General features: G+C 60.6%; 108 protein-coding genes (2 of these 108 cut by a window edge). 53 read left to right on the plus strand and 55 right to left on the minus strand.

Going from position 1 to position 114762, the window contains the following annotated elements; all coding sequences use genetic code 11:
- The 4 genes from F2P67_RS01980 to F2P67_RS01995 all read right to left on the minus strand — a co-directional run.
- Positions 1–120 carry the beginning of a pseudouridine synthase gene (locus F2P67_RS01980; RefSeq protein WP_166216704.1) on the minus strand. It extends 516 nt beyond the left edge of the window, so the window shows 120 of its 636 coding nt (coding positions 1–120); it begins with the start codon at positions 118–120; its stop codon lies beyond the left edge, outside the window.
- A gap of 72 nt (positions 121–192) precedes the next feature.
- On the minus strand, positions 193–1692 hold the full coding sequence (gene amn, locus F2P67_RS01985; protein ID WP_166216707.1) for an AMP nucleosidase: 1500 nt from the start codon (positions 1690–1692) through the stop codon (positions 193–195).
- 182 nt (positions 1693–1874) lie between these two features.
- Positions 1875–3524 (minus strand): acyl-CoA dehydrogenase family protein, encoded by a 1650-nt coding sequence (locus F2P67_RS01990; RefSeq protein WP_166216710.1) that lies wholly within the window; start codon positions 3522–3524, stop codon positions 1875–1877.
- A gap of 93 nt (positions 3525–3617) precedes the next feature.
- On the minus strand, positions 3618–5975 hold the full coding sequence (locus tag F2P67_RS01995; RefSeq protein WP_166216713.1) for a hybrid sensor histidine kinase/response regulator: 2358 nt from the start codon (positions 5973–5975) through the stop codon (positions 3618–3620).
- Positions 5976–6314: 339 nt separating this feature from the next.
- Here F2P67_RS01995 and F2P67_RS02000 point away from each other — a divergent pair, with 339 nt between their 5' ends.
- The 4 genes from F2P67_RS02000 to F2P67_RS02015 all read left to right on the plus strand — a co-directional run bounded on the left by F2P67_RS02000 (position 6315) and on the right by F2P67_RS02015 (position 9833).
- Positions 6315–7112 carry a hydroxymethylpyrimidine/phosphomethylpyrimidine kinase gene (locus tag F2P67_RS02000; RefSeq protein ID WP_047303578.1) on the plus strand — a complete coding sequence of 266 codons (798 nt, stop codon included), beginning with the start codon at positions 6315–6317 and terminating at the stop codon, positions 7110–7112.
- 18 nt (positions 7113–7130) lie between these two features.
- Positions 7131–7754: a thiamine phosphate synthase gene (gene thiE, locus F2P67_RS02005; protein ID WP_166216716.1), complete on the plus strand. Its 624-nt coding sequence runs from the start codon at positions 7131–7133 to the stop codon at positions 7752–7754.
- Positions 7755–7769: 15 nt separating this feature from the next.
- Positions 7770–9053 carry a glutamate-1-semialdehyde 2,1-aminomutase gene (gene hemL / locus F2P67_RS02010; RefSeq protein ID WP_166216719.1) on the plus strand — a complete coding sequence of 428 codons (1284 nt, stop codon included), beginning with the start codon at positions 7770–7772 and terminating at the stop codon, positions 9051–9053.
- A 225-nt stretch (positions 9054–9278) separates the two neighbouring features.
- On the plus strand, positions 9279–9833 hold the full coding sequence (locus tag F2P67_RS02015) for a tetratricopeptide repeat protein (RefSeq protein ID WP_003228518.1): 555 nt from the start codon (positions 9279–9281) through the stop codon (positions 9831–9833).
- 55 nt (positions 9834–9888) lie between these two features.
- Here the strand turns inward: F2P67_RS02015 and F2P67_RS02020 are convergent, their stop codons facing one another.
- The gene (locus F2P67_RS02020) at positions 9889–10218 is read right to left on the minus strand and encodes a DUF1820 family protein (RefSeq protein WP_003185742.1); all 330 of its coding nucleotides are present in this window, start codon (positions 10216–10218) and stop codon (positions 9889–9891) included.
- Between the two features lie 133 nt (positions 10219–10351).
- Between F2P67_RS02020 and miaB the strand changes: the two genes are divergently transcribed.
- The 5 genes from miaB (at position 10352) to lnt (ending at position 15779) form a co-directional block, all read left to right on the plus strand.
- Positions 10352–11680, plus strand: coding sequence for a tRNA (N6-isopentenyl adenosine(37)-C2)-methylthiotransferase MiaB (miaB, locus tag F2P67_RS02025; RefSeq protein WP_166216722.1), 1329 nt, complete (start codon positions 10352–10354; stop codon positions 11678–11680).
- A 229-nt stretch (positions 11681–11909) separates the two neighbouring features.
- Positions 11910–12908 carry a PhoH family protein gene (locus F2P67_RS02030; protein ID WP_166216725.1) on the plus strand — a complete coding sequence of 333 codons (999 nt, stop codon included), beginning with the start codon at positions 11910–11912 and terminating at the stop codon, positions 12906–12908.
- Complete coding sequence (gene ybeY / locus F2P67_RS02035; RefSeq protein WP_166216728.1) at positions 12901–13395, plus strand: rRNA maturation RNase YbeY; 495 nt, start codon at positions 12901–12903, stop codon at positions 13393–13395. Before F2P67_RS02030 ends, ybeY begins: the two co-directional genes overlap by 8 nt.
- A gap of 5 nt (positions 13396–13400) precedes the next feature.
- Positions 13401–14240 carry a CorC family transporter gene (locus F2P67_RS02040; protein ID WP_007909641.1) on the plus strand — a complete coding sequence of 280 codons (840 nt, stop codon included), beginning with the start codon at positions 13401–13403 and terminating at the stop codon, positions 14238–14240.
- Positions 14241–14255: 15 nt separating this feature from the next.
- Complete coding sequence (gene lnt, locus F2P67_RS02045; RefSeq protein WP_166216731.1) at positions 14256–15779, plus strand: apolipoprotein N-acyltransferase; 1524 nt, start codon at positions 14256–14258, stop codon at positions 15777–15779.
- Positions 15780–15914: 135 nt separating this feature from the next.
- Here the strand turns inward: lnt and F2P67_RS02050 are convergent, their stop codons facing one another.
- Together F2P67_RS02050 and F2P67_RS02055 are read right to left on the minus strand one after the other, a co-directional pair.
- Positions 15915–16676 (minus strand): YdcF family protein, encoded by a 762-nt coding sequence (locus tag F2P67_RS02050; protein ID WP_166216734.1) that lies wholly within the window; start codon positions 16674–16676, stop codon positions 15915–15917.
- 105 nt (positions 16677–16781) lie between these two features.
- Complete coding sequence (locus tag F2P67_RS02055; protein WP_008081071.1) at positions 16782–17105, minus strand: hypothetical protein; 324 nt, start codon at positions 17103–17105, stop codon at positions 16782–16784.
- 254 nt (positions 17106–17359) lie between these two features.
- On the opposite strand from F2P67_RS02055, the gene leuS reads away from it, so the two are divergent.
- The 5 genes from leuS (at position 17360) to F2P67_RS02080 (ending at position 23489) form a co-directional block, all read left to right on the plus strand.
- The gene (gene leuS, locus F2P67_RS02060) at positions 17360–19966 is read left to right on the plus strand and encodes a leucine--tRNA ligase (RefSeq protein WP_166216738.1); all 2607 of its coding nucleotides are present in this window, start codon (positions 17360–17362) and stop codon (positions 19964–19966) included.
- 87 nt (positions 19967–20053) lie between these two features.
- Positions 20054–20659: an LPS-assembly lipoprotein LptE gene (locus F2P67_RS02065; RefSeq protein ID WP_166216740.1), complete on the plus strand. Its 606-nt coding sequence runs from the start codon at positions 20054–20056 to the stop codon at positions 20657–20659.
- A gap of 39 nt (positions 20660–20698) precedes the next feature.
- Positions 20699–21736, plus strand: a complete 1038-nt coding sequence (holA, locus tag F2P67_RS02070) for a DNA polymerase III subunit delta (RefSeq protein WP_166216743.1) — start codon at positions 20699–20701, stop codon at positions 21734–21736.
- A 204-nt stretch (positions 21737–21940) separates the two neighbouring features.
- A complete protein-coding gene (arfA, locus tag F2P67_RS02075) occupies positions 21941–22105 on the plus strand; it encodes an alternative ribosome rescue factor ArfA (RefSeq protein ID WP_016986126.1) in 165 nt (54 codons plus the stop codon).
- 61 nt (positions 22106–22166) lie between these two features.
- Positions 22167–23489, plus strand: coding sequence for a lytic murein transglycosylase (locus tag F2P67_RS02080; RefSeq protein WP_166216746.1), 1323 nt, complete (start codon positions 22167–22169; stop codon positions 23487–23489).
- A 133-nt stretch (positions 23490–23622) separates the two neighbouring features.
- Here the strand turns inward: F2P67_RS02080 and F2P67_RS02085 are convergent, their stop codons facing one another.
- The 13 genes from F2P67_RS02085 to F2P67_RS02145 all read right to left on the minus strand — a co-directional run bounded on the left by F2P67_RS02085 (position 23623) and on the right by F2P67_RS02145 (position 36204).
- A complete protein-coding gene (locus tag F2P67_RS02085; protein WP_166216749.1) occupies positions 23623–24570 on the minus strand; it encodes a S66 peptidase family protein in 948 nt (315 codons plus the stop codon).
- Positions 24571–24744: 174 nt separating this feature from the next.
- Positions 24745–25743 (minus strand): lipoyl synthase, encoded by a 999-nt coding sequence (gene lipA, locus F2P67_RS02090; RefSeq protein WP_162130488.1) that lies wholly within the window; start codon positions 25741–25743, stop codon positions 24745–24747.
- 25 nt (positions 25744–25768) lie between these two features.
- The gene (lipB, locus tag F2P67_RS02095) at positions 25769–26416 is read right to left on the minus strand and encodes a lipoyl(octanoyl) transferase LipB (protein WP_095188444.1); all 648 of its coding nucleotides are present in this window, start codon (positions 26414–26416) and stop codon (positions 25769–25771) included.
- Positions 26416–26691, minus strand: a complete 276-nt coding sequence (locus F2P67_RS02100; RefSeq protein ID WP_166216752.1) for a DUF493 domain-containing protein — start codon at positions 26689–26691, stop codon at positions 26416–26418. Before F2P67_RS02100 ends, lipB begins: the two co-directional genes overlap by 1 nt.
- A gap of 85 nt (positions 26692–26776) precedes the next feature.
- Positions 26777–27934 carry a D-alanyl-D-alanine carboxypeptidase family protein gene (locus F2P67_RS02105; RefSeq protein ID WP_123463836.1) on the minus strand — a complete coding sequence of 386 codons (1158 nt, stop codon included), beginning with the start codon at positions 27932–27934 and terminating at the stop codon, positions 26777–26779.
- A gap of 184 nt (positions 27935–28118) precedes the next feature.
- Entirely contained in the window at positions 28119–29129 is a 1011-nt protein-coding gene (locus F2P67_RS02110) for a septal ring lytic transglycosylase RlpA family protein (protein WP_166216755.1), read from the minus strand.
- A complete protein-coding gene (gene mltB, locus F2P67_RS02115; RefSeq protein ID WP_166216758.1) occupies positions 29129–30139 on the minus strand; it encodes a lytic murein transglycosylase B in 1011 nt (336 codons plus the stop codon). Before mltB ends, F2P67_RS02110 begins: the two co-directional genes overlap by 1 nt.
- A 17-nt stretch (positions 30140–30156) precedes the next feature.
- Positions 30157–31260, minus strand: a complete 1104-nt coding sequence (gene rodA, locus F2P67_RS02120) for a rod shape-determining protein RodA (protein ID WP_166217006.1) — start codon at positions 31258–31260, stop codon at positions 30157–30159.
- Between the two features lie 31 nt (positions 31261–31291).
- A complete protein-coding gene (gene mrdA / locus F2P67_RS02125) occupies positions 31292–33187 on the minus strand; it encodes a penicillin-binding protein 2 (protein ID WP_166216760.1) in 1896 nt (631 codons plus the stop codon).
- Positions 33188–33197: 10 nt separating this feature from the next.
- Positions 33198–33665 (minus strand): 23S rRNA (pseudouridine(1915)-N(3))-methyltransferase RlmH, encoded by a 468-nt coding sequence (rlmH, locus tag F2P67_RS02130; protein WP_003185785.1) that lies wholly within the window; start codon positions 33663–33665, stop codon positions 33198–33200.
- A gap of 9 nt (positions 33666–33674) precedes the next feature.
- Complete coding sequence (gene rsfS, locus F2P67_RS02135) at positions 33675–34169, minus strand: ribosome silencing factor (RefSeq protein WP_008087903.1); 495 nt, start codon at positions 34167–34169, stop codon at positions 33675–33677.
- Positions 34170–34241: 72 nt separating this feature from the next.
- Complete coding sequence (nadD, locus tag F2P67_RS02140; RefSeq protein ID WP_425511009.1) at positions 34242–34964, minus strand: nicotinate-nucleotide adenylyltransferase; 723 nt, start codon at positions 34962–34964, stop codon at positions 34242–34244.
- Positions 34933–36204, minus strand: a complete 1272-nt coding sequence (locus tag F2P67_RS02145) for a glutamate-5-semialdehyde dehydrogenase (RefSeq protein WP_166216766.1) — start codon at positions 36202–36204, stop codon at positions 34933–34935. Before F2P67_RS02145 ends, nadD begins: the two co-directional genes overlap by 32 nt.
- A gap of 177 nt (positions 36205–36381) precedes the next feature.
- Here F2P67_RS02145 and F2P67_RS02150 point away from each other — a divergent pair, with 177 nt between their 5' ends.
- The gene (locus F2P67_RS02150) at positions 36382–37101 is read left to right on the plus strand and encodes a DNA-3-methyladenine glycosylase (RefSeq protein WP_166216769.1); all 720 of its coding nucleotides are present in this window, start codon (positions 36382–36384) and stop codon (positions 37099–37101) included.
- A 71-nt stretch (positions 37102–37172) separates the two neighbouring features.
- On the plus strand, positions 37173–38489 hold the full coding sequence (locus F2P67_RS02155) for a bifunctional DedA family/phosphatase PAP2 family protein (protein WP_166216772.1): 1317 nt from the start codon (positions 37173–37175) through the stop codon (positions 38487–38489).
- A 55-nt stretch (positions 38490–38544) separates the two neighbouring features.
- On the opposite strand, the gene F2P67_RS02160 is transcribed toward F2P67_RS02155, so the two are convergent.
- The 5 genes from F2P67_RS02160 to F2P67_RS02180 all read right to left on the minus strand — a co-directional run bounded on the left by F2P67_RS02160 (position 38545) and on the right by F2P67_RS02180 (position 41201).
- Positions 38545–39105: a hypothetical protein gene (locus F2P67_RS02160; protein ID WP_166216775.1), complete on the minus strand. Its 561-nt coding sequence runs from the start codon at positions 39103–39105 to the stop codon at positions 38545–38547.
- Between the two features lie 68 nt (positions 39106–39173).
- Positions 39174–39407, minus strand: coding sequence for a hypothetical protein (locus F2P67_RS02165; protein ID WP_166216338.1), 234 nt, complete (start codon positions 39405–39407; stop codon positions 39174–39176).
- A gap of 114 nt (positions 39408–39521) precedes the next feature.
- Complete coding sequence (locus F2P67_RS02170) at positions 39522–40112, minus strand: LON peptidase substrate-binding domain-containing protein (protein ID WP_166216778.1); 591 nt, start codon at positions 40110–40112, stop codon at positions 39522–39524.
- A gap of 10 nt (positions 40113–40122) precedes the next feature.
- Positions 40123–40839 carry an LrgB family protein gene (locus F2P67_RS02175; protein ID WP_053124192.1) on the minus strand — a complete coding sequence of 239 codons (717 nt, stop codon included), beginning with the start codon at positions 40837–40839 and terminating at the stop codon, positions 40123–40125.
- Entirely contained in the window at positions 40839–41201 is a 363-nt protein-coding gene (locus F2P67_RS02180; RefSeq protein WP_166216781.1) for a CidA/LrgA family protein, read from the minus strand. The genes F2P67_RS02175 and F2P67_RS02180 overlap by 1 nt, the downstream gene beginning before the upstream one ends.
- Before the next feature lie 180 nt (positions 41202–41381).
- Here F2P67_RS02180 and F2P67_RS02185 point away from each other — a divergent pair, with 180 nt between their 5' ends.
- The 3 genes from F2P67_RS02185 to F2P67_RS02195 all read left to right on the plus strand — a co-directional run bounded on the left by F2P67_RS02185 (position 41382) and on the right by F2P67_RS02195 (position 44345).
- Entirely contained in the window at positions 41382–41837 is a 456-nt protein-coding gene (locus F2P67_RS02185; RefSeq protein ID WP_007909575.1) for a MaoC family dehydratase, read from the plus strand.
- A 111-nt stretch (positions 41838–41948) separates the two neighbouring features.
- Entirely contained in the window at positions 41949–43676 is a 1728-nt protein-coding gene (locus F2P67_RS02190; RefSeq protein WP_166216784.1) for a C13 family peptidase, read from the plus strand.
- Positions 43677–43703: 27 nt separating this feature from the next.
- On the plus strand, positions 43704–44345 hold the full coding sequence (locus tag F2P67_RS02195; RefSeq protein WP_166216787.1) for an oxidoreductase: 642 nt from the start codon (positions 43704–43706) through the stop codon (positions 44343–44345).
- Between the two features lie 144 nt (positions 44346–44489).
- On the opposite strand, the gene F2P67_RS02200 is transcribed toward F2P67_RS02195, so the two are convergent.
- From F2P67_RS02200 to F2P67_RS02215, 4 genes are all read right to left on the minus strand, one after another.
- The gene (locus F2P67_RS02200; RefSeq protein ID WP_166216790.1) at positions 44490–44786 is read right to left on the minus strand and encodes a YceK/YidQ family lipoprotein; all 297 of its coding nucleotides are present in this window, start codon (positions 44784–44786) and stop codon (positions 44490–44492) included.
- Positions 44779–45426 carry a flavin prenyltransferase UbiX gene (gene ubiX / locus F2P67_RS02205; RefSeq protein WP_166216793.1) on the minus strand — a complete coding sequence of 216 codons (648 nt, stop codon included), beginning with the start codon at positions 45424–45426 and terminating at the stop codon, positions 44779–44781. The genes F2P67_RS02200 and ubiX overlap by 8 nt, the downstream gene beginning before the upstream one ends.
- Entirely contained in the window at positions 45423–46772 is a 1350-nt protein-coding gene (mpl, locus tag F2P67_RS02210; protein ID WP_166216796.1) for a UDP-N-acetylmuramate:L-alanyl-gamma-D-glutamyl-meso-diaminopimelate ligase, read from the minus strand. Before mpl ends, ubiX begins: the two co-directional genes overlap by 4 nt.
- A 267-nt stretch (positions 46773–47039) precedes the next feature.
- A complete protein-coding gene (locus F2P67_RS02215) occupies positions 47040–48953 on the minus strand; it encodes a sigma-54-dependent Fis family transcriptional regulator (protein WP_166216799.1) in 1914 nt (637 codons plus the stop codon).
- Between the two features lie 301 nt (positions 48954–49254).
- Between F2P67_RS02215 and exaC the strand changes: the two genes are divergently transcribed.
- The 10 genes from exaC to F2P67_RS02265 all read left to right on the plus strand — a co-directional run bounded on the left by exaC (position 49255) and on the right by F2P67_RS02265 (position 60802).
- A complete protein-coding gene (gene exaC, locus F2P67_RS02220) occupies positions 49255–50775 on the plus strand; it encodes an acetaldehyde dehydrogenase ExaC (RefSeq protein ID WP_166216802.1) in 1521 nt (506 codons plus the stop codon).
- Positions 50776–51082: 307 nt separating this feature from the next.
- Complete coding sequence (gene eat, locus F2P67_RS02225; protein ID WP_166216805.1) at positions 51083–52453, plus strand: ethanolamine permease; 1371 nt, start codon at positions 51083–51085, stop codon at positions 52451–52453.
- Positions 52454–52643: 190 nt separating this feature from the next.
- Positions 52644–54038 (plus strand): ethanolamine ammonia-lyase subunit EutB, encoded by a 1395-nt coding sequence (locus F2P67_RS02230; protein ID WP_166216808.1) that lies wholly within the window; start codon positions 52644–52646, stop codon positions 54036–54038.
- 5 nt (positions 54039–54043) lie between these two features.
- Positions 54044–54868, plus strand: coding sequence for an ethanolamine ammonia-lyase subunit EutC (gene eutC, locus F2P67_RS02235; RefSeq protein ID WP_166216811.1), 825 nt, complete (start codon positions 54044–54046; stop codon positions 54866–54868).
- A gap of 115 nt (positions 54869–54983) precedes the next feature.
- Positions 54984–55445, plus strand: coding sequence for a GNAT family N-acetyltransferase (locus F2P67_RS02240; RefSeq protein ID WP_166216814.1), 462 nt, complete (start codon positions 54984–54986; stop codon positions 55443–55445).
- 247 nt (positions 55446–55692) lie between these two features.
- The gene (locus F2P67_RS02245) at positions 55693–56343 is read left to right on the plus strand and encodes a DedA family protein (RefSeq protein WP_166216817.1); all 651 of its coding nucleotides are present in this window, start codon (positions 55693–55695) and stop codon (positions 56341–56343) included.
- Positions 56344–56347: 4 nt separating this feature from the next.
- Positions 56348–57160, plus strand: a complete 813-nt coding sequence (locus F2P67_RS02250; protein WP_166216819.1) for a M90 family metallopeptidase — start codon at positions 56348–56350, stop codon at positions 57158–57160.
- Positions 57161–57272: 112 nt separating this feature from the next.
- Positions 57273–57800, plus strand: a complete 528-nt coding sequence (gene ppa, locus F2P67_RS02255) for an inorganic diphosphatase (protein WP_008052339.1) — start codon at positions 57273–57275, stop codon at positions 57798–57800.
- Positions 57801–58023: 223 nt separating this feature from the next.
- Complete coding sequence (locus tag F2P67_RS02260; protein WP_166216822.1) at positions 58024–58767, plus strand: S24 family peptidase; 744 nt, start codon at positions 58024–58026, stop codon at positions 58765–58767.
- Positions 58768–59533: 766 nt separating this feature from the next.
- Positions 59534–60802 (plus strand): DNA cytosine methyltransferase, encoded by a 1269-nt coding sequence (locus F2P67_RS02265; protein WP_166216825.1) that lies wholly within the window; start codon positions 59534–59536, stop codon positions 60800–60802.
- Positions 60803–60806: 4 nt separating this feature from the next.
- On the opposite strand, the gene F2P67_RS02270 is transcribed toward F2P67_RS02265, so the two are convergent.
- Positions 60807–61628, minus strand: coding sequence for a PDDEXK family nuclease (locus F2P67_RS02270; RefSeq protein WP_166216828.1), 822 nt, complete (start codon positions 61626–61628; stop codon positions 60807–60809).
- Positions 61629–61985: 357 nt separating this feature from the next.
- On the opposite strand from F2P67_RS02270, the gene F2P67_RS02275 reads away from it, so the two are divergent.
- Positions 61986–62225 (plus strand): type II toxin-antitoxin system RelB/DinJ family antitoxin, encoded by a 240-nt coding sequence (locus tag F2P67_RS02275; protein ID WP_166216831.1) that lies wholly within the window; start codon positions 61986–61988, stop codon positions 62223–62225.
- Positions 62226–62344: 119 nt separating this feature from the next.
- Positions 62345–62776 carry a hypothetical protein gene (locus F2P67_RS02280; RefSeq protein ID WP_166216834.1) on the plus strand — a complete coding sequence of 144 codons (432 nt, stop codon included), beginning with the start codon at positions 62345–62347 and terminating at the stop codon, positions 62774–62776.
- 9 nt (positions 62777–62785) lie between these two features.
- Here the strand turns inward: F2P67_RS02280 and F2P67_RS02285 are convergent, their stop codons facing one another.
- From F2P67_RS02285 to F2P67_RS02310, 6 genes are read right to left on the minus strand one after another with little or no spacing between them, the layout of a single operon-like run.
- A complete protein-coding gene (locus F2P67_RS02285; protein WP_166216837.1) occupies positions 62786–63598 on the minus strand; it encodes a YfaP family protein in 813 nt (270 codons plus the stop codon).
- 3 nt (positions 63599–63601) lie between these two features.
- Positions 63602–65221, minus strand: coding sequence for a DUF2300 domain-containing protein (locus tag F2P67_RS02290; protein ID WP_166216840.1), 1620 nt, complete (start codon positions 65219–65221; stop codon positions 63602–63604).
- A gap of 1 nt (position 65222) precedes the next feature.
- Positions 65223–69788, minus strand: a complete 4566-nt coding sequence (locus tag F2P67_RS02295) for an alpha-2-macroglobulin family protein (RefSeq protein ID WP_166216843.1) — start codon at positions 69786–69788, stop codon at positions 65223–65225.
- Positions 69785–70435 carry a DUF1175 domain-containing protein gene (locus F2P67_RS02300; protein ID WP_166217008.1) on the minus strand — a complete coding sequence of 217 codons (651 nt, stop codon included), beginning with the start codon at positions 70433–70435 and terminating at the stop codon, positions 69785–69787. Before F2P67_RS02300 ends, F2P67_RS02295 begins: the two co-directional genes overlap by 4 nt.
- Complete coding sequence (locus F2P67_RS02305) at positions 70420–72132, minus strand: DUF2138 domain-containing protein (protein ID WP_166216846.1); 1713 nt, start codon at positions 72130–72132, stop codon at positions 70420–70422. The genes F2P67_RS02300 and F2P67_RS02305 overlap by 16 nt, the downstream gene beginning before the upstream one ends.
- Positions 72133–72170: 38 nt before the next feature.
- Positions 72171–72962 carry a YfaP family protein gene (locus F2P67_RS02310; protein WP_166216848.1) on the minus strand — a complete coding sequence of 264 codons (792 nt, stop codon included), beginning with the start codon at positions 72960–72962 and terminating at the stop codon, positions 72171–72173.
- Between the two features lie 277 nt (positions 72963–73239).
- On the opposite strand from F2P67_RS02310, the gene F2P67_RS02315 reads away from it, so the two are divergent.
- The 5 genes from F2P67_RS02315 (at position 73240) to F2P67_RS02335 (ending at position 79636) form a co-directional block, all read left to right on the plus strand.
- Positions 73240–74373, plus strand: a complete 1134-nt coding sequence (locus F2P67_RS02315) for a Fic family protein (protein ID WP_166216851.1) — start codon at positions 73240–73242, stop codon at positions 74371–74373.
- A gap of 110 nt (positions 74374–74483) precedes the next feature.
- The gene (locus tag F2P67_RS02320; RefSeq protein ID WP_003228627.1) at positions 74484–74726 is read left to right on the plus strand and encodes an exodeoxyribonuclease VII small subunit; all 243 of its coding nucleotides are present in this window, start codon (positions 74484–74486) and stop codon (positions 74724–74726) included.
- The gene (ispA, locus tag F2P67_RS02325; protein ID WP_166216854.1) at positions 74723–75610 is read left to right on the plus strand and encodes a (2E,6E)-farnesyl diphosphate synthase; all 888 of its coding nucleotides are present in this window, start codon (positions 74723–74725) and stop codon (positions 75608–75610) included. Before F2P67_RS02320 ends, ispA begins: the two co-directional genes overlap by 4 nt.
- Before the next feature lie 91 nt (positions 75611–75701).
- Positions 75702–77600 (plus strand): 1-deoxy-D-xylulose-5-phosphate synthase, encoded by a 1899-nt coding sequence (gene dxs, locus F2P67_RS02330; protein ID WP_166216857.1) that lies wholly within the window; start codon positions 75702–75704, stop codon positions 77598–77600.
- Between the two features lie 152 nt (positions 77601–77752).
- Positions 77753–79636 (plus strand): TonB-dependent receptor domain-containing protein, encoded by a 1884-nt coding sequence (locus F2P67_RS02335; RefSeq protein WP_166216860.1) that lies wholly within the window; start codon positions 77753–77755, stop codon positions 79634–79636.
- Between the two features lie 146 nt (positions 79637–79782).
- Here the strand turns inward: F2P67_RS02335 and F2P67_RS02340 are convergent, their stop codons facing one another.
- The 12 genes from F2P67_RS02340 to nrdR all read right to left on the minus strand — a co-directional run bounded on the left by F2P67_RS02340 (position 79783) and on the right by nrdR (position 88515).
- Complete coding sequence (locus F2P67_RS02340; protein ID WP_166216863.1) at positions 79783–80583, minus strand: cobalamin-binding protein; 801 nt, start codon at positions 80581–80583, stop codon at positions 79783–79785.
- Positions 80583–81002: an MFS transporter gene (locus F2P67_RS02345; protein WP_166216866.1), complete on the minus strand. Its 420-nt coding sequence runs from the start codon at positions 81000–81002 to the stop codon at positions 80583–80585. The genes F2P67_RS02340 and F2P67_RS02345 overlap by 1 nt, the downstream gene beginning before the upstream one ends.
- Entirely contained in the window at positions 80999–81616 is a 618-nt protein-coding gene (gene ribA, locus F2P67_RS02350) for a GTP cyclohydrolase II (protein WP_016984117.1), read from the minus strand. Before ribA ends, F2P67_RS02345 begins: the two co-directional genes overlap by 4 nt.
- A 164-nt stretch (positions 81617–81780) precedes the next feature.
- Positions 81781–82518, minus strand: a complete 738-nt coding sequence (locus F2P67_RS02355; RefSeq protein WP_166216869.1) for a substrate-binding periplasmic protein — start codon at positions 82516–82518, stop codon at positions 81781–81783.
- Between the two features lie 36 nt (positions 82519–82554).
- Positions 82555–83058 carry a phosphatidylglycerophosphatase A gene (locus tag F2P67_RS02360; RefSeq protein WP_166216872.1) on the minus strand — a complete coding sequence of 168 codons (504 nt, stop codon included), beginning with the start codon at positions 83056–83058 and terminating at the stop codon, positions 82555–82557.
- Positions 83055–84020, minus strand: a complete 966-nt coding sequence (gene thiL, locus F2P67_RS02365; protein WP_166216874.1) for a thiamine-phosphate kinase — start codon at positions 84018–84020, stop codon at positions 83055–83057. Before thiL ends, F2P67_RS02360 begins: the two co-directional genes overlap by 4 nt.
- A gap of 17 nt (positions 84021–84037) precedes the next feature.
- On the minus strand, positions 84038–84538 hold the full coding sequence (nusB, locus tag F2P67_RS02370) for a transcription antitermination factor NusB (protein ID WP_007955566.1): 501 nt from the start codon (positions 84536–84538) through the stop codon (positions 84038–84040).
- Entirely contained in the window at positions 84535–85011 is a 477-nt protein-coding gene (gene ribH / locus F2P67_RS02375) for a 6,7-dimethyl-8-ribityllumazine synthase (RefSeq protein WP_003228649.1), read from the minus strand. Before ribH ends, nusB begins: the two co-directional genes overlap by 4 nt.
- A gap of 91 nt (positions 85012–85102) precedes the next feature.
- The gene (gene ribBA, locus F2P67_RS02380; protein ID WP_065259547.1) at positions 85103–86194 is read right to left on the minus strand and encodes a bifunctional 3,4-dihydroxy-2-butanone-4-phosphate synthase/GTP cyclohydrolase II; all 1092 of its coding nucleotides are present in this window, start codon (positions 86192–86194) and stop codon (positions 85103–85105) included.
- Positions 86195–86210: 16 nt separating this feature from the next.
- Positions 86211–86873 (minus strand): riboflavin synthase, encoded by a 663-nt coding sequence (locus F2P67_RS02385; RefSeq protein WP_085712322.1) that lies wholly within the window; start codon positions 86871–86873, stop codon positions 86211–86213.
- A gap of 47 nt (positions 86874–86920) precedes the next feature.
- The gene (ribD, locus tag F2P67_RS02390) at positions 86921–88054 is read right to left on the minus strand and encodes a bifunctional diaminohydroxyphosphoribosylaminopyrimidine deaminase/5-amino-6-(5-phosphoribosylamino)uracil reductase RibD (protein ID WP_166216877.1); all 1134 of its coding nucleotides are present in this window, start codon (positions 88052–88054) and stop codon (positions 86921–86923) included.
- A complete protein-coding gene (gene nrdR, locus F2P67_RS02395; RefSeq protein WP_003228656.1) occupies positions 88051–88515 on the minus strand; it encodes a transcriptional regulator NrdR in 465 nt (154 codons plus the stop codon). Before nrdR ends, ribD begins: the two co-directional genes overlap by 4 nt.
- 128 nt (positions 88516–88643) lie before the next feature.
- Between nrdR and F2P67_RS02400 the strand changes: the two genes are divergently transcribed.
- Genes F2P67_RS02400 through trxA form a run of 3 tightly spaced genes read left to right on the plus strand, consistent with a single transcriptional unit; the run spans position 88644 to position 90673 of the window.
- Positions 88644–89108, plus strand: a complete 465-nt coding sequence (locus F2P67_RS02400; RefSeq protein ID WP_166216880.1) for a YbaY family lipoprotein — start codon at positions 88644–88646, stop codon at positions 89106–89108.
- On the plus strand, positions 89105–89761 hold the full coding sequence (locus F2P67_RS02405) for a class I SAM-dependent methyltransferase (protein WP_166216883.1): 657 nt from the start codon (positions 89105–89107) through the stop codon (positions 89759–89761). Before F2P67_RS02400 ends, F2P67_RS02405 begins: the two co-directional genes overlap by 4 nt.
- 39 nt (positions 89762–89800) lie before the next feature.
- Positions 89801–90673, plus strand: a complete 873-nt coding sequence (gene trxA, locus F2P67_RS02410; protein ID WP_166216886.1) for a thioredoxin — start codon at positions 89801–89803, stop codon at positions 90671–90673.
- Positions 90674–90713: 40 nt separating this feature from the next.
- On the opposite strand, the gene F2P67_RS02415 is transcribed toward trxA, so the two are convergent.
- Positions 90714–91070: a hypothetical protein gene (locus tag F2P67_RS02415; protein WP_166216889.1), complete on the minus strand. Its 357-nt coding sequence runs from the start codon at positions 91068–91070 to the stop codon at positions 90714–90716.
- Positions 91071–91205: 135 nt separating this feature from the next.
- Here F2P67_RS02415 and F2P67_RS02420 point away from each other — a divergent pair, with 135 nt between their 5' ends.
- The 5 genes from F2P67_RS02420 to F2P67_RS02440 all read left to right on the plus strand — a co-directional run bounded on the left by F2P67_RS02420 (position 91206) and on the right by F2P67_RS02440 (position 95368).
- Positions 91206–91799 carry a DUF2796 domain-containing protein gene (locus F2P67_RS02420; protein WP_166216892.1) on the plus strand — a complete coding sequence of 198 codons (594 nt, stop codon included), beginning with the start codon at positions 91206–91208 and terminating at the stop codon, positions 91797–91799.
- 138 nt (positions 91800–91937) lie between these two features.
- Complete coding sequence (locus F2P67_RS02425) at positions 91938–92648, plus strand: ABC transporter ATP-binding protein (RefSeq protein WP_166216895.1); 711 nt, start codon at positions 91938–91940, stop codon at positions 92646–92648.
- A 1-nt stretch (position 92649) separates the two neighbouring features.
- Positions 92650–93915 (plus strand): ABC transporter permease, encoded by a 1266-nt coding sequence (locus tag F2P67_RS02430; protein WP_166216898.1) that lies wholly within the window; start codon positions 92650–92652, stop codon positions 93913–93915.
- Positions 93916–93926: 11 nt separating this feature from the next.
- A complete protein-coding gene (locus F2P67_RS02435) occupies positions 93927–94445 on the plus strand; it encodes a DUF3299 domain-containing protein (RefSeq protein WP_166216901.1) in 519 nt (172 codons plus the stop codon).
- Positions 94446–94669: 224 nt separating this feature from the next.
- Entirely contained in the window at positions 94670–95368 is a 699-nt protein-coding gene (locus F2P67_RS02440) for an OmpW/AlkL family protein (RefSeq protein WP_166216904.1), read from the plus strand.
- Between the two features lie 181 nt (positions 95369–95549).
- On the opposite strand, the gene F2P67_RS02445 is transcribed toward F2P67_RS02440, so the two are convergent.
- Both F2P67_RS02445 and F2P67_RS02450 read right to left on the minus strand, forming a co-directional pair.
- Positions 95550–96479, minus strand: a complete 930-nt coding sequence (locus F2P67_RS02445; protein WP_166216907.1) for an NAD-dependent epimerase/dehydratase family protein — start codon at positions 96477–96479, stop codon at positions 95550–95552.
- The gene (locus tag F2P67_RS02450; protein ID WP_166216910.1) at positions 96472–97356 is read right to left on the minus strand and encodes a sugar nucleotide-binding protein; all 885 of its coding nucleotides are present in this window, start codon (positions 97354–97356) and stop codon (positions 96472–96474) included. Before F2P67_RS02450 ends, F2P67_RS02445 begins: the two co-directional genes overlap by 8 nt.
- Before the next feature lie 205 nt (positions 97357–97561).
- Between F2P67_RS02450 and F2P67_RS02455 the strand changes: the two genes are divergently transcribed.
- The gene (locus tag F2P67_RS02455; RefSeq protein ID WP_166216913.1) at positions 97562–101860 is read left to right on the plus strand and encodes a DEAD/DEAH box helicase; all 4299 of its coding nucleotides are present in this window, start codon (positions 97562–97564) and stop codon (positions 101858–101860) included.
- 112 nt (positions 101861–101972) lie between these two features.
- Here the strand turns inward: F2P67_RS02455 and F2P67_RS02460 are convergent, their stop codons facing one another.
- Positions 101973–104081, minus strand: coding sequence for a mechanosensitive ion channel family protein (locus F2P67_RS02460; protein WP_166216916.1), 2109 nt, complete (start codon positions 104079–104081; stop codon positions 101973–101975).
- Between the two features lie 355 nt (positions 104082–104436).
- On the opposite strand from F2P67_RS02460, the gene F2P67_RS02465 reads away from it, so the two are divergent.
- The 5 genes from F2P67_RS02465 to F2P67_RS02485 all read left to right on the plus strand — a co-directional run bounded on the left by F2P67_RS02465 (position 104437) and on the right by F2P67_RS02485 (position 109849).
- On the plus strand, positions 104437–105639 hold the full coding sequence (locus F2P67_RS02465) for an MFS transporter (protein WP_166216919.1): 1203 nt from the start codon (positions 104437–104439) through the stop codon (positions 105637–105639).
- A gap of 235 nt (positions 105640–105874) precedes the next feature.
- Positions 105875–106801, plus strand: coding sequence for a DUF72 domain-containing protein (locus tag F2P67_RS02470; RefSeq protein WP_166216922.1), 927 nt, complete (start codon positions 105875–105877; stop codon positions 106799–106801).
- Positions 106798–107595, plus strand: a complete 798-nt coding sequence (locus F2P67_RS02475; RefSeq protein ID WP_166216925.1) for an endonuclease/exonuclease/phosphatase family protein — start codon at positions 106798–106800, stop codon at positions 107593–107595. Before F2P67_RS02470 ends, F2P67_RS02475 begins: the two co-directional genes overlap by 4 nt.
- On the plus strand, positions 107592–108866 hold the full coding sequence (gene clsB, locus F2P67_RS02480; RefSeq protein WP_166216928.1) for a cardiolipin synthase ClsB: 1275 nt from the start codon (positions 107592–107594) through the stop codon (positions 108864–108866). Before F2P67_RS02475 ends, clsB begins: the two co-directional genes overlap by 4 nt.
- Entirely contained in the window at positions 108863–109849 is a 987-nt protein-coding gene (locus F2P67_RS02485) for a lysylphosphatidylglycerol synthase domain-containing protein (protein ID WP_166216931.1), read from the plus strand. Before clsB ends, F2P67_RS02485 begins: the two co-directional genes overlap by 4 nt.
- A gap of 114 nt (positions 109850–109963) precedes the next feature.
- Here F2P67_RS02485 and F2P67_RS02490 read toward each other — a convergent pair whose 3' ends face one another.
- The 3 genes from F2P67_RS02490 to F2P67_RS02500 all read right to left on the minus strand — a co-directional run bounded on the left by F2P67_RS02490 (position 109964) and on the right by F2P67_RS02500 (position 113103).
- Positions 109964–110722, minus strand: a complete 759-nt coding sequence (locus tag F2P67_RS02490) for an alpha/beta hydrolase family protein (RefSeq protein ID WP_166216934.1) — start codon at positions 110720–110722, stop codon at positions 109964–109966.
- Entirely contained in the window at positions 110712–111821 is a 1110-nt protein-coding gene (locus tag F2P67_RS02495; RefSeq protein ID WP_166216937.1) for a DUF3182 family protein, read from the minus strand. The genes F2P67_RS02490 and F2P67_RS02495 overlap by 11 nt, the downstream gene beginning before the upstream one ends.
- Before the next feature lie 280 nt (positions 111822–112101).
- Positions 112102–113103 (minus strand): GlxA family transcriptional regulator, encoded by a 1002-nt coding sequence (locus F2P67_RS02500; RefSeq protein WP_166216940.1) that lies wholly within the window; start codon positions 113101–113103, stop codon positions 112102–112104.
- A 101-nt stretch (positions 113104–113204) separates the two neighbouring features.
- Between F2P67_RS02500 and F2P67_RS02505 the strand changes: the two genes are divergently transcribed.
- The 3 genes from F2P67_RS02505 to F2P67_RS02515 form a co-directional block, all read left to right on the plus strand.
- Positions 113205–113753: a cysteine hydrolase family protein gene (locus F2P67_RS02505; RefSeq protein WP_166216943.1), complete on the plus strand. Its 549-nt coding sequence runs from the start codon at positions 113205–113207 to the stop codon at positions 113751–113753.
- A gap of 239 nt (positions 113754–113992) precedes the next feature.
- Positions 113993–114574, plus strand: a complete 582-nt coding sequence (locus F2P67_RS02510; RefSeq protein WP_238547068.1) for a YjfI family protein — start codon at positions 113993–113995, stop codon at positions 114572–114574.
- 17 nt (positions 114575–114591) lie between these two features.
- Positions 114592–114762, plus strand: partial view of a PspA/IM30 family protein gene (locus tag F2P67_RS02515; protein ID WP_166216949.1) — the 5' end (the start) only. 528 nt of this gene lie beyond the right edge of the window; the window shows 171 of its 699 coding nt (coding positions 1–171); its start codon is at positions 114592–114594; its stop codon lies off the right edge, out of view.

Here is a 114762-nt window from a genome sequence, read left to right on the forward strand (position 1 = left end):
CGGTTTGTTGAACAGGATCAGCTTCGGCTCGGCCGGTGGCGCTTTGGCGACACGGCGCGGGGCAGACAATTGAGGCTTCGCGCCGGGGCGGCGGGAAGGTGGACGCGGGGGACGGGACATGGGCAAAACAACATCTGGCGATCTGGGCTGACAATGCTAGTGCCCGGATCGCCAAATGACCACGACTAACCGTTAACGGAACGGCGGCTCGTCGAAGCTGCGCAGTTTGCGCGAGTGCAGCGAGTTAAGTTCGGTGCGCAGCAGGTCCACCGCTTCGATGCCGATCTTCAAGTGCTGGCTGACCGCGCGCTCGTAGAACGCGTTGGCCGAACCCGGCAACTTGATTTCACTGTGCAGCGGTTTATCCGACACGCACAGCAACGTGCCGTACGGCACCCGCAGGCGATAACCCTGCGCGGCAATCGTGCCGCTTTCCATGTCCACCGCGACAGCGCGGGACAGGTTGATCAACGGACGCTCCTGCGCCCAGCGCAGTTCCCAGTTGCGGTCGTCGTAGGTCAGCACGGTGCCGGTGCGCAGGCGCTTTTTCAGGTCGTCGCCCTTTTCACCGGTGATGTTTGCAGCGGCTTGCTGAAGGGCAAGCTGCACTTCCGCCAGCGCCGGGATCGGAATGTTCGGCGGTACCACGCGATCAAGAATGCCGTCGCGACGCATATAAGCGTGGGCCAGCACGTAGTCACCGATGGTCTGCGACTGACGCAGGCCACCGCAGTGGCCGATCATCAGCCAGCAATGCGGACGCAGCACTGCAAGGTGATCGGTGATGTTCTTGGCGTTGGACGGGCCGACACCGATATTCACCAGCGTCACGCCGTGGCCATCGCTGGCGATCAGGTGATAGGCCGGCATCTGGTAACGGTGCCAGACCACACCGGCGGCAATCGCCGACGCTTCGCCGTGATCCATGCCCTTCTCGATGACCACGTTGCCCGGCAGCACCATGCGCACGAATCGCGGGTCGCGGCGCAATTGCTCCAGACCGTGAACGATGAACTGGTCGACGTAACGGTGATAGTTGGTCAGCAGAATCCACGGCTGCACATGACGCCAGTCGCTGCCGGTGTAGTGCACCAGTCGGCGCAGCGAGAAGTCCACGCGCGCCGCATCAAACAGCGCCAGCGGCAGTGGATCGGTGTTTTCCCAGTCGTAGAGACCATCGGCGATGCCGTCGGTGGCGGCGGACAGGTCGGTACTCGGGAACACCCGCGCCAGCACGGCGGCGGTGACGCCGGAACCGGCCAGCTCATCGCCCTGCTCGACCACGTACGGGTACGGAATGTTCTGCTGACTGACGCCGACTTCCACGGTCACGGTGAAGTCGTGCATCAACGGCACCAGCTGTTCCAGCAGGTATTTGCGGAAGGCTTTCGGATGGGTGACGGTGACGCTGTAAGTGCCCGGCAATTGCACTTTGGCGTAAGCACGGGTGGTCTGCGGGACTTCGCCCTGGCAGTGATAGGTCAGACGCAGTTCGGGATAACGGAACAGAGCACGCTGCTCGGCGTCGGGCTCGACGCGATCCTTGAGATACCGCTTGAGCGCCGAGTTCAGCGCGGTGGTGGCCCGCTCGTGCAGCTCGGCCAGACGATCCACGGCTTGTTCGGCGGTTTGAACGACAATAAACGCTTCGGTCACGATCAGCTTCCTGTGTTCTGACTTGCAGAGCTTCATCTTGCCTGCATCGTGGCGTCACGGGAACAGTGGCGTTGTGGCTGTACCGCAATCTTTCCAACAAAGAAGATCCCCTGTGTGAGCGGGCTTGCTCGCGAATGCGGTGTGCCATTCAACATTGAGGTCGCCTGCTATACCGCATTCGCGAGCAAGCCCGCTCCCACAAGGGGATTTGTGGCGTGTCAGAAACCATGCGGCGTCGAACGGGCGACGATGGCTTCGACGTCGAGACCTCGCGGCAACGCGCCGTAGGCGCGGCCACCACCGCTCAAGCGGCTGGCAATGAAAGCATCGCTGACGGCTGAGTTTCCGGCCTCCAGCAACAATTTCGCCTGCAAGCCGAGGGCAATGTCCTCGGTCAACTGCCGCGCCCGATACTGAATGTCGCTGGTGTCCTTGAACTGCGTCTGCAACTGCTGAATATGCGCCGCCAGGCGTTTGTCGCCATGGCCGTCGCCCAACTCATGGAACAACACATCGAGCACGCCCGGCTCTTTCGACAACGCCCGCAGCACATCAAGGCACTGCACATTCCCCGAACCTTCCCACGTCGAATTCACCGGCGCCTCGCGGTACAGGCGCGGCAGGATGCTGTCCTCGACATACCCCGCGCCGCCCATGCATTCAGCGGCTTCGTTGATCATTGCCGGCGCACGTTTGCAGATCCAGTATTTGCCCACCGCCGTCACCAGCCGGGCGAATTGCGCTTCGTGGCGATCATCCAGATGATCCAGTGCCTTGCCCATGCGCAGACTCAAAGCCAATGCCGCTTCGCTCTCAAGCGCCAGATCGGCCAGTACGTTTTGCATCAACGGTTGTTCGCTGAGCAGTTTGCCACCGACCTTGCGGTGCGCGCAGTGATGGCTGGCCTGGGTCAGTGCCTGGCGCATCAGCGAACTTGAACCGACCATGCAATCGAAACGGGTCATCGCGACCATTTCGATAATGGTCGGCACGCCGCGCCCTTCTTCACCGACCATCCACGCCAGCGCCCCGCGAAACTCGACTTCACTGGAGGCGTTGGACTGGTTGCCGAGTTTGTTTTTCAGCCGCTGGATGTAGAACTGATTGCGCGTGTCGTCCGGGCGATGGCGCGGCAGCAGGAAGCAGCTCAGGCCCTTGTCGGTCTGCGCCAGAGTGAGGAACGCATCGCACATCGGCGCCGAGCAGAACCATTTGTGCCCGACCAGTTCATAGGCCTGCCCCGGGCCGCTGACGCCGACCGGATAGGCCTTGGTGGTGTTGGCGCGCACGTCGGTGCCGCCCTGTTTCTCGGTCATCGCCATGCCGATGGTCACGCCGGCCTTGTGCGCCATGCCGACATTGCGCGGGTCGTATTCGGTGGCGAGGATTTTCGGCAGCCACTGCTCGGCCAGATTTGGCTGCAAGCGCATCGCCGGCACACTGGCGAAGGTCATGGTCAACGGGCAACCGCTGCCAGCCTCGGCCTGACTGTGCAGGTAACTCATGGAGGCGCGGGCGACATGCGCACCGTCCTGCGGATGGGTCCAGGGCAATGAGGTCAGGCCGTGCTCGATCGCCGTGCGCATCAGCTCGTGATACGCCGGATGAAATTCCACCAGATCGATGCGATGGCCGTAGCGATCGTGGCTGGCAAACACCGGTTTGTTTTGATTGGCGAGGAACCCGGCCTCCATCAGCGGCCCGCCGGCCAGCGCGCCGTAGGCGTCGATCCGCGACTCGGCCCAACCGGCGCCGAACCTGCGCGACCACTCCTGCAACGGCAGGTCGATGCGATAGAGGTTGGTGCCGTCCAGCGACGGTGGCTGGTTGGTGACTTCGTGGGTTTCGGCGAACTGATGCAGGTTCATTACGGGGCTCCTTTGGTCAGCCAGGGCTTCAGTTAAGCACCGCCCCGTGGCCGAACAAAGTGTCATTTACGCCGAACATCCGGCGCTTTTACCCTAGCGCGTACCCAGCACCCGACGCGTCAGAGCCACTTGCAAGTCTTCGAATTTCACCGGTTTGTGCAGATAATCGATCGTCATACCCGGCGCGCAGAGCTCGCGCTCGGCACTGAGCGCCAGCATGAACACCGGCAGATGAGCACACCCCGGCAAGGCGTGAATCTGACAACACAGCGACACGCCGTCGTGCTGCGGCAACTGGCAATCGATCAGCACTGCATCGAACGTTTCACGCTGCAGGTATTCCAGCGCCGCAATGCTGGTGTCTGCGGTGCGCACGCGGAAGCCGAGTTTGAGCAACATGCCACGCATCACCAATTGGTTGACGCTGTTGTCGTCGACCAGCAGCACCGTGCAATCCTGCGGCGCACGGTGAATCGCCTGCGCGAAGACCGGCGCGGACGCCACCTCGACCACCGGCAGGTCAAACTCGACATCCAACTGGAAGCGGCTGCCACGACCGGGCTCGGAGCGATGAGTGAGCTTACCGCCGAGCAACTCCACCAATTGTCGGCAGATCGCCAGGCCAACGCCCAGCCCGCCATACTCGCGGGTCATCGAACCGTCGAGCTGGAAGAAACGCTGATACATCGTCGCCTCACCGAGATCGGTGAAACCGATGCCGGTGTCGATCACCGCAAACGACAAGGCCAGACGATTGTCCGTCGACGGTTTGCCGGTGACCCGCAGCGCCAGACCACCGACGCGGGTGAACTTGATGGCGTTATCGAGCAGGCATTCCAGACATTGCGCGAGCTTGGCGCTGTCACCGTGCAAACGATCCGGCAGGGTCGGCAGTACATCGACCTTGAAGTCCAGCGACTTGCTCGACGCATTGCCGTCGAACTGCACGTACAACGCTTCAACCACCGCGCGCAGGCTGAAACTGCCCGGCGTTGCCTTGAGCTTGCCGGCCTGCAGTTCGGTCAGCGTAAGGATGCCGTTGACCATGCGCATCATGTCCCGGGCAGAACCGGCGGCCGTCTGTTGGTATTGCTCAAGCTCGGGATCCAGATCGACGGTCTGCATCAGTTCCAGCGAACCGATCACGCCGTTCATCGGCGTGCGCAATTCGTGGGTCAGGGTCGCGAGGAACTCGTCCTTGAGCTTGTTGCTGTGGGCCAGTTGCTGGTTGAGCACTTCGAGTTTCTGCCCGGCATCGAACAACGTCTGCGCCTGCTGTTCACGCATGGCGTTGATGCGATCGGCCAGCGCCAGCGACAGCAGCGCCACTTCGATGGCCGAGCCGATCTGGCTGGCGTACATGGTCAGGAATACGTTCGGCAGGAAGCCGAGCACCATCAGCGTATTGACGATGCCGCCGAGCAGAAACGCCGACCAGGCAATGATGAAATAACGCGCCACGCGCAGGCCACGCCACCAGGCGAGGATCCCCGCCGCGAAGATCACCACGGTGAAGGTCAGCGCCAGCGTCGTCGCCAGGCGCAGGGCCAAGCCGTAACTGGTCATCAACGACAGACCAATGACCAGCGCGCCAAACGCGATCAGGCCGATCAGCAAGCGATCAAGCCAGGGGCTGTGGGTTTTGGTCTGCAGGAAGCTACGGGCGAACTGGCTGCCGAACAGACCGGCGCAGCCGATAAAGAACGGTGTCGCGGCGTTGGCCCACCATGGATTGTTCGGCCAGAAGTATTCGACGGCTGCGCCGTTCACAGACAATTGATAAAGACCGAACGAGGCGATGTAAAAGATGTAATAGAGGTAACTGGTGTCACGCACGCTGAGGTAGATGAACAGGTTGTAAACCACCATCCCCAGCAGCACGCCATAAATGATGCCCAGCACATACAGGCGCACGGGTTGGTCTTCAAGGTATGCGGTGCTCGACCATAACGTCACCGGCGCCTGGATCGACCCTTCACTGGCCAGTCGCAAATAAACGGTCTGCGGTTGATTCGGTTCGAAGGCCAGGTCGAACAGGTAATTGTTCTGATGAATCTCGCGACTGGCGAACGGCAAGGCGTCACCGGTTTGCCGGGCCAGACGATAGCCGCCATTGGTATCGGGCAGGTACAGGTCGAGATGATCGAGCGGTGGATACGCCAGCTCCAGCAGCCAGGTGCGCTGGGCGGCAGGGTTGCTCGGACGGTATTGCAGATCGATCTTCAGCCAGAACGCCGAACGCGAGTAACCGGCATTGAGCGTGGCTTTGTCATGGGCCTTGAAATTGCCGGCAGCGGCCTGCGCACGGACGTCGGCAATGCTCGCCTGACCGCTTGGGTCTTCGAACACTTGCAGCGACCGGCCCAGCGGGAGGCTCTGGGTGAATTCGTCGAATTCGACAGCGCTCGCCAGGAGGGGCAAGCAGAACAACAACATCAGCAAATAGCGCATTGAAGCCCCAGCGTGGCTCATCCGGTTGTGTCAGGAAGCCCCCCCATTCCCTTTGAGTAGACGTAAAACCGGTATTACCTGTTATTGGTTTGGATCCAGACTAGCATAGCCGTTGATGGCCATTGAGCACCATCGAAATTTTTCCTGCAAAGGCTCTAGAACGGGCGTTTCAGAGCAAAGCTGCGAGCTAGAGCTGTTGAGTTGGTCAGGTTGAGATCACCCGACAGAAAGCGAATGCTCTGTGTTCCAACCAAAGACTGCAGTGTTGTCCGACAATCTATCGGCGAACGCTGTCAGGACTGAACCCGAAAATCAGCTTTGGTGGTAAGCTCGCGCACCATGAATATCTACAGCTCCCGCCCCGTTGTCCTCTGTCTCTCCGGCCACGACCCCAGTGGTGGCGCCGGCTTGCAGGCAGATATCGAAGCCCTGCTCGCGCAGGGTTGCCATGCGGCTCCGGCCGTCACCGCCCTGACCGTGCAAGACACCGTCAACGTCACTGACTTCCGCGTCCTCGACCGTGAGTGGGTGTTGGCCCAGGCTAATGCCGTGCTCAACGACTCCGAAGTCGCGGCAGTCAAATTGGGCATGCTCGGTTCACTGGAAATGGTCGACACCGTTGTCGAACTGCTCTCCGCGCACCCGCATTTGCCAGTGGTCTGCGACCCGGTGCTGCGCGCCGGCGGCGGCGGACGCCTGGGCAAGGACGAGGTCGGTTATGCGATGCGCGAGCGTTTGCTGCCGCTGTCGATCATTGCCACCCCTAACCTTCCCGAAGCCCGAATCCTCGCCGAACTGCCCGAAGGCACCGCGGACGAGTGCGCTGAAAAACTCCTGCCGTTCGTCAAAAACCTGCTGATCACTGGCGGCCACGGCGACGAAACTGAAATCCACAATCGTCTGTACAGCCGCGATGGCTTGCGTGAAACCTTCTATTGCCAGCGGTTGCCGGGCAGTTATCACGGCTCCGGTTGTACCCTGGCCAGTGCGCTGGCCGGTCGCCTGGCACAAGGCGAAAACCTCGCCAGCGCCGTGCGCTCTGCCCTGGATTACACCTGGCGCACCCTGCGCGATGCCGAACAACTGGGCAAAGGCCAGTTCGTCCCGCGTCGCCTGCCGCTGGATTTCTGCTCGTAACGTCGTGAGGTCTGACCGATGAAACTACGTGGCCTGTATGCCATCACCGACAGCGAATTGCTGGCCGGCAAGTTTCTGTCTTATGTGGAGGCGGCGCTGGAAGGCGGCGTCACCCTGCTGCAATACCGCGACAAGAGCAGCGACGAGGCGCGCCGACTGCGCGAGGCCGAAGCGCTGCGCGATCTGTGCGAGCGTTACAAGACGCAGTTGATCATCAACGATGACGCCGAACTGGCTGCACGCCTCAACGTCGGCGTGCACCTCGGGCAGACCGACGGCCCGCTGTCGCCGACTCGCGCCCTGCTCGGTTCAAAGGCGATCATCGGTTCGACCTGCCACGCGCACATCGCGCTGGCCGAACAAGCCGCCAAAGAAGGTGCGAGTTACGTCGCCTTCGGCCGCTTCTTCAATTCCAATACCAAGCCCGGCGCACCGACGTGCAGCCTCGATCTGCTCGACGAGGCCAAGCGCACGCTGCACCTGCCGGTCTGCGCGATTGGCGGCATCACCCTCGACAACGCCGCGCCGCTGGTGGCCCACGGCGTCGACCTGCTGGCCGTTGTCCACGGCCTGTTTGGCGCCGAAAGCACCGCCGAAGTGACGCGCCGCGCCCGCGCCTTCAACGAATTACTTAAAGTCTGATTTGAGAGCCCGATCATGTCTCGTTCCGAAACCCTGTTTGCCAATGCCCAGAAACACATTCCCGGTGGCGTGAACTCGCCGGTTCGCGCGTTCAAGAGCGTCGGTGGCACCCCGTTGTTCTTCAAACACGCCGAAGGCGCCTACGTCACCGACGAAGACGACAAGCGTTATGTCGATTACGTCGGCTCGTGGGGGCCGATGATCCTCGGTCACAGCCACCCGGACGTGCTGGACGCGGTGCGCAATCAGCTGCAACACGGCTTGTCGTACGGCGCGCCGACCGCGATGGAAACCGAGATGGCCGATCTGGTCTGCTCGCTGGTGCCATCGATGGACATGGTGCGCATGGTCAGTTCCGGCACCGAAGCGACCATGAGTGCAATCCGTCTGGCCCGTGGTTACACCGGCCGCGACAGCATCATCAAGTTCGAAGGCTGCTACCACGGTCACTCCGACAGCTTGCTGGTCAAGGCCGGTTCCGGCGCACTGACCCAAGGCGTGCCGAGTTCGGCCGGTGTTCCGGCGGCATTCGCCAAACACACCCTGACCCTGCCGTTCAACGACATCGACGCCGTTGAGAAAATGCTCGGTGAAGTCGGTCAGGATGTGGCGTGCATCATCGTTGAGCCGGTGGCCGGCAACATGAACTGCGTGCCACCGGCGCCGGGTTTCCTCGAAGGCCTGCGCTCGCTGTGCGACAAGCACGGCGTGGTGCTGATTTTCGACGAAGTGATGACCGGTTTCCGCGTGGCCCTCGGCGGCGCTCAGGCGTACTACGGCGTCAATCCTGACCTGACCACGTTCGGCAAGATCATCGGCGGCGGCATGCCGGTCGGCTGCTTCGGCGGCAAACGCGAAATCATGCAGCGCATCGCGCCACTGGGCCCGGTGTATCAGGCTGGCACGCTATCGGGTAACCCGCTGGCCATGGCTGCCGGTTTGACCACCCTGCGCCTGATCAGCCGTCCGGGTTTCCACGACGAACTGACCGACTACACCACGCGTCTGCTCGACGGTCTGCAGCAACGTGCTGACGCGGCGGGCATTCCGTTCGTGACCACCCAGGCAGGTGGCATGTTCGGTCTGTACTTCAGCGGCGCTGACGACATTGTTACTTTTGAAGACGTGATGGCCAGCGACGCAGCCCTGTTCGGGCGCTTCTTCCACCTGATGCTGGAAGGCGGCGTGTACCTGGCACCGAGTGCTTTCGAGGCCGGTTTTACCTCTATCGCCCACGGCGACGCCGAGCTGAAAATCACCCTGGACGCTGCCGAGCGCGCCTTCGCTGCACTGAAGTAATTGCCACACCGCTGACGTTGGCTATCGCCAGCGTCAGCTTTCACCTACATCCACGCCGTTTTTCCCATGCCTCTGCTAAAAATCCGCCAGAAAGTGGGTGATATATTCCCCGCGCAGCAGAAAAACGAGTAAAGACTTTGTAAGGTTGGCCCTGCTTATTTCATAATGCGCGCTTATTGGATCCCTCGATGGGTCCGCGTGCCCTTCAGAGGTAAGTCGATTCCCATGAACCGCACCGGCCGCACCCTTGCCTTGGGCTGCCTGTTGCTCCTTCAGCCCCTGCTCGCGCATGCACAAGCAGGCGGCAACTCGTTGTTGATCCCGGCGATGGGTCGTTGCACCCTCAATACTCAGCCGCAAGACGTCACGCAGGCACTGGCCGCCTGCCAGAAAGCGGCAGACGAAGGAGATGCGCAAGCGCAATACGAGTTGGGTGAGTTCTACTACGACGGCAAGAATGCGCCGCGCGACCTCAATCAAGCCCTGAGCTATTTCGAAAAGGCCTCGCTGCAAGGCCACGCTCAGGCGCAATTCAAACTCGGCACCATGTTCTTCCACGGCGAAGGCGTGCAGGCCAACAACATTCAGGCGTATATCGTGCTGAAGATGGCCGCGGTCAACGGCGCCGAAGATGCGCTGGATACGGCCGACGAAGTCTCCGAGAAAATGTCCCGCGAAGACCTCGAAACCGCTACTCAGGTGCTCGGGCAAATTTTCCGTAAATACCTGATGGAATTGCAGAGCGCCGATGGGCGTACGCCGTTCTCGCCTCTTCCCTGAATTCTTTACCGGTTTTTCTGGCCTGCTCGCGAATGGGGCGACTCGGTTTTGAACCTTACTTCTCAGGCATCGGCATCGGGAACGGCATCACGTTGCCGACCGCGCCACGGGCTTCGCTGATTTTCGGGGTGCCCAGACGCTCCACTTCGTCGATACGCACAATCGAATGCATCGGCACAAAGCTGCGCACCACGCCTTCGAACTGCGCCTTGAGCTTTTCTTCGCTCGGGTCGACGACCACTTGCGTGCGCTCGCCAAAGACGAACTCTTCCACTTCCAGGAAACCCCACAGATCACTTTGATAGATCTGCTTGGCGTACATTTCGAACACCTGGCCCTGGTTGAGGAAAATCACCTTATAGATTGGAGCTTCGCGTTTGGTCATGGCGGGGAGTTAACATCGGGGATAAAAATGAGGGCGCGAACTATAGCATAGCCACTGGACGCACAGCGGTAGGAACCTGAGGGCTTGTTCCCTATAATGCGCGGTTCTTTGAATCACGTGACGACCAAAATCCATGGCCAAGAAGCTTTACATCGAAACCCACGGTTGCCAGATGAACGAGTACGACAGCTCGCGCATGGTCGATCTGCTGGGCGAACATCAGGCCCTGGAAGTCACCGCCCGGGCAGAAGACGCCGACGTGATTCTGCTCAATACCTGTTCGATCCGCGAGCGTGCCCAGGATCGGGTCTACTCGCAGCTCGGCCGCTGGCGCGAACTGAAACTGGCCAACCCGGACATGGTGATCGCCGTCGGCGGTTGCGTGGCCAGTCAGGAAGGTGCGGCGATCCGTGATCGCGCTCCGTATGTCGACGTAGTCTTTGGCCCGCAGACCCTGCACCGCCTGCCGGAAATGATCGACGCCGCGCGCAGCAGCAAACTGCCGCAAGTGGACGTCTCGTTCCCGGAAATCGAAAAGTTCGACCATCTGCCCGAGCCACGTATCGACGGCCCGAGCGCCTACGTGTCGGTGATGGAAGGCTGCAGCAAGTACTGCACGTTCTGCGTGGTGCCCTACACCCGTGGCGAGGAAGTCAGCCGGCCGTTCGACGACGTGATCGCCGAGATCATTCACCTCGCCGAAAACGGCGTGCGTGAAGTGACCCTGCTGGGGCAGAACGTCAACGGTTATCGCGGTACCACCCATGACGGGCGCCTGGCCGATCTCGCCGAGTTGATCCGCGTGGTCGCCGCCGTCGATGGCATCGACCGTATTCGCTACACCACCTCCCACCCGCTGGAATTCTCCGACAGCCTGATCCAGGCCCACGCCGACGTGCCGGAGCTGGTCAAGCACCTGCACTTGCCGGTGCAATCGGGATCCGACCGGATTCTGGCGGCGATGAAGCGAAACCACACGGCGCTGGAGTACAAATCCAAGCTGCGCAAACTGCGCGCAGCAGTGCCGGGTATCTGCATCAGTTCGGACTTTATCGTTGGCTTCCCGGGTGAAACCGAGAAAGACTTCGAGCAGACCATGAAGCTGATTGCCGACGTCGGTTTCGACTTTTCCTACTCGTTCGTCTACAGCCAGCGCCCGGGTACTCCGGCTGCCGATCTGGCCGACGACACCCCGGAAGAATTGAAGAAAGAACGCCTCAACGCGCTGCAGCATCGCTTGAATCAGCAGGGCTTCGAGATCAGCCGACAAATGGTCGGTTCGATCCAGCGCATTCTGGTGACGGATTATTCGAAGAAGGACCCGGGCGAGCTGCAAGGGCGCACCGAGAATAATCGAATCGTCAACTTCCGCTGCGACAATCCCACCCTGATCGGCCAGTTTGCCGACGTGCACATCGACGCGGCGCAACCGCACTCGCTGCGTGGCTCGCTGATCCAGTAATCACAGAGAGGCCTGATGAGGGTGCCGACCTTTGTGGCGAGGGGATTCATCCCCGTTGGACTGCGCAGCAGTCCTGTTTTAGGGGGCCGCTTCGCAGCCCAGCGGGGATGAATCCCCTCGCCACAGTTCAAGAACCAATTTCCGGGGATTATTTAAGAGCTTTCGCACCCACGCCTCTGGCGTTATCCTTGATTTCATCTTAATTGCCCCAGGGCGGCTAAATACGACCTTGAACGCACCCATAGAACCACATCGTTTTATCCTCGAGCCCTTTGAGGCTCGCCGCTTCGCCAATCTGTGCGGGCAATTCGACGAGCATCTGCGCTTGATCGAACAGCGCCTGTCCATCGAGATCCGCAATCGCGGAAACCAGTTCGAGATGATCGGCGATCCCAAGCACACTACGTCTGCGGAAAACCTGCTGCGCCGCCTGTACCGGGAAACCAAGGGTACCGAGCTGTCGCCGGACATGGTGCACCTGTTCCTTCAGGAATCGGCCGTCGTCGAGCTGGACAATCACGCCCCCGCCGAAGCGTCCGTCGCCCTGCGCACCAAGAAAGGCATGATTCGCCCTCGCGGCTTGAATCAGCTGCGCTATGTGAAGGAAATCCTCGGCAACGACATCAACTTCGGCATTGGCCCGGCCGGTACCGGCAAGACCTATCTGGCCGTGGCTTGTGCGGTCGATGCGCTGGAGCGCGAGCAGATCCGCCGTATCCTGCTGGTGCGCCCGGCAGTTGAGGCGGGTGAAAAACTCGGCTTCCTGCCCGGCGACCTGTCGCAGAAGATCGACCCGTACCTGCGCCCGCTCTACGACGCACTCTACGAAATGCTCGGCTTCGAATACGTCGCCAAGCTGATCGAACGTCAGGTGATCGAAGTTGCACCGCTGGCCTACATGCGCGGACGTACGCTGAACAACAGCTTCATCATTCTCGACGAAAGCCAGAACACCACCGTCGAGCAAATGAAGATGTTCCTGACCCGGATCGGCTTCGGCTCCACAGCGGTCATCACCGGTGACATTACTCAAGTCGACCTGCCGCGCGGCACCAAGTCCGGCCTGCATCATGTGATCGAAGTCCTGAAAGATGTGCCGGGCATCAGCTTCACGCATTTCCAGCCAAAAGACGTTGTGCGCCATCCATTGGTGCAGCGGATCGTCGAAGCCTACGAGCGCTTCGAAGCCCGTGCCGATGCACCCAAGGAAACCTCGCGCGATGCTTGAGCTGGATCTGCAAATCGCTACCGAAGCGAACGCCCCGAGTGAAGCCGACTTCCGCCAATGGTGCGAACTGGCCCTGCGCCAACGCACCGCTGATTCGGAAATGACCATTCGTCTGGTCGACGTGGAAGAAGGCCGCGAGCTCAATCACACCTGGCGCCACAAGGATTACGCGACCAACGTCCTGTCCTTTCCAGCCGAAGTGCCCGACGAGTTTCTCGACATTCCATTGCTGGGCGATCTGGTGATCTGCGTGGCGGTGGTTGAGCGTGAAGCCGCCGAACAAGGCAAGGAACTAAAGGCCCACTGGGCACATCTGGTCATTCACGGTTGCTTGCATCTGCTCGGTTACGACCATATAGATGACGAAGAAGCCGAAGAAATGGAAGCACTGGAACGCGAGTTGCTTGCCGAACTGGGCTATCCCGATCCGTACGCGGACGACGAAACCGAAACATCCCCTATCGTTACAACAAAGGATTCAGAGTAATCGCTATGAGCGAAGATCGATCGAGCAACGGGCAGAAGTCATGGCTGGGTAAACTGACCCAGGCTTTTGCCCACGAGCCGAAGAACCGTCAGGAGCTGCTTGAGCTGCTGCGTGATGCACATCAGAACAAACTGCTGGACAGCGAAGCGCTGGCCATCGTCGAAGGCGCCATTCAGGTGGCTGATCTGCAAGTACGCGACATCATGGTCCCGCGCTCGCAGATGATCAGCATCAAGGCGACTCAGACACCCCGTGAATTCCTCCCTGCCGTGGTCGACTCGGCCCACTCGCGCTATCCGGTCATCGGTGAAAGCCACGATGACGTGATGGGCGTGCTGCTGGCCAAGGATCTGCTGCCACTGATCCTCAAGGAGAACGGTGACAGCTTCAACATCAAGGACCTGCTGCGCCCGGCCACGTTCGTGCCGGAGTCCAAGCGTCTGAACGTGTTGCTGCGCGAATTTCGCGCCAACCACAACCACATGGCCATCGTCATCGACGAATACGGCGGTGTGGCGGGTCTGGTGACCATCGAAGACGTGCTGGAGCAAATCGTCGGCGACATCGAAGACGAGCACGACGTCGAAGAAGACAGTTACATCAAGCCCCTGCCAAGTGGCGACTTCCTGATCAAGGCCCTGACACCGATCGAGAACTTCAACGAGTTCTTCGACAGCGAATTCTCCGACGATGAATTCGACACCGTCGGCGGCCTGGTGATGAGCGCGTTCGGGCACTTGCCAAAACGCAACGAAATCACTGAAATCGGCGCCTATCGTTTCCGCATCCTGAACGCCGACAGCCGTCGGATTCATTTGCTGCGACTCACGCCAATCGCCCGGTAATAAATAAGGACTGAAATGCGCTGGACAACCCGCCCCGGCTGGCCCGGTAACCTGCTGGCCGTGGCGGCCGGTGCAATCACCACCTTCGCTCTGGCTCCTTTCAACATCTGGCCGCTGGCTCTGCTGGCGGTCGGTCTGTTCTATGCCGGTTTGCGTGAGCTGAGTCCGCGTCAGGCGTTGGGCCGTGGCTGGTGTTTCGGTTTCGGCCTGTTTGGCGCCGGCACCAGCTGGATCTATTACAGCATCCACCATTTTGGCGGCGCGTCAGTGTTGCTGGCCGGGTTCCTGATGCTGCTGTTCACTGCAGCGATTGCCTGGTTCTTCGCCCTGCCCGCCTGGCTCTGGGCGCGTTGGTTGCGTCGTAACGAGGCGCCACTGGCCGACGCTCTGGCGTTTGCTGCGTTGTGGGTGGGCCAGGAAGCGTTTCGCGGCTGGTTCCTCACCGGATTCCCGTGGCTGTATTCCGGTTACAGTCAGCTCGATGGCCCGCTGGCCGGGCTGGCACCGGTTGGCGGCATGTGGTTGGTGTCGTTTGTTCTGGCACTGACCGCTGCACTGATCTACAACGCGCCGCGCCTGCTGCATACCGGCCGCAAAGCTTTTGTTGCTGTTGGTCTATTGTTGCTGGTCGGGCCATGGGTGGCGGGCATTGCCCTCAAGGGCCACGCCTGGACCAGCCCGTCCGGCGCACCGCTGACCGTTGCCGCGATCCAGGGCAATGTCGAACAAAGCATGAAGTGGGACCCGGCGCAGCTCAACGCGCAACTGGCGCTTTATCGCGACCTGAGTTTCCGTTCGAAACCGGTGGACCTGCTGATCTGGCCGGAAACCGCCGTGCCGGTGCTCAAGGAGTCCGCCGAGGGCTACCTGAGCATGATGGGTAACTTCGCCGCCGAGCGTAAATCGGCGCTGATCACAGGCGTGCCAATCCGTGAAACGGTTCGTCATGAAAAACGCTTCTTCAACGGCATCACTGTCGTGGGTGAAGGCGATGGTACTTACCTGAAACAAAAACTGGTGCCGTTCGGCGAATACGTGCCGTTGCAAGACGTGCTGCGTGGGTTGATCGCGTTCTTCGACCTGCCGATGTCCGACTTTGCCCGTGGCCCGGCCGATCAGGCGCTGTTGCAGGCCAAGGGTTATCAGATTGCACCGTTCATCTGCTACGAGGTGGTGTACCCCGAGTTCGCCGCCAGCCTCTCGGCGCGCAGCGATCTGTTGCTGACGATCAGCAACGACACCTGGTTCGGCACCTCGATCGGCCCGTTGCAACACTTGCAGATGGCGCAGATGCGCGCACTGGAGGCGGGCCGCTGGATGATCCGCGCCACCAACAACGGCGTGACCGGCCTGATCAACCCGTTCGGGCAGATCACCGAGCAGATCCCGCAGTTCGAACAAGGCATTTTGTACGGCGAAGTGGTGCCGATGCATAACCTGACGCCGTACCTGCAATGGCGTTCGTGGCCGCTGATCATTGTCTGCGTGCTGCTGTTTGGCTGGGCACTGATGGCTAGCCGGATCTCCAAAACCCTTTAAAACCGCCGACAATGATCGTTCCCACGCTCCGCGTGGGAACGCCGCCGGGGACGCTCCGCGTTCCGCTTCGGATGTGGCGCAGAGCGCCACAGGATGCATTCCCACGCAGAGCGTGGGAACGATTAACGGAATGCTTCAGCGGTAAAACAGCGAATACCCCACCTGCCCCACCGCTTCATTCAGCAATTGCCCGCTCTGCCAGATCGACTTGAACTCCGGCAGCCAGCCACCAAATGGCCGGGCGTTATCGGTGCCTAGAAAGCCGACAGGCGCTGGCACCACCTCAAATCCGGCCTGCTCGAAACACCAGACTGCGCGCGGCATGTGCCAGGCCTGCGTCACCACGACGACGCGTTTGATCCCTTGTGGCAGCAGCATATCGGCGCTGAACTTCGCGTTTTCCCACGTGGTACGGCTTTCGCCTTCCTGCCAGCGTACGGTCACGCCGAAGTCATCCAGTAAAGAATCTGCCATCAACTTCGCCTCGGTCGGCGGCGTGCCGTAATGCAATCCGCCGCTGGTCAGGATCGGCAAGCCGGACGCCTTGGCCAATCGCGCGGCATAGCGCTGACGCTCAAGCCCGACGCCGGTCGGCTGATCCTCGCCCCAGGCCAGATCGCCCCGTTCACGTCCGGAACCGAGCACCACAATCGCATCCGCGCGTTGGGCCAGCGTCGCCCACTCTTCACGGGCCAGCGGCGGCTCACGCTCCAGCGCCTTGGCCCCCCATTGCACCACGACCGGCAGGCTCATCAGCCAGAAGCCGCCCAATCCGATGGCAAAGCACAATCCGGCCAGTCGCGGCCGCGAGCGGCGCAGCCACCAGGCAACCAGCAACAGCAGCAAGAGAATGCCGGGCGGCAGCAGAAGTTGTTTGATGAAATAACGAAAAGGCATCGAGCATCTCCAAAGATGCCCGAAGCCTAAGTGGGTTAATACAGCGCGACAACCGGTAGGGTGGGATCCTGTTGAAAAAGATCCGTTTTTTGACCTGCCATGCGTTTACTTGGCCTGCAAAGCACGCACCTTGACGGTGTCTCTGCCGGGCGCCTTGTCCTTGAGCCAGATGACCTTGGCCGAATGTGCTGCATCGAGCTGCTTCACTGCTTGCGACAAGCATCCGTGCGTTTCACGTTCACTGCGATCCAGATAGGCCTTGACCAGTTTGAACTCGGCGGGGCTCAAGCCACGCAATTCCAGTTCCAGGGGGCGCTCATCGCGCAGCCGGTCAGCAGTTTTTACAGCGTCCAGGGCCATACCCAGACGATCGATCAACCTCTCGTACAACTCGGGTTTAGTCACGTTTTTTTGCCGTTGCTCCACCATCCCTCACCTCATTGAAGATAAGACTCACTCCCCAGTTAGAGCTTAGCTTCGCTACACAAACCGGCTGCACGCCGCGACCAACGGCCCTCGCCACGGTTTTACCGGGCCAAACAGCTGTAATCAGGGTTTCCCTAGGCCAAGCGCGGTCATGTATGCTACGGCGCTTCCTGTAATTCCACTTCCAGCTCGTCCGGGCCATCCCGGAACCTGCGTTGAAGAGGATTAGGCCACCCCTATCCAGTACAAAAGTAGCCATGCACGAACAATATCAGCCCCGTGAAATCGAAGCCGCCGCCCAGTCGTTCTGGGACGAGCAAAAGTCCTTTGAAGTCAGTGAACAGCCAGGCAAGGAGACTTACTACTGCCTGTCGATGTTCCCTTACCCCAGCGGCAAGCTACACATGGGGCACGTGCGCAACTACACCATCGGCGACGTGATCTCCCGCTACCAGCGCATGCAAGGCAAAAACGTTCTGCAACCGATGGGTTGGGACGCCTTCGGCATGCCGGCGGAAAACGCCGCGATGAAGAACAACGTAGCGCCCGCCAAGTGGACCTACGAAAACATCGCCTACATGAAAACCCAGCTGCGCAGCCTGGGCTTGGCGGTGGACTGGTCGCGCGAAGTGACCACCTGCAAACCGGATTACTACCGCTGGGAACAGTGGCTGTTCACTCGCTTGTTCGAAAAAGGTGTGATCTACCGCAAGAACGGCACCGTGAACTGGGATCCGATCGACCAGACCGTTCTGGCCAACGAACAGGTGATCGACGGTCGCGGCTGGCGTTCCGGCGCGCTGATCGAAAAGCGCGAAATCCCGATGTACTACTTCAAGATCACCGCCTACGCGGATGAGCTGCTGGAGAGTCTCGACGATCTGCCGGGCTGGCCTGAACAGGTCAAGACCATGCAGCGCAACTGGATCGGCAAGTCCCGCGGCATGGAGGTGCAGTTCCCGTACAACGTCGACTCGATCGGCGAAGCCGGTACTCTGAAAGTCTTCACCACCCGTCCGGACACCCTGATGGGCGCGACTTATGTCGCCGTCGCGGCTGAGCACCACTTGGCCAGCCTCGCTGCAAAGAACAACCCTGCGCTGCAAGCGTTCATCGCTGAATGCAAGGGCGGCAGCGTTGCCGAAGCCGACGTCGCCACTCAAGAGAAAAAAGGCCTGCCGACTGGTCTGTTCGTCGAGCACCCGCTGACTGGCGAAAAACTACCAGTCTGGGTCGCCAACTATGTGTTGATGCATTACGGCGACGGCGCGGTCATGGCTGTACCGGCGCACGACGAGCGTGACTTCGAATTCGCCCACAAGTACAACCTGCCGGTCAAATCGGTAGTGCGCACCAGCTCCGGCGAGACCAACCCGGCCCCTTGGCAAGATGCCTACGGCGAGCACGGCACGCTGATCAACTCCGGTGAGTTCGACGGTCTGGACTTCGCCGGCGCGTTCGACGCCATGGAAGTCGCCCTGATCAAGAAACAGCTCGGCGCCTCGCGCACCCAGTTCCGCCTGCGCGACTGGGGCATCAGCCGTCAGCGCTACTGGGGCTGCCCGATCCCGATCATCCACTGCGCCGCTTGCGGTGACGTGCCGGTGCCGGAAGATCAACTGCCTGTCGTGTTGCCGGAAGACGTGGTACCGGACGGTGCCGGTTCGCCGTTGGCGCGCATGCCGGAATTCTACGAGTGCAGCTGCCCGAAATGCGGCCAGCCTGCCAAGCGCGAAACCGACACCATGGACACCTTCGTCGAGTCGTCGTGGTACTACGCCCGTTACGCCTCGCCGCACTTTGAAGGTGGCCTGGTGGAAAAATCCGCGGCTGATCACTGGTTGCCGGTGGATCAGTACATCGGCGGTATCGAACACGCGATTCTGCACCTGCTCTACGCGCGCTTCTTCCACAAGCTGATGCGTGACGAAGGTCTGGTGAGCTCCAACGAGCCGTTCAAGAACCTGCTGACCCAAGGCATGGTGATTGCCGAGACCTACTACCGTCGTGAAGCCAACGGTGCCTACACCTGGTTCAACCCGGCGGACGTGGAACTCGAGCGTGACAGCAAAGCCAAGGTCATCAGCGCCAAGCTGAAGTCCGACGGTCTGCCAGTGGAAATCGGTGGCACCGAGAAGATGGCCAAGTCGAAGAACAACGGCGTCGACCCACAGTCGATGATCGATCAGTTCGGCGCCGACACCTGCCGTCTGTTCATGATGTTCGCCTCGCCGCCTGACATGAGCGCCGAATGGTCCGACTCCGGCGTCGAAGGCTCGCACCGCTTCCTCAAGCGCGTCTGGCGTCTGGCGCAGGGTCACGTGACTCAGGGCCTGCCGGGCAAACTCGACGTCGCCAGCCTGAACGACGAGCAGAAAGCCGTTCGCCGTGCGATTCATCTGGCCATCAAACAGGCCAGCCATGACGTCGGCCAGAACCACAAATTCAACACTGCCATCGCTCAGGTGATGACGCTGATGAACGTGCTGGAAAAAGCCGCGCAAGCCACCGATCAGGATCGCGCACTGGTTCAGGAAGGTCTGGAAGCCGTGACGCTGTTGCTGGCTCCGATCACGCCGCACATCAGCCACGAACTGTGGAACAAACTGGGCCACGCTGACGCTGTCATCGATGCTGGCTGGCCGGCGGTAGACGAAAGCGCCCTGGTACAGGACAGCCTGACGCTGGTCATTCAAGTGAATGGCAAACTGCGCGGCCAGATCGAAATGCCGGCCAGCGCAACCCGTGAAGAAGTCGAAGCCGCCGCGCGTACCAACGAAAACGTGCTGCGTTTCGTCGATGGCCTGACTATTCGTAAAGTGATCGTAGTGCCCGGGAAACTGGTCAATATCGTCGCCAGCTAATTGGATCGGGCGTCAGGTTCGCCTGACGCCAAGTAAAACCTTTCGGGCCGCATGAACGGCCCACATGGTTTCAAGGGGAGCAACACAATGATCAAACGCAATCTGCTGGTGATGGGCCTCGCTGTGCTGCTGAGCGCCTGCGGTTTCCAGCTGCGCGGTACCGGCACCAATGAACTGTCGATCAAGGAGCTGGATCTGAGCGCGCGTAACGCCTATGGCGAGACCGTCACTCAACTGCGTCAGGTACTGGAATCCAGCGGCGTCAAGGTATACAGCGGCGCGCCGTACAAGCTGTACCTGGCGGACGAACAGGAAGGCCAGCGCATCCTCAGCTACGCCGGTGCCGGACGTACGGGCGAGTATCAGGTCAACACTGTCCTGAGCTACGAGATCCGTGGCGACAAGAACCTTTCCCTGCTGAGCGACAAGCTTGAAGTGCAGAAAGTGTTTATCCACGACGGCAACAACCTCGTCGGCTCCGACCAGGAAGCCAACGACGCCCGTCGCGAAACCCGCCGCGAACTGGTTCAACGCATGATGCTGCGTCTGCAGCAACTGACCCCGAGCCAACTGCAGCAACTGCAGCAAGCCGCCAACGACCGCGCCAAGGCTGAAGCCGATGCGCTCGAAGCGGCGCAAAAGGCTGAAGCGGAAACTCCGCGTCAGTCGCCGCTCGAACTGCCGAAGCAGTAAGACGTACGGGGCGCTCAGGCGCCCCGTTCGCCCTTTCTTATGAAGCTCGCTCCCGCCCAACTCGGCAAACACCTGCAAGGCGCCCTCGCGCCGGTCTACATCATCAGCGGCGATGACCCGCTGCTGTGCCAGGAAGCCGCCGACGCTATCCGCAGTGCTGCCCGCCAGCAAGGTTTCGACGAACGTCAGGTCTTCGCCGCCGACGCCAATTTCGATTGGGGGACGCTGCTGCAGGCCGGCGCAAGCATGTCGCTGTTCGCCGAAAAACGCCTGCTGGAACTGCGCCTGCCTTCGGGCAAGCCCGGTGACAAGGGTGCGGCTGCATTCATCGAATACTGCTCGCGCCCCGCTGAAGACACTGTGTTGCTGATCAGCCTGCCCAAGCTCGATGGCAGTGCGCAGAAGACCAAGTGGGGCAAGGCGCTGGTCGAAGGTCAGCAGACCCAGTTCATCCAGATCTGGCCGGTTGATGCCAATCAACTGCCGAGCTGGATTCGTCAGCGCTTGTCGCAGGCCGGCTTGTCGGCCAGTCAGGACGCCGTCGAACTGATTGCCGCGCGTGTCGAGGGCAACCTGCTCGCCGCCGCGCAGGAAATCGAAAAGCTTAAGTTGATGGCCGAAGGTGGCCAGATCACTGTCGAAACGGTGCAGGCCGCTGTTGCGGACAGTGCACGCTTTGATGTGTTTGGTCTGACCGACGCGGTGCTCAACGGCGAACCGGCCCACGCCTTGCGCATGCTCGAAGGGCTGCGCGGTGAAGGTGTCGAGCCGCCGGTGATTCTCTGGGCACTGGCGCGGGAGTTGCGCCTGCTGGCCAATATCTCGTTGCAGTACAGCCAGGGCACGCCGCTGGACAAGTGCTTCAGCCAGGCCAAACCGCCGGTCTGGGACAAACGCAAACCGCTGATGAGCAAAGCACTGCAACGCTACACCGCGCAGCGCTGGGCGCAGTTGTTGCTGGAAGCCCAGCGCATCGATGCGCAGATCAAAGGCCAGGCGGCCGGATCACCATGGATGAGCCTGAGCCGGTTGGCGTTGTTGATGGCCGGCCAACGCCTGTCCTTGCCTGCCGAATAACAAGACGTTCAACCGCGTAACGGCCATTCGCGAGCAAACCCGCTCCCACATTCGACCGCATTCCCCTGCCTGGAACTCGATCAAGTGTGGGAGCGGGATTGCTCGCGAAAGCGTCAGAACATTCCTACGAGACAGACACTGGACAGACGCCTGTCATCGGCAGATCATTTGCCGCGCAAAACCCACTCACTCGAGAGAACCCTCATGAGCAAAAAGCCATCGAAACATGGCCCGAACAAGGCCAAATCCATCGTCGCCCAGCCCCTGTTCCGCAGTCGTCAGGAACGACCAACCAAGGGTAAAGGCAGCTACCGCCGCGAAGCCTTCCAGTCTGACAGCTGGGAGGCTTCTTACTTTCTGGCTGCCTGAAGCGCAGTACCCCCCGGTCATGTTAAGGTCTGCACCTGATTCGTTTCCCCTGGAACTGTGCATGCCCCTAAGTCTTTCCCGTCGCTGGCCTGTTCGCCAGATGATCGCTGCCTCCAGCTTCATTCTGCTTGTCGCCTGCGCGGAAAAACCGACCGCCGCCGACGCGCAACCCCTGCAAGCCGCCCCTGTCGCCACGGCCCCAGCGATCATTCCGCCGGTAGTGCCGTCCGCCGACCCGCTCGATCTCCAGCCGACCCAGACCTTTGCTGAATGGCAGGCAGGTTTCCGCAAGGATGCCCTCGCCGCCGGGATCCGCGCCGACCTGTTCGATCGCGCGTTTGCCAATGTCAGCTTCGACGCGAGCGTGATCCGCGCCGACCGCAGCCAGCCAGAGTTCTCCCGCCCGGTGTGGGAATACCTCGACGGCGCGCTTTCGCCATTGCGCGTGCGTAAAGGCCAGGCACTGATCAATCAATACGCCGACATTTTGCAAAGCATCGAGCAGCGTTACGGTGTTGATCGTCAGGCACTGGTGTCGGTGTGGGGCATGGAGAGTAACTTCGGCCAGTTCCAGGGCAACAAGTCGGTGATCAACTCGCTGGCCACCCTGGCCTACGAAGGCCGCCGCCCGGGCTTTGCCCACGCACAATTGATCGCCGCCCTGCAGATCCTGCAACAGGGAGATATCACGCCAGAGAAGATGCTTGGTTCCTGGGCCGGTGCGATGGGCCAGACCCAATTCATTCCGACCACTTACAACACTCACGCCGTAGACTTCGATGGCGACGGTCGCCGCGACATCTGGGGCAGCCCGGCCGATGCGCTGGCCTCGACCGCGCATTACCTGCAGAGCTCCGGCTGGCAGCGCGGGCAGCCGTGGGGGTTCGAAGTGCAACTGCCGAGCAGCTTCAACTACACGCTGGCTGACGGTGCGATTCGTAAAAGCGTCGCCGAATGGCGGCAACTGGGTGTGATTCTGCCGAATGGTGGTCAAGTGCCCGCAGGTTCCGAGCAACTGTCCGCCGCCCTGTTGCTGCCGGCCGGTTACCGTGGCCCGGCATTTCTGATCCTCGACAACTTCCGCGCAATCCTTAAATACAACAACTCTTCGTCGTATGCATTGGCGGTGAGCCTCCTGTCTGAGCGATTCAGTGGCGGCGGCCTGATCAACGGCACCTGGCCGAAAGATGATCTGCCGCTGAGCCGTACCGAGCGCATCGAGTTGCAGACCCTGCTGAGTGCGCGCAACTACGATGCGGGCACGGCTGACGGGATTATCGGCGCCAATACGCGCAAGGCGATCCGCAGTGCACAGCAGTCGTTTGGCTGGCCGGCAGACGGGTATCCGACGCATAGGCTGCTGGAAAGCCTGCGTAGCCAATAGTCAGTTTGTCGTATCGCCAATGCCGCTTTCGGGAGCAAGCCACCTCCCACTGTTGATCGCGTTCCCATGATGGAACTCGGTCAAGTGTGGGAGGGGGCTTGCTCCCGAAGACTGAATCACTGGCAACAAAGCTCTACGGCCTGATCACATCCTGCTCCAGCATCAATTCCTTCTTCCCCGCATCCAGTCGAACCAGCGCGCCCATCGGCAACGTCAGGTTCGGATCACAGTGGCCGCTGCGCCACCCCGACAACACCGGAATCCGCAATGGCTCGAACGTCTGCTTGAGCAAGCGGTTCAAGGCCTCGACATCCACACCCGCCACATCACCCACCAGTACGCCGCGCAGCTTTGCGAGTTTGCCGGCCAGACGCATCTGCGTGAGTAAACGGTCGATGCGATAGAGCGGCTCGTTGATGTCCTCGATCAGCAGAATCACCCCTTCGACATCAATTTCGTAGGGCGTGCCCAGCGTCGCCGCGATCATCGCCAGATTGCCGCCAAGCAAGCGCCCGTGGGCGATGCCCGGTTCGACGGTGGTCAACGGATAGGCCACCGGATGACTCAGCACGCTCCCGGCCCTCAACTGCCCGCGCAACATGGCGAAGAACGAGGTGACGGTCGGAGGCTCCTTGTCGCCCAATAAGTCAGCGTTGAGCAACGGCCCGTGAAAGGTTACAAACCCGGCGTAACGACTGATTGCCAGGTGCAGCGCGGTGATGTCGCTGTAACCCACGAAGGGCTTGGCATTGCGATTGAGCAGGTCGTAATCGATCAGGTCCAGCAGTCGTGGCGTGCCGTAACCGCCGCGCAGGCAGATGATGGCATCGACCTCAGGATCCGCGAAAGCAGCATGCAGATCGTTCAGGCGTACGTCGTCGCTGCCTGCCAGATAGCCGTCTTTTTCATAAACGCCGGGAAACACCTTCAGCCCATATCCCCGCGCGCGCATCCACTGCACAGCCTTATCCGTGTCCAGCGCACCGGGGCCGGCGGGCGCGATGACGCCGATCAGGCCTTCGGAGGGCAACGCCGGCACGGGTGTGTGCGGAAAAAGGGTATGCGACGGTCGAACGGTCATCCATGGATCTCCCTGTGTAAAGTCATGCGCACACAGTAGTCAGGATCGAAGACAAACAGAAGAGCCTTTGTTGCCATGCGGGTTGCAGGAAAAGTGGACGCCGGTCGTAAGACGGGCAAAAAAATGCCCGCCGGGCGTCAAACCCCGGCGGGCATTGTTCATTTCAGCGCAGGATCAGGAACCGAGCAGCTCAGCCTTGACCAGCTTCGCCTGTTCGTCGGCGTGGTACGACGAACGCACCAGCGGGCCGGACGCAACGTTCTTGAAGCCCATCTTGTAACCTTCCTCGGCGAACCAGGCGAAGGTATCCGGGTGCACGAAACGCTGCACCGGCAAGTGGCTGCGCGAAGGTTGCAGGTACTGGCCGAGGGTCAGCATGTCGATATCGTGTTCGCGCATGCGCTTCATGACTTCGATGACTTCGTCGTCGGTCTCACCCAGGCCCAGCATCAGGCCGGATTTGGTCGGAATGTGCGGCATCATCTGCTTGAAACGTTGCAGCAAGGTCAGCGACCACTGGTAGTCCGAACCCGGACGCGCAGCCTTGTACAGGCGCGGTACGGTTTCCAGGTTGTGGTTGAACACATCCGGCGGCTCGGCGGCGGTGATTTCCAGGGCGATGTCCATGCGGCCACGGTAGTCCGGAACCAGGGTTTCCAGCTGCACGTTAGGCGACAGTTTGCGGATTTCGCGGATGCAATCGGCAAAGTGCTGAGCACCGCCGTCACGCAGGTCGTCGCGGTCAACAGAGGTGATCACCACGTACTTGAGTTTCAGGTCGGCAATGGCGATGGCCAGGCTTTCCGGCTCGTTGACATCCAGTGGCTTCGGACGACCATGTCCCACGTCGCAAAACGGGCAGCGACGGGTGCAGATGTCACCCATGATCATGAAGGTCGCGGTGCCGCCGGAGAAGCACTCACCGAGGTTCGGGCAGGACGCTTCTTCGCAGACGCTGTGCAGCTTGTGCTTGCGCAGCAGGCTCTTGATACGGTCGACTTCCGGCGAAACCGGGATACGCACGCGAATCCAGTCAGGTTTCTTCGGCAGTTCGGTGGTCGGAATGATCTTTACCGGGATGCGTGCAACCTTCTCGGCGCCGCGCAGCTTGACGCCGGCTTCAACCTTGGGACGCGGGGCCGGGCGCTCGGTCACGTCGAGCGTCGGGATCATGGTTTGCACTGCATCAGTAGTCATATCAGTCGATTCCGCCCGTCAGGGTCGTCTGCTCAGCATAGTCGAGGTGTTTGACGAGCTGCGCGCGCAGCCGGGCACTTACCTCGGCAAATTCAATCGATCCTGCGTGATCGCTCAGCTGGGTCATCGCCAGCCCGGCATAGCCGCAGGGATTAATCCGTCGAAACGGTTCCAGGTTCATATCCACGTTCAAGGCCAGGCCATGAAAGGAACAACCGTGGCGAATCCGCAAACCCAGAGAAGCGATTTTCGCTCCATCGACGTACACGCCGGGAGCATCTGGCTTGGCCGCTGCGGTCACACCGTAGCTGGCCAGCAGTTCGATCAGGCAACGCTCCATGCGACTGACCAGATCGCGCACGCCGAAACCCAGCTTGCGCACATCCAGCAACAGGTAAGCCACCAGTTGGCCGGGGCCATGATAGGTCACCTGCCCGCCGCGATCGACCTGCACTACCGGGATATCGCCCGGCAGCAACAAGTGTTCGGCCTTGCCGGCCTGGCCCTGAGTGAACACCGGTGGGTGCTCGACGAGCCAGATTTCGTCGGCTGCATCGCTGCCGCGTTCGTTGGTAAAGCGCTGCATGGCATGCCAGACCGGCTCGTAAGCCATCTGGCCGAGCTCACGAAAGCCCAGCGTGCCCGGCATCACAACACCATGTGCACGATACCGGAGGCTCGCAGTTCGCTGTTGATGTTGTACAGCTGATCCTGGTCGGTCGCGACAATGTGCAACTGGATGGTGGTGTATTTGCCGTTGCTGCTTTGACGCTCGTCGATACGCTCATCATTGATGGTCGCGTGTTTCTTGACGATGTCGATGATCTTGTCTTTGTTACCGACGCCCGTATCGCTGATCACCTTAATCGGATAATCAGTCTGGGGGAATTCGATCTTTGGCGCCTTTACTTCGGTATCGGTCATGGCGTAACGGCCTCTAGAGCGCAAGCCGTGGTAACGCGCATGGCCCCGCACCGGATCGGGGCGGGGCCATGCAGGTCAACACAAATCAGTTGAACAAGCCGTAGAAGAATAGACGGATGCTATCCCACATGCGGCGGAAGATACCACCCTCCTCGACGCCATCCAGAGCGATCAGGTCGGCGCTGTGCACTACCTTGTCTTCCAGTTTGACTTCGACTTTACCGATCACGTCGCCCTTGGCGATTGGCGCGGTCAGTTGCGGGTTCATGGTCATGCTGGCAGCGAGCTTCTTCAGCTGGCCTTTCGGCAGGGTCATGGTCAGGTCTTCAGCCAGGCCGGCCTTGACTTGATTGGTGGTGCCTTTCCACACCGGAGCCTGAGCCAGTTCGGTGCCCTTCTGATAGAAGGTCTGGGTTTCGAAGAAGCGGAAACCGTAGGTCAGCAGCTTCTGGGTTTCAGCGGCGCGAGCCACTTCGCTGTTGGTGCCGAACACCACGGCGATCAGGCGCTGGCCGTCACGTACCGCCGAGGACACCATGCAGTAACCGGCTTCGTCGGTGTGACCGGTTTTCAGACCGTCAACGGTCTTGTCACGCCACAGCAGCAGGTTGCGGTTAGGCTGCTTGATGCCGTTCCAGAAGAACTCTTTCTGCGAGTAGATGGCGTAGTGAGCCGGGTCTTCGTGAATGATCGCGCGCGCCAGAATCGCCATGTCGTGAGCCGACGAGTAGTGCTCAGGGTTTGGCAGGCCGGTCGGGTTCATGAAGTGGGTATTGGTCATGCCCAGATCGGTGACCGTCTTGTTCATCAGGTCGGCGAATGCGTCTTCGCTACCGGCGATGTGCTCGGACAGCGCGACGCTGGCGTCGTTGCCGGACTGGATGATGATGCCGTGCAGCAAGTCGCTGACAGTCACCTGCGAGCCGACTTTGATGAACATCCGCGAACCGCCGGTGCGCCAGGCGTTTTCGCTGACGGTCACCGGGTCGTTTTCACCGATCTGGCCACGACGGATTTCCAGCGTAGCGATGTACGCGGTCATCAGCTTGGTCAGGCTGGCCGGTGGCAGGCGCTGGTCGCCATTGTTCTCGACCAGCACGTTGCCGCTGCTGGCGTCCATCAGAACGTAAGCTTTTGCGGCCAGTTGAGGTGGCGACGGCATCATCTCGGCCGCGAAGGCGGCTGGCGAGAGGAGCAGCGGGACTAGCAGACACAGGCGTTTGGCAAAGGTGGTGATGTTCATCCGTCTCTCGAAATCGCTAATGGAAACTTGCCCGAGGGCAAAAACTAATCAAATAACCTTCTAACGGGTTATCGCGTGTTCAGTTGCTCACTCCAGTCACCCTTGCCGGGCTTTTGTTCTTCGACGAGCCAACAACCTGATTCACCCCCCAATCGCTGGTGAATCGTCAATCAAGTTCTACGTATTACTCGGTGACCACACTTGGCGAACCAAGGTTGGCCAAGCGCACGCTGTTCTGCACCTGGGCAATTTCACCCGGCGAACCGATCGGTCCCAGGCGTACCCGGTGCAGGGTCTGCTGATTGCGCACGATCGAGCTGATGAACACCGGAGCGCTCACCATCCCGCTGAGCTTCGACCTCAGCAGTTCGGCAGCGTCCGGGTTGGCGAACGCGCCCACCTGCAGATACTGGCCAGACGCTGTTGCAGAAGCGTTTTTTTTTGCACTCATCGGCACCGGGACAGTGTCCGAAGCGTGTTGCTGCGGCGGTGGTGTCCATTGCTCGACAGTACCGGCCGAAGCCGTGATCACCGGGGCGCTATTTTGCGCGACCTGCGGCTCATTGAGCATCAAAGGCGCCGGTCGGCCCTTGGCTGCCCAATATTGCTGCGGATCGATGCCTTCGACCTTGACTCGCGCAGTACCGATTTCGGCGTAACCGAGTTTTTTTGCGGCCGCGTAGGACAAGTCGATGATGCGATCAGAGTAGAACGGCCCACGGTCGTTGACCCGCAGGATCACGCTCTTGTTGTTGTCCAGGTTGGTCACCCGAACGTAACTTGGCAATGGCAGAGTCTTGTGGGCGGCGCTCATGCCGTACAGGTCATAGACCTCGCCGTTGGCGGTGTTCTGACCATGGAACTTGGTGCCGTACCAGGACGCGGTGCCGGAAGCGACGTAAGTCTTGGATTCCTGCAACGGGAAGTAGGTCTTGCCCAGTACGGTATATGGGTTGGCCTTGTACGGGCCGGTGTGCAGGGTCGGCGTCGCATCAGGGATACGCGACACGTCGACGTCCCACCACGGCGCGCCGTCCTTGTGGGCACGGTTGATATCCAGACCCGGCTGCGCACGCACAGCGGTAGACGAAGGCTTCTGGGTCGGCGAACGGCTGGTCGAACAACTGGCGACCAGCACCGCCAACGCAGCGAATGCCACCAGCTTCAGGGGTTTATTGATAGGCAATGCCCGCATTACTTGACGCCCCGTGCTTGTACCAGCTGTTCAGACAGTTGATGTACGGCCATGGCGTACATCACGCTGCGGTTATAACGCGTGATCGCGTAGAAATTCTTCAGGCCCATCCAGTATTCAGGGCCGTTGTCGCCTTCGAGGCGAAATGCAGTGACCGGCATGTCATCGCGCAGCGCATCATGACTCGACCAGCCCAGCGCTCGCAACTCCCCGACGGTTTTCGTCGGCTCGATGCCGGTGGTCAGGCCTTCGTCGACCTGATCGCCGCGGACATCCGCGCGGCTGACGACCGGTTCGCCTGCCACCCAGCCGTGACGCTTGAAATAGCTGGCGACGCTGCCGATCGCATCATCCGGGTTGTTCCAGATATTGATGTGGCCGTCACCGTCGAAATCCACCGCGTAGGCGCGAAAGCTGCTCGGCATGAACTGCGGCAGGCCCATCGCCCCGGCGTACGAGCCTTTCAGGGTCAACGGATCGACCTGTTCTTCACGGGCCAGCAGCAGGAATTCACGCAGTTCCTTGCGGAAAAATTCGGCACGGGGAGGATAGTCGAAACCGAGCGTCGACAAGGCGTCGATTACCCGGAAATTGCCAGTATTACGTCCGAAAAACGTCTCAACGCCGATGATCGACACGATGACTTGTGCCGGTACGCCGTATTCCTGCTCGGCACGGGCCAGCGTGGCCTCGTGCTGACGCCAGAAGTCCACACCTCGCGCAATACGCGCGTCAGTGATGAACATCGGGCGATATTCTTTCCACTGCTTGACCCGCTCGGCGGGTTTGGAGATGGCGTCAAGAATCGACTGCTTGCGCTGCGCCTCGCGGAACACTCCCATCAGTTGTTCACCGGCGAAACCGTAGTCGCGGGTCATTTCACCGACGAATTCGGCCACCTGCGGCGAGCCTTCGTAATCGCCGGCCAGCGCTTCCTGCGCGCTGCCAAGGATGCCTACCAGGCCGACCCACGGCGCGTATCGAGTCGCCCAGCCACGCATTACTTGCATTGAACTCTTCACCTTATTCAAACCTGTGCGATCCACTTGCGATGGGTATGGATCGACATCAAAACCCCAAACGCTGACAGCAGCGTCACCAGCGAAGTTCCTCCGTAGCTAATGAACGGCAACGGCACCCCTACAACCGGCAACAGGCCACTGACCATACCGATGTTGACGAAAACGTAAACAAAAAACGTCATGGTCAACGCACCGGCGAGCAATTTGCCGAACAATGTTTGCGCCTGAGCGGTGATCACCAGCCCCCGGCCAATCAACAACAGATAGATCAGCAACAAGGCGCAAATGCCTACCAGGCCGAACTCTTCACCCAGTACCGCAATGATGAAGTCGGTGTGGCTTTCCGGCAGAAAGTCCAGGTGCGACTGGGTGCCGAGCAGCCAGCCCTTGCCGAATACGCCGCCGGAGCCGATCGCGGCTTTCGACTGAATGATGTTCCAGCCCGTGCCGAGCGGATCGCTTTCCGGGTCGAGGAACGTCAGGATCCGCTGCTTCTGGTAGTCGTGCATGATGAAAAACCACATCGCCACCGACACCGGGATCGCCGCCGCCAGCACGCTGAGAATCCAGCGCCAGCGCAGCCCGCCCATGAACAGCACGAATGCGCCACCCGCCAGAATCAGCAGCGACGTGCCAAGGTCAGGCTGACGGACGATCAACACGAACGGCACACCAATCAGCATCAGACTGATGCCGACGTGCTTGAGTTGCGGCGGCAAGGTGCGTTTGGACAGATACCAGGCAATGGTCGCCGGCATCAGGATCTTCATGAATTCTGAGGGCTGGAAGCGGATCACCCCGGGAATGTTAATCCAGCGCGTGGCGCCCATGGCGTTGTGGCCCATGATGTCCACCACCATCAGCAGTACCACCCCAATCACATAGCCGAGCGGTACCCAACGCGCCATGAAGCGAGGTTCGAGCTGGGCGATGACGATCATCGACACCAGACCGATGCCGAACGAAGTGGCCTGCTTGGCCAGCAGATCCCAGCTCTTGCCGCTGGCCGAATACAGCACGAACAGACTGCCGGCGGCGAGGATCAGCAGCAGGATCAGCAACGGACCATCAATGTGCAGTCTTTGCAGCAGCGTCGCGCGGCGACGCATCACATCCTCGCTGGAGAGCATGCGATCAAAATTATTCATCACGGGCCGTAGCCTCCGCACTGATTGGACTGGCGTATTCGGCCTTCAAACGTCCGTCCTGATCCAGCAGCCAGGCGTCCATGACCTGACGCACCACCGGCGCGGCGACGCCGGAGCCGGACTCACCGTTCTCGACCATCACCGACACCACGATTCGTGGATCGTCAGCCGGGGCAAACCCGACGAACAAGGCGTGGTCGCGGTGGCGCTCCTGAACCTTGGAGCGGTCGTACTTCTCGCCCTGCTTGATCGCCACCACCTGCGCCGTACCCGACTTGCCGGCGATACGATATTGCGCGCCAATGGCCGCTTTACGCGCTGTGCCTCGGGCACCGTGCATCACTTGCTGCATGCCGTGGTTGACCTTGGTCCAGTCCGACGGATCGCGCAGGACGATGTCCGGCATCGGGTTTTCGTCCACCGGCTTCACCCCTTCCAGGGATTTGGCCAGGTGCGGACGGTTCCACACGCCTTTGTTGGCGACCAGCGCTGTGGCCTGAGCCAATTGCAGCGGGGTCGATTGCATGTAGCCCTGGCCGATCCCGAGAATCAGGGTTTCGCCCGGGAACCATGCCTGACGCCGGGTCGCGCGTTTCCACTCGCGGGACGGCATCAGGCCGGGGGACTCTTCGAACATGTCCAGCGAGACCTTCTGGCCGATGCCGAACTTGTTCATGTAGGCCGACAACCGATCGATGCCGAGCTTGTGCGCCAGGTCATAAAAGTAGGTGTCGTTGGAACGCATGATCGCCGTGTCGAGGTCGACAAAGCCGTCGCCCGTGCGGTTCCAGTTACGGTATTTGTGATCGTAGTTGGGCAGCATGTAATAGCCCGGGTCGAACACCCGGCTCGACGCGGTCACGACACCGGAATCGAGGCCGGCAATCGCCACCGCCGGTTTGATCGTCGAACCCGGCGGATACAGACCGCGCAGCACGCGGTTAAACAGCGGCCGGTCGATGGAGTCACGCAGCTCGGCATACGCCTTGAAGCTGATCCCGGTGACGAACAGGTTCGGGTCGAAGCTCGGCTGACTGACCATCGCCAGCACCTCGCCAGTCCTCGGATCGAGCGCTACCACCGCACCCCGACGACCGCCCAGCGCGGCTTCGGCCGCTTCCTGCAACTTGATGTCCAGACTGAGGACGATGTCCTTGCCGGGAATCGGATCGGTGCGTTTGAGCACGCGCAGGACGCGGCCACGAGCGTTGGTCTCGACTTCCTCGTAACCCACCTGACCGTGCAACTCCGGCTCGTAGAAACGCTCGATGCCGGTTTTGCCGATGTGGTGGGTGCCGCTGTAATTGACCGGGTCCAGCGACTTCAGCTCTTTCTCGTTGATCCGCCCCATGTAACCCACCGAGTGCGCAAAGTGCGCGCCCTGCGGGTAGTGACGGACCAGTTGCGCGACCACTTCCACCCCTGGCAGACGGAACTGGTTCACCGCGATCCGGGCGATCTGCTCTTCGGTCAGCTCGAACAGGATCGGCACCGGCTCGAACGGCCGGCGTCCCTGTCGCATACGCTTCTCGAAGATCACCCGGTCTTCGGGCGTCAGCTGCAACACCTCGACGATCACGTCGAGCACTTGCTGCCAGTCGCCGGAGCGCTCGCGGGTCATGCTCAGGCTGAAGCTTGGACGGTTGTCCGCGACCACCACGCCGTTGCGGTCGAAGATCAATCCGCGGGTCGGCGGAATCGGCTGCACGTGGACGCGGTTGTTTTCCGAAAGCGTCGAGTGGTACTCGTACTGGATCACCTGCAAGTAATACAGCCGTGCAATCAGCACGCCGATCAGCATCACAATCGCAATGGCCCCGAACACGACGCGGCTACGCACCAGGCGTGCGTCCTTTTCGTGGTCCTTGATGCGGATCGGCTGAGACATGAGGGCAGGCTTACTTGTGGTAAGGGTGACCGGACAGCACGGTCCAGGCACGGTACAACTGTTCGCCGATCAGAATCCGCACCAGCGGGTGCGGCAACGTCAACGGTGACAACGACCAACGCTGATCAGCGCGGGCACAGACTTCCGGCGCCAGCCCTTCCGGGCCACCGACCATGAAATTGACCGTGCGCGAATCCAGCCGCCAGCGATCGAGTTCGACCGCCAGTTGCTCGGTGCTCCAGGGTTTGCCGTGGACTTCCAGCGTGACGATCCGCTCATTCGGCCCGACCTTGGCCAGCATGGCTTCGCCTTCCTGGCGGATGAAACGGGCCACGTCGGCATTCTTGCCACGGGTATTGAGCGGAATTTCCACCAGTTCCAGCGCCAGCTCGGACGGAAGACGCTTGGCATATTCATGCCAGCCTTCTTCAACCCATTTGGGCATGCGAGAACCGACGGCGATCAGGCGCAGTCGCACAGCAATCCCTTACAGCTGGTCTTTGTTGAGCTTGGTGAAATGCTCGTGGGTGTTTTCCGGGCTGTGGTGCTTGGCGTCTGCCGCGCGGCTTTGCTCGGCACCGGCCCACAGGCGTTCCAGGTCGTAGAACTGACGTGCCGAGGCAGTCATCATGTGCACGATCACCAGATCGAGGTCGAGCAGTACCCAGTCGCTGTCGCCCTTGCCTTCTTCGCCCAGCGGCTTGGCGCCCTGCTTTTTCACTTCTTCGCGAACCTTGTCCAGCATCGCGTTGATCTGGCGATTGGACGTACCGGTGGCGATGATCATGTAGTCGGTGATGCTTTGCTTGTCGCGCACATCAATGATCTGGATGTCCTGGGCCTTGACGTCTTCCAGCGCCGCAACAGCGATCTTGACCAGTTCGTCGCCTTTCAGCGGTTCGTTGGTGTTGACCGGCTCTGGCAGCGGAGCGCTCTTGAACGTGCCTTTGCGCTTAACTTTGGTTTGGTCTTTGTCAGTCATATAAAACTCGTTTTGCTCATGTATTCGGCGGCTTGGCGACACGCGGATTCGTATCAGTGAAGCACGCCTTGTTCAGTTCGACGCACGGTACAGACCGTGCGCATCGATGTAGGCCAGGACCGCGTCGGGCACCAGGAAACGTACCGACTTACCGCTGGCCAGCAGTTGACGGATCTGGGTGGCGGAAACCGCGAGCGGTGTCTGCCAGACGAATGCAATCTGTCCGCTCGGCCCTTTCAGGGCCAGCGGGTCGCTCACCGAACGCGCTGCCAGCAGGTTGCGCAAGGCATCCGGCGGTTCGCTGTCGGCGTCCGGGCGCTGTAGCACCAGGATGTGGCAATGCTGGAGCAACTCTTCCCAGCGGTGCCAAGTGGGCAGGCCGCAAAATGCGTCCCAGCCCAAAAGTAGAAAAACCTGGGTCTCGGCGGGCATTTCAGCACGCATCGACTCCAGGGTATCAATGGTGTAAGACGGTTTGTCCCGCTGCAATTCGCGGGCGTCCACCACCAGCGGCGGCACTCCGGCCACCGCGCACTCGACCATCGCCAGCCGATCCTGCGCCGACACCTGCGGCGTATCGCGATGCGGCGGCCGCGCGCTCGGCGTCAGGCGCAGCTCATCGAGCGCCAGCGCTTCGGCAACTTCCAGGCCACCGCGCAAATGGCCGATGTGCACCGGGTCGAACGTGCCGCCCAGCACGCCAATGCGCCGCGGGCGGGGTTCGCTGCCGGTTTGCGGCGCTGTCAGGTCGAGGTCGGCCAAGTCAGACCGGCGCCTGGCCGCGCAACTGGCCATCACCGACCACGATGTACTTCTCGCAGGTCAGTCCTTCGAGACCCACCGGGCCACGGGCGTGCAGCTTATCAGTAGAAATGCCGATCTCGGCACCCAATCCGTATTCAAATCCATCGGCGAAGCAGGTCGGGGTGTTGATCATGACCGACGCCGAGTCGACTTCGGCCACAAAGCGGCGGGTGTCGGCGAGGTTTTCGCTGACAATCGAGTCGGTGTGATGCGAGCCGTAATGGTTGATGTGTTCAATGGCCTGATCCAGACCGTCGACCACGCGGATCGACAGAATCGGCGCCAGATACTCGGTGCTCCAGTCGTCTTCACTGGCCGGCACGGCATCGATGATCGCCCGGGTGCGCTCGCAGCCACGCAGTTCGACGCCTTTTTCGCGGAACTGCGCAGCCATCGACGGCAGGAAATCCCTGGCAACACGTTGATCGACCAGCAACGTCTCCATCGCCCCGCAAATGCCGTAGCGATAGGTCTTGGCGTTGAACGCGATGCGCTGGGCTTTCGGCAGATCGGCGTGTTCGCTGACATAGACGTGGCAGATGCCGTCCAGATGTTTGATCACCGGCACGCGGGCATCGCGGCTGATGCGCTCGATCAGGCCACGACCACCGCGCGGCACGATCACGTCGACGTACTCGGGCATGGTGATCATCGCGCCGACGGCGGCACGGTCGGTGGTTTCAACCACTTGCACCACGGCGGCCGGCAGTTCGGCTTCGGCCAGACCGCGCTGGATGCACGCGGCAATCGCGCGGTTGGAGTTAATCGCTTCGGAGCCACCGCGCAGGATGGTCGCGTTGCCCGACTTCAGGCACAGACTGGCAGCATCGATGGTCACGTTGGGACGGGATTCGTAAATGATCCCGATCACGCCCAGCGGCACGCGCATCTTGCCGACCTGGATGCCCGAGGGGCGGAAGCTCATGTCGCGGATCGCACCGACCGGATCCGGCAGCGCAGCCACCTGGCGCAAACCGACGATCATGCCGTCGATGCGCGCCGGGGTCAGCTCCAGACGTTCCAGCAGGGCGGGTTCCAGACCATTGGCGCGACCGGCGGCCAGATCCTGTTCGTTGGCTGCGGCCAGCTCGGCGCGAGCAGCGTCCAGCGCATTGGCAGCGGCCTGCAAGGCGCGGTTTTTCTGCGCAGTGCTGGCACGGCCGATGACCCGGGAGGCTTCGCGGGCGGCGCGACCCAATCGGGTCATGTAGTCAAGAACGGACTCAGTCATGGTCTGCTGGGGTCTTGGCAAAGAGGAAAGCGGCAGATTATAGCTGTCGCGTCCCGGGACTAACAGCGGTGACAGGCGGATGGTCGAAATGGACTGCAATTTGCCGACGTTCAGCCGTAATTAAGCTGCGGATTGCTATCATCACGACCCCTTGAGCCTGGATAAACACCGCTGGCCATGTCCAATCTGACTGTTCGCGCCACCGCCGAGCGCCTGCCACTGGGCCTTGCGGACGCTTTTTTCGACCGCGACGCTCAACTGCTGGCCCGTGAGCTGCTCGGCAAAGTCATTCGCCACCGCGTCGGCGATCTGTGGCTCAGCGCGCGGATCATCGAAACCGAGGCCTATTACTGCGCCGAAAAAGGCAGTCACGCCTCGCTCGGCTACACAGAAAAGCGTAAGGCTTTGTTTCTGGATGGCGGCCACATCTATATGTATTACGCCCGTGGCGGCGATTCACTGAACTTCAGCGCCCAAGGGCCGGGCAACGCGGTGTTGATCAAATCCGCCTATCCGTGGGTCGATGAAATCAGCGGGCCGGCGAGTCTGGCACAGATGCTTTTAAACAATCCGGATGCCCAGGGTCGACCTCGTCCCTCGCAAAAACTCTGTGCCGGGCAGACGTTGCTGTGCAAAGCCTTGGGCCTGAAAGTACCGGTGTGGGATGCAAAACGCTTCGATCACGAAGTGTTGCTGGTCGAAGACACCGGTCCGGCCCCCGCACACATTATTCAAACCACTCGACTGGGCATTCCCCATGGTCGTGACGAACACTTGATGTACCGCTTTGTCGACGCCGCTTATGCGCAATGGTGCACGCGGAACCCGCTGCGCCGGGGTCAGGTCGAAGGTCGCGATTATCTTTTGCTGCCCGGGCTCGACGCTGAGTTGAAGTAAAAGGAATTCCCTGCGGATGCAGGTCTGCACGTTCCCATACGAATAAAATGAAGATTGGATGGAGTGGTTTTATGGGCCCATGGCTCGATAGCGTGACCGGATGGCTGGCGGCCAACCCGCAATGGTTAGCCGCGGCGGTATTCATCGTCGCCTGCGTGGAATGCCTGGCGATTGCCGGATTGATCGTGCCCGGCACAGTGCTGCTGTTTGCCGTGGCGGTGCTGGCCGGCAGCGGCGCGTTGTCGTTGAGCGAAACCTTGTTGCTGGGTTTCCTCGGCGGAATTCTCGGCGATGTGATTTCGTATTTCCTCGGCCGCCACTTCCACCAGAATATCCGGCGCCTGCCGGGGTTGCGTCATCACCCGGAATGGATGGCCGGCGCCGAAACCTATTTCCAGCGCTACGGCATCGCCAGCCTGTTGGTCGGACGCTTCATCGGCCCGTTGCGCCCGATGCTGCCAATGGTCGCCGGCATGTGCGACATGCCCTTCCCGCGTTTCGCCGCTGTCAGTCTGCTGGCCGCAGCAGGATGGAGCGTCGCCTATCTGCTGCCGGGCTGGGCCACCGGCGCGGCCATTCGCCTGCCCTTGCCGGAAGGTTTCTGGCTTCAGGCCGGCATTGTCGCCGCGAGTATCGCGGTGATGGTTGGCCTGAGCGTCAACAGCAGCCTGCGCAGTCATCGCCGCGCGACAATCTGGATCAGCAGCATGAGCCTGTTGATTCTGATCGGTCTTTTTATCGGTTATCCGTACCTGACCGCACTCGACCAAGGCGTGATGACGCTGGTGCAGGAACATCGCCAACCGATGCTCGATGAAATCGCGGTGACCTTCACCCTGATCGGCGAATTCCACAACATGCTGACGTTCAGCGCCCTGCTCACCGGCCTCTTGCTGCTGTGTCGCCAGTGGCGCCAGGCAATCTTCGCCGGTGGCACGTTGCTCTGTACCGCATTGTTGAACACCGGAACCAAGCAGTTTTTCGCCCGGGTACGCCCGGAAGTGTTGACCGACCCACTGACCAGCTACAGCATGCCCAGCGGCCATGCGTCAGGCTCTTTCGCGCTGTTTCTGACGCTGGCGGTACTGGCCGGACGCGGACAACCGCCACGCATGCGCCTGACCTGGTTGCTGATCGCCTGTATTCCCGCAATGGCCATCGCCCTGTCGCGGGTTTATCTGGGGGCGCACTGGCCGACGGACGTGCTGGCCGGGGCCATGCTGGCCGCCTGCGTGTGCGCCGCCAGCCTGTGGCTGAGCCAGCGCAAGACGCCGCTCAACGCCATGCCGTTCAAGGTCTGGTGGTTGATTCTGCCGGCGTTGCTGGTGTTGTTCAGCCTGTTCGTTTTCCGGCATTTGCCCAATACGATGTTGCGCTACGCCTATTGATAATGTTGATGAGCGCGCTGTGGGCAGACTATTCAACCCAGCGCGCCGACGTTTTCTACTCTGGCCTTTCGACAATTTTCACTACAAACAATGCAGGTTTGTTGTTGTAGGCATCATGCCCAGTTGTATTGGGCTCAACATCCTTGAAGTGATGTTTGCCGTTATCTTGCGCATGATAAATCGCCTTGCTGCCACCTGCTGCGAGCACAACGTTAACCGGGCCTTTGTCCAGATCACTAAACTTCGCATTCTGCACACCCGGTATAGATAAAGTGAATTGGCTGCTCTGGCTCGCATCTCGCACCACTATATGCCGAGCATCATTACTGATTGTCAGATAACCCTCGTCGTACTCACCCTTTAAAATCGTCATGACTGAGAACCTGTCACCCTTTGGTATCAAGCGAAATAACAACGGTTTGTCATCTTCATGATCAGCCAGCGTGAGAAAGCCCGATCCGTCGGGACTGGCCAGTGCGACTTCAACATCCAGTCGCTCACGCCGGGTAATTCGCGAATCACGCAACCGCAGTTTCAAGCGCTGCTGGTTAAGGACAACTGGCAAGCCATCCAGATAAAAATTAACAGTAAATGAGTTGCTATTATTCGAAGACATATGAGTCACCCACACACAAACGCCATACCGACCTTTAACAAACCGGCAAGCAACGATTAATGTTTTATTTATTTAGCAACGAACGAAGACATCAGATTAGCCGATGTCATAGAAACCCTTGGGATTTCACCGACAGGTATTTTTCCGACCCTACGCTTACGGCGCGCAATAGTCATTGAGTCAGCATAAACACCAGCGGCCTCAATAATAATATCAATATTCTGATCAACACCTGCATGCTTGAAAATATACTTACCGGCGATATCATCCCAGAACGCCCACTCATCTTCATAAACAGTCATAATTATTCCTTCATCGTTATTAAAACCACCAACTTCCTGTTGGTGATTAAAATTTAAGATAAAGGTCAAACCAACACAATGCTGGCAGGCCAGTCGAGTTGATTCAAAGTAAAACTAAGCGAACAACTCACCCTGCAACTCATCGAGCAACGCCTGAATCGCATCCAACCGCTGCTGCGGATCGTCCAGCTGCAGCAGGTCGATCTTGTCCTCTTCGGCAAACGGCAACAGATAGGCCAACTGGTTGGCCAGCGATTGTTGACCCATCGCGTCGGTGCCCATGTTCAACGCTTCGACCATCGGGTGCTCGGCCAAAGCCTTGAGCAGCGCCACCAGATCGGCGTCCTCATCCTGCAACGGTTGCTCGGGTTCTTCGTCCAGCCACTCGACTTCAGCCACGATCAATTGATCGCGTTGCACTTCGGTGCGCTGCACGATGAAGCGCCGCCCACCCTGCACGCGAATCCCCAGCAAACCGTTGTCCTGCTGCTGGAAATCGGTGATCCGCGCCTCACACCCGACCAAGGCAAAACCTTCTGGCGCAACGCCCACCTCGTGCCCCTCAAGGATGCACACCACCCCAAACCCGCCGCCCTGCTTCATGCAGCGACCGATCATGTCCAGATAGCGCGCCTCGAAGATCTGCAAGTCGAGGTTGCAGCTGGGGAACAGCACTGTGTTCAGCGGGAAAAGCGGCAGACTCATAGACATTTCCTTACACCACCATCGACACCGCCAACGGCAGGAACACCGCCGTGGCCACGCCCATCAGACTCATCGCCAGCGCCGCGAAGGCGCCGCATTCATCGCTTTCCTGCAAGGCTACCGATGTGCCGACCGCGTGCGCAGTCATGCCCAGTGCCATGCCTCGCGCTTCGGGACTGTGCACGCCCAATCGGGTCAGCAGCGCCGGGCCGAAGATCGCGCCGATCACCCCGGTGATCAGCACGAACACCGCCGCCAGCGCCGCGACGCCGCCGATCTGTTCGGCCACCAGCATCGCAATCGGTGAGGTCACCGACTTCGGCGCCATGGTCATCAGGATCATGTGCTCGGCGCCAAACCACCAGCCCAGCAACACGCCCATGCCTGTGGCAACCACCCCGCCTATCACCAGCGTAGTAAAAATCGGCCAGAACAATTGGCGAATGCGCCGCAGGTTGAGATACAGCGGCACCGCCAGCGCTACCGTCGCCGGGCCCAGCAGAATGCTGAGAATCTCTGTGCTCTTGCGGTACTCGGCATAAGTCAGGCCGCAGCCCACCAGCACACCGATCACCAACAGCATGGAGACCAGCACCGGTTGCAGAAAGATCCAGCGGGTTTTCTCGAAGGCCGCCAGCACCAATTGATAGGCACCCAGCGTGATGCCGATGCCGAACAGCGGATGATGAATGACCGAAGCCCAGGCACCTTGCCAATCGAAGAGCATCAGGATTCCTCCGGCGGCTGCGCGTGACGCTTGACCAGGCGCTGCATCAGCACTCCGGCGAACGCCATCGACAGGATCAGCGACAGCACCAGCGCGCCGACAATCGCCCAGAAATCGGCAGCAATCGCCGTGGCGTAAACCATCACGCCCACCGCCGGCGGCACCAGCAACAACGGCAAATAACGCAGCAGGCTGCCGGCCGCGAGGTTCAGCGGCTCGCCGACCTCTCCGCGAATGACCAGGAACACCAGCAACAACAAAAGGCCAATGATCGGCCCCGGCAGCACCGGCACCAGCAAATGGTTGAGTGCCGTGCCGAGCAATTGGAACAGCACCAGCAGGGTCAGGCCACGTAGCAACATCCGACATCTCCGACAGAAAGCGCCCGGCATTATAAGCACGCCTGCGCTATGGATCGGCATTCGCCAAAAGCATGGTCGGTTGACCTGAGCAAATCGCCATGATGATCTACAGTGGTTCGCAGGGCGGTCAAATCCCCCACCTGAAAAACTATAAAACCGATGAACCCAAGGAGAGTCTCAATGCCCTATGTTCCCGTTGCAGAGCTCAAAGATTATGTCGGCAAGGAACTCGGACGTTCCGAATGGCTCACCATCGATCAGGAGCGCATCAACCTGTTCGCCGAAGCCACCGGGGATTATCAGTTCATTCACGTCGACCCGGTCAAAGCCGCGCAAACGCCATTTGGCAGCACCATTGCCCACGGTTTCCTGTCGCTGTCACTGATTCCCAAATTGATGGAAGACATCCTGATCCTGCCGCAAGGCGTGAAGATGGTGGTCAATTACGGTCTGGACAGCGTGCGTTTCATCCAGCCAGTCAAGGTCAATTCCAAAGTTCGGCTGAAGGTCGACCTGGGCGAAGTGACCGAGAAAAAACCTGGCCAGTGGCTGCTCAAAGCGACCGCAACGCTGGAAATAGAAGGTTCGGACAAACCGGCCTACATCGCCGAGCCACTGTCGCTCTGCTTCGTCTAAACCTAGCGGATGCGAAGCAGCGCACGCTGTTTCGCATCAACAGTCTTTTACCGGCTGCATTAGGTCACACAGCTGCGGCATACTCGGTCGCCTAATTGCCCGGATCCCGCTATGCGCTCACTCGCTTCTCTTGCACCCATTGCCTTGACGCTGATGCTCACTGCTTGCGGCGACGGTGAATCACTGTTGCCGCCCGATGCGCGCCTGCCCGACGGCGGACGCTATCGCGGCGAGCTGGTCGATGGTTTGTTGCAGGGTCAGGGGCGCGTCGACTACCCCAACGGCAGCTGGTACGCCGGGCAGTTCGACAAGGGCCAATGGCATGGCCAGGGCGAATGGCACGGCAGCAATGGCGAGGTCTATCGCGGGCAGTTCCAGCAAGGCTTGTTCGACGGTCAGGGCAGCCTGACCACCAATGCCAGCAGTTACACCGGCGGCTTCAAGCAGGGCCGACGCGAAGGCGAAGGCACCCTGAAAGAAAACGCCATGACCTACCGTGGCGAATTCAAGGCCGATCAATATTCCGGGCTCGGCCGTCTAGAAATGGATGACGGCAGCGCCTACCAGGGCCAGTTCGCGCACGGCAAACCCAACGGCGAAGGCCTGCGCGGCGATGCCAGCGGCAACTCGTTCACCGGCCATTTCGTCAACGGTCAGCTGGAAGGCAACGGCACGTTCAACAGTGCCGACGGCGACATCTATGTCGGCGGTTTCAAGAACAACCAACTGCACGGCAAGGGTCGCTACGAAAACGCCGACGGCGATGTCTGGCTTGGCCAGTTCAAGGAAGGCGCGCTGACCGGCAAGGGAGAATTGATCGGCGCCGACGGCAGCCATTACATCGGTTACTTCAACGATTGGCGCTTCAGCGGTCAGGGTCGCTTGAACCTGTCCGACGGCAGCTTCTATATCGGCCAGTTCGACAGCGACAGTTATTCAGGGCGCGGCACACTGGTGCTGACCGATGGCACTGTAATGAGCGGCACCTGGATCAACGGCCAGCGCGTGCGCGATGCCGATGGCAAGTTGCTGCCCGACACCCTCGAACTCGGCTTGCTCGCGCAGGGCCGTTTGCTCGACGATGCGCTGGCAGCCATTCCGGCCTCGACCCCGGCCGTCGAGCTATACACCCTGACTCTCGGCGGTGACGGCAAACAGAGCGTGTTCCTGCGCGAGTCCGATTACGTCGCCAACATGCTGACCACGCGGTTCGGCGCCTATGGCCAGATCCGTCTGGTCAACCACCGCGACCACCTCGGGGACCGGCCGATGGCCACCCGCGAAAACCTGCGCCGCGCCGCGCAAACCCTGGCCGAACGCAGCGGCCCGGAAGATCTGCTGTTCATCTACCTGACCAGCCACGGCACCGCCGAACACGAACTGGTGCTCGATCAGCCGCGCATGGAACTGGCCGACCTGCCTGCCGACGAACTCGCCGCCGTGCTCGCACCGCTGAAAAACCGCGACAAGATCATCGTGATTTCTTCGTGCTATTCCGGTGGTTTCATCCCGGCTCTCAAGGATGAACGCACGCTGATCATGACCGCCTCGCGTGCCGATCGCGTGTCCTTTGGCTGCTCGGAAGAAGCCAACTTCACCTACTTCGGCGATGCGCTGTTTGCACAGGCGCTGAACCAGACCGACGATCTGGAGCAAGCCTTCAAACTGGCCAGGGCCACCGTGGCCGAGCGAGAGCTGGCGGACAATTTCGAAGCCTCGGAGCCGCAGATCTGGGCGCCGAAAACCGTGCTGTCGCACTGGCAACTGCTGCGCAAACAGCAAGCAAGAAAAGCATTGCAAAGTGCTGCGTTGAACGACGGTGCGATAAAGAGCAACTAAGCTGAACAGTATCAAGGGAGAGACACTATGTACTTGACGCCTCAGCACGTATTGCTTGCCGGAGCCACCGGATTGACCGGTGAACATCTACTCGACCGTTTGCTCAACGAGCCAACGATTACGCGCGTGCTCGCCCCTTCCCGCCGGCCACTGGCCGAACATCCGCACCTGGAAAACCCGGTCGGCGACCCGCAGACATTTCTGCCGCAGCTCGCCGGACGCGTCGATATCGCCTACTGCTGCCTCGGCACCACGATCAAACAGGCCGGCTCCGAAGAAGCGTTCCGCGCGGTGGATCTGGACATGGTGGTAGCGTTCGCCAAGCGTGCGCGGGAGATGGGCGCACGGCATCTGATTGTGATCAGCGCGATTGGCGCCGATCCGAAATCGTCGGTTTTCTACAATCGGGTCAAGGGTGAAATGGAAGAAGCCCTGCGTGCACAGGACTGGCCGCAGTTGACCATTTGCCGGCCATCGTTGTTGTTGGGTGAACGTACAGAGCCACGTCTGGGCGAACAGCTCGCCGCGCCGTTTTCCAAACTGATTCCCGGCAAATACCGCGGCATCGAGGCCTGCCAACTGGCGCGGGCGATGTGGCGGCTGGCGCTGGAGGAGCAGGACGGGGTGCGGATTGTCGAGTCGGATGAGCTGCGCAAGTTGGGCAAATAACCGCACGCCTCTGTGGCGAGGGGATTTAGCGAAACGTCGCACCGCCCCGTTGGGGTGCGAAGCGCCCCCAAAACTTTAAAAGCGACGACTGCTGCGCAGCCGAACGGGGATAAATCTCCTCGCCACAGGGGGTGTGCAATCTCCCTACAACCCGCCTGTTGCTTGAAAACCCACGCCAATCACGGTCAGCAACGACAACGGCAACAACAGCGTATCCAGCAAAGCACTCGCCGGCAGATCCACCCCCGGATAGCTCGGCGCCTCGGCGCCGAACCGGTCCATCGCGCAGCACCCGCCATTCATTGCGTACAAATCCAGTCGAGTCCCCGAGTACACCACCGGCGCACCGGGTTTGGCCGCATCCAGCGTCCGCGCCGTGGCGCAGCCGTTCAGTTGCAGCGCCAGCGCCGTGACCAGCACAGATGCCAGCAGCTTATTCATTGCTGTTCAGATGATGCTCGCCCCAGCGCGGCAGCATGTCCTGAGGAATGCCCAGCAGATTGAGAATCCGTGCCACGACGAAATCGATCAGGTCGTCGATGGTCTGCGGCTGATGATAGAAACCGGGGGACGCCGGCAGAATGGTCACGCCCATGTTCGACAGCTTGAGCATGTGCTCCAGATGAATGCTCGAATACGGCGCTTCGCGTGGCACCAGAATCAACTGGCGACGCTCCTTCAGGGTCACGTCCGCCGCGCGCTCGATCAGATTGTTGCAGGCGCCCGTGGCAATCGCCGACAGCGTCCCGGTCGAACACGGCACCACCACCATTGCCGCCGGCGCACCGGAACCGGATGCCACGGGCGACATCCAGTCTTCCTTGCCATACACGCGAATCTGCCCGGCGGCGGCCCCGGTGTATTCGGTGAGGAAGGCCTGAATCATCTGCGGCTTGGCCGGCAGCGTGACATCGGTCTCGGTGGCCATCACCAGTTGCGCGGCTTTGGAAATGAGGAAGTGCACCTCACGATCCTCTCGCACCAGGCAATCGAGCAGACGCAAACCGTACTGGGCACCGGACGCACCGGTCATTGCCAGGGTGATGCGTTCTGGGCCATTGCTCCCCAAACGAGTGTTCATTGCAGCGCCTCGGCGAGTTTGCCGTGCAGGCCGCCGAAGCCGCCGTTGCTCATGATCACCACGTGGGTGCCGGGCTGGGCCTGGCTCTTCACGCGTTCGATGATGCCTTCCAGGGAGTCGCTGACAATCGACGGCACGCTGCACAACGCGGCGGTGCCGGCCAGATCCCAGCCGAGGTTGGCCGGGGCGTACCAGACCACCTGATCGGCATCGTTGACACTTTCCGGCAAACCGTCGCGGTGCGCGCCGAGCTTCATCGAGTTGGAGCGCGGTTCGATGATCGCGATCAGCGGCGCGTCGCCAATACGTTTGCGCAGGCCATCCAGCGTGGTGGCAATGGCCGTCGGGTGATGGGCGAAGTCGTCGTAGATGGTGATGCCGCGCACTTCGGCGACTTTCTCCATCCGCCGTTTGACGTTCTTGAATGCACTCAGCCCGGCAATGCCCATCGACGGCACAACGCCGACGTGACGCGCCGCCGCCAGCGCGGCCAAGGCGTTGGCGACGTTGTGCTGACCGGTCAGCTCCCATTCGACGGTGCCCTGGGACACGCCTTCAAACATCACTTCGAAAGCGGAACCGTCGTCTTTCAGCAGTTTGACCTGCCACTGTCCACCGACACCGGTGGTTTGCACCGGGGTCCAGCAGCCCATTTCGATCACGCGCTGCAGGGCAGGTTCGGTGGTCGGGTGGATGACCAGGCCTTCACTTGGAATGGTGCGCACCAAGTGATGGAACTGCCGCTCGATCGCCGGCAGATCCGGGAAGATGTCGGCATGATCGAACTCGAGGTTATTCAGAATCGCAGTGCGCGGACGGTAGTGAACGAATTTCGAGCGCTTGTCGAAGAACGCGCTGTCGTACTCGTCGGCCTCGATCACGAAGAACGGCGTGCCGCCCAGCCGTGCAGACACCGAGAAATTCTGCGGTACGCCACCGATAAGGAACCCCGGACTCATGCCGGCATGTTCAAGCACCCAGGCGAGCATGCTGCTGGTGGTGGTTTTGCCGTGCGTACCGGCCACCGCCAGTACCCAGCGACCCTGCAGCACGTGATCGGCCAGCCATTGCGGGCCGGAGACGTACGGCAGGCCTTTGTTCAGCACATATTCCACGGCCGGGTTGCCACGGGACATGGCGTTGCCGATCACCACCAGATCCGGCGCCGGCTCCAGTTGAGCCGGGTCGTAACCTTGGGTCAGCTGAATGCCCTGGGCTTCAAGCTGCGTGCTCATCGGCGGATAGACGTTGGCGTCGGAGCCGGTCACGTGATGGCCCAGCTCTTTGGCCAGAACCGCCATCGAGCCCATGAAAGTCCCGCAGATACCCAGAATATGAATGTGCATAGTCGACCTCGTAAAACATGGCCGCAGGTTAGCGTAGGGAGGGGGAAATCGCACTCTTTAGGTGATGGGGCGGGGTTGGTTGGCCGTAACATCTCGACTCGACTGCAGACTGCCGCCCTCACCCCAGCCCTCTCCCAGAGGGAGAGGGAGCCGATCTCGGTCGCTTTCAAATCCTGAGTTCGGCTCTATAACCCAGGTCGGCGTAGATCAGTAGAGCGACTCGGTCAGTCCCCTCTCCCTCTGGGAGAGGGCTAGGGTGAGGGCCGTCTAACTGACTCGCCGCTCAATCCCATGCTTACGTAGCTTTCTATAAAGCGTATTACGGCTAACCCCAAGCTGTTCTGCCGTATGCGTCATATGCCACCGCGTTTTTTCAAGAGCTCCGAGCAAGGCCAACCGCTCGGCGTCTTCCAGTGGATGTTCAGATAAATCAGGCTTCAAGATCGGTACCCGCAGCTGCCGAATCATCGCCGGCAAATCCTCCAGACCGATCCGCCCGTCATCACACAACGCCGCCAGCGTACGCAGGACGTTGCGCAACTGCCGCACATTGCCCGGCCAGTTGAACCCAAGCAAGGCCTGACGTGCCGGTTCCTCGATCAGGATCGTCTCCCCACCCGCCTCTTCGGCCAGCAGGAAATCCAGCAGCTCGGATTTATCCTCGCGATCACGCAATGGCGGCAGCGCTACTTCCAGCCCGTTGAGCCGGTAATACAGATCCTCACGGAAACTGCCGTCCTCCACCCGTTCCAGCAAATTTCGGTGAGTGGCGCTAATGATCCGCACATTGACCGCTTCCGGCTCGCCGCCAATCGGCACCACTTGCCGATCCTCCAGTACCCGCAACAAGCGCGTCTGCAAGGCCAGCGGCATGTCGCCGATTTCGTCGAGGAACAGTGTGCCACCATCGGCCTGTTGCAGCTTGCCGCGCATGCCGTCCTTGCGCGCGCCGGTGAAGCTGCCGCCGCGGTAACCGAACAGCTCGCTCTCGATCAGGCTTTCCGGAATCGCCGCGCAGTTTAGGGCGACGAAGGCTTTACTGGAGCGCTGACTGGCCTGATGCACAGCCTTGGCGAAGGCCTCTTTGCCCGAGCCGGTTTCCCCGTTGATCAGCAGCGGCACGTCGCGCTCGAACACCCGCAGGGCCTTGCGGAAGTCAGCTTGCAACGACACGTCGCCCAGGCAAATGCCCGACAGCGCTGCAGATTCGGTCTTGATCGACGCGGGAACGATTGGGCTTGGTTTGCGCGACTCGCCACGCAGCACTGCAAACAGATATCGACCATCCCGCGTGCGCAGTGGCCAACTGGCGCTGGCATTGGCGCTGGCGCGACCGAGCAATTCGTCCAGCGAGCAATCGAAAAAGGCTTCCACAGGTTTTCCCAACAGCCCGCCGCGTATGTGCCCGAGCAGGTTCAGCGCACTCTGGTTGACTGCACTGATGCGCCCTTCGCCGTCAAACGCCAACAGCCCTTCACTGAACAATCCGACCGATTCGGCCTGCAGATGGAAGCGCAGCAACCATTGGTTATCGAAACAGCGCAGGAAATAACAGCTCTCGATCATCTTCGCCGACAGATTGACCAGCGCCATGGTGTGGAACTGGCTCTGCCGCGAGACATCCGGCCGCGCCGAGGAAACGTCGAGCACCGCGAGCAGTTCGCCGTGCGGGTCGAACACCGGGCTCGCCGAGCAGGTCAGGCCGGTGTGGCGACCACGGAAATGTTCGTCCTGATGAATGGTCAGAGCCTGACGCTCCACCAGACAGGTGCCGATGCCATTGGTGCCTTCACAGGCTTCGCTCCAGTCGGAGCCCAGCCACAAGCCGGCGCGTTCGAAAATCTTGCGTTCGGAAGGGGCAGTGACGCAGTTGAGGATCACCCCGCGTGCGTCGGTCAGCAGCACCGCGTGGCCGGCGCCGGAGAGTTGTTGATGCAGGCTGCTCATCTCATTGCCGGCGATCTGCAACACCTGTTGCAGCCGCTCGCGGCTTTCGAGAACGCGTCCGTGCTCGAGCACAGTCGGCGCCATGGTCAGGGCCGGGTCGAGGTGATAGTCCTCAAGACAACGCAGCCACGAGCGGGCAATCGAAGGATCGGCACCTGGGCCATGCAGGTGCGACTTTCCTTGGGTGACCGTGAGAACCTGTTGGGCATGGCGACTCAAATGATTGTCGTGCATTTCTTATTGTTCTCCCCGAGGCTCATCGGCCCATGCGTGAAGTGTTGCCCAGCATCCTCCAGCCACTGGCGCATTGCAATGCTGGCAAGACCGCTCGGTCACGGGCTGTGCCAGAAACGGTACAAACTGTCACCCAGGCTGTACCGAAACCCTCACACAGCCCATCCACTCGTCCAACAAAAACCACGCAAGGCCTTGATTTGCCTGACCTGCGCGGCAGTGGCCCGACCTTTGCTCTACGCTTATAGCAAGCGCACTTGCGCGTCTCTCTAATAAGTACAAAGCCAAGGAGAACAACATCATGCGTTACGCTCACCCCGGTACTGAAGGCGCCAAAGTCTCGTTCAAGAGCAAGTACGGTAACTACATCGGCGGCGAGTTCGTCGCGCCTGTCAAAGGTCAGTACTTCACCAATACCTCGCCAGTGAATGGCCAACCGATTGCCGAATTTCCGCGTTCCACTGCCGAAGACATCGACAAGGCATTGGACGCCGCCCACGCCGCCGCCGACGCGTGGGGCGCCACTTCAGTGCAGGCGCGCTCGCTGATCCTGCTGAAAATCGCCGATCGCATCGAAGAAAACCTCGAACTGCTGGCCATCACCGAAACCTGGGACAACGGCAAAGCCATCCGCGAAACCCTCAACGCCGACATCCCGCTGGCTGCCGACCATTTCCGCTACTTCGCCGGTTGCCTGCGTGCCCAGGAAGGTAGCGCCGCCGAAATCGACGGCAACACCGTGGCCTACCACATCCATGAACCTCTGGGCGTGGTCGGCCAGATCATCCCGTGGAACTTCCCGCTGCTGATGGCCGCGTGGAAACTCGCTCCGGCCCTGGCTGCCGGCAACTGCGTGGTGCTCAAGCCTGCCGAGCAAACCCCGCTGGGCATCTGCGTGCTGATGGAACTGATTGGTGATCTGCTGCCGCCGGGCGTACTCAACGTGGTGCAAGGTTTCGGCAAAGAAGCCGGCGAAGCACTGGCCACCAGCAAACGCATCGCCAAGATTGCCTTCACCGGTTCGACCCCGGTTGGCTCGCACATCATGAAATGCGCTGCCGAAAACATCATTCCGTCGACCGTGGAGCTGGGCGGCAAGTCGCCGAACATTTTCTTCGAAGACATCATGCAGGCCGAGCCGAGCTTCATTGAGAAAGCCGCTGAAGGCCTGGTGCTGGCGTTCTTCAACCAGGGCGAAGTCTGCACCTGCCCTTCCCGTGCACTGGTGCAGGAATCGATCTACGACGAGTTCATGCAAGCAGTGATGAAAAAAGTCAGCCAGATCAAACGTGGCGACCCGCTCGACACCGACACCATGGTCGGCGCCCAAGCGTCCGAGCAACAATTCGACAAGATCCTTTCGTACCTGGAAATCGCCAAGGGCGAAGGCGCCGAGCTGCTGACCGGTGGCAAGGTGGAAAAACTCGAGGGCAATCTGGCCTCCGGTTATTACATCCAGCCGACCCTGCTCAAGGGCACCAACAAAATGCGCGTGTTCCAGGAAGAAATCTTCGGCCCGGTGGTGAGCATCACTACCTTCAAGGACGAAGCCGAAGCCCTGGCCATCGCCAACGACACCGAGTTCGGCCTCGGTGCCGGTCTGTGGACCCGCGACATCAACCGCGCCTATCGCATGGGCCGGGCCATCAAGGCCGGTCGCGTGTGGACCAACTGCTACCACCTGTATCCGGCGCATGCTGCGTTCGGCGGGTACAAGAAGTCCGGCGTCGGCCGTGAAACCCACAAGATGATGCTCGATCACTATCAGCAGACCAAAAACCTGCTGGTCAGTTACGACATCAATCCGTTGGGCTTCTTCTAACAACCTGGGCAACACAGATGACTCTGTGTTGCCGGTTCAATCGCCTTCGCGAGCAAGCCCGCTCCCACAGGGGATTTGCGTCGCCCCTCACTGTTCGATTTGGCACAAGGCCAATGTGGGAGCGGGCTTGCTCGCGAAGGAGCCCTGTCTGACACACCACCCATGGCCTGGCCGCTCTGGCACGGGCCTTGCGTACCTGTCATTCAGGATTTGCGTGAACACTGCCGCTGCGTGAACAGCATCCACCCACTCAACCGCCACACCTGAAAGTCCAACAGATCAAACAATAAAAAGACAGAGAGGACTTATGACTTCCACCACACAGCTCAAACCCACACTCGGCACCCTGCATCTCTGGGGCATTGCCGTCGGCCTGGTGATTTCCGGCGAATACTTCGGCTGGAGTTACGGCTGGGGCACAGCAGGCACCCTGGGTTTTCTGGTCACGGCCCTGATGGTCGCCACGATGTACACCTGCTTCATCTTCAGCTTCACCGAATTGACCACCGCCATCCCCCACGCCGGAGGGCCGTTTGCCTACAGCCGTCGAGCCTTCGGCGAAAAGGGTGGATTGATCGCCGGGATCGCCACGCTGATCGAATTCGTCTTCGCCCCACCGGCCATCGCCATGGCCATTGGTGCCTACCTCAACGTGCAATATCCGGAGCTGGATCCGAAAATCGCCGCCGTCGGCGCCTATTTTGTGTTCATGACCCTGAACATCCTCGGCGTCAGCATCGCCGCGACCTTCGAGCTGGTGGTCACCGTGCTGGCCGTGGCTGAATTGCTGGTGTTCATGGGCGTGGTTGCGCCGGGCTTCAGTTTCAGCAACTTCGTACTGAATGGCTGGTCGGGCGCCAATGAGTTCACGATGGGCTCGATTCCCGGTATTTTCGCCGCCATTCCCTTCGCGATCTGGTTCTTCCTCGCCATTGAAGGCGCAGCCATGGCGGCCGAGGAAGCCAAGGATCCGAAATGCACGATTCCCAAGGCTTACGTCAGCGGCATCCTGACCCTGGTGTTCCTGGCCATCGGCGTAATGGTAATGGCCGGCGGTGTCGGCGACTGGCGCCAACTGTCGAATATCAACGACCCGTTGCCACAAGCCATGAAAGCGGTAGTCGGCAACAATTCGACGTGGATGCACATGCTGGTGTGGATCGGCCTGTTCGGTCTGGTGGCAAGTTTCCACGGGATCATTCTCGGCTACTCGCGGCAGTTCTTCGCCCTGGCACGGGCCGGTTATCTGCCGAAAGGCCTGGCCAAACTCTCGCGCTTTCAGACGCCACATCGGGCGATTCTGGCCGGTGGCGTGATCGGCATCGCGGCGATCTACAGCGACGGCCTGGTCAATCTGCAAGGTATGAGCCTGACCGCGGCGATGATCACCATGTCGGTGTTCGGCGCCATCGTGATGTACATCATCAGCATGCTCAGCCTGTTCAAACTGCGCAAAACCGAGCCGAACCTGGAACGCACCTTCCGCGCGCCGGGCTATCCGGTGGTGCCGGGGATCGCGCTGTTTCTGGCGTTGGTGTGCCTGGTGGCGATGGCGTGGTTCAACACGCTGATCGGTTGTGTGTTCCTCGGGTTCATGGCGGCCGGGTATCTGTACTTCCAGCTGACCGCCAAGCAACGCTCGGAAGCACCGGCAGACGCTATGCTCGAAGGTATCTAGTTGCACCGGTACCGGGCCTCGCGCCCGGTGCCCGCTATATAGAAGTGCAGGAAGATCCAATGTGGGGGCGGGCTTGCTCGCGAATGGGGTGTGTCATTCAACAATGATGTCGACCGACAAGACGCCTTCGCGAGCAAGCCCGCTCCCACAGGGAACCGAGTTATCCACAGAATCAGGAGGACACCGCCCCATGGCCGCATTTGCCCATTCCGTCGGCGCCCAGACCTATCGTTTCGACAGCCTCAAGGACGTCATGGCCAAGGCCAGCCCGGCGCGTTCCGGGGACTTTCTGGCCGGCGTCGCCGCGCTCAATGACGGCGAGCGCGTGGCAGCGCAAATGGCCCTGGCCGACATCCCGCTCACGCATTTTTTGCAGGAAGCGCTGATTCCCTATGAAAGTGATGAAGTCACCCGACTGATCATCGACACCCACGACAAACAGGCTTTCGCCGTGGTCAGCCACCTCACCATCGGCGGTTTTCGTGACTGGCTGCTCAGCGACGCTGCCGATGAAACCAGCCTGCGCGCCCTCGCCCCCGGTCTGACACCGGAAATGGTCGCCGCAGTGTCGAAGATCATGCGCGTGCAGGATCTGGTGCTGGTGGCGCAGAAAATCCGTGTGGTCACCAAATTTCGCGGCACCCTCGGGCTGCGTGGACGGTTATCCACAAGGCTGCAACCCAACCACCCGACCGACGAACCGTCCGGCATTGCCGCGAGCATTCTCGACGGTCTGCTGTACGGCAACGGCGACGCCATGATCGGCATCAACCCGGCCACCGACAGCATTGCCTCGATCTGCGCGATGCTGGAAATGCTCGACGCAATCATCCAGCGCTACGACATTCCGACCCAAGCTTGTGTGCTGACCCACGTCACCACCTCTATCGAAGCGATCAACCGTGGCGTGCCGCTGGATCTGGTGTTCCAGTCGATTGCCGGCACCGAAGCGGCCAACGCCAGTTTCGGCATCAACCTGAACGTGTTGCAGGAAGGCTACGACGCCGGCCTCAGCTTGAATCGCGGCACGCTCGGGCAGAACCTGATGTATTTCGAAACCGGTCAGGGCAGCGCCTTGTCAGCCAACGCCCACCACGGCGTCGATCAACAGACCTGTGAAACCCGGGCCTACGCCGTGGCGCGCCATTTCAAACCGTTTCTGGTGAACACCGTCGTAGGATTCATCGGCCCGGAATACCTGTACAACGGCAAGCAGATCATCCGCGCCGGCCTCGAAGACCACTTCTGCGGCAAGTTGCTCGGTGTGCCGATGGGCTGTGACATCTGCTACACCAACCACGCCGAAGCCGATCAGGACGACATGGACACTTTGCTGACCCTGCTCGGCGTCGCCGGGATCAACTTCATCATGGGCATCCCCGGCTCCGACGACATCATGCTCAATTACCAGACCACTTCGTTCCACGACGCGCTCTACGCGCGCCAGACTCTGGGTCTGAAACCGGCGCCGGAGTTCGAGCAATGGCTGGCAAACATGGGCATCTTCACCCAGGCGGACGGCAAGGTTCGCTTTGGCAACAACCTGCCGCCGGCCTTCCGCCAGGCACTGGCGCAACTGGGATGAGCCTTATGGAAAAACCGCCTGTCGACCCGCAAAACCCGTGGCTGGAGCTGCGTCGGCTGACCCCGGCGCGAATCGCCCTCGGCCGCACCGGCACCAGCCTGCCAACCCGCGCACAGCTGGATTTCCAGTTCGCCCATGCTCAGGCCAGAGATGCGGTGCATTTGCCATTCGATCATTCCGGGATCAGTGCGCAACTCAGCGAGCGCGGGCGCGAAAGCCTGCTTTTGCACAGCGCGGCGGTGGATCGCAACAGTTACCTGCAGCGCCCGGATCTGGGACGCAAGCTGAGCGATGCCTCGGCGCAATGCCTGCGCGAATACGCGGCAGCGCACCCGGGCGGTGTCGATCTGGCGATTGTCGTGGCGGACGGGTTGTCCGCACTGGCCGTGCATCGGCATACGTTGCCGTTTCTGACCCGACTGGAAGAGCAGATGAGCGCCGATGGCTGGTCGATGGCGCCCGTGGTTCTGGTGGAACAGGGTCGCGTCGCGGTCGGTGATGAAATTGGCGAACTGCTCGGTGCCAGAATGCTGGTGATGCTCATTGGAGAGCGCCCCGGCCTCAGTTCGCCGGACAGCCTGGGGTTATATTTCACCTACAATCCCAAGGTCGGGCTGACCGATGCCTATCGCAACTGCATTTCCAACGTGCGGCTTGAGGGTCTGAGTTACGGCATGGCGGCGCATCGCTTGCTGTACCTGATGCGCGAAGCCTGTCGGCGGCAGTTGTCGGGGGTCAGTCTGAAGGACGAAGCGCAGGTTCAGACGCTGGAGTCGGACGCCGATGCGGACATGAAAGGAAACTTCCTACTGGGTCCGCCCACAACCTGAACCGTTTCCGCATTGCGTTTCTGCGCTGCTTTCAGGCAGGATCGACGCACGGCCGCCAGGGTTTCCCATCGCCGTCAGAGCAGTTGAAGACAGCCACTTGAAGACGAGACCTATCATGCGGATTATTCAAGCGACCCTCGAACATCTGGATTTGTTGACCCCGTTGTTCGTCAAATATCGCGAGTTCTACGGTTCCCTGCCTTTCCCCGATTCCTCCCGCGCGTTCCTCGAAAAACGCCTGCGCCGCAAGGAGTCGGTGATCTATCTGGCCCTGGCCGATGATGATGACAAGAAACTCATGGGTTTCTGTCAGCTCTATCCGAGTTTCTCTTCGCTGTCGCTCAAACGTGTGTGGATCCTCAACGACATCTATGTCGCCGAAGACGCCCGCCGCCAACTGGTGGCCGACAACCTGATCCGCACCGCGAAGAAAATGGCCAAGGAAACCCAGGCCGTGCGCATGCGCGTCTCCACCAGCGCCAACAACGAAGTGGCGCAGAAAACCTACGAATCCATCGGATTCAGGGAAGACACCGAGTTCAAGAACTACGTGCTGCCGATCAGCGAAGAGCTCTAGAGACATCCGGTTTTATCGGGGCAAGGGGGCTTGCCCCCTCACCAAAGCGCTGCGCCCTGCAATCCCCGCCTCCCTGACAATTGCTCACACCCCGACATCCCCCGCTACAAAACCAACACGCTTTTCATATTTCAGAACGTATAATCCCGAGCTTTCCGGCTTGTAAGAAAAACTACACCCCGCTGTAGGCTTACACGAAGTCATCCGCACAGGCCTGCCGAGTCGGGCCATCACCACAGGTGCCTCCATGGATTTCAACCCGCTCGACCTTATCCTGCATCTCGACGTCTACCTCGACTTGCTGGTAACCAACTACGGGCCGTGGATCTACGCCATCCTGTTTCTGGTGATCTTCTGCGAAACCGGTCTGGTGGTGATGCCATTCCTGCCAGGCGATTCGCTGCTGTTCATTGCCGGCGCCGTTGCGGCAGGTGGCGGTATGGATCCGGTGTTGCTGGGCGGTTTGCTGATGCTCGCGGCAATCATGGGCGACAGCACCAACTACGTGATCGGCCGAACGGCGGGGGAAAAACTGTTCAGCAATCCGAACTCGAAAATCTTCCGCCGCGACTACCTGCAGCAGACCCACGACTTCTACGATAAGCATGGTGGCAAAACCGTAACCCTGGCGCGCTTCCTGCCGATTCTCCGGACCTTTGCACCGTTCGTCGCCGGCGTAGCGAAAATGCCTTATCCGCGCTTCTTCGGTTTCAGCGTGTTGGGGACGGTATTTTGGGTCGGTGGTCTGGTGACCCTGGGTTACTTCTTCGGCAACGTGCCATTCATCAAGAAGAACCTGTCGTTGCTGGTGGTCGGGATCATTCTGCTGTCACTGGTACCGATGATCATCGGTGTGGTCCGCAGCCGTTTCAGCGGCACCAAAGCGCAATCGCACTAAGCCGATGTGGTCGCTGAGCGCCTGGCGACGCCGGCGCATTCTGGCGAAGCATCCGATTGCCGACGACCTGTGGCAACGGGTGTGCCATCACTTGAGCTTTCTCGACGGCATCAGCGCTGCCGAAGACCAGTGGCTGCGTGAAGCCTGCGTCCTGTTCCTTGAAGAAAAACACCTGACCGCCCTGCCCGGCGTCGAGCTGCATCAGGAACAACGCCTGTTGCTCGCCGCCCAGGCGCAACTGCCGCTGCTGCATCTGGGCGACTTGAACTGGTATCAGGGTTTTCACGAAATCGTTCTCTACCCCGATGACTTCCTCAGCCCGCAGCGCCATCGCGATGCCAGCGGCGTCGAGCATGAATGGGATGGCGAACACAGCGGCGAAGCCTGGCAGCAAGGGCCGATCATCCTCGCTTGGCCCGGTGTAATGGCCAGTGGCGGCTGGGAAGGTTACAACCTGGTGATCCACGAGCTGGCGCACAAACTCGACATGCTCAACGGCGACGCCAACGGCCTGCCGCCACTGCACGCCGACATGCGCGTCAGCGATTGGGCCGAAGTCATGCAAGCGGCCTACGACGACCTCAACCGCCAACTGGACCACAATCCCGACGCCGAAACCGCCATTGATCCGTATGCCGCGGAAAACCCGGCCGAGTTCTTTGCGGTCACCAGCGAATACTTCTTCAGCGCCCCGGATCTGCTCGACGAGGCTTATCCACAGGTCTACGCGCAATTGAAGCTTTTCTACCGCCAGGATCCGTTGGGCAGGTTGCGGCAACTTCAGGCCAGCGACCCGGTCTATCAGGCGCACGACTAAGCGCTGCACGACTTTCGGTACATGGCGCGACCGGCAGAATATGCCTATAATCGCCGCCACTTTTTGGTCAATCCGGCCAAGTGTTTTTGGTCAACTACGGGGGCAACGCCCAATGAGCTACAGCAAGATTCCGGCTGGCAAAGACCTGCCGAACGACATCTACGTCGCGATCGAGATCCCGGCCAACCACGCGCCGATCAAATACGAAATCGACAAAGACAGCGATTGCCTGTTCGTTGACCGTTTCATGGCCACCCCAATGTTTTACCCGGCCAACTACGGTTACATCCCGAACACCCTGGCTGACGACGGTGATCCCCTCGACGTGCTGGTTGTAACCCCTTACCCGGTTGCTCCAGGCTCGGTGATCCGCGCGCGTCCGGTCGGCATCCTGAACATGACCGACGACGGCGGCGGCGATGCCAAAGTCATCGCAGTGCCACACGACAAGCTGTCCCAGCTGTACGTCGACGTGAAGGAATACACCGACCTGCCACCGCTGCTGATCCAGCAGATCGAGCACTTCTTCGCGAACTACAAAGATCTCGAAAAAGGCAAATGGGTGAAGATCGAAGGCTGGGCTGGCGCAGACGCCGCTCGCGACGCGATCACCAAGTCGGTTGCTGCCTACAAGGGCTAAGCACTTGCGCAACGCGTGAGGCTTGACGAAAACCCCGGTTGATCCGGGGTTTTTTGTGCTCGTGAAAAGCTGCCTTAAACAGAGTGTTTAAAGCAGACTACAGAAAAGTTTTAACCTGTGTAATTTCCCACAAGTACGTCTTACATCCCGTCGCAAAATTCAGCCCTTTTTTGAACGCCCGGTTTATTCAAACCGCTCTGGCACGGCCGTAGACTCCGTGTTTATGAGAAAGAACACTAGCGGTCCAAGATTCAAGGCACTCCTGGAAGCAGCGAACATCTCCACCACGGGTTTCGCAAAGTTCTGGGGCACGGAAGCCCAAAATGTCCACAACTGGTACACCCGGGGCGTCCCGGCGTATCGCATGGAAGAAGTCTCACGCCTGCTGTCCGTCAACAGCGAGTGGCTGAAAACCGGTGAAGGCACCAAAGAGTCGGCGCACCTGCCGGCCGCCAGCAACGGCGACACCTTCGATGCCCAGGCCATTCGTGGCGTGTACACGGTCGTCGATCCCAACGACATCGACCTGCCGTTTTTCAAGGAAACACCGCACACCAACGGCAGCGGCAAAACCCACGTCATCCTCGATCCCGATCAAACCATTCGCCTGCCCCGCGCTCACCTCGACCAGCTCGAAGTGCGCCACACCGACGCCATCTGCGCCCACATGATCGGCAATAGCATGGCCGAACGCATCGAAGACGGCTCGATACTCGCCATCGACCGAGGCCTGACCCAAGTGGTCGACGGCGAAATCTACGCCATCGAACACGACGGCATGCTGCGCATCAAATACCTGCACCGCATGCCCGGTAATGGCCTGCGCCTGCGCAGCCACAACAGCGCCGAACACCCGGACGAAGTCTTTCGCGCATCGCACATCGAGGAACAACGGATTCACATACTGGGCTGGGTGTTCTGGTGGTCGACATTGAACAAACGCCGGCCGGCGATACCGTTTCTCTGACCTGATACGGTTCTTCGACCCTGCATCACCCGCTGTCGGAGCGAGCCTGCTCGCGAAGAGGCCCAGAAAGTCAGTACAAATGGCAGTTTTCTAACAGCACCGTGGCTCTATTCCGCACTTGAGACTGGGAATCCTCAACAAAACTGAGTATCCTGCGCCCCACATTTGCGCATCGACCCGCCCCGCGGCTCAGAGAGCGCCCGACACGGCAGACCAACGTCTGACCAAGTCCCACAGCCGGACGCAGATCCGGGTGTACGTTTTGAAGGCTGACGCGGTTTACCAAAAATAAACCAAGCCAGTCCCCGAGAAGCCGGCCACAAGCCGGCTTTTTAATTGTCCGACTTAATCCCATCCCATCCGAGAATCTTCCTGATAGCTTAGCTATTCTGGGGAGGTTAAGGCGCTCCTCTGTCCGACTCCGCCTGGTTCAGCCTCGGCGCGCAAATCAAACAACGAACCCTCGACGTTGCCCTACAACTCGCCGCCTGACAATTTACTTCACCCACTCAATTTCGTCCGTCCAGCACAGTGCCATACGGGCGTTTTTTATGCCGAGGAAAGCTCATGGCTCATGACAAATACCCGCTTAAAAAAGGAGATCAAGATACCCAAGCAGCAGGCGGTACTGACTGCCAGTAGACGCCGAGCAAACGACATCAACTCAAGACCGTTCGGGTGGTTGGTTCGAATTTCCCTTCCGATAACGACCAGAAGCCGGGATAATCAAATGTTTACCTCTTCATCCAAGATTTGATGGGAAATTATGGCGACCAGACGTTATGTATCATTGTTCAGTGGGGGAATGGGTCTTGACCTCGGTCTAGAGCACGCTGGCTTCGAGCCCCTACTGTGCAATGAGATCGACAAGATGGCTGTCGAAACAATCAAGTTGAACAAGCCCCACCTACCCGTGCTTGCATGCAGTGTTGAAAGCATCACTGGCGAGCAGATTCGAGAGATATCCGAACTCAATGAACACCCACTTGACCTTCTAGCTGGCGGCCCACCTTGCCAGAGCTTCAGCGTCTACGGGAATAGGAAGGGGATTCAGGACGGTCGTGGCAAGATGCTCTTCGAGTATCTGCGCCTCGTGGGTGAACTTCGGCCCAAGGTCTTCATCATGGAAAACGTTCGCGGCCTACATTCAATGCCGTTGATCCCCGAGAAGCTCCTTTCGGAGGTCGAAAATGCCGAGCCATGGATGGCCGAAAAAGGAAGCCTAGTCCGCGAACTAATGCTTGAGTTCGAGAAGATTGGCTACCATGTGGACGGCTTCCTCGTGAACTCCGTCAACTACGGTGCCCCGCAAATCCGAGAGCGACTGATCCTGATCGGGAATCGTTACAACCTCGTTGCAAAATTCCCTGAGCCAACCCACAGCAATCGACCAAGCGACAACCTCCCACAATTCAGAACGCTCCGCGACGTTATTGGCAATGGCTTCCGAGATAATGACTCGGACCTGATGAACTTCAGCCCCAGGAAGCTAAATTATTTAGCGATGGTTCCGCCTGGTGGAAACTGGCGCAGTTTACCCGTCGAAATTCAGAAGGAGTCAATGGGCAAAAGTTGGTATCTCAAGGGAGGCAGGAGCGCTACATGGCGACGTCTGTCGTGGGACTACCCCTCACCGACAGTAGTTACTATGCCCAACCACTCGTCTACCAGTATGTGCCACCCGAACGAGGTTCGTGCCTTGACAGTAGGTGAGTGCGCTGCCATTCAAGAGTTTCCGAGGGACTGGAAATTCTCAGGCCGAACATCAGACAAATACAAACAGATCGGAAATGCAGTTCCGCTCAAACTGGGAGAGATGGCCGGGCGATGTGCCTCTGAACTATTAGAGAGGATCGATCTGATCGAGAAAGGTTCTGCGTGCGAGCCTAGCGAGCATATACCCTCACGCGTCGAGCACCTGCGCTCCCACGTCCGCACTAAACGCTACTGGCACAAAGGGCAGGCACTGGCGGGTGATCACGACTACTACGCCGATAAGGAGGAGGAGCAAAAGCCGCAACGCCTCCTGCTATAGACCATCAGCCGCCGTTAGTGGCCTTTAATATGCCAACCCAATCAATGATTCCATCGCTATCGATGAATGCTTCATAGCGCCGCGCGAAGGAGTTGCGGAACTCGGTCATAAGTGACTGAGCCTCCCTCAGCCCTTCGCGCTTGGACTCAATCGCTGCCTGGATACCCTCCATGACCCAAATCTGGGTATCTGGATGCCCTCCAAGCCATGACCAGAATTCTTGCCCTGCGAGCACAGTCACATAGTCCTGAAGATCGTGAACGTCATGATTGGCACCGAAGCTGATTCCCCGGACCAGACGATACTTGTCCGTAAGGTTTTCGGCTCGCCCATAGAACGTAGCGATCACAACCTTATCGTGACTATGCTCCGCAGCCTCGAAGAGCTCCCGGATTTCTTTGAAAGACTTATTCAACTCCACTGCCTGACCGAGCTGTATGGTCCATTTACTCGCTTTAAGTGAAAGGAGAATTTCTTTTCCGTCCTTTCGAACGACGTGATCGACGTTATCGAAGCACGATTTCTTGAAGTTTTTTGCCTCCCGCGTTGCCTTGTCCAGCTTGGTTGTTCCAAAAACTCTAGGAAGAATCTTCTCGTCAATCAGCTTGCCAAAACCAGTGGCATGCCCGATCGCAAAGTGCCCACCAAGCAGGAAATCAGCAAGCTCATGGAAGTCCAAGTGCCCATGAAGAGCTGACACTAGGGGGGCCATGAATGGATTAACCTCCATGGTATCGTGCTTTTCCTGGCGGACCTTCTTCAGGCGCTCTTCCAACCACCAGGCCGCCTGTTCCTTGACCCCGTTTAGCACTGCCTCGCGTTCCATATGCATCCCCCAACGCCAAAAGCGTCGGAGTATCTATCATGTGGTATGGCTGGGCAACGCGATATCACCGCGCCGCCACACGAAGGAGGTGAATCTTCTAAATCAGCCCGATGAGCGCCCCACACGTCGCATGAGATGCCCTGCCACGCAGAATCAAACTGGGAATGGGGGGGATTGTATTGTTGTTTTTAAATTTTATTTAAAATCAAATATTTAGCCAATAAAGAAGCCAGCCACAAGCCGGCCTTTTAATGCCTGAAAAAAACATGCCTACCGTCTGAAACCCGAATCCTCCACTTGTCGGGCTCGGGACACCCTTGCCACCGTAACGACAAACGTCATTACAGGTATTCAATCATGGCTTCCATCAACATCCGCATCGATGACGAACTGAAACAACGTTCCTTTGCCGAGTTGGAAAAACTCGGTGTCACATCTTCGGAGCTTTTGCGTCAGCCCCTTCAATATGTGGCGGAACGAGGCAAACTGCCATTCAACGCGGCGTTACTCAGCGAAGAAGATGAAGCACTCATCGCCGTGGTCACTGAACGTCTTGCCGCTCCTCAGCGAGTCAAGGTAAGCCTGGATGACCTATAATCTCGAGTTTGATCGTCGTGCGTGTAATCGGGTGCTGGAAGCCCCTTTAAAGTAAGTAGACTTCCAACACAGTTGGCCGGTCTATAAATCCGGGAACCACTCCACAAGGAAGTTAAAAATTGATCCACCGCACTCTGAGCTCACAACTGAGATCCGTTGCCGCAACAACCCTGTGCCTCTGCTTGACCGGATGCGTCGGTGTAGGCATCTCCCTCCCAGAAAAAGTCACACTCAAAACCAACGCCTACAAAGCGCAAAGCTACCGCTCAATCACCCCGCAAATCACCAGAACAGCAACATCAACGCCCACCCGCGAGTGGTGCGGAATCACGGTCTGGGCGCTGGTGATCCCGGTGCCGTTGAAGCTGCCTGTGTGCAATTCGTACGACGAGCAATCCTTTGGCCGCGACGAATTCGGCAGGGAAGTTGTTCTGCTCGACACACGACAAACAGTGCCTTCCCCGCTCTACGCCTGCGGCCCACTCATGGTGCTGGGGCCGATCGTTCACGGGTACGAGGGCAATGCACTGTGCGGTGTTTTTCCTAAATGAAGAGATGAGTCACGGATAACTAAACGCCTTAACCAACGTCAACTCCCCCACCGCTCGCATTGGCACCACAAACGTCTCCATCTTCTCGCTCGGCGTCCCTTCCTCGGTAATCACCGTCACCTGCGCCGTGGTCAGCGCCTGCACCGCTTCTTCCCCGCCTTCATCATCCCCGCGATAGCCGCCGCCGTAATAGTTCACATACACCAGATATTGCCCCTTGATCGGCGCCGGCATGGCGAAGATTTCCGGGCCGTAGCCCGTGGTCACGTCGACGTCCAGAGCCGCGCCGTTGGCGGCGGTGCGGTTGCCGTACCAGATGTGTGCGCCGTCGGGGGTGACGAGGTGCAGGTCGAGGTCGGTGCCGTCGCTGTCCCACGACAGCAGTACGCGCAGTTTGGCTGGGGTGGCGCCGCCGCTGGTGTTGAGGAATTGCGTGCGGCGGCGTTGTTGTCCGTCGGGGCTGCGGACTTCGACGCTGTTACTGCCGTTGGGAAAGGAGAACGGACGGTCGAAGCGGCCGCTGTCGTCGATTTTCAGCGGCATGCTCACGCCGTTGACGATCAGTCGGCCGGGCTCATTCCCCTTTGCCGTGGCTTTGATTTCGCCGCTGATGCGTGCGGTATTGGCTTGGCCAATCGGAGTGTTGACCGACGAGGCCGGGTAGTTGACGGTCTGTCGGAAGCTTTCGCCCTCGCCTTCGGGGGCGCCACTGCGCCAGCCACCAATCGGGGTGTCGAGTTTGACACTGTCGGCAGCCATTGCCGGTGAGAGCGCGGTCAACGTGCAGAGCAGCAGCAAGACCTGTGGATAACGGAGTGTCATGGTCTATTCCAGCAAAAGGTGACGGGCAAGCCCTTCGATGTAAGTTTCATCCTGGCCATTGGGGTGTGCTTCAAAGGCCAGGTGCAGATATTCGTGAGTCAGGTCGAGGCGATCCTGCAACGTCAGCACGCCGCGCACATAGATGCGCTGGCGTTCGCGGTCGACGAAGGGGCGGCCGAAGGCGAGTTTGCACACGGCGAACGTGCTGACTTCGTTGTAGCCGGTTTCGCTTTCCAGCTTCGGACGCCAGCCGCGCCGCTGCTTTTGTAACCAGTCTTGCGCGGCGGGCAGTGCTTCGCAGGAGGCGACCGGGTTGTCCCAGCGGCTGAGGCTGGCGCGTGGATAGGCGTGGAGCAGAATCGCATCGTAGCGCTGGCCAGCAGTGGCTTGCTCGACGGCTTGCTGCCAGGCCAGTTTGTCCGGGCCGGGTTGGTCGGAGTGATAGGTGACGGTGCTGCCGGCCAATACCAGATCCGCCGTCCACGCGGCGATGTTGCGCGATTCGGCGGAGGCCGGGCGCGGGGCGACGCGCTGGCGGGTGCTGCTGTCGTCGATGCTCAAGCATTCGCCGTTGCGCGTGGCGTTTTGCAGCAAGTAGGTGCGGATCGCCACGGCGAGGGCTTTGGCGGCTTCGGCGGGTTCGGGTTTGGCTTCGCGCTCCAGCACTCGGGCGACGTATTCTTCGCGATCGAGCCTGGCGACAAGTTTGTCGTTGAGCAGAAACAGTTCGCCGTCGCTGTGGATATCCAGCGCGTTGCCGTTGGCGAATTCGACACGGTAATCCCCCTGCAACGGGCCGGAGCCAGCTACGCGCTCACCCGACAGCACTCGCGAAACCGGATAACGCGAGAACAGTCCGACCTCAACGCATCGCCCCGCCTCCGCCGGCCAGGAAGAAGGCAACACCGTCGCCAATGCCAAACCGTAATGCCGCAGAACCATCTGGCTGGTACCCCGGCCACCGGCCCAGATCGGCGAACCATCCGCCGTCCAGCCAGCGAATCCGCCCTGGCGTGATTGAGGATCCTGATCACCGAGCCAGCTCCAGGTTTTCACCCGCAAACGTCCGCCCAGCTCGCCGACGACATTACCGTCAGCCGCATTCAGCACCACATCGAGCAACACTCCGCGCATCCGATCCTGCGCTGGCAGCGAAGCCAACACCTTGAGCAAATCAGCCACCGAAACTCGCGTCGCTGGCTGCACCGAAGGCAACTCCAGCAACCACGACGGCGCCTGCCGCGCCTGCCAATAGGTTTTCCAATCACCAGCCGTTATGCCCAACCGCGCAGGCTCGAAATACAACCCGCAGGATTTCACCAACGCCTGATCACGCTCGATCTTGCCGCCCGCCGAGCAGCAATAGACTTCCTCTTTCGACTGCCCGCGACATTCATAAGCCACTTCGCGAGCGCCGGTATCCACCAGCCACGCATAAACGAACAATTTCCACAGACTGCCTAGCGGCGTATCCAGAGACGGAGGCAGCGGCTCGCGAGCGGTCAGTTGCGTGGTGTTCAGCGACAACAATTCACCCTTGTACGCCACGCGCAACGGTTCCTCCTGCGCCGTCGCCAGCGCAGGAATCAGACACATCAGCAGCCACAGCAGCGGCCGGAGCATGTCAGTTGACCGTGACCTGACCGAGGGCGGCTTTCGTTTCCTGAGCCTGATTTTGCGGCGCGTAGACCTGAGTGAAACGCACCGGCGGCAGATTGAACTGCCCCTTCTGCGAGAAACGCACCAGATGGCGCAGACGCAATTCACCGCTCAGCGCATCCACCGGCACCGCATAGGCGAGTTGGCCCGGTTCGAAGCGCGCCTTCTCCAGCGCGGTCGGCTCGGTGCCGTCCTTGCCCTGCAACTTGATGCCCCACGTGGTGCGCTCGACATCCGCGCCCGGCGGCAGCGGCACTTCGAGCATGCCGTAGCGCAACGGTTTCGGTGCTTTGCTGGTGAGGATCACTTCGTCCAGGTACAGGCTGTCGCTGGACAGCGGTTTAGTGCCGACCGGCTCCAGTTTGAAGGTGAACGCTTCGTCGCCAGGCACCAGTCGCGACAGGCGACGGGTGATGGTCACGGCCATTGGGTCAACCGCCGGTTGCTGGGTCTGGAAGCTCAGTGCCGCACGCAACGGACGCTCCTGAGTGCCCGATACCGTCAACACGCTCGGCACCGGCGTCGCACCCTGCCATGTCCAGTACATCTCGCCGGTCGCGCCGTAGTTTTTCTTCCAGCCTTCGCCCGGTGCCAGCGCGATGGTCGGCGACGCCTGGGCGATGCTGCGTTGCAACCAGCTCAGCGACAGCGCGCGTTCAAGGGTCGATTGTTGCGGCAGCAGACGTTGCAGCAACGCCGTCGCACGCGTCTGATCAAACGGTTGCAGCGACAGGTTCAGCGCTTCGGCGAAAGGTTGCGAGCTGACCGACAGACGTTGTTGCGCCGCGCCCACCTGGCGATTGAACGCATCAGGCAATGCCACTTTCGACTGCGTGGCCAGCGCTGCGGTCAGGACTCGCGCCGCCGCCAGACCGAGCGCCGAATCCGGATCGCCCATCACCAGGCTGTCTTCACCGTCGTCCAGCATTGTTTCGGCATTGCCCTCGCCAGCCTTGGCCAGATCGTCGATCAAACCGCTGAGCAGCGTGTTGACCGGCAGATGCATCTGCTTGGCGAAAGACAGAATCAACGCCCGTTGCAGTAATGGCGTGTTCGGCGCTTGCTTGGCGTAGACCTCCAGCACCCGCTGCCAGTGTTCCGGCGGCAGGGTCAGTTCAAGCACCTGACTGGCGTTCCAGTCAGCGTAATAGGCGTAAGCGGTGAGGAATGCATCCGGCTCACCGTCATAACCCCACCAGGTGAAGCTCGCCGACGGCCCGGCCATTTGCACCAGACGCAGACGACTGTTCTGCATGATCAGGCGCAGGCGATCACGGATCTGCGGACTCGACGCCAGCGACGGATAAGCGATGCTCAGCGGCAGCAAACGGCTGGCCGTCTGCTCGACGCCGCCGTACGGATAGCTCAGCAGATCGTCGAGTGCGGAACGGAACAGCGCTTGCGGGCTGTCATCCAGACGCAGGCGAATGTCGGTGGCGTCTGCGGGCAGGCTCAACGGCGTGTCGGCGCTGGCCACGTCGAGGCTCTGGGTCTGCGTCACTTGCCAACCATCGCCGGTTGCACTCAGGCGCACAGCGAGAGCGTCGGCGGTTTTACCGTCCTGCACCAGTTCGGCAGTCCACTCGCCGGAAGCCAAGGCGAACGCCGGCAGCGGCAGGTAGTTGATGCCGTTGTACAGCGTCACCGGCAGGCGTTGTTCGGTGCCAGCGTAATGGCTGACCAGTTCAGCCTTCACCGGTTTCTCGGCCTGACTGAAGGCGAACACGCCGAGTTGCGGCTGATCGCCCTTGCGGAATTTGCTTGGCCCGCTCCACTTCAGGTACAGCGGTTTTTCCGAACGGACGAACTGCTTTTTCTGCCCGACCTGACCATCATCGGCAATCGCCCGCGCGGTGATGCGCCAGCGGGTCAGCGAGTCCGGCATCTTGAAGGTGAAACGGGTTTTGCCGTCAGCACCGGTCAGTAATTCCGGCTGCCATGCTGCGGTGTCGACGTCTTCGCGACGCGGCCGCTCCAGCACTTTCACCCCGCGTTCGCTGCGGTTGGCCTTGCCCGGTGCACCGGGGCTGCCCGGCAGCGCCACGTCGTAACTGATGAACGACAGGCTGGCGCTGGTGCGCACGTTGTTGCGGCGCGGGTGGTAGAAGAACTGGTCGATGGTCGGGGCGACTTCAGGTTGCAGCGCGTAGACCATTTCATCGACGACGCTGACGGTCAGATGCGCCGGAACCGCTTTGCCGGCGAACTGCGTGGTCAGGTCAACCGTTACGGTATCGCCCGGCAGATACACCGCTTTGTCGGTGCTGATCGCCACGTCGATCTGCGGTGCAACCACTTTGATCCCGGCGTTCTGGAAGCTGTACTGACCCCCCTTGGTGTACAGCACCGAGAACGTCAGGTTCGGCGCGAAGTTGTCCTTCACCGGGATGCGTGCGCGGTATTGGGTTTCACTGAGTTTTTCCAGTTTCAGCCAGTCGCCGCCCTTGGCCAGCAGTGCGGTGGCTTCAACCTTGTCGCGCTCCAGCGACAGCAGCGCATCGCTGACCGGCTCGGGGAAGGTGATCAGCGCCAGCGCTTCATCGCCGGCCTTGTACTCGGGTTTGTCGAGGACGATTTCCACGGTGCCCGGCACCGCTTTGACGCCATCGCCAGTGACCGAGTGGCCGGTGGCGCCGAGTACACGGCCGTGCTGATCCTTCAATGTCAGGTTGTAAGTACCCGGACGTTCGAAAGCAATGCTGAAGCTTTTGTCCTTGGCGGCAAGCTTGCCCTCGCCGGTGCTCTGGTCTTCCAGACGCACCCAGGCATAACTGCTCGGCGTGACCGCTTTGCTCTGTTCGCTGCCGCCCTCGTTGGCGTAGCTGAACGCAACCTTGTCATTGACCGCACTGAAGCGTTGCGGCGCGCTCAAGCGGAAGCTTGCGGCACCACGGTCGATAAGGATTTCCTTGGTGGTCTTTACCCGATACGCCGCGCCATCGCTGGCAAACACGGTGAGCATGTAACGGCTCGGTTTGTCGGCCGCCGGCAGATCGAGGGTCGCGTTGCCCTTGCTGTCGGTGGTCAGTTCGGTGCTGGTCAGCTCCACCGGAAATTGCCCGAGGTATTGCAGCTCGTTGTCGACCATCGACAATTGCTGTGCGCGCAGGCTCAGGGTCAGTTTGGCGTTGGCCACCGGTTTGCCGTCCGGATAGAGCAGCACCAGACTGCCCTTGACCGGCTCACCGGTGCGGTAATCCTGCTTGGCCAGGTTCAGCGATATTTCGAAGTGCGGTTTGATGTATTCGGCCACGCGGAAAGCGCTGCTGTAGGCCTGATCCTTGTAGTTGAAGCGAATCTCGTAACCACCAGCCACGGCGTTGTCCGGCAACTGGAATCGGCCCTGAGTGCCGGCCTTCGAATCGAGTTTCAAATCGAGACGCTGCAATTCCGTGCCTGTCGCATCAAGCACGCTGACAGTAACGTCAGCCGCCCCCGGCAGCACCGAATCCCGCGCGTTCTTGAACTCGCGGCCAACGATTTTCAGCGACACCCAATCACCCGGGCGATACAGCGGCCGGTCGGTGAAGGCGTAGAGTTTGGTGTCGTAGATTTCGCTGTCGTAATAGAAGTTTTCCGAGACGAATACGCCGCCCTCTTCGTCCTCACCAATCACGAACGAACGCTCGGGGCTGACGTGTTTCAGGCGCAGCAAACCATCGGCATCGGTGGCACCGCTACTCATCACGCCGAGGCCGTCGGTCCACAGCACATTGACCTTCGGCACCGAACTGCCTTCGTGTTTGCGCGCCGCCCACACCAGCAATTCATCACCGGCAATCTTGCTCACCGCGACGGTGTTAGAGACGAACACCATGGTGGTTGCACGGTACTTGCCGATCAGCGCTTCGACCAGATACAGACCCGGCTTCAGGTTGCCCAGCGGAATGTAGACGTTACCCGGCGCGACACTGACGAAGTCGCTGGAAGAACCGGCCAGGTTGACCCCGGCCGGCGGCTGGATCGGCTTGGCCTGCCACAGCGGATAACGGAACTGGCTGACCACCGGCAGACCCGGGATCAGCGCAAATTGCGCTGGCGCGTCATACGGCGTCGGCGCGGCGATGGCGTTGCCCATCTTCAGTTCCGGGACTTCTTCGGTGACCTGTTTGCGCGATTCGTAGGAGAACGCACGCTGCATCACCCGACGGGATTTGCGGTACCAGTTGTCCCACAGGTACGCGAGGGTGTTGGACAGACCTTCACCCTTGAACTGACCGTCGCTGACCACCCGGTGCAGGTTCTTCTGGCGCTTGAGGAAGTCCAGCGGCTTGTCGATGCGGTACACACGAATGTCGGCGCCGCCGTAGGGTTCCATGCGGAAACGGCGGTAATCGCGGCCCGGCGCTTCGAGGCGCACCATCGCCTGTTCGTCGGCGGCAAAACTGCTGTCGGCGAGCAGGAAGAAGCTTTCACCGGACACCGGCGTGTAGCCGCTAGGCTCGACGGAGTCTTCGGCATTCACCGCCGAAAATGGCAGGGCTAACAGCAACAGAAAAGGCAGTAAACGCAACATGCGGGCACCGGTCATTGGGAGAGAAAGTTCAGTCGATAGACGCCGATGAAGTTGGGGTTGGCTGCGTCGGGTATCCATCGGGTGTCCTTCCATGTCATGAGTTGCTGCAGGCTTGCCGAACGCATGCCGTTGTCAGTGGGGGTGGTGGTGCCGGTGTGATAGGCGATGTAGCGGCCCATCCAGATCATCAGGTGCTGGTCGTCGCCCTGATCGAAAAACATCAGATCGCCGGGCCGTGCCTGGGACACGTCGCGGCCGATCAGATGGCTGTTGAACTGAATCAGTTTGATCGCGTTGACGTAGGGCCCGACCTTGCCGCCGCCCTGCTGCCATTGCTGGGCGAGCTTGCGCTGGTCATCGCTGAGCGACAGCTCCGGCGGCAGGTAGCGGTTGGACAGGCCATTGCTGCGCAGCCATTTGTCGTCGTGGACTTTCAGCGCTTCGTTGGCGGCGAAACGCACCAGCCCGGCACAATCCTGCTGATACCAGCGCGGGCTCGGCCCTTGGCTCAGTTGCTCCTGAGCGATGCGCACAAACCAGGCGCGGAATACCTGCGACTGTGCCGGATCGAGTGCCGGCGCTTCGACGGCGCGGGCGCCCGCGCTCAGTAACAGCGCGAGCAGGCCGAGGCTGCGGATCAGTGCCGTCACAGCGCTTTCCATTCCAGCGGCAGCCATTGCCAGTGGCCGTCCGGCTCGCTGCCTTCCGGCAAGGTCAGGGCATATTTGCCGTAGCCGCCGAGGGTGCGCAGTTTCGGGATCAGGTAGGTTTGCGCGGCGTTGTAGAACACCGGTTCCATGTCCTGCGGCAGGCTGTCGAGGGTTTCCTGCTGCATCAGTTGCGCCATCGAATCGGGACCGAAATAGATCGGCATCAGCACATCTTTGGGCAGCACGTCAGCCATCGGCGGGAAGCGCTTGTCGAGGGTGCCGAGGGCCTTGTCGACCAGTTTGTCGTCGAGGGAAAACAGCAAGGTCGAACCGTGACGGGCGAGGCTGACTTTCATGAAAGCCTTGCCGGAAATCGCGTCCGGGTTCTCGGCAGTCTTCGCCGCGTACGGGCCGAAGCTGGAGCTGACCTGACGCTGCCAGACGTGGCTCTGACCTTCCTGCTTCTCGACTACCGGGAAGACGCTTTCTTCGACGTTCGATTCGAATGCACCGACCATCGAGCCGAACAGTTTGCCGAGATCACCGTCAAGTTTGCTGCTGTCCTCGTCCTTCAGACTGGCGACCAGCAATGGTGTGTACAGGCGTGAGTCGGCGTACCAGCACAGGCCCGCCGCGCCGGCCACATGTTCGGTGAGGGTCTGCGCCACCGCTTCTTCGGCGCCGAGTTTCACCAGCAACGGTTTCTGCGGCTCGGCGGCCACCGGCAAGGTCACGCATGCACTGGCGCCCAGCGGCATCGCCTGCCACACCGGTTTGAAATCGAAGTCCGGCTGGTTGTCCAGTTCATCCATGGCGAGATAGCTGTGCCAGCCCTTGTCGTCCATGTCGAAACGCAGCCCGGCGAAGTTGGGGATGAAGCGCTGATAACCCATGGCGAGGACGCTGGAATTGACCGAGAGACGCTGTTTGGTCTCAGGGGTTTTCGCCGGCAGGCCGAAGGCTTCCGGGAACAGCCTTTCACCGTTGAGCAGTGCCGCCAGCGCTTGTGGCGACACATGGCCCGACTCTTCAGAGGCGCCACTTTCGGGGTCGTAATATTTGGCTGGGTTGGACAGCACCACCAATTTGTCGCCGTGGGAGGCGAACAGCAGGGCTTTGCTGGCGTTGTAGGTCAGTTGATAAAGCGGCACGGTGTCGCCACCGACCTTGAGTTCGCCCATCTGGCTGAGCTGGGTGTCATCCAGCGCGACTTTCGCCAGTGGCTCCAGCAGCTTGGCCAGCCCGCCGCGATCCATCACCAACAGGAAATCTTTCAACCGGCCATCAGCGCCGCGCCACAGCGCAACGTCTGCCGGCTGATCGAAAAGCTGTTCGATCAAACTGTCCTGCAGCTTCAGGTCATGCTCGTAAATGATTCGGCGCAGGCTGCCAATCAGGCCGAGGCGATCAGCGTGGGTTTCGTAATAGAAGACGAAATCTTCGGTGAGCGTGGCCTTGAGGAACGGCACCGTCAGCAAGTCCTTGGGCAACTGGCTCAGGGAACGGGTTTCCAGCAGTGCATCCGGGCGGCTCAGACCGAGTTTATCACTGGCAAGTGCAGCCGGTGGCGCCTTGGGTTTGTGCAGCAGCCAGCCGAGCCCACCGGCCACGCCGGCCACCAGGCACAGCCCGACCAACAGCAGAGGCCAGCGCCGGGAAGGTTTGCCGGCAGGCGTTTCAACGGCCGGAGTAACAGTGTTATCACTCATGTTCACAAAACCCGAAATTCATCCGTGGTGCGGGATGCTTAGTAGTTGAAAGTCTTGACCAGCAGCAGATCACCGATCGCCCGCAGGGGCACGATGAAGGTCTCGCGTTTTTCGTCGACGGTGTTTTCGTTGAGCACCAGCGTGATTTGCGAGGTGATCACCTCGTTCTGGTTGCTGGTCTCATCGAAGTTATAGCCGCCGTTACCGAAGTTGCCCCAATAGTTGACGTAAACCAGATAGGTGCCATGCAGCGGCGCGGTCATGGTGAACATTTCCGGCCCGGGGCCATCGACGCCATCCGGGTCGAGACCACCGCCATTGCTCATCGCCGGCTGCGCCCAGAACGCATGCTGACCGTCGGGCGTGACAATGTGCAGATCGAGCTCGGCTTTCGGATCATCCCAGCCCAAGACAAGACGAATACGCGCCGGCGTGCGCAAGTTATTGGCTTCATAAAATTGCACACGCTTGAGCGACTGGCCTTCGGCGCTGATCACTTCGACACTGTTCGACCCCGCGCCAAACGCATACGGCCGGGCAAAACGGCCTTGGTCGTCAGTGTAAAGATTCAGTGGATTGCCGTTGACGGCGAGACTGTGCGGCGGACGCAGATGGCCGATGGCCTTGAGCTGGCCTTCAATCATCGTGCGATTGCGCTGGATGCCGCGATCAATCGGCGGCGTCGGGTAGGCGACTTGCGGGTTTTCCGTGCGATCGAGCAAACCGTGATAACGCCAGCCGCCCACCGGTTCAGCCAATTCGGCAGTCGGCGCGGCCAGCAGCGCGGGCGCGCAGGCCAACCCGATCAGCAACATAAGAAATGAACGCATGTGATGCCTCCTGCCATGCCTGAACGAAACCTTGCACCCGATCCTCGGTACTTCACAGCGGTGAAAACTGCGTTTCGTCTGAAAGACCCGTGACTGCCGGGTCGTAGAAGGCGCGAAGGTTAGCCATTTGGCAGTTTTTTAACAATCGGATACATCTTGAAATGCGGTGGGAATCACGCACTCGGGTGGACGATGAGCCGAATAGGCGTCATATTCGGCTCACAAAATGAGCCGAATAGCGTTTCCATTCGGCTCACGCACTCAGGAACGGCATTTCATGGCAACTCACTGGATCTGGCAGCAACCCGACTGGCCGGACTTCAACTGGCAGGCAGAGCGTCTCACTGCGTTGATGCGCGAATGCGTTCAGGCGCAGGGACAATTGATGGGCATGGCGGGATCAGTGGGCCATTCACTGAGCGCTCAGACTGAACTGGATGCGTTGCTGCAAAACATCGTGACCTCCTCGGCCATCGAGGGGGAACAGTTGAATGTTGAATCCGTGCGTTCATCACTGGCACGACGCCTGGGGATGGAATCACCGGATGGCGACAACGTCAGCAAGCGAAGCGAGGGGCTGGCACAGCTGATGCTCGATGCCACTCAGCGCTTTGCCGAACCGCTGACGCTGGAACGATTGCTGGAATGGCATTCATGGCTGTTTCCAGAACAGGAGAGTGGGTTCCTTTCGCGTGCAATCAATGTCGGCGCATTACGCGGCGATGAGCCGATGCAGGTAGTTTCCGGGCGAATCGACCGTCCGACCGTGCATTTCGAGGCGCCACCGCGACAAGGCCTCGAGCGGCAACTCGACAGTTTTCTCAAGTGGTTCGACGCCAGTCGGCATCAGGCAGGCCTCGATCCTTTACTGCGAGCGGGTATCGCACACTTCTGGTTCGTCACCTTGCACCCGTTCGACGACGGTAATGGGCGCCTGACTCGCACCCTCACCGATCTCGCACTGGCTCAAGGCGAAGCGCAGGCGATTCGTTTTTATGCGATGTCCGCCAGCATCCTTGATGATCGTGCGGGCTACTACCGGATTCTCGAATCCAGTCAGAAAGCCACGCTGGACATCACCGACTGGCTCGCATGGTTCCTGCAAACGTTGCTGCGCAGCCTGCAACAAGCCATCGCCCGTATTGAAGGCGTACTGGGTAAATCACGTTTCTGGCAAACGCACCGTGAATCCGAGCTGTCAGTTGAGCAAATCAAGGTGCTCAATCGCTTGCTTGATGGCGGTGAGCGCGGTTTCGAGAACGGCATCAGTGCAGCTCAGTATCAGGCCGTGGCCAAGGTGTCTAAAGCTACCGCGACCCGGCATTTGACAGAGTTAGTGGAAAAAGGCTGTCTACAACGACTTCCAGGCGGCGGACGCAGCACGCGGTATCAGATCAGCTACCCAACCTAGAGCAATAAGAAGATCACTGTGGCGAGGGTGTCGGAAACCCCGCTTATTTGCCCATAAACCCCCTATCTGCTAGTGTCGCGCCGGTTTAACGTCAACCGGAAACCGCCGCCATGGCCCGCAAAAAAGCTGCACTGGATTTCGAACAGTCCCTCGCCGACCTGCAAACACTGGTCGAGCGTCTGGAGAACGGTGAATTGTCGCTGGAAGACTCGCTGACCGCTTTCGAGCAGGGCATCGGTCTGACCCGTGACTGCCAGGCAGCGCTGGCACAGGCCGAGCAGAAGGTACAAGTGCTGCTGGAGCGTGATGGCGAACTCGCCGAGGAACCCTTCGACGCGGAACAGCCAGAATGATTGCAGCGTATTCGGCGACCAGCCAGGCGCGGGTCAACGCAGCACTGGAAGCCCTGTTCAACGCGCCGTTGCCGGAACTGGCGCGTCTTTACGAAGCCATGCGCTACAGCGTGATGAACGGCGGCAAACGCGTGCGTCCGCTGCTGGCTTACGCTGCGTGCGAAGCCCTCGGCGGTAAAGCTGAGCAGGCCAACGGCGCAGCGTGTGCCGTCGAGCTGATCCACGCTTATTCGCTGGTGCACGACGACTTGCCGGCGATGGACGACGACGATCTGCGTCGCGGTCAGCCGACCACCCACAAAAAATTCGACGAAGCCTGCGCGATCCTCGCCGGTGACGGCCTGCAGAGCCTGGCGTTCAGCGCGCTGCTCGACCCACGCCTGAGCAATCTCGACGCTGACATCCGCCTGCAACAGGTCACGGCGCTGGCGCACGCGGCAGGCCCGGCGGGCATGGTCGGCGGCCAGGCCATCGACCTCGGTTCGGTCGGTCTGAAGCTCGATCAGACAGCCCTCGAACAGATGCATCGGCACAAGACCGGCGCGCTGATCGAAGTCAGCGTCAAACTCGGTGCCTTGGCCAGCGGCCGTGCCGAGAAGGATGAACTCAAGGCTCTGCAGACTTATGCACAGGCCATCGGCCTCGCCTTCCAGGTGCAGGACGACATCCTCGACGTCGAAAGCGATACCGAAACCCTTGGCAAACGCCAGGGCGCCGATATCGCCCGCGACAAGCCGACCTACCCGGCCCTGCTCGGTCTGGACGCGGCCAAGGCCTATGCCTTGGAACTGCGCGATCAGGCCCTGCACGCCCTGCGACCGTTTGACGCGGCGGCAGAGCCGTTGCGCGAGCTGGCCCGGTATATCGTCGAGCGCCGCAGCTGACGGCGAATCAGCCAAAAAAGACCAACGCGTGGGCAGGGGGCGATGCATCAGGTAAACTGCCGCATCTTTTATACCTATAACGATTCGCCTGATGCCCACGACGTTTCATGAGATTCCCCGCAAGCGCCCGACCACGCCCCTGCTCGACCGCGCGAACACGCCGGACGGCCTGCGCCGGTTAGGCGAAGCCGAGCTGGAAACCCTGGCTGATGAGTTGCGCCTGGAATTGCTCTACACGGTCGGCCAGACCGGTGGGCATTTCGGTGCCGGCCTGGGCGTCATCGAGCTGACCATCGCGTTGCATTACGTCTTCGACACCCCGGATGACCGGCTGGTGTGGGACGTTGGTCATCAGGCTTATCCGCACAAGATCCTCACCGGTCGTCGCGAGCGCATGGAAACCCTGCGCCAAAAGGACGGCATCGCAGCCTTCCCGCGCCGCGCCGAGAGCGAGTACGACACCTTTGGCGTCGGCCACTCCAGCACCTCGATCAGCGCCGCGCTAGGCATGGCCATCGCCGCCCGCCTGCAAAACAGTGATCGCAAGGCGATTGCCGTGATCGGCGACGGTGCACTGACTGCCGGCATGGCCTTCGAGGCGCTGAACCACGCGCCGGAAGTGAACGCCAACATGTTGGTGATCCTCAACGACAACGACATGTCGATCTCGCGCAACGTCGGCGGCCTGTCGAATTATCTGGCGAAGATCCTCTCCAGCCGCACTTACGCGAGCATGCGTGAAGGCAGCAAGAAAGTCCTGTCGCGCCTGCCCGGCGCCTGGGAAATCGCCCGTCGCACCGAAGAATACGCCAAAGGCATGCTGGTCCCCGGCACCCTGTTCGAAGAGCTGGGCTGGAACTACATCGGCCCGATCGACGGCCACGACCTGCCGACCCTGATCGCCACGTTGCGCAACATGCGCGACCTGAAAGGCCCGCAGTTCCTGCACATCGTCACCAAGAAAGGCAAAGGCTTCGCCCCGGCGGAAGTCGACCCGATCGGTTACCACGCGATCACCAAGCTCGAACCTGTGGATGCTCCCGCTGCTGCGCCGAAAAAGGCCGGCGGGCCGAAGTATTCGGCAGTGTTCGGCGAGTGGCTGTGCGACATGGCGGCGGCTGATCCACGTCTGGTCGGGATTACCCCGGCGATGAAGGAAGGCTCGGATCTGGTGGCGTTCAGCGAACGCTTCCCGCTGCGCTACTTCGACGTGGCAATTGCCGAACAGCACGCCGTGACGTTTGCTGCCGGTATGGCTTGTGAAGGCGCGAAACCGGTGGTGGCGATCTACTCGACATTCCTCCAGCGTGGCTACGACCAGCTCGTGCACGATGTGGCGGTGCAGAACCTCGACGTCCTGTTCGCCATCGACCGCGCCGGTCTGGTCGGCGAAGACGGCCCGACCCACGCCGGCAGCTTCGATCTGTCGTACCTGCGTTGCATACCGGGCATGCTCATCATGACCCCGAGCGATGAAAACGAACTGCGCAAAATGCTCACCACCGGTCACCTGTACAACGGCCCGGCGGCGGTGCGTTACCCGCGCGGCAGCGGCCCGAACGCAACCATCGAGAAAGACCTCGATCCTATCGAAATCGGCAAGGGCATCGTTCGCCGCCAGGGCAGCAAAGTGGCCCTGCTGGTGTTCGGCGTGCAACTGACCGAAGCGCTGAAAGTCGCCGAGAAGCTGGATGCGACCGTGGTCGACATGCGCTTCGTCAAACCTATGGATGAAGCGCTGGTGCGCGAGATTGCCGGCAGTCACGAGCTGCTGGTGACGATCGAAGAGAACGCGATCATGGGCGGCGCCGGTGGCGCGGTCAGCGAATTTCTCGCACGCGAGAATATTCTCAAGTCGATGCTGCACCTGGGCTTGCCGGACGTTTACGTCGAGCACGCAAAGCCTGCGCAAATGCTGGCCGAGTGCGGGCTGGATGAGGCCGGAATCGAAGCGTCGATTCGCGAACGTCTGGATCTGCTTAACCGCTGACTCGCTGGATAAACGCAAAACCCCATGTGGGAGCGGGCTTGCCCGCGAAGGCGTCGAATCAGTCGATATTGAGTCGACTGACACACCGTCTTCGCGAGCAAGCCCGCTCCCACATTTGATTTGTGTACACCTGAAAGACCTATGGACCACCCATGAAACTCTCGCGCCTCGCCCTGCCCTTCTTCCTGCTGCCAGCCACCAGCGTCCTGGCCGATACCTTCGAACGCGACGCCGCCCTGAAATTGCCCGACACGCTGATCAGCGCCAACCGCCAGGTCGAAGCACGCAACGACAGCAGCGCGGCCAACACGGTGTTCACCCGCGAAGACATCGACCGCCTGCAACCGAGCGACGTGCCGGACTTGCTGCGTCGCGTACCGGGCGTGCAGGTGGCGCAGACCGGCGGGCGCGGCAGCCTGCCCGGGGTTTACATTCGCGGTACGCAGTCGGCGCAGAGCCTGGTGCTGGTCGACGGCCAGCGCATCGGCAGTTCCACTTCCGGCGACAGCAACCTGCAACATCTGAACATCGAACAGATTGAGCGCGTCGAAGTGCTGCGCGGATCACGTTCGGTGATTTACGGCAGCGATGCGATTGGCGGGGTGATTCAGATCTTCACCCGCCGTGGCAGCGAACAAGGCTTGCAGCCGCGCCTGCACGTCGGATTTGGCAGTAACCAGACCTGGGAACGCAGCCTCGGCCTGTCCGGTGGCGATGACAAAACCCGTTTCAACCTCGGTGCCAGTCTCGATGAAACGGCCGGGATCGATCGCACCCACGAGTCGTATCCCAGCGACGGCGATGATGACGCCTACCGCAACAAGTCAGTCAGCCTGAGCCTCAGCCATGCGCTGACCGACGACATCGAAGTCGGTGCCAACCTGCTGGATAACCGTGGCAAAAGCGAGTTCGACAACCCGTTCGGCCGCTTCGACATGAATACCTTCGAATCGCTGCAGCAACAGCCGTACAGCGATTTCAATGTCAGCAGCGTCAGCAGTTACGTCGATGCCCGGGTCAACGAAACCTGGAAAACCCGCGTCGAACTCGGCCACACAGAGAACCGCGAAAAGACCCTCGACAAGCTCAGCGACGAACGCACGGTGTTCAACACTTACCGCGACTCGGTGAACTGGCAGAACGACCTGACCCTCGACGCACGCAACAGCCTGATCCTGGGCGGCGACTGGTACGAAGACCGGGTCAACAGCAGTACCGCGTTCGACGAGGACAGCCGCTGGAACCGCGCCGCCTTCATCCAGCATCGTTATCAGGCCGACAGCTTCTCCACCGAGCTGGGCCTGCGCCACGACGATAATCAGCAATTCGGCAGCCAGAATACCTGGAGTGGCACCTTCACCCTGCCGCTGAATCCGGACAATGATCTGTTGCTCAGCTACAGCGAGGGCTTCCGCGCGCCGACTTTCAACGACCTGTATTACCCGGATTTCAGCAACCCGAACCTGAAACCGGAAACCTCGAAAAGCTACGAGCTGCAATGGCGTAGCCAGTTAACCGATAGCAGCCGACTCGAAGCCTCGATTTACCGTACAGACCTGGAAGACGCGATTATCTTCGGCAGCAACTCACGGCCGGAAAACGTCGCTTCGGCACGCATCAACGGTTTCGAAGCAGCACTGAAACAGCAATTGTTCGGCTGGCAGAGCAATCTCGGCGTAGCGATCATCGATCCCCGCGACCGCGACACCGGCCATACCCTGGCCCGTCGTGCACGCCGCACCGCGAGCTGGGATCTGGATCGCCAGTTCGATCAGCTAGGCCTCGGCGCCAGTTGGCAGGCAGTCAGCAGCAGCTATGACGACAAGGACAATACGCAGGCACTGGGCGGTTACGCACTGTTCGGCTTGCGCAGCAGTTGGGCGCTGAACCGCGAGATCAAGCTGGAACTGAAAGTGGATAACGTGCTGGACAAAAGCTACAGCCGCGCACTGTACAGCTTTGACGGCAGCCAGTACGGCTATCGCGAAGAAGGTCGGGAGTGGATGTTTGGCGTCACCTGGACTCCAGAACTCTAAGATCCGATCAACTGTGGCGAGGGGTTTTATCCCCGATGGGTTGCGAAGCAGCCCCAAAAACAGACGCCTCAGTGAGTCAGCCACATTGAGTTCACGGGTTTACAGCTGCTGCGCAGCCGGTCGGGGATAAATCCCCTCACCACAGGCTACTGGTGTGGCTGTATCAGGTTGCAGAGCTTGGCTGTCGCCTCGATCATCTGCCCGCTGGGTCTTTCGAGGCCTTTATCGGTGACCAGCAGCAGCTTCCCCTGCTTCACTGCCGACACCTGCGGCCATGCCTTCCACGCATCGAGCTGCGCCTGATCACCCGCCAGAATCACCTCGGGATCACGCTGCAGCACCGCTTCAATACTCACCTGCGGTGCCGGCAGGCTCAGGTCGGCGAAGACATTGCGCGCGCCGCATACCTCTAGCGCATCGCTGATGATCTGTCCGCCGCCCACCGTGTAGAGCGGCTTGTCCCAGACTTGATAGAACACCTTGAGCGGCGTGTCCCGACGGTAACGCTGGCGCAGGTCGGCCAGTTGCTTGCGCAGATCCGTCGCCAGTTTTTCGCCCCGTTCAGGCCGACCGAGTCGAGTGGCAATGGCCTCAATCTGCGCGGAAAGTTGTTCGAGGGTGTGCGGTTCGGCCACGAATGTGGGGAGGTTCAAACGCTTGAGCTGATCACGCTGCGCCGGGCCTACACTGCCGGGCCAGAGCAAAAGCAGGTCAGGTTTGAGGCTGAGTAGCTGTTCCATGTCGAGTTGGCCGTAGCGGCCCACGGAAGGCACCCCGGCAATGGCCGCCGGGCGCTCGCCAGCGTCCAGCACGCCGACCAGCAGGTCGGCGGAATCCAGTTCAACGACGATTTCCGACAGCGAAGGCGCGAGACTGACCACGCGCAGACTCGCCAGCGCCGGAGCACTGACGGCCAGCAGTAGAACCGCCAGCCACAGACCGCGCATCAACCGAGCTGACGCGGGATACGGTAGAGGTAGAACAGCACCACCGTGGACAACGCCAACAGCATCAGCGGCACCGCTTCGAGACCGACGAACACCGCCAGTGCGCCAATCCACGCCGGCAACGCAGCGGCAAGGAATGCACTGCGGCGACGCGCTGCGAGAGCGATCCACGTCGCAGGTTCTTCAGGGGTATCGAGGGCTTTCTGGGTGGCGATCAGTGCGTGTTTGTAACGGCCAAAAAACTTCAGGCTGACAAACATCGACGCCACGCCGGCGATAAAAAACGGCATCGCCAGCACCGGCATGATGCCTTCACCCTGACCGAACAGCGCGTTGATCACGAACAACGGCACCAGCGCCAGCGCCAGGTATTTCCACCAGGCGACCGCCAGACGCCGCCGCACCTGACCGCGAGTCACGCGCGATCGACCTCGCCCTGATGCTCGTTGCCCATCATGTGGTCGAGCTTGCTGGCCTTGGTCGCCAGGTAGAGTTTGTTGTGCGGGTTGTGCCCGGTGTGCAGCGGCACACGCTCGGCGACGGTGATGCCCATGTCGGTCAGCGCTTTGACCTTGCGCGGGTTGTTGGTCATCAGGCGCAGCGACTTGACGCCCAGATGCTCGAGCATCGGCAGGCACATGGCGTAGTCACGCTGGTCGGCAGCAAAGCCCAGACGCTCGTTGGCTTCAACGGTGTCGGCGCCGCCGTCCTGCAATTCGTAGGCGCGGATCTTGTTCAGAAGACCAATGCCACGACCTTCCTGACGCAGGTACAGCAGCACGCCGCGCCCTTCGCGAGCGATGGCTTTGAGCGCGCCTTCCAGTTGCGAGCCGCAGTCGCAGCGCTGGCTGAACAGGGCATCGCCCGTCAGGCATTCGGAGTGCAAACGGCCGAGTACCGGGGCACCGTCGGCAATCTCGCCCAGGCTCAGCACAACGTGCTCGCGGCCGGTGGCTTCATCGAGAAAACCGTGCATGGTGAATTGCGCAAAAGGCGTTGGCAGCTTGGAAGCGGCGACAAAAACGACAGGCACCGGTGTGCTCCTGATCTAAAAGTCTGAAGATTCGCAGGCCGGCATTGTAGCAGCAGCTTTGGGCAGGCGCTTAGGCTGAATTGTCGGGCATAACGATCAAAAAGTTTGATAACTCCCGAGCTGGCTGGATCCTTGTGGGACAGCGTTGAACGCAAGACCTGTGTTCAGTTCGGCTCGAATGGGTACGGCTGCTTCCACTTCTCGAAGATCGGCTTCAGCTCGCCGCTCTTCACCAACTGATCCATGCGCTGGTCATACAACGCCATCAACGTACGGGCCTTTGGCGTATTGGCGAAGCACAGGTATAGCGGCAGCTCGGCAATATGGGTTTTGCGGAACTGCGCCGGATCCTTGGCCCGACCGGCCACGTAATCGACTTCGGTCAGCGCATCGATGTAATAGTCGGCACGGTTTTGGGTCAGCATCGACAAAATCCCGGTGCGCCGGATGATTTCGTTATAGCTTTTCACGTTGGGCAAGTAATTCTGGTAGTCGTAACCGCGTACCCACGCCAGTCGATAGTTGCCCAGGGTTTCCGGGGTCGGCTCCGGATTGCTCGCAAGACCCAGCGCATAGATGTGATCGGTATCGAAGTTCCAGCGCGGGTAGAGCAGATCGCTGGCCTCTTCGTGATAAGAGCCGACACAGGCGTCGACTTCGCCGCGTTGCGCCAAGCCCACGGAACGGGTGTAGGGCTCGGTGCGAATATCGAGTTTCACCCCGGCCGGTTCGAACACCTTGCGCAACACGTCCCAGCCGAGGCCGTGGCCATCGGCGGCGGTGTAATCTTCCCAGTCTTCACTGGCCAGATGAATGACCGCAGGCGTCGGCGCAGCGTTCTGTGCGCTGGCCACAGTGCCCATCAGGGCAAAAAACACCACCACCAACCAGCGTCGAGCCATCCCTAGTCCCTCACGTAACCCTGATACCCCCTGGGATCAGGTGAACAGCCACACCAGCCCTTGCATCGCCAGCCAGGCAAAGACACCGGCCAGCACGTCGTCGAGCATGATGCCGACGCCGCCATGCACATGCCGGTCGATCCAGCGGATCGGCCAGGGCTTGAGAATGTCGAAGAAACGGAACACCAGGAAACCCGCGAGCAGCCAGTACCAGCCTTCCGGCACCAGCCACAGGGTGATCCACATCCCGACCATTTCGTCCCAGACGATGCCTTCGTGGTCGTGTACCCGCAGATCGTCGGCTACCTTGCCGCACAGCCAGAAGCCGAACAGCATGGTGATCCCGAGCATCAGCCAGTAACCCCAGTCGGGCAACATCTGCCACAACGGGATAAAGGGTAGCGCAACTAACGAACCCCACGTGCCCGGCGCTTTCGGCAGCGTGCCGGAACCAAAGCCGAACGCGAGGAAATGCCAGGGATTGCGCCAGACCGACGGCGGAACGAATTCGGCCGGAACCTGTTTCGGGTGATCTGTCACGGTGACTCCTGAAAATGTTGATAACCCCGGATTTGCGGGGTGATGTCCTGCCCTTCGCGATCCAGCAGTGCCACGCCCTGCCCCTCGGTCACACGGCCGATCACGTGGATCGGCCAACCACCGGCCAGCAATGCCGGCAACTCGACGGATGGCAAGGTGAACGTCAGCACGTAATCATCGCCACCGCTCAACGCTGCCCGTTCGGCACCGCGCTGGCCGAGGAACGCTACCAAGGCATCCGACAACGGTACCCGCTCGCGTTCAATCTCAAGCCGCACTTTCGACGCCAGAGCGATGTGGCCACAGTCGGCGAGCAGGCCATCGGAGATATCCAGCGCTGCCGTAGCCTTGCCGCGCAGAGCCTGACCGAACGCCAGTTGCGGTTGCGGCGACCAATAGTGATCGAGCAGCGGCTGAGCGATGTGCGGCTCGGCGTCACGCTGCCCCAGCACCAGCGGCAACGCACCGGCCGCGTTGCCCAGCTCGCCGCCGACGCACAGCAAGTCACCCGGTTGTGCGCCGCTACGGGTCAAGGCTTGTCCGGCGGGTACTCGACCGAACACGGTGACGGTCAGGCTTAACGGCCCACGCGTGGTGTCGCCGCCGACCAGCGCGACGCCGCAACTCTGCGCCATGCGGTTCAAACCGCGGGCATAGGCTTGCAGCCAATCGGCGGTCACCGTCGGTACAGTCAGGGCAAGGGTAAAGGCAACGGGCGTGGCGCCCATGGCGGCCAGATCGCTGACCGCAACGGCCAGCGAGCGCTGACCGAGCAGAAACGGATCGCAGGGATCGGCGAAATGCACGCCGGCCACCAGCGTATCGGTGGAAATCGCCAGCTGTTCCCCGGAGGGAACCGCCAGCAAGGCGCAGTCGTCGCCGATCCCCAGTGCAACGCCCTCGCCGCCCTGCGCACATGGCGCGGCGGCGAAGAAATTGCGGATCAGCTCAAACTCGCCCATGAGGTATCAAGCGCGTTTCAGCGCTTGAACGCCTTCACTTCAGCTTCACGCAGGCGCGGGGCCAGCTTGTCGAGCACACCGTTGACGAACTTGTGGCCGTCGGTCGAACCGAACACTTTGGCCAGCTCGATACCTTCGTTGATCACAACGCGGTACGGCACGTCGACGCGCTTGAGCAGTTCCCAGGTGGACAGGCGCAGAACCGCCAGTTCAACCGGATCCAGCTCTTCGATCGCCAGGTCCAGGCAAGGCGTCAGGGCGTTGTCGATTTCGGTCTTGAACTGCGGAACCCCGTGAAGGATTTCGCGGAAGTAAGCACCGTCGACATCGGTGAAATCGTTATCGACCCGGAACTGCGCTTCGATCTCGTTCAGCGATTGCCGGGCCATGTGCCACTGGTACAGCGCTTGAGTCGCGAGCTGACGGGCTTCGCGACGCTTGGCGCTTTTCGAGGGCTTGCCGGCATCCGCAGGTTTTGGATCGCGCGGGTTGAAACGATCGCTTTCGTCGCTAATCACTTGGCCTCCAACTGCGCCAGCAGGCTGACCATTTCCAGAGCGGACAGGGCAGCTTCGGCACCTTTGTTACCGGCCTTGGTGCCGGAACGTTCGATGGCTTGCTCGATGGAATCAACGGTCAGGACGCCGAAAGCGACCGGTACGCCGAACTCCATGGACACCTGGGCCAGACCCTTGGTGCACTCGCCTGCCACGTATTCGAAGTGCGGAGTACCGCCACGAATGACCGCGCCGAGGGCGATGATGGCTGCGAACTCGCCTTTCTGGGCGACTTTTTGCGCAACCAGCGGGATTTCGAAGGCACCAGGTGCGCGGATGATGGTGATGTCGCTTTCGCTCACGCCGTGGCGAACCAGGGCATCAACTGCACCGCTGACCAGGCTTTCAACCACGAAGCTGTTGAAACGGCCCACTACCAAAGCGTAGCGGCCTTTAGGGGCGATGAAGGTACCTTCGATGGTCTTCAGGGTCATTCGTCAGATCTCTTAAAGAGCCGGGACGCGTCTGTTTCGCGTCCCTCAGTGATTTATTTGCCGCGAATTCGGGTCCGGAAACAACCGGTCATTATTCGGAGGGCACGTATTCTACAACTTCCAGATCGAAACCGGATATCGCATTAAATTTCATCGGTGCGGACATCAGGCGCATTTTACGCACGCCGAGGTCACGCAGGATCTGCGAACCGGCACCGACGATGCTGTAGGTGGTCGGTTTTTTCACCGCCGCCTGATCGCCGGTTTCACGGATGTGCGCCAGCAGCACGTCGCCATCGAGCGGGTGACCGAGCAACAGCACCACGCCGCTGCCGGCCTCGGCAACCGCCGCCATGGCGGCGCGCAGGCTCCAGCGGCCTGGTTGTTTGACCATCAGCAGGTCACGCAGCGGATCCATGTTGTGCACGCGAACCAGGGTCGGCTCTTCAGCGCAAACGGTGCCCAGGGTCAGTGCCATGTGCACATCGCCTTCCACGGAATCACGATAGGTCACCAGGTTGAATTGGCCCAGTTCGCTGTCCAGTGGCTGCTCGGCAATCCGCTGAACGGTACGTTCATGGATCATCCGGTAGTGAATCAGGTCGGCGATGGTGCCGATCTTGATGTTGTGCTCAGCGGCGAAAGCTTCCAGTTCGGCGCGACGGGACATGGTGCCGTCGTCGTTCATCACTTCACAGATCACGCCGCTCGGCTCGAAACCGGCCATGCGCGCCAGGTCGCAAGCGGCTTCGGTGTGACCGGCGCGAGCCAGGGTGCCGCCAGCCTGAGCCATCAGCGGGAAGATGTGGCCAGGGCTGACGATGTCTTCAGCCTTGGCGTCTTTGGCGGCAGCGGCCTGCACGGTGCGCGCGCGGTCAGCGGCGGAGATGCCGGTGGTCACGCCTTCGGCGGCTTCGATCGAAACGGTGAACTTGGTGCCGAAACCGGAACCGTTGCGTGGCGCCATCAGCGGCAGCTTCAGGGTTTCGCAGCGCTCGCGGCTCATCGGCATGCAGATCAGGCCACGGGCGTGCTTGGCCATGAAGTTGATGTGCTCGGCCTTGCAGCATTCGGCGGCCATGATCAGGTCGCCTTCGTTCTCGCGGTCTTCGTCATCCATGAGGATGACCATCTTGCCTTGGCGGATGTCTTCAACCAGTTCTTCGATGCTATTGAGCGCCACAAGGCACCCCCTTCAGTCAGGATTTGAGGTAGCCGTTGGCGGCCAGAAAGCTTTCAGTGATGCCACCGGACGTTGGCTCTGCAGCCTTGTCGCCCAACAACAGACGCTCCAGATAACGCGCCAGCAGGTCGACTTCCAGATTCACCCGGCGACCTGGCTTGTAGGACGCCATGATGGTTTCGCTCAGGGTGTGCGGAATGATCGTCAGCAGGAATTCGGCGCCATCGACCGCGTTCACGGTCAGGCTGGTGCCATCAACCGTGATCGAGCCTTTGTGTGCGATGTACTTGGCCAGCTCTTTAGGCGCGCGGATGCGAAATTCCACGGCGCGGGCATTGTCGCTGCGCGAGACCACTTCGCCGACACCGTCGACATGACCGCTGACCAGATGCCCGCCGAGACGGGTGGTCGGGGTCAGGGCTTTTTCCAGGTTGACCGGGCTGCCGCTCTTCAGGTCATTCATGGCGGTGCAGTCGAGGGTTTCGCGACTGACGTCGGCGGCAAAGCCGTCGCCCGGCAGCTCCACAGCGGTCAGGCACACGCCGTTGACCGCGATGCTGTCGCCGAGTTTGACGTCGCTCAGGTCGAGCTTGCCGGTTTCGACATGCACCCGCACATCACCGCCTTTTGGGGTCAGTGCGCGGATACTGCCGATGGATTCGATGATGCCGGTAAACATGGGGTTCTCCTTGAGAACGAAGCCAGCGCTAACGCGATGGCCGGGAATTATACGCTCGCCGGCGGGACAGGGATGGCAGTGACTCGCCAGTCATCGCCCACGGCGCGAATTTCGCTGATTTTCAGCTCCGGGGCATCCTTCATATGGACCAGCGGCCAGTCCAGTAAGGGGCGCGCCGTGGAGCCGAGGAACTTGCCGGCAATGAAGATCACGAACTCGTCGACCAGACCGAGCTGGGCAAACGCGCCGGCCAGACGCGGGCCGGCCTCGACCAGCACTTCGTTGACGCCACGGTTGGCCAGTTCGATCAGCAACTGGTGCAGATCGACCTGACCGTCATCGCCCGGCACGATCAGGCATTCCGGACCGTGGGCGTACTGTTCTTCGATGGCCACGCAGGTGGCGACGAGCGCCGGGCCGGCCTTGAAGAACGGCGCATCCAGCGGCACCCGCAGACGCCCGTCGATCAGCACGCGCAATGGCGGGCGACTCATGGCCAGCGCAGTTTGGTCGGCGTCCAAACCCAACTCGTCGGCGCGCACGGTCAAGCGGGCGCCATCGGCCAGAACGGTGTCGGCGCCGGTCAGCACCACGGCCGCTTGCGCGCGCAGACGCTGGACTGCCGAACGTGCGGCAGGGCCGGTGATCCATTGGCTCTCACCGTTTTCCATGGCAGTGCGGCCGTCGAGACTCATGGCCAGCTTGACCCGCACGAACGGCAAGCCGTGTTCCATGCGTTTCAGAAAACCTTGATTGAGCTTGCGCGCTTCCGCTTCGAGCACGCCGCTTTCGGTGGTGATGCCGGCATCGGCCAGGCGCTGCAAACCACGTCCGGCGACTTGCGGATTCGGATCACGCATCGCCGCAACCACCCGCCCAACCCCGGCATTGACCAATGCATCGGCACAGGGCGGCGTGCGGCCGTGGTGGCTGCAAGGTTCCAGCGTCACATAGGCGGTGGCACCCCGGGCCAATTCAGCGGCGGCGCGCAAGGCGTGGACTTCGGCGTGGGGTTCGCCGGCACGTTCATGCCAGCCTTCGCCGACAATCTGCCCGTCCTTCACGATCACGCAGCCCACCCGAGGATTGGGATGCGTGGTGAAGTGACCTTTGCGCGCCAGTTCCAGTGCACGCGCCATGAAGTGCGCGTCGAGGATGGCCTGCTCGGCGGCGCTGGTCATTCTTTCACCGGCTCGCGGGCGAGACGATCAATCTCTTCGCGGAATTCGTTGAGGTCCTGAAAGCGGCGGTACACGGAAGCGAAACGGATGTAGGCGACTTCATCGAGCTTTTGCAGCTCGGCCATCACCAGTTCGCCGACCACGAGGGATTTGACCTCGCGTTCGCCAGTGGCGCGCAGCTTGTGCTTGATGTGAACCAGAGAGGATTCGAGACGCTCGACGCTCACCGGACGTTTCTCCAGGGCGCGTTGCATGCCGGCGCGGAGTTTTTCTTCGTCGAACGGTTGGCGGCTGCCGTCGGTTTTGATCAGGCGCGGCAACACCAGTTCGGCCGTCTCGAACGTCGTGAAACGCTCGCCGCAGGCCAGGCATTCACGCCGGCGGCGCACCTGTTCGCCCTCGGCGACCAGACGCGAGTCGATGACCTTGGTGTCGTTGGCACCGCAGAAGGGACAGTGCATGGTGGCTGGCAACAAAAAAAGGGAGGGCCATGGTAGCGCATCCCGGTGGCAAGACAAGCCATAGGGTTTGCGGTATACAGAACGGCATGATCGTTTGATCCATGGATTTCATTTTGCCGGAGCTGCCAATGCCGTTACGTCCGCTCGTTTTGCTCAGTCTTTTCAGCCTGCTGGTGGCCTGTGGCAGCGATGCACCCAAGTCCCAGCCACCGACGCCGGGCCCGGCGCCGCAGCAGGCGCAGAAAAAAGCCAAAGAGGCTGCCGAACTCGGCCCGCTGCCGGCCTATCAGCGTGAACTGAGTGGCACCCTGCAAGGCGTGCCGGCCGGTGCCGAAGTCGAACTGGCGTTGCTGGTCATCGATGAAAAGGATCGCCCGCAACAATTGCTCGCCAGTTCCAGCCTGATCGGCAACAACCAGATCCTGCCGTTTCGCCTGCGCTTCAACCCGGACGCCTTCCCGGCCGGCGCGCGCGTTGAACTGCGCGGCCGCGCCAGCCAGTCCGGCCAGTTGATCCTGCACCTGCCGTCGCAGACCATCGCCCAGCCGACCACACAGGCGCTGGGCCAACTGCAATTTGTCAAAGCACCATGAATGCACCGCTCGACCTGCAACAGGCGTTAGGTGAATTGCTCGGCGACGCCAGACTCAAAGTCTGGGCGTTGCCGGACACCGATTTGCAGCTTTGGCTGATTGATGGCGACAACATGGATCGCGAATTCAGCCAGGAAGAAATCCAGCGAATTCTGCACGAGCCGCCCTACTGGGCGTTCTGCTGGGCCAGCGGGCTGGCGGTGGCGCGTTATCTGGCCGAATTTCCCGAATGGGTGCGCGGCAAGCGTGTGCTGGATTTTGGCGCCGGCTCCGGGATTGCCGGGATCGCCGCGGTCAAGGCCGGCGCGCTGGAAGTCGTGGCCTGCGATCTGGATCCGCTGGCCATTTCCGCGTGCCGGGCGAATGCTGCGTTGAATAATGTAGAGATGAGTTATTCGACGGATTTCTTCGCCGAGGCCGATCGCTTCGATCTGATCCTGGTGGCGGACGTGTTGTACGACCGGGCGAATTTACCGTTGCTCGACGCATTTCTCAGTCGTGGCCGGGAAGCGCTGGTGGCGGACTCGCGCGTTCGGGATTTTCGCCATCCGTTGTACGAGCGCATCGAAATGCTCGAGGCGATGACCTTGCCGGATCTGGCCGAGCCTCAAGAGTTTCGCCACGTCAGCCTCTACCACGCGGCCCGCGCCTGACCGTATAGTTGCCCCATTCACGCTTCTAAGAGATTCCCCATGAGTGAGCAAACGCCGTACATCTTCGACGCGACGACGGCCGATTTCGACCAGTCGGTGATCGAGGCCTCCTTTCAAAAACCGGTGCTGGTGGATTTCTGGGCCGAATGGTGTGCGCCGTGCAAAGCGCTGATGCCGATGCTGCAAGGCATCGCCGAGAGCTATCAGGGCGAGTTGCTGCTGGCCAAGGTCGACTGCGACATCGAGCAGGACATCGTCGCTCGCTTCGGCATTCGCAGCCTGCCGACCGTGGTGCTATTCAAGGACGGTCAACCGGTCGACGGGTTTGCCGGTGCGCAACCGGAATCCGCCGTGCGTGCCTTGCTTGAGCCACATGTACAGATGCCACCGCCGGCCGCCGCCGATCCATTCGAACAGGCTCAGGCGTTGTTCGACGAAGGTCGTTACGCCGATGCCGAAGCCGCGCTGGTAGTGATGCTCAACGAAGACAACACCAACGCCAAGGCACTGATCCTTTACGCCCGTTGCCTGACCGAACGCGGTGAACTGGACGAAGCGCAGACTGTGCTCGACGCGGTCAAGAGCGATGAGCACAAAGCCGCACTGGCCGGGGCCAAGGCGCAGATCAAGTTCCTCGGACTGGCTCGCGACCTGCCGGACGCTGCCGACCTGAAAGCACGTCTGGCAAAAGATCCGCAGGACGATGAAGCGGTGTATCAACTGGCGATTCAGCAACTGGCCCGTCAGCAGTACGAAGCCGCGCTGGAGGCAATGCTCAAGCTTTTCATCCGCAACCGCAGCTATGGCGAGGGGTTGCCGCACAAGACCTTGCTGCAGGTGTTCGAGTTGCTCGGTAACGATCATCCGTTGGTGGGTGTTTACCGTCGCAAGATGTTTGCTGCGCTTTATTAAGATCAAAAGATCGCAGCCTGCGATCTTTTGCTTCTGCGTTCTATTCGATCCAGCTGTAGAGCGGCGTATCCCCGCCGCTCACCACTTTCACGTCCGAACTATGGCGCAGTCGAACCAGCAGACGCTTGCCTGAAACGGCGCTACCAGTCAGCCCTTCCAGTTGTTCGAGCAGATCCGGCCCGCTGAGCTGGCCAGCTTTGCGCAGCAAATCCCTGGCGACCTGCCACAACGCATCGTCCTGATTCAGCGGTTTCGCTGCTGGCGCCGAAGCGGTTGCCGCTTGAGCGATCTGCGGCTGTGCGCCAAGGGCCGAGCCCAGCTTCGCCCAATCGCTGTCATCCAGTTCCACTGTCAAATCCACCGGTACGTCACCGACGGTTCCGCGTATCCGCAACATTGAGTTCACTCCCGCACATTTCTGACCTGCATGCTCCCACGGGGCTTGTGCTACGCCAAGGTCACGGGCAAACTCTGCGCACTTTCGTTATAAGATTACATAACAAACTCTTCACTTTACTTCCCGGAGACCGCCATGCGTCGTCTGCTGCTCGCTTTGCCGTTTGCCCTGTTGCCGCTGGCCATCGCCCACGCTGCCGATGAGCATGACCACGACCATGAACACGGTAGCCTCGGCGCGCATGAACATGGCGTCGGTCGTCTGAACGCCGCACTCGACGGCCAGACCTTGGAGCTGGAGCTGGAAAGCCCGGCGATGAACCTCGTAGGGTTCGAACACGTGGCCACTACCGATGCCGACAAGGCCAAGGTCGCCGCTGCCCGCGCGCAGCTTGAGAAACCATTGGCCCTGTTCAGCCTGTCTGCCGCCGCCGGTTGCAAAGTGGTCAGCCAGGAACTGGAGAGTCCGTTGTTCGGTGACAAGCCGGATGCCGACGATCACGACGATGATGAAGCGGACAAGGACGGTCACGAGCATCACCACGACCACAGTGAAATCCACGCGCATTACCAGTTCACCTGCGCAACCCCGGGTGCGCTGAAGACGCTGGATCTGGCGAACATCTTCAATACGTTCCCGGCCACCCAGAAAATTCAGGTACAACTGATCAGCGCGAGCGGCCAGCAAGGCACCGAAGTGACTGCAAAGGCTGCGTCGTTGAAATTCTGAAATCTGTGAAGATCCCTTGTAGAAGTGAGCCTGCTTGCGATAGCAGACTGTCAGTTGACTAAGTGCTGACTGATACACCGCTATCGCGAGCAGGCTCACTCCTACAAAAGGGCCACTCAACTCCATGACCGGTTTCAAATGACCCAAGCACTCATCGAACTGTCCGACCTGGGCTTCAGCTGGCCCGGTCACCCGCCATTGCTGGACATCCCGGCGTTTCGTCTGGAACCGGGCGAAACCTTGTTCCTCAAAGGCCCCAGCGGCAGCGGCAAGACCACTCTGCTCGGCCTGCTCGGCGGTGTACAGAAGCCGGATCGTGGCAGCATTCGCCTGCTCGGCCAGGAACTGACCGAGCTCTCTGCTGGCGCACGCGATACGTTCCGCGTCGATCACACGGGCTACATTTTTCAGCAGTTCAACCTGCTGCCGTTTCTCTCGGTACGCGAGAACGTCGAGCTGCCGTGTCACTTCTCCAGACTGCGCGCCGAGCGGGCGAAACAGCGCCATGGCAGCGTCGATCAAGCCGCGGCCACCCTGCTCGCCCACCTCGGTCTGAAGGACGAAAACATCCTCGCGCGCCGCGCCGATTCATTGTCCATCGGCCAGCAACAACGGGTCGCCGCCGCGCGTGCGTTGATCGGCCAACCGGAACTGGTGATCGCCGACGAGCCGACGTCCGCGCTGGATTACGACGCCCGGGAAAACTTCATTCGCCTGCTGTTCGCCGAATGCCGCGAGGCCGGCTCGAGTCTGCTGTTCGTCAGCCACGATCAAAGCCTGGCGCCACTGTTCGACCGTCACCTGTCCCTGGCCGAGCTCAATCGCGCCGCCACGTCTGCCGAGGTCTGAGATGTATCTGTTTCGTCTGGCCATGGCCAGCCTGGCCAACCGCCGTTTCACCGCATTGCTCACCGCATTCGCTATCGCCCTGTCGGTCTGCCTGCTGCTCGCGGTGGAGCGGGTGCGCACCGAGGCCAAAGCCAGTTTCGCCAGCACCATCAGCGGTACCGATCTGATCGTCGGCGCCCGTTCCGGCTCGGTGAACCTGTTGCTGTACTCGGTGTTCCGCATCGGCAACGCCACCAACAACATCCGCTGGGACAGCTTCGAACATTTCGCCAACAACCCGAAAGTGAAGTGGGCGATCCCGATGTCTCTGGGTGACTCCCATCGCGGCTACCGGGTGATGGGCACCACCGAAGCCTATTTCGAGCATTACCAGTACGGTCGCCAGCAGCATCTGCAACTGGCCGATGGCCGCGCCTTCGCCACCGATCCGTTTGAAGTGGTGCTCGGTGCCGAAGTCGCCGACGCGCTGCATTACAAACTCGGCGACAAACTGGTACTGGCCCACGGCGTGGCGGCAATCAGCCTGGTCAAGCACGACGACAAACCGTTCACTGTGGTCGGGATTCTCAGGCGCACCGGCACCCCGGTTGACCGCACGTTGCACATCAGCCTCGGCGGCATGGAGGCCATTCACATCGATTGGCACAACGGCGTGCCGGCGCGTGGCAACGGGCGGATCAGCGCCGATCAGGCGCGCAACATGGACCTGACGCCGCAAGCGATCACCGCGTTCATGCTCGGCCTCAACAGCAAGATTTCCACCTTCGCCCTGCAGCGGGAAATCAACGAATTCCGTGGTGAACCGATGCTGGCAATTCTGCCGGGCGTGGCTCTGCAAGAGTTGTGGAGCCTGATGAGCACCGCTGAAAAGGCGCTGTTCGTGGTTTCACTGTTTGTGGTGCTGACCGGGTTGATCGGCATGCTCACGGCGATTCTCACCAGCCTCAACGAGCGTCGGCGCGAAATGGCGATTCTGCGTTCGGTCGGTGCGCGGCCGTGGCACATCGCAAGTCTTTTGGTGCTGGAAGCGTTCGCTCTGGCGCTGACCGGGGTGATCGCCGGGCTGGCGTTGTTGTACATCGGCATCGCTGCCGCGCAGGGTTACGTGCAGGCCAATTACGGTTTGTTCCTGCCGCTGGCGTGGCCGAGCGAGTATGAATGGACGCTGCTCGGTGGCATTCTGGCGGCCGCGCTGCTGATGGGCAGCGTGCCGGCCTGGCGCGCGTATCGCCAATCGTTGGCCGATGGCCTGTCGATCCGTTTATGAGGATGTTCACCATGCCCCGCGCCTTGCTTGCGCTGTTGTTGCTGATCGCCCTGCCCGTGTGGGCAGCAGCACCGAAAGACCTGACCTGGTCGGAAATGATCCCGCCGGACGCCGCACCCGAAGTGCCGAACATGACGCCTCTGCACGACATGTCGAAGATGAGCGACGCGTTGTCCGCCGAATCCGCGCCAGCGGCCAAACAGGACATGCCGAACGCACCCGTGGTGCAAGCGCTCGACGGGCAGAACATTCGTTTGCCGGGCTACATCGTGCCGCTGGAGGTCAACGAAGAAGGGCGCACCACGGACTTCTTGCTGGTGCCCTACTTCGGCGCCTGCATCCACGTGCCGCCACCGCCGTCGAACCAGATCGTGCATGTGAAAAGCGAACTCGGCGTGAAGCTTGATGAGCTGTATCAGCCGTACTGGGTCGAAGGGCCGCTGCAAGTCAAAGCGTCCAGCAGCGAACTGGCAGATGCCGGGTATCAGATGGATGCCGACAAGATTTATGTGTATGAACTGCCGGAGTGAATACCGGTAACTTTGGATTGTTTGTTCAATTGCTATCGCGAGCAGGCTCACTCCTACATTTGGAATGCATTCCCCTGTAGGAGTGAGCCTGCTCGCGATAGAGCCTTCAAAGGTTCCACAAAAAACTACCCCTTCACTGTTTCATTGAGCTGAGTCAAAAGACCGTATCAGTTGGCTTCGTACCATAGGACATCAGAAATTTTTAACGTCCTTCTGGAGCCCCCATGAACAAGTCCTTGCTCAGCGCTTCGCTGTTTGCCCTCGCGCTCGCAGCCCCGCTCGCCCACGCCCACGAGGCTGGCGACATCCTGATCCGTGCCGGTGCGATCACCGTCAACCCGAAGGCCAACAGCTCCGATGTCAAGGTCGATCAGGGACCGTTGAGCGGCACCAATCTGGGCGGCAAGGCGACCATGAGCAGCGACACCCAACTGGGTCTCAACTTCGCTTACATGCTCACCAACAACATAGGCATCGAGCTGCTCGCGGCCACGCCGTTCGAGCATGACGTAAAGCTCAAGGGCACTGCCCTGCCTGCGGCCAACGGCAAACTCGGCACCCTGAAACACCTGCCTCCGACCCTCAGCGTCGTTTACTACCCGCTGGATTCCAAGTCGGCGTTCCAACCCTATGTTGGCGGCGGCATCAACTACACCTGGATCTACGACGAGCACGTCGGCAGCGAAGCCAGCGCCAACGGCTTCAGCAACTTCAAGGCGAAAAATTCCTGGGGTCTGGCCTGGCAGGTCGGAGCCGATTACATGCTGACCGACAACATCATGCTCAACGCCCAAGTGCGCTACATCGACATCGATACCCGTGCGACCGTGGAGAACAACGCCGTGGCACCGGGCACTCGCGCCAAGGTGAACGTGGACGTCGATCCGTTTGTGTACATGGTGGGTCTGGGCTACAAGTTCTAAGCTGACGTTTACCGAACGTTCACGTGGTGGTGGATGAGGCTTGGTGGTGGGCAGACTTGAAACTGAGGCAACTGCTGAACAGTTGATCGGGGATAAATCCCTTCGCCACAGGAATCGCGATAAATTCCGGCCGTGAAAAAGGCGCCTGTCAAAGGGCGCCTTTTTCATGTCCGCGAAAAGCTTACCGACCGAGCAAGCGTGCCAGCCCCACGCTCATCGGCGTCTGCGCCGGCAGCTTGAATCGCTCCAGCAACCGGCGGTTGTTCGCCCGCGAATGGCGGATGTCGCCGGAGCGCGCCGGGCCGTAGCTGACCGCTGGCAATTCACCGACCACTTTCTGTAATTCGTCGAGCATCTGCTTAAGGCTCATCGCCTGATTCCAGCCGACGTTGACCGCACCGACTTCAACTTCCGGCTTGGCAATGGCCTGCACCAACAGGTCGACCAGATCTTCGACGTAAAGGAAATCACGCGTCTGCTCACCATCACCGAACACAGTGATTGGCAGGCCTTTCTGCGCTCGCTCGCTGAAGATGCTGATCACGCCCGAGTACGGCGAGGACGGATCCTGACGTGGGCCGAAGATATTGAAGAAGCGGAAGATCACCGGCTCCAGCGCATGCTGGCGGCGGTAGAAATCGAAATAGTGCTCGCCCGCCAGTTTGTCCGAAGCGTAAGGCGTCAGCGGTGCCTTGGGCGTGTCCTCATCAATCGACTGGCCCTCGCCATTGTTGCCGTACACCGCAGCGCTTGAGGCGTACAGCACACGTTTGACGCCGGCCAGACGCATCGCTTCGCAGACATTCAGCGTGCCGATGAAATTGCTCTGGTGGGTCTTCACCGGATCATCCACGGACGCCTGCACCGAGGCCACGGCGGCCAGATGCGCGACCGCGCTGCAACCTTGCATCGCCCGGGTGACCAGTGCCGCATCGGCGACATCGCCGACGATCAGTTCAACCCGAGGGTTGTCCAGCGGCAGATTGCTGCGCTTGCCGGTCGACAGATCGTCGAGAACCCGTACCGAATAACCCTTGGCGAGCAAGGCGTCGGTCAGGTGCGAGCCGATGAAACCGGCTCCGCCGGTGATTAAAACAGTCCCTTCAGCCATGACGGTAGAACCTATCCAGTAAGCCCGGGAGTGCGGCACGCCAGGCGCGCGGCTTGATCCCGAAAGTGTGCAGAATCTTCTTGCAGGCGAGCACGGCGTGTTGCGGCTCTTCGGCAGCGTCCGGGCGCGCAGCGTGGGCCTGCGCGGTCGGCGCCTCGATGGCGAGCGCGTGCAGGCCACGTGCTTCAGTGAGAATCGCCTGCCCCAATGCCAGTGACGTGGTCGCCTCGTGACCGGCGTAGTGATAAGTGCCCCAGAGCGGCGCCGCGCAATCGAGTTGCTTGAGCACCGAAATGATCACCCGAGCGGCGTCGTCGACGGGCGTCGGGTTGCCCCGGCGGTCATCGGCCAAAAGCAATTCTTCGGGGTTTTCGGCACGGGCGAGAAAACGCCCGAGGGTGCCTTCCGGGCTGTCGTCGAGCAGCCAGCCGAAACGCAGCAAGACATGCTGCGGGCACGTGGCGCGAACGCTTTGTTCGATCCGCCACAACGCCTGACCGCGCAGGCCCAGCGGCACCGGTTCGTCTTTTTCGCTGTACGCGGTGGCACGCGAGCCGTCGAACACCCGATAACTGGACGGTTGCACGAGGACGATGTTGTGGTGCTGGCACAGTTCGGCCAGACGCTCGATGGCGCGTTCCTGCCCGGCCATGCGGCTTTCGCTGACGGCCTCGGCCTGGAACCAGTCGAAATAGTAGGCGAGGTTGATCAATGCATCGGGACGGGTGTCGTCGAGCAATTGGGTCAGGCTCGCGGCATCCCAGCCGTTTTCGGGCGGGCGGGGGGCGAGGAAACCGATGTCTTCCTCCGCACCGAGGCGAATCAGCGCCTGCCCAAGGGCATTTCCGCCGCCCAGTAACATAAGGCGCATTCGCATAAAGTCAGCAGGCCCAGTCTGATTGGAACGATGGCTTTAACGACAGATCTTGTGGAACCGTCGTCGATAATTGCCGGAATCGTTGCATTTTGCGGGTTTAGTGCGCAACCGTCATCCGTAAAGTGTAGATCCTGACTTTTGTACAGGGATAACCGATCAGCCACACAGACTTGCATCTTCTGATGACCACCCGCATAACTTAGCCATGAATCTGCCCATCCCCAAGGACGCAGCCCTGGCAGGCTTTCACCCCGCCGTCAGCGCCTGGTTCAACAGCACGTTCCCGACGGTCACCGCCGCCCAGGCCCGCGCATGGCCGTTGATCCGCCAGCGCCGCTCGACACTGATCGCTGCGCCCACTGGCTCCGGCAAGACCCTCACCGCGTTCCTCGCGGTGCTCGACGACCTCGTCCACCGTGGCCTGGAAAATCCTGAAGGCCTGCCCCACGAAACCCTGGTGGTCTACGTCTCGCCCCTGAAAGCACTGTCCAACGACATCCGCATCAATTTGCAGAACCCGCTGGCCGGCATCACCGGGCAGTTACGCCTGATGGGCCTGCCGGAACTGCACATCACCACCGCCGTGCGCACCGGCGATACCCCGCAAAAAGATCGCGCCGCCATGCGCAAGACCGCGCCGCACATTCTGGTGACGACCCCGGAATCGCTGTACGTGCTGCTCGGCTCCGAATCCGGACGCAAAATGCTCGGCACCACGCGCACGGTGATCATCGATGAAATCCATGCCATGGCGGCCGGCAAGCGCGGCAGTCACCTGGCGCTGAGCCTTGAACGGCTGCAAGCGTTGTGCGCCGAGCCGCTGACCCGTATCGGCCTGTCCGCCACGCAGAAACCGGTGGAAGCGGTGGCGCAGTTCCTCGTCGGCAGCGATCGTCCCTGCGAAATCATCGACATCGGCCACGCGCGCCCACGGGATCTCGGGATAGAAGTTCCTCCGGTGCCGCTGTCGGCCGTCATGGCCAACGATGTCTGGGAGTTGGTCTATGACCGCCTCGCCGAACTGGCCCGCGAACACCGCACGACCCTGATTTTCGTCAACACCCGCCGCTTGGCCGAACGCCTGAGCCGGCACCTCAGCGAACGCTTGGGCAAACACACGGTGGCGGCGCACCACGGCAGTCTGGCCAAGGAATTCCGGCTCGATGCCGAACAACGGCTCAAGCGTGGCGAACTGCAAGTGCTGATCGCCACTGCGTCGCTGGAACTGGGCATCGATATCGGTGAAGTCGATCTGGTCTGCCAGATCGCCTCGCCCCGCTCCATCGCCGGGTTTCTGCAGCGGGTCGGGCGTTCCGGGCACCAGGTCGGCGGGACGCCCAAGGGCCGCTTGTTCGCCACCACCCGTGACGACCTGATCGAATGTGCCGCCCTGCTCGACTGTGTGCGCCGTGGCGAACTCGACACCCTGCACATCCCCGAAGCACCGCTGGACGTGCTCGCGCAGCAGATCATCGCCGAAGTGAGTTGTCAGGAATGGCCGGAAGACGCGCTGCTGGCGATGTTCCGCAAAGCCTCGCCCTATCGCGATCTCGACGAAAAACACTATCAGGCGCTGCTGACGATGCTCGCCGAAGGCTACAACGGTCGCCAGGGCATTCGCAGCGCTTACCTGCACCGCGATGCCGTCAGCCGCACCTTGCGCGGCCGGCGCGGCGCGCAACTGACAGCGGTGACCAGCGGCGGCACCATTCCGGACAACGCCGATTACAGCGTGATGCTTGAACCGCAAGGCCTGAACATTGGCAGCGTCAACGAAGACTTCGCCGTGGAAAGCATCGCCGGCGACGTGTTCCAGCTCGGCAATACCTCCTATCGGATCTTGCGGGTGGAAACCGGCAAGGTGCGGGTCGAAGATGCGCAGGGGCAGCCACCAACCATTCCGTTCTGGCTCGGCGAGGCACCGGGGCGCAGCGATGAACTGTCCTCGGCGGTGGCGCGCCTGCAAGCGACGCTCGACGAGTTGCTCGGCGCCAGCCCCGGTGATCTGCAGCCGGCGCTCGACTGGCTGACGCAAACCCTCGGCCTCAATCACGCCAGCGCTGAACAGTTGGTCGAATATCTCGCCCGCGCACGTCAGACCCTCGGTGCCCTGCCTTCGCAAGATACGTTGCTGATGGAACGGTTTTTCGACGAGTCCGGCGGCACCCAACTGATCATCCATACGCCGTTCGGCAGCCGCATCAACCGCGCCTGGGGTCTGGCCCTGCGCAAGCGCTTCTGCCGCACGTTCAATTTCGAATTGCAGGCGGCGGCCAGTGAAGATGCGATTGTGCTGTCGCTGTCCACCAGCCACAGTTTCGAACTCGATGACGTCTGGCGTTATCTGCACAGCAACAACGCCGAGCACATCCTGATTCAAGCGGTGCTGGATGCGCCGCTGTTCGGCGTGCGCTGGCGCTGGAACGCCGGGGTCGCCTTGGCGCTGCCACGCTTTACCGGCGGGCGCAAAGTCGCGCCGCAACTGCAACGCATGAAAAGCGAAGATCTCATCGCCAGTGTTTTCCCCGACCAGATTGCCTGCCTGGAAAACCTCGCCGGCGAACGGGAAATTCCCGAGCACCCCTTGATCGAGCAAACCCTCGACGATTGCCTGCACGAGGCGATGGACTGCGACGGCTGGCTCAATCTGTTGCGGCGCATGGAGCGTGGCGAAGTGCGTCTGATCAGCCGCGATCTGCCGGCGCCGTCACCACTGGCGGCGGAAATCCTCAGCGCCCGCCCCTACACCTTTCTCGACGATGCGCCGCTTGAAGAACGCCGCACCCAGGCGGTGATCAACCGGCGCTGGAGCGATCCGCAATCGACCGATGACCTCGGCGCGCTGGATGCCGACGCGATCAACGCGGTGCGTGAAGAAGCCTGGCCGACGCCGGGCAATGTCGATGAAATGCATGAAGCACTGATGAGCCTCGCGTGCATCAGCGAACAAGAAGTTCGAGCGAACGACGGTTGGCATGAGTGGCTGAAAACCCTGTCCCATAATGGTCGCGCCTGCCGATTGCGAATCGATACCGAGCATTGTTTATGGCTGGCCCGGGAACGCCTGACCTGCCTGCAAGCGCTTTATCCACAAGCCACTCTGCAATCCGAGGTGCAGGCGTTGCCGGGATTCGATGAAGCCTGGACGTTCGACGAAGCATTGATCGAAGTGATCCGCGCACGGCTCGGCGCATTCGGCCCGCTGCCGTTGCCCGCCATCGCCGATCCGCTCGCGTTGCCGACAACGCAGGTCAATCAGGCTCTCGCGCAACTGGAGCGCGAAGGTTATGTCCTGCGCGGCCGGTTCACGCCGGGCACGACCGAGGAGCAATGGTGCGAACGGCACCTGCTGGCGCGCATTCATCGCTACACGGTCAAGCGCCTGCGCCGGGAAATCGAACCGGTGGCGTTGCAGGATTTCATGCGGTTTCTGTTCGACTGGCAGCATCTGTCGCCATCGAGTCGCGGTCAGGGCAGCGCCGTGTTGCCAGCGATTGTCGGCCAGTTCGAAGGCTACGCGGCCGCCGCTTCGGCTTGGGACAGCGACATTCTTCCGGCCCGCCTCAAGGACTATTCGTCGAGCTGGCTGGATGACTTGTGCCGCAGCGGCAAACTGGTGTGGACGCGCCTCAGCGCACGACAAAAAATCAGCGGCACGGCGTTGCGCAGTACGCCGATTGTGCTGCTGCCGCGCAGTCAGGTCGGGGTGTGGAGCGGGTTGGCCGAACAGACGCCGGTCAGCGAACTGTCGCCAAAATCACAGAAAGTGTTCGAGGCATTGAGTCAGCACGGCGCACTGTTTTTTGATGAGCTGATTCATGAGGCGCATCTGCTGCGCAGTGAACTGGAGATCGCCTTGCAGGAGCTGGTCGGCGCCGGTCTGGTGAACGCTGACAGCTTTGCCGGACTGCGTGCGTTGATCACCCCGGCAAGCAAGCGCCAGCAACGCAGCAGTCGGCGCGGACGCGGCGCGTTTGTCGGCGGCATGGACGACGCCGGGCGCTGGGCGTTGCTGCGGCGCGGGCCAGTGACTGATCAGCCAAATCTCTCCGTCGAGACGCTGGAACATGTCGCGATGACCTTGCTGCGCCGCTACGGCGTGGTGTTCTGGCGCCTGCTGGAGCGTGAGGCCGATTGGTTGCCGAGTTGGCGTGAGTTGCTGCGCACGTTTCACCGACTAGAAGCACGTGGCGAGATTCGGGGTGGGCGGTTTGTCAGTGGCTTGGCCGGGGAGCAGTTTGCCTTGCCTGAAGCGATTCCATTGCTGCGTGAAGTGCGGCGGCGACCGCATGACGGCAGTCTGATTGCGGTGTGCGGGGTTGATCCGCTGAATCTGGCCGGGACGTTGTTGCCGGGAGCGAAAGTGCCGGCACTGGCGAGCAATCGACTGGTGTATCGGGATGGTTTGCCGGCGGCAGCGGTGATTGCCGGCAAGCAGCAGATCTGGCTGGAGCTGGATCAGATCTCGATGGAACAGATGCGCAACAAACTGATCCGGCATTGATGTCGCCAGGTATGGCCCCTTCGCGAGCAAGCCCGCTCCCACAGGTTGATCGCGTTCCTCTGTGGGAGCGGGCTTGCCCGCGCAGAGGCCGGCCAACCCACCACAAGAACGCCTATGAAGTGGGCGATTGCTGCGGCAACACCACTGACGGATGCTCCGGATCTACATCCTCCGCCTGCTGCCTTTTCGGTAACAAAACCTGCTGTGGATAAGTCTGCGCGAAGTGCACCGCCGGGCTGTTATCCACAAGCTTCTTCAAGCGCTGATTGAATGCACGACTGACCGCATATTGCCCGCCCGACACCGTGCGAAATTGCGCCGTCAGCACCACGCCGTTCAAATCCATCCTGTCCACGCCAAATACATCCAGCGGCCCTTGCAGGTTGTACTTGAGGAACGGGTCTTCGCGGATCGAATCGCCGGTCTCGCGAATCAGCTCGATGGCCTTGTCGACATCCGTGTCATAGGTGAACTGCACCGAGAAAAACGCATAAGCGAATTGCCGCGACTGGTTGGTGACAGCCTTTATCTGCCCGAACGGCACCGAATGCACAAAGCCCTTGCCGTCGCGCAGCCGCAGGGTGCGGATGGTCAACCCTTCCACCGTGCCGGCATGCCCGGAATCGAGCACCACCCAATCGCCAATCGACAAGGTGTCTTCGATGATGATGAACAGCCCGGTAATCACGTCCTGCACCAGTTGCTGCGAACCGAAACCGATGGCCAGACCGACCACCCCGGCACCGGCCAGCAGCGGCGCGACGTTGATCCCCAGGTTGGCCATGGTAGTGATCGCGCAGATCACCACGAGGATGATTTTGATCGCATTGCGCAGCAACGGCAGGATGGTTTTTACCCGAGTGCTGGGCTGGCGCGCCGCGCGTTTGCTGAGCGGAGGTTTCAGGGCTTCCTGAATCGCCGTGTCGAGCACCACCCACAGCAACCACGTCACCAGAAAGATCAGGCCGATGCTGCTCAGCGCATTGCTGATCGCCCGGCCGACCGTGCTGCTCTGGGCGAAATCGAGCAGCGACACGCCCCAGATCCGCCCGAGGATATCGATGAAAGCAATCGCAATGACGATCCGCAGCAACGCGTGCAACAGGCTGAGGAAACGCTCCTTGTAGGCGCTGCTGCGCTGGATCGCCTCGGCTTTTCGCGACTTGAACAGGTGTTGCAGGATGGTGCTGAGGAACACCGTGCCGATCAACAGCACCGTGGTGAACAACGCGCAGCGCAGAGCCTTCTGATTGTCCTCGCCGATGCCGATCAGATTGACTGCCGAGACCAACACCATCAACACAATGGGCCAATACCACAGCCCGGAAAAAATTCGCAGCGACTCCTGTAATGAAGGCTGCTTCAGGCGTTGCGCCAACGGGCGGTTACGGATCAGATGCGCCACGGGACGACGCAGGCGAATCACCAGCAAACCGAAGATGATCGAAGCGATCAGTCCGGTGCACACCGCAACGCTGCTGGTGATGTTGCCGCCCAATTGTCGGGCGATCTGCGGGCTGGTCAGCGCATCGCTGAGGGCGGCGAGGAAACCGATCAGAAACAGCGGTCGCGGACAATAACTGCGGATGATGCGCGCGGCTTGGCGTTTGTGGCCGATGTTGAACATCACCACCACACACAACAACATCGAGGTGGAAAAGATCCCGCTGCTGGTGGCGTAGGCCAGACACAACGCCAGCGCACGCCCCACCGACGCTTGCAGAAAATGGCTGACGTACAGGGTCAGCGGCAGGCAGATCAGCGCCGGCACCGTGTAGGGCAGCAGGTAGCCGAGCAGATCCTGACTGCGCTGGCGCGTACGCAGCCAGCGGCCTTCGCGCAGGCGTTTGGTCAACAGGCTGCCGAGTACGGTCAACAGCGCAAAACTGCCGAGCCAGGTGCCGGACAACGTCAGGAAATCACCGGCCACGCTCCAGCCCGAACGGTTCGACGGCTGGTTGACCAGTTTGTCGACTTCATCTGCCGCGCGATCGGCACGCAGGCGCCAGGCGTCGACCAGATGTTCGTTGAGATCGAGTTTGTCCTGCACGTCATCGATGCTCGAACTGATCGCACCGAGCAGGCCGCCCTGCACAATCGGCTCGGGCTTGGCCGGCTCTTCTGCAGCGGCCGGAACGCCCGGCAACGTGGCGGCTTCGAGTTCGTTGGCGCCGAGAAACAGCAGTGCTCCCAGCAGAATGGCGATCCTGAACTTGATCAAAACTCCGGACTCCCGTGGCTGAACCTGTAAGGAACTGATCGAGAATTGGCTGGCAAGTTCAAGAGCCCCTCACCCCAGCCCTCTCCCGGAGGGAGAGGGCGCCGACCGGGTTGCATGCTGGAAGTACAGCAACCTGAAAGTCCTGCGTTGAACTCAAATCTTGAAAACACTGAAAATCAGCTCCCTTTGCCCCTCCCCCCTTGGGGGCGGTCCGACGTTTCGGGAGTGTTGGGGTGAGGGGGAATGCTTTTGATCTTTGCGCTCAAGACAAATATCAAATGCCAATCCCTCTATTTTTCCGCACAACCCGAACCCCGACACTGCGCTCCATCCCAACCTCTACCGGAGTGCCTTCATGCCCATTGCCTTGCTCGCGCTGACCCTCAGCGCTTTTGCCATCGGGACGACCGAGTTCGTCATCGTTGGCCTGTTGCCGACCATCGGCGCCGATCTCGGCGTCAGCCTTCCCTCCGCCGGCCTGCTGGTCAGCCTGTATGCACTGGGCGTGGCCATCGGCGCGCCGGTGCTGACCGCGCTCACCGGCAAAGTCCCGCGCAAACTGTTGCTGCTGTCGCTGATGGTGCTGTTCACCCTCGGTAACCTGTTGGCCTGGCTGGCGCCGAGCTATGAATCGCTGGTGCTGGCACGGATCGTCACCGGTCTCGCCCACGGCGTGTTCTTTTCCATCGGTTCGACCATCGCCACCAGTCTGGTGCCGAAAGAAAAAGCCGCCAGCGCGATTGCGATCATGTTCACCGGCCTGACCGTCGCACTGGTGACCGGGGTGCCACTGGGCACGTTCATCGGTCAGCACTTCGGCTGGCGGGAAACCTTCCTCGCGGTATCGGCGCTGGGTGTGATCGCGTTCATCGGCAGCCTGATTTATGTGCCGAACAACATCGCCCACAGTAAACCGGCGTCGCTGCTGCAACAGTTGCAGGTGCTGAAACAGCCGCGCCTGCTGCTGGTGTATGCGATGACGGCCATCGGTTACGGCGGCTCGTTCATTGCCTTCACTTTTCTGGCGCCGATCCTTCAAGACATTTCCGGTTTCAGCGCCAGCACCGTCAGCCTGGTGCTGCTGGTCTACGGGGTGTCGGTTGCGATCGGCAATATCTGGGGCGGCAAACTGGCCGACAAACGCGGGCCGATCAGTGCGCTGAAAATCATCTTCGCCCTGCTCGCTGCCGTGCTGTTCGTGCTCACCTTCACCGCCGGCAATCCATGGCTGGCCTTGGCCACGGTGCTGGTCTGGGGTGCCGTCGCGTTCGGCAACGTGCCGGGGTTGCAGGTGTACGTCGTGCGTCAGGCCGAACACCACACGCCGCATGCGGTGGACGTGGCCTCGGGACTGAACATTGCCGCGTTCAACCTGGGGATTGCCGGTGGTGCGTGGGGTGGCGGTTTGATCGTCGAGCACATCGGCCTGATTCACACGGCGTGGATCGGTGGTCTGGTGGTGCTGGTGGCGTTGGCGCTGACCGCATGGAGCGGACGTCTGGATCGCCTCGGCCCGACCTACGCCGAAAGCACCTCACGCGTCGCCGCCGGGCACTGATCCAAAACAAATCCCTTGTCGAGGGGGATCTTGTGGGAGGGGGCTTGCTCCCGAAAGCAGTGGGTCAGTTTGCATCAATGGCGACTGATACCCCGCCTTCGGGAGCAAGCCCCCTCCCACATTGGTTGTGCTGTTTTCAAGAATGTACCGTCCGTAATGCCGTCGAAACTTTCCCGAACCGCGCGCAGTCATCAAAAGACAGCGGCAACACGAGGGTTTTCGACGGGAGGGCGGCATGGCAACGATTCATATCGGTATTTCTGGCTGGCGCTACGCCCCGTGGCGCGGGGATTTCTACCCGAAAGGACTGGCGCAGAAGCGCGAATTGCAGTTCGCTTCGCGGGCAGTCAACAGCATCGAAATCAATGGATCGTTCTACGCCCTGCAACGGCCCGAACGCTATGCCCAGTGGTACACGGAGACGCCAGACGACTTCGTTTTCAGCGTCAAGGCGCCGCGTTTCATCACCCACATTCGTCGCTTGCGCGAGATCGAAAAACCGCTGGCGAATTTCTTCGCCTCGGGGGTGCTGGAACTCAAGGAAAAACTTGGCCCGATCCTTTGGCAATTTCCGCCCAACTTCAAATTCGACGCCGAACGCTTCGAACATTTCCTCGCTCTGCTGCCCCACAACACAGAAGCGGCCGCCGCCCTCGCCCGTCAGCACGACTCTCACCTGCACGGTCACGCCAGCCTGAAGGCGTACGGCAAGAAACCACTGCGCCACGCCGTGGAAATCCGCAACGACAGTTTCATCGACCCTGACTTCGTGCGCTTGCTGAAACGCCACAACACTGCACTGGTAATCGCCGACACCGCCGGCAAATGGCCGTATCGCGAAGACCTCACCAGCGACTTCGTTTACCTGCGCCTGCACGGCGCCGAAGAACTCTACGCCAGCGGTTATACCGCGCCAGCGCTCAAACGCTGGGCAGAACGGATCGACGCCTGGCACCACGGCCAGCAACCGAAAGACGCGCACTTGATCGCCCCTCGCGTGAAGCCCCGGGCGCGAAAGTCCCGTGAGGTGTTCTGCTATTTCGACAACGACATCAAAGTCCGCGCGCCCTTCGACGCCCGCGATCTGCTGCAGCGTTTTGGCCTTGATCAACACCTCGCCACCATCCCCGGCGAACCCGCTGGCGAAGGGGTGCTGGCATGAGCATTCCAGAGCCGGTCGGCTTTACCGATGAAGGCGCCGAAGTCGCCTCATCCGTGCGCACTTTCACCGTGCTGACGGTCAACACCCACAAGGGTTTCACCGCGCTCAACCGGCGTTTCATCCTGCCGGAACTACGTGAAGCGGTGCGCAGTGTCGCGGCCGACGTGGTGTTTCTGCAGGAAGTCCACGGCACCCACGAGCACCATCCCCAGCGTTACGACAACTGGCCGAAGATGCCGCAATACGAATTCCTCGCCGACAGCCTCTGGCCGCAGTTCGCCTACGGACGCAACGCGGTGTACCCGGAGGGCGATCACGGCAATGCGTTGCTGTCGAAATTCCAGATTATTCGTCACGACAATCTCGACGTGTCGATCAGTGGCCACGAGAACCGCGGTCTGCTGCATTGCGTACTGCGCTTGCCGGGCGACGGCGTCGAAGTGCATGCGATCTGCGTGCATCTGGGGCTGCGCGAAAGCCATCGCAATGCACAACTTGACCTGTTGATGCAGCGCCTGGCCGAACTGCCGGATGACGCGCCGGTGATCGTCGCCGGCGACTTCAATGACTGGCGCCAGCGCGCCGATGCGCAACTCAAACCCTGCGGACTGCGCGAAGTGTTCGCCGAGCATCAGGGCAAACCGGCGCGCAGTTTTCCCGCGCGCCTGCCGACGCTGCGGCTCGACCGCATCTACGTGCGCAACCTCAAGGCCCGTCAGCCAAAAGTGTTGGCGAATCGGCCCTGGTCCCACCTTTCTGACCACGCACCGTTATCGGTGGAGATCGAACTATGAGCAGTGCGCCGCTGGAGAAATCCGCCGTGGAACCGATCAGCATCACCCCGCCGATACGCGAACCCGGCCCCGTCGATGTCGAGTACCGTTGGCAGGGCAACAACCGTGTCGAGTTACTGGAAAACGGTGAGGCATATTTCCCTCGAGTGTTCGCCGCGATGCGCGCGGCGAAAAGTGAAATTCTCCTGGAAACCTTCATCGTCTTCGAAGACAAGGTCGGCCTCGAGTTGCAGCAGATTCTGATCGACGCCGCGCAGCGGGGTGTGCGCACCACGGTCAGTCTTGACGGGTTCGGCTGTGGCGAGTTGAGCACCGGCTATCTGACGGCGCTGAGCGCCGCCGGCGTGCATCTGCAAATGTTCGATCCGGCGCCGAAACACCTGGGCTTTCGCACCAACTGGTTCCGCCGTCTGCACCGCAAGATTGTCGTGGTCGACGGCCTGGTCGCGTTCATTGGCGGGATCAACTTTTCCGGCGATCACCTGGCCGATTTCGGCCCGGAAGCCAAGCAGGATTACGCAGTCGAAGTGCAGGGGCCGGTGGTCGCCGACATCCATCATTTTGCCCTGCTGCAAAGCGGTCGCCCGGGGCGCGCGAGGTTCTGGTGGCAACGGCGCCGACAACGCCGTGCGGAAATGGCCTTCGACGATCACGACGGTCAGGTGCGACTGGTGTTTCGCGACAACGACCGGCACCCCACCGATATCGAAGACGTGTATTTGCAAGTGCTGCGCCGGGCAAAACGGCGGGTGGTGATTGCCAACGCGTACTTCTTCCCCGGCTACCGTTTGCTGCGCGAGATCCGCAACGCAGCACGGCGTGGCGTAGAGGTGCGCCTGATTCTGCAGGGGCAGCCAGACATGCTGGTGGCCAAACTCGCGGCCCGCATGACCTACGATTATTTGCTCAAGGCTGGCGTGCAGATTCACGAATATTGCCAGCGCCCGTTGCACGGTAAAGTCGCGCTGGTGGACGAGGAATGGAGCACGGTCGGCTCGAGCAATCTCGATCCGCTGAGCCTGTCGCTGAACCTCGAAGCCAACGTGCTGATCCGTGACCGCGCCTTCAACCAGCAACTGTTCCAGCGCCTCGAAGACCTCAGCGAAAATCACTGCAAAGCCATGGATGCGGGCAAGTCGCCGCGCGGACGTATCTGGCACATGACCGTGGGCTTTCTGGTGTTCCACTTTCTGCGGCATTTTCCGGCGATGGCCGGTTGGCTGCCGGCGCACAAACCGAGGCTCAAGCCGTTCCGAGGTGACCGCTCATGAGCCATACCGAAGCACACCCGGCCAGCCATTCGGCGCCCACGGCTCACTCGAAATGGCGCCGCTGGAAACGCCCGCTGACGCTGCTGTTTTTCCTCGCCCTGATCGTGTTGCTGACGATGTTCGCCACGCGCATCGAATGGACGGAGGTGCTGCAAACCCTCGCCGACTTCAAAGTACGCACACTGATCATCGCCTCCAGCGTGACGCTGCTGAGCTTTCTGACCTACGCCAGTTTCGACCTGATCGGCCGCACCTATATTCGCCAGGATCTGACCTGGAAACAGATCCTGCCGGTGGGCATCATCAGCTACGCGTTCAACCTCAATCTCAGCGCCTGGGTCGGCGGGATCGCCATGCGTTATCGCCTGTATTCGCGACTCGGCGTGAGCAAGGGCAACATCGCCAAGATTCTCGGCCTGAGTCTGGCAACCAACTGGTTCGGCTACATGACCATCGCCGGCGTGGTATTCAGCAGTGGTCTGGTGAGCATGCCGCCGGGTTGGAAAATCAGCACCACGGCGCTACAAGGCATCGGTGTGCTGTTACTGCTGATCAGCGCCGGGTATCTGGCGGCGTGCCGGTTTTCCAGACGCCGTGAATGGTCGATTCGCGGGGTGGAAATCAATCTGCCGTCGGTGCGCATGGCGGTGCTGCAATTGCTGCTTGGCGCCTTGAACTGGTCGCTGATGGCGGCGGTGATCTTCACGCTGTTGCCGAGCAAACTCGACTATCCGTTGGTGCTGGGCGTCTTGTTGATCAGTGCGATTGCCGGCGTCATCACGCACATTCCCGCGGGCCTTGGCGTACTCGAAGCGGTGTTCGTGGCGCTGCTGCAACACGAAGCGTCGCGGGGCAGTCTGGTGGCGGGGTTGCTGGCGTATCGGGCGATTTATTTTCTGTTGCCGCTGCTGATTACCGTGGTGATGTATCTGGTGGTCGAAGCCAAGGCCAAAGCGTTGCGGATCGAGAAGAAACCGTCCTGATGCCGATGTTGACGCTACCGCCCTCTTCGCGAGCAAGCCCGCTCCCACAGGTTGAACGCATTCCAAATAGTGTGAGCGGCTTGCTCGCCAAGGCGTCAGCGAAACCACTACAACCTATGAAGACTGGATAATGCTCAAGCGCTCACCGACGACCATTTCGGTAATCCAGTCCACCAGAATCGACGTGTAAGCCTGCTGCGAAACCGGGTCACTTAACGCGTGATCGGCACCATCGATGATCCGGTGCGTCAGCGAGTGCGTCTGCTGACACGCCGCGCGGTAACTCATGATCGCCGCGTGCGGCACGTAGTCATCGGTTTCCGATTCCACCAACAACACGTCGCCGGTGAATTGCGAACAGGCGTGCAGTGCACGATTGCTGTCAGCGCGCACCAGTGTCGCTCGATAGTCACGCAGGTCGGCCTTGTCCAGATCGCGTTTGGGCGTGTGCCATTGCTCGTCGCGATACAACGCCGGCACGCGCAGCGCCAGCCAGCGCACCGGACGCAACGACGTCAGAATCGAGGCGAGGTAACCACCGTAACTGGTGCCGACCACGGCGATGGCCGAGGTGTCCAGCGCCGGGTGTGCGAGCAGTCGATCGTAGGCCGCCAGCAGATCGCGCAGGTTGTCTTCGCGCGTGACCCGGCTCAGAGGAATACCAGTGCCGCCCGTGTGCCCGCGCAAGTCGAAGGTCAGGCACACACATCCGAGACCGGCGATGCCTTTGGCGCGTTCCAGGTCGCGCTCTTGACTGCCGCCCCAGCCATGCACAAACAACACGCCTGGGACTTTCGATTTGGGACTGAGAAACGTCCCGCTCATCTGCTCGTCATCAATGTCGATTTGAATGCTTTCGCTTCTAGCCGTCATAGGATTTGACCGTTACGTATTTGAGGAGGAAGTCGCTGTTTTCGGCCGGGCCGCGATACACCTCGATGGCGTCCGCCGGCAACGGCTGATCGATGTAGGTTTCCACTGATGACACGCGAATCGCAGGCATTGCCGGATCGTTGAGAAAGCTCTGCAACGCCGCCACTTCAGCACTGCTCGCCCCGCCCATGCGCCACGACTGCTCAAGCACACCACTGCGTGGCTTGCCGTTGCTGTCCAGGCCCTGGGCGATGTCGTAATTGCGTCGCGAGGCGTAGAAGCGCGGGTAGGCTTCATCGGCGGCGCTGTCGAAAACCTGCGCTTGCCCAATGGCCAGACGCACGTCGTCGGGCAAATCCAGCGCCAGCAGGTCGTCGTATCCGCCCTGCACCACCAGCAGATTCGAACCGCCATAAACCTCTTCGCCGTGGGCGTCCCTGGTCAAGTATTGATCACCGCAGTAGCTCAGCACTTTATCGCCGATGAATGACTGGCCGACGCTGTGGGTGACGACGTCGCTCAAGTCCTGTTCCAGCACGACACCTGCGCTGAACTGTTTTGCGCTGTCGGGCCGTGCGAGGACTTCGTCGAACGCGTCGAGGCTTCTGATGACTTCCTGACCACGCCCTGCACAGGCATGAATCGGTTTCATGCGGATCGGGCCGCTGTACAACAGGTGCTCGGCGGCAAGGCGCGCATCCTCCAGCGAAAATACGCTGAGGCCGTCGAGCACGACGTTGCGCACTCGTTCGCAGAACAGCGGTGACCAGCCTTTCGGTGCGTGGGCCAGATGACTGCGTAAACCGTGGCTGATGGCTTTGGTGCAGATGAAGTCGTGCTCGACGAATCCGCCCCACAGGTCATCCGGGCCTTTGATGCCCAACGCATGGGCCTGGGTGGCGCCGACGATAGTTTGCGTCGGCAACAGATAGAGGTCGCGCCCGCGATGCTTATCCGCGTCGTAACTGCCGCCGAATTTGCAGCCAAGAATCTGCGCCAGCCAACGGGCCAGGGCTTTATTGGTCTGCACTTCATGCTGCGGTGCGCCGGCGCGCACCGAATGGGCGACGACTAGTTTTTTGCTCGCTATCGGGGTCATGCGTCCCCCTTCCATCGGTTCGATGACTGTAGCGATGAAAGGTGCAGAGATCAGGCCAACAGGCGCGGCGGGAAAAACTTCGGCGAATCAGAAACTTGCCGAAATCGTGCTGGCATCACGCCTGTTTCAATCTGCACGACGGCCCGCAAACCTACGGCAAATTGCACGATCCCGGCCTCATATAATGCTTTTGTGGGAGGGGGCTTGCTCCCGAAAGCGGTGTATCAGTCGACATCTATATTGACTGAGATAGCCTCTTCGGGAGCGAGCCCCCTCCCACTCAAGTAATCGGTGTTTTCCCGAGCGGGCTCACGCCAAACCGGCTTCGGTAATCACTGGGTGCAAGCCCCGTGACTTTCTTGAAGATCGCGCGAAATGCCCCCGGGTCCTGATACCCCACACTCCACGCGATGTGGTCGATAGTGCCGTTGGTGAACTCGAGCATTTCCCGCGCCTTGCCCACCCGCAGGTGCTGGCAATACTCGGTCGGTTTCAACCCGGTCGCCGCGCGAAATCTGCGCAGAAATGTGCGTTCTTCCAGTCCTGCTCGCTCAGCCATTGCGGTCAGTGAGACATCGGTTGCGCCGGTACTTTGCAACCAGTGCTGAACCTTGAGAATCGCGGCGTCACCATGCCCGAGAATCGGCGCGAAATTACTGCCGCAGGCACTGGCGCTGTCGCTGTGTTCCACCACCAGAAATCGCGCGGTGCCGGTGGCGATGCTCGGCCCCAGTAGACGGTCGACCAGACGCAACCCCAGCTCTGACCAGGCCATCAGTCCAGCCGTGGTGATCAGGTCGCCGTCATCGACAATCGGCGTATCTGCCTTGAGTTTGATCTTCGGGTATTGCTCGGCGAAGGCCTTGGCCGACGTCCAGTGCGTGGTGGCGCTGCGGCCATCGAGCAGACCACTTTCGGCCAGCAGCAGCGACCCCATGCAAACGCCGCCAAGAGTCGCACCGCGAGCATGCTGATCACGCAGCCATTGCGCCAGGCGGGCAGGCATTTGCGCTGCAGAAAAGCCACCAATGGACGGTGGAATCAACACCGCCAGCAAATCGCTTTCGGCGCCCGCCGAACTGGCATAAATCCGCGCTGGCGGTTGATCGCCTTCAACCTGCCAATGACTGACCCGCAGAACCGGCAAGCGCGCGGCCTGATGCTCGGCGGCGATGCGGTTGGCCACCGCAAACAGGTCGGTCAGACCATGCACCGCGGCCATCTGCGCACCGGGGTAAATCAACACACCGAGTTCAACGGTGGCCGCTGTTTCTGCGCCCATTGTCAGTTTTCCCCTGTCTATTGTCGGTGCGGCCAATCCTCACATCGCCGGGCAGCGTCAATACTGAAGCCACTTCCAGCCAATCCATCGAGGACACACCCATGGCCAAGCAAGCGCTCATCGTAGTCGATATCCAGAACGACTACTTCCCCCAAGGCAAGTGGCCGCTGGCCGGTGCCGACGCCGCTGCCGACAACGCCGCCCGGTTGATCGCGGCCTTCCGTGAAACGGGTGAATCGGTGGTGCATATCCGCCATGAATTCACCTCGGCGGATGCGCCGTTTTTCACCCCCGGTTCCGACGGCGCCAAGCTGCATCCGAAGGTACTCAACCGCGCCGACGAACCTGTGGTTCTCAAGCATTTCGTCAATTCGTTCCGAGAAACCGAATTGCAATCGATCCTTGATGAGCAAGGCATCAAGGAATTGGTGGTGGTCGGCAGCATGAGCCACATGTGCGTCGACGGCATTACCCGCGCGGCGGCCGATCTGGGTTATGCCGTCACAGTGATTCACGATGCCTGCGCCAGCCGTGATCTGGAATTCAATGGCCTGACCGTACCGGCCGCTCATGTTCACGCTGCATTCATGTCCGCACTGGGCTTCGCCTACGCCAGCGTGGTGTCCACGGACGAATTCCTCACACGCTGACGCATCGGGAAACACCTTGGAAAACCATCGGCCCGCGACGTTGCGGGCCTTTTTCATGGGCACGAAAAAATCTCACGCGTGAGTCATTGATGGCACTTTGAATTGGTTGTAGTGTGGCCCACGCGTGAGATGTTCATAACGGAGTCATTGCCATGAAAAGCCGCTCCCCCAACGTTGCGTCAGAGAGCCCAAAGGGAGAGCGCTCGAAACCGTCCGCGAAAAAGCCGTCGAGTTTTTACATGAAACAGATGCGCGCGGGCCTGGCTGCCGCCGGATATGTGAAACACGAAACTTGGGTGCTTCCGGAAAACCGAAGCTTGCTCAAGCAAATGGAGCAACAGCTACGCCAACCGATTCTGGCTGGCTCTTTCATGTCGGAGAATTACATGAGCGCAGGCAACAACTGGAACATCGATAGCCTCTTCAACGCCCTCAAGGCACTGGACGAGGTGGCTTCGCAAGAGATCACGCTGTCTCTGATCCAGAGCTCCGAACCCAGCATCAAGCTGGAAATGAACGAATTCGGCGGCCTGCCGATTCACATCGCCCTGGCCGGCGCACAAATCATCGTCGACACCGTGCTGGTCGACATCGATTCGATCACCGACGTGCGCGCCTTCAACGACGCCGTACTGCGCAGCCGGGAAATGTTCCCGCTGTCGTCGATCGGCATCGAGTCGATGCCCAACGGCCAGACCGTTTACAACATGTTTGGCGCCCTCAGCGCCGACTCGAGCCTGACCAACGTCGTCACCGAGGTGAAAACCCTGGTCGATAACGTGCAGCGCGCGAGCGAAGCCTTCGAACACTTCTTCAAGTAATCAACAGGGAATATCCAATGACTCAGTCCATCTGGAGCAAGTTGTTCACCGCACTGCGCGGCGGCGCCAATGAAGTCGGCGAAGCCATCGTCGATCAACAAGCCCTGCGCATCCTCGATCAGGAAATCCGCGACGCCGACACCGCGCTGTCGAACGCCCGTCGCGAACTGGTCACCATCATGGCCAAG

The organism is Pseudomonas atagonensis (genome assembly GCF_011369485.1).
Lineage (GTDB): Bacteria > Pseudomonadota > Gammaproteobacteria > Pseudomonadales > Pseudomonadaceae > Aquipseudomonas > Aquipseudomonas atagonensis.

Bases quoted from the DNA above. Each gene is read 5' to 3' on its own strand.
- amn (WP_166216707.1), bottom strand. From the start codon at position 1,692: ATGAAGCTCTGCAAGTCAGAACACAGGAAGCTGATCGTGACCGAAGCG.
- F2P67_RS01990 (WP_166216710.1), bottom strand. From the start codon at position 3,524: ATGAACCTGCATCAGTTCGCCGAAACCCACGAAGTCACCAACCAGCCA.
- F2P67_RS01995 (WP_166216713.1), bottom strand. From the start codon at position 5,975: ATGCGCTATTTGCTGATGTTGTTGTTCTGCTTGCCCCTCCTGGCGAGC.
- F2P67_RS02000 (WP_047303578.1), top strand. From the start codon at position 6,315: ATGAATATCTACAGCTCCCGCCCCGTTGTCCTCTGTCTCTCCGGCCAC.
- thiE (WP_166216716.1), top strand. From the start codon at position 7,131: ATGAAACTACGTGGCCTGTATGCCATCACCGACAGCGAATTGCTGGCC.
- hemL (WP_166216719.1), top strand. From the start codon at position 7,770: ATGTCTCGTTCCGAAACCCTGTTTGCCAATGCCCAGAAACACATTCCC.
- F2P67_RS02015 (WP_003228518.1), top strand. From the start codon at position 9,279: ATGAACCGCACCGGCCGCACCCTTGCCTTGGGCTGCCTGTTGCTCCTT.
- F2P67_RS02020 (WP_003185742.1), bottom strand. From the start codon at position 10,218: ATGACCAAACGCGAAGCTCCAATCTATAAGGTGATTTTCCTCAACCAG.
- miaB (WP_166216722.1), top strand. From the start codon at position 10,352: ATGGCCAAGAAGCTTTACATCGAAACCCACGGTTGCCAGATGAACGAG.
- ybeY (WP_166216728.1), top strand. From the start codon at position 12,901: ATGCTTGAGCTGGATCTGCAAATCGCTACCGAAGCGAACGCCCCGAGT.
- F2P67_RS02040 (WP_007909641.1), top strand. From the start codon at position 13,401: ATGAGCGAAGATCGATCGAGCAACGGGCAGAAGTCATGGCTGGGTAAA.
- lnt (WP_166216731.1), top strand. From the start codon at position 14,256: ATGCGCTGGACAACCCGCCCCGGCTGGCCCGGTAACCTGCTGGCCGTG.
- F2P67_RS02050 (WP_166216734.1), bottom strand. From the start codon at position 16,676: ATGCCTTTTCGTTATTTCATCAAACAACTTCTGCTGCCGCCCGGCATT.
- F2P67_RS02055 (WP_008081071.1), bottom strand. From the start codon at position 17,105: ATGGTGGAGCAACGGCAAAAAAACGTGACTAAACCCGAGTTGTACGAG.
- leuS (WP_166216738.1), top strand. From the start codon at position 17,360: ATGCACGAACAATATCAGCCCCGTGAAATCGAAGCCGCCGCCCAGTCG.
- F2P67_RS02065 (WP_166216740.1), top strand. From the start codon at position 20,054: ATGATCAAACGCAATCTGCTGGTGATGGGCCTCGCTGTGCTGCTGAGC.
- holA (WP_166216743.1), top strand. From the start codon at position 20,699: ATGAAGCTCGCTCCCGCCCAACTCGGCAAACACCTGCAAGGCGCCCTC.
- arfA (WP_016986126.1), top strand. From the start codon at position 21,941: ATGAGCAAAAAGCCATCGAAACATGGCCCGAACAAGGCCAAATCCATC.
- F2P67_RS02080 (WP_166216746.1), top strand. From the start codon at position 22,167: ATGCCCCTAAGTCTTTCCCGTCGCTGGCCTGTTCGCCAGATGATCGCT.
- F2P67_RS02085 (WP_166216749.1), bottom strand. From the start codon at position 24,570: ATGACCGTTCGACCGTCGCATACCCTTTTTCCGCACACACCCGTGCCG.
- lipA (WP_162130488.1), bottom strand. From the start codon at position 25,743: ATGATCCCGACGCTCGACGTGACCGAGCGCCCGGCCCCGCGTCCCAAG.
- lipB (WP_095188444.1), bottom strand. From the start codon at position 26,416: ATGCCGGGCACGCTGGGCTTTCGTGAGCTCGGCCAGATGGCTTACGAG.
- F2P67_RS02100 (WP_166216752.1), bottom strand. From the start codon at position 26,691: ATGACCGATACCGAAGTAAAGGCGCCAAAGATCGAATTCCCCCAGACT.
- F2P67_RS02105 (WP_123463836.1), bottom strand. From the start codon at position 27,934: ATGAACATCACCACCTTTGCCAAACGCCTGTGTCTGCTAGTCCCGCTG.
- F2P67_RS02110 (WP_166216755.1), bottom strand. From the start codon at position 29,129: ATGCGGGCATTGCCTATCAATAAACCCCTGAAGCTGGTGGCATTCGCT.
- mltB (WP_166216758.1), bottom strand. From the start codon at position 30,139: ATGCAAGTAATGCGTGGCTGGGCGACTCGATACGCGCCGTGGGTCGGC.
- rodA (WP_166217006.1), bottom strand. From the start codon at position 31,260: ATGCGTCGCCGCGCGACGCTGCTGCAAAGACTGCACATTGATGGTCCG.
- mrdA (WP_166216760.1), bottom strand. From the start codon at position 33,187: ATGTCTCAGCCGATCCGCATCAAGGACCACGAAAAGGACGCACGCCTG.
- rsfS (WP_008087903.1), bottom strand. From the start codon at position 34,169: ATGACTGACAAAGACCAAACCAAAGTTAAGCGCAAAGGCACGTTCAAG.
- nadD (WP_425511009.1), bottom strand. From the start codon at position 34,964: ATGGCCAGTTGCGCGGCCAGGCGCCGGTCTGACTTGGCCGACCTCGAC.
- F2P67_RS02145 (WP_166216766.1), bottom strand. From the start codon at position 36,204: ATGACTGAGTCCGTTCTTGACTACATGACCCGATTGGGTCGCGCCGCC.
- F2P67_RS02150 (WP_166216769.1), top strand. From the start codon at position 36,382: ATGTCCAATCTGACTGTTCGCGCCACCGCCGAGCGCCTGCCACTGGGC.
- F2P67_RS02155 (WP_166216772.1), top strand. From the start codon at position 37,173: ATGGGCCCATGGCTCGATAGCGTGACCGGATGGCTGGCGGCCAACCCG.
- F2P67_RS02160 (WP_166216775.1), bottom strand. From the start codon at position 39,105: ATGTCTTCGAATAATAGCAACTCATTTACTGTTAATTTTTATCTGGAT.
- F2P67_RS02165 (WP_166216338.1), bottom strand. From the start codon at position 39,407: ATGACTGTTTATGAAGATGAGTGGGCGTTCTGGGATGATATCGCCGGT.
- F2P67_RS02170 (WP_166216778.1), bottom strand. From the start codon at position 40,112: ATGAGTCTGCCGCTTTTCCCGCTGAACACAGTGCTGTTCCCCAGCTGC.
- F2P67_RS02175 (WP_053124192.1), bottom strand. From the start codon at position 40,839: ATGCTCTTCGATTGGCAAGGTGCCTGGGCTTCGGTCATTCATCATCCG.
- F2P67_RS02180 (WP_166216781.1), bottom strand. From the start codon at position 41,201: ATGTTGCTACGTGGCCTGACCCTGCTGGTGCTGTTCCAATTGCTCGGC.
- F2P67_RS02185 (WP_007909575.1), top strand. From the start codon at position 41,382: ATGCCCTATGTTCCCGTTGCAGAGCTCAAAGATTATGTCGGCAAGGAA.
- F2P67_RS02190 (WP_166216784.1), top strand. From the start codon at position 41,949: ATGCGCTCACTCGCTTCTCTTGCACCCATTGCCTTGACGCTGATGCTC.
- F2P67_RS02195 (WP_166216787.1), top strand. From the start codon at position 43,704: ATGTACTTGACGCCTCAGCACGTATTGCTTGCCGGAGCCACCGGATTG.
- F2P67_RS02200 (WP_166216790.1), bottom strand. From the start codon at position 44,786: ATGAATAAGCTGCTGGCATCTGTGCTGGTCACGGCGCTGGCGCTGCAA.
- ubiX (WP_166216793.1), bottom strand. From the start codon at position 45,426: ATGAACACTCGTTTGGGGAGCAATGGCCCAGAACGCATCACCCTGGCA.
- mpl (WP_166216796.1), bottom strand. From the start codon at position 46,772: ATGCACATTCATATTCTGGGTATCTGCGGGACTTTCATGGGCTCGATG.
- F2P67_RS02215 (WP_166216799.1), bottom strand. From the start codon at position 48,953: ATGCACGACAATCATTTGAGTCGCCATGCCCAACAGGTTCTCACGGTC.
- exaC (WP_166216802.1), top strand. From the start codon at position 49,255: ATGCGTTACGCTCACCCCGGTACTGAAGGCGCCAAAGTCTCGTTCAAG.
- eat (WP_166216805.1), top strand. From the start codon at position 51,083: ATGACTTCCACCACACAGCTCAAACCCACACTCGGCACCCTGCATCTC.
- F2P67_RS02230 (WP_166216808.1), top strand. From the start codon at position 52,644: ATGGCCGCATTTGCCCATTCCGTCGGCGCCCAGACCTATCGTTTCGAC.
- eutC (WP_166216811.1), top strand. From the start codon at position 54,044: ATGGAAAAACCGCCTGTCGACCCGCAAAACCCGTGGCTGGAGCTGCGT.
- F2P67_RS02240 (WP_166216814.1), top strand. From the start codon at position 54,984: ATGCGGATTATTCAAGCGACCCTCGAACATCTGGATTTGTTGACCCCG.
- F2P67_RS02245 (WP_166216817.1), top strand. From the start codon at position 55,693: ATGGATTTCAACCCGCTCGACCTTATCCTGCATCTCGACGTCTACCTC.
- F2P67_RS02250 (WP_166216819.1), top strand. From the start codon at position 56,348: ATGTGGTCGCTGAGCGCCTGGCGACGCCGGCGCATTCTGGCGAAGCAT.
- ppa (WP_008052339.1), top strand. From the start codon at position 57,273: ATGAGCTACAGCAAGATTCCGGCTGGCAAAGACCTGCCGAACGACATC.
- F2P67_RS02260 (WP_166216822.1), top strand. From the start codon at position 58,024: ATGAGAAAGAACACTAGCGGTCCAAGATTCAAGGCACTCCTGGAAGCA.
- F2P67_RS02265 (WP_166216825.1), top strand. From the start codon at position 59,534: ATGGCGACCAGACGTTATGTATCATTGTTCAGTGGGGGAATGGGTCTT.
- F2P67_RS02270 (WP_166216828.1), bottom strand. From the start codon at position 61,628: ATGGAACGCGAGGCAGTGCTAAACGGGGTCAAGGAACAGGCGGCCTGG.
- F2P67_RS02275 (WP_166216831.1), top strand. From the start codon at position 61,986: ATGGCTTCCATCAACATCCGCATCGATGACGAACTGAAACAACGTTCC.
- F2P67_RS02285 (WP_166216837.1), bottom strand. From the start codon at position 63,598: ATGACACTCCGTTATCCACAGGTCTTGCTGCTGCTCTGCACGTTGACC.
- F2P67_RS02290 (WP_166216840.1), bottom strand. From the start codon at position 65,221: ATGCTCCGGCCGCTGCTGTGGCTGCTGATGTGTCTGATTCCTGCGCTG.
- F2P67_RS02295 (WP_166216843.1), bottom strand. From the start codon at position 69,788: ATGACCGGTGCCCGCATGTTGCGTTTACTGCCTTTTCTGTTGCTGTTA.
- F2P67_RS02300 (WP_166217008.1), bottom strand. From the start codon at position 70,435: ATGGAAAGCGCTGTGACGGCACTGATCCGCAGCCTCGGCCTGCTCGCG.
- F2P67_RS02305 (WP_166216846.1), bottom strand. From the start codon at position 72,132: ATGAGTGATAACACTGTTACTCCGGCCGTTGAAACGCCTGCCGGCAAA.
- F2P67_RS02310 (WP_166216848.1), bottom strand. From the start codon at position 72,962: ATGCGTTCATTTCTTATGTTGCTGATCGGGTTGGCCTGCGCGCCCGCG.
- F2P67_RS02315 (WP_166216851.1), top strand. From the start codon at position 73,240: ATGGCAACTCACTGGATCTGGCAGCAACCCGACTGGCCGGACTTCAAC.
- F2P67_RS02320 (WP_003228627.1), top strand. From the start codon at position 74,484: ATGGCCCGCAAAAAAGCTGCACTGGATTTCGAACAGTCCCTCGCCGAC.
- ispA (WP_166216854.1), top strand. From the start codon at position 74,723: ATGATTGCAGCGTATTCGGCGACCAGCCAGGCGCGGGTCAACGCAGCA.
- dxs (WP_166216857.1), top strand. From the start codon at position 75,702: ATGCCCACGACGTTTCATGAGATTCCCCGCAAGCGCCCGACCACGCCC.
- F2P67_RS02335 (WP_166216860.1), top strand. From the start codon at position 77,753: ATGAAACTCTCGCGCCTCGCCCTGCCCTTCTTCCTGCTGCCAGCCACC.
- F2P67_RS02340 (WP_166216863.1), bottom strand. From the start codon at position 80,583: ATGCGCGGTCTGTGGCTGGCGGTTCTACTGCTGGCCGTCAGTGCTCCG.
- F2P67_RS02355 (WP_166216869.1), bottom strand. From the start codon at position 82,518: ATGGCTCGACGCTGGTTGGTGGTGGTGTTTTTTGCCCTGATGGGCACT.
- thiL (WP_166216874.1), bottom strand. From the start codon at position 84,020: ATGGGCGAGTTTGAGCTGATCCGCAATTTCTTCGCCGCCGCGCCATGT.
- ribH (WP_003228649.1), bottom strand. From the start codon at position 85,011: ATGACCCTGAAGACCATCGAAGGTACCTTCATCGCCCCTAAAGGCCGC.
- F2P67_RS02385 (WP_085712322.1), bottom strand. From the start codon at position 86,873: ATGTTTACCGGCATCATCGAATCCATCGGCAGTATCCGCGCACTGACC.
- ribD (WP_166216877.1), bottom strand. From the start codon at position 88,054: ATGACCAGCGCCGCCGAGCAGGCCATCCTCGACGCGCACTTCATGGCG.
- nrdR (WP_003228656.1), bottom strand. From the start codon at position 88,515: ATGCACTGTCCCTTCTGCGGTGCCAACGACACCAAGGTCATCGACTCG.
- F2P67_RS02400 (WP_166216880.1), top strand. From the start codon at position 88,644: ATGCCGTTACGTCCGCTCGTTTTGCTCAGTCTTTTCAGCCTGCTGGTG.
- F2P67_RS02405 (WP_166216883.1), top strand. From the start codon at position 89,105: ATGAATGCACCGCTCGACCTGCAACAGGCGTTAGGTGAATTGCTCGGC.
- trxA (WP_166216886.1), top strand. From the start codon at position 89,801: ATGAGTGAGCAAACGCCGTACATCTTCGACGCGACGACGGCCGATTTC.
- F2P67_RS02415 (WP_166216889.1), bottom strand. From the start codon at position 91,070: ATGTTGCGGATACGCGGAACCGTCGGTGACGTACCGGTGGATTTGACA.
- F2P67_RS02420 (WP_166216892.1), top strand. From the start codon at position 91,206: ATGCGTCGTCTGCTGCTCGCTTTGCCGTTTGCCCTGTTGCCGCTGGCC.
- F2P67_RS02425 (WP_166216895.1), top strand. From the start codon at position 91,938: ATGACCCAAGCACTCATCGAACTGTCCGACCTGGGCTTCAGCTGGCCC.
- F2P67_RS02430 (WP_166216898.1), top strand. From the start codon at position 92,650: ATGTATCTGTTTCGTCTGGCCATGGCCAGCCTGGCCAACCGCCGTTTC.
- F2P67_RS02435 (WP_166216901.1), top strand. From the start codon at position 93,927: ATGCCCCGCGCCTTGCTTGCGCTGTTGTTGCTGATCGCCCTGCCCGTG.
- F2P67_RS02440 (WP_166216904.1), top strand. From the start codon at position 94,670: ATGAACAAGTCCTTGCTCAGCGCTTCGCTGTTTGCCCTCGCGCTCGCA.
- F2P67_RS02445 (WP_166216907.1), bottom strand. From the start codon at position 96,479: ATGGCTGAAGGGACTGTTTTAATCACCGGCGGAGCCGGTTTCATCGGC.
- F2P67_RS02450 (WP_166216910.1), bottom strand. From the start codon at position 97,356: ATGCGAATGCGCCTTATGTTACTGGGCGGCGGAAATGCCCTTGGGCAG.
- F2P67_RS02455 (WP_166216913.1), top strand. From the start codon at position 97,562: ATGAATCTGCCCATCCCCAAGGACGCAGCCCTGGCAGGCTTTCACCCC.
- F2P67_RS02465 (WP_166216919.1), top strand. From the start codon at position 104,437: ATGCCCATTGCCTTGCTCGCGCTGACCCTCAGCGCTTTTGCCATCGGG.
- F2P67_RS02470 (WP_166216922.1), top strand. From the start codon at position 105,875: ATGGCAACGATTCATATCGGTATTTCTGGCTGGCGCTACGCCCCGTGG.
- F2P67_RS02475 (WP_166216925.1), top strand. From the start codon at position 106,798: ATGAGCATTCCAGAGCCGGTCGGCTTTACCGATGAAGGCGCCGAAGTC.
- clsB (WP_166216928.1), top strand. From the start codon at position 107,592: ATGAGCAGTGCGCCGCTGGAGAAATCCGCCGTGGAACCGATCAGCATC.
- F2P67_RS02485 (WP_166216931.1), top strand. From the start codon at position 108,863: ATGAGCCATACCGAAGCACACCCGGCCAGCCATTCGGCGCCCACGGCT.
- F2P67_RS02490 (WP_166216934.1), bottom strand. From the start codon at position 110,722: ATGACGGCTAGAAGCGAAAGCATTCAAATCGACATTGATGACGAGCAG.
- F2P67_RS02495 (WP_166216937.1), bottom strand. From the start codon at position 111,821: ATGACCCCGATAGCGAGCAAAAAACTAGTCGTCGCCCATTCGGTGCGC.
- F2P67_RS02500 (WP_166216940.1), bottom strand. From the start codon at position 113,103: ATGGGCGCAGAAACAGCGGCCACCGTTGAACTCGGTGTGTTGATTTAC.
- F2P67_RS02505 (WP_166216943.1), top strand. From the start codon at position 113,205: ATGGCCAAGCAAGCGCTCATCGTAGTCGATATCCAGAACGACTACTTC.
- F2P67_RS02510 (WP_238547068.1), top strand. From the start codon at position 113,993: ATGAAACAGATGCGCGCGGGCCTGGCTGCCGCCGGATATGTGAAACAC.